This window comes from Ruegeria sp. CH8 (assembly GCF_056536985.1).
In genome coordinates this window covers 167,657-279,239 of record NZ_JBQFQR010000005.1, presented here as the reverse complement: position 1 = coordinate 279,239, position 111,583 = coordinate 167,657, and the positions used below count along the sequence as shown (strand labels likewise).

104 protein-coding genes and 3 pseudogenes (1 of these 107 only partly in view) are annotated in these 111,583 nt (G+C 57.1%); 53 read left to right on the top strand and 54 right to left on the bottom strand.

Annotation, left to right across the window (positions count from 1 at the left end):
- The first annotated feature begins 425 nt into the window (after positions 1–425).
- From ACR0ER_RS08175 to ACR0ER_RS08160, 4 genes are read left to right on the top strand one after another with little or no spacing between them, the layout of a single operon-like run.
- Positions 426–1,076 (top strand): histidine phosphatase family protein, encoded by a 651-nt coding sequence (locus ACR0ER_RS08175; protein ID WP_480768485.1) that lies wholly within the window; start codon positions 426–428, stop codon positions 1,074–1,076.
- A 15-nt stretch (positions 1,077–1,091) separates the two neighbouring features.
- Positions 1,092–1,706: a glutathione S-transferase family protein gene (locus tag ACR0ER_RS08170; RefSeq protein ID WP_480768484.1), complete on the top strand. Its 615-nt coding sequence runs from the start codon at positions 1,092–1,094 to the stop codon at positions 1,704–1,706.
- 14 nt (positions 1,707–1,720) lie between these two features.
- Positions 1,721–2,776, top strand: coding sequence for a saccharopine dehydrogenase (locus tag ACR0ER_RS08165; RefSeq protein WP_480768483.1), 1,056 nt, complete (start codon positions 1,721–1,723; stop codon positions 2,774–2,776).
- Between the two features lie 3 nt (positions 2,777–2,779).
- Positions 2,780–3,922, top strand: a complete 1,143-nt coding sequence (locus ACR0ER_RS08160) for a saccharopine dehydrogenase family protein (RefSeq protein WP_480768482.1) — start codon at positions 2,780–2,782, stop codon at positions 3,920–3,922.
- 39 nt (positions 3,923–3,961) lie between these two features.
- Here the strand turns inward: ACR0ER_RS08160 and ACR0ER_RS08155 are convergent, their stop codons facing one another.
- From ACR0ER_RS08155 to ACR0ER_RS08130, 6 genes are all read right to left on the bottom strand, one after another.
- Positions 3,962–5,041, bottom strand: a complete 1,080-nt coding sequence (locus ACR0ER_RS08155) for a tetratricopeptide repeat protein (protein WP_480768481.1) — start codon at positions 5,039–5,041, stop codon at positions 3,962–3,964.
- Positions 5,042–5,192: 151 nt separating this feature from the next.
- Entirely contained in the window at positions 5,193–5,393 is a 201-nt protein-coding gene (locus ACR0ER_RS08150; RefSeq protein ID WP_480768480.1) for a hypothetical protein, read from the bottom strand.
- A 43-nt stretch (positions 5,394–5,436) separates the two neighbouring features.
- Positions 5,437–5,673, bottom strand: a complete 237-nt coding sequence (locus ACR0ER_RS08145) for a DUF1127 domain-containing protein (protein ID WP_170329602.1) — start codon at positions 5,671–5,673, stop codon at positions 5,437–5,439.
- Positions 5,674–5,825: 152 nt separating this feature from the next.
- On the bottom strand, positions 5,826–6,833 hold the full coding sequence (locus tag ACR0ER_RS08140) for a hypothetical protein (protein ID WP_480768479.1): 1,008 nt from the start codon (positions 6,831–6,833) through the stop codon (positions 5,826–5,828).
- A 133-nt stretch (positions 6,834–6,966) separates the two neighbouring features.
- Positions 6,967–7,284, bottom strand: a complete 318-nt coding sequence (locus tag ACR0ER_RS08135; RefSeq protein ID WP_170326413.1) for a DUF3775 domain-containing protein — start codon at positions 7,282–7,284, stop codon at positions 6,967–6,969.
- An 87-nt stretch (positions 7,285–7,371) separates the two neighbouring features.
- A complete protein-coding gene (locus ACR0ER_RS08130) occupies positions 7,372–8,145 on the bottom strand; it encodes a DUF1365 domain-containing protein (protein WP_480768478.1) in 774 nt (257 codons plus the stop codon).
- A gap of 146 nt (positions 8,146–8,291) precedes the next feature.
- Here ACR0ER_RS08130 and ACR0ER_RS08125 point away from each other — a divergent pair, with 146 nt between their 5' ends.
- From ACR0ER_RS08125 to ACR0ER_RS08115, 3 genes are read left to right on the top strand one after another with little or no spacing between them, the layout of a single operon-like run.
- Positions 8,292–8,948 (top strand): sigma-70 family RNA polymerase sigma factor, encoded by a 657-nt coding sequence (locus ACR0ER_RS08125; protein ID WP_480768490.1) that lies wholly within the window; start codon positions 8,292–8,294, stop codon positions 8,946–8,948.
- A 10-nt stretch (positions 8,949–8,958) separates the two neighbouring features.
- Complete coding sequence (locus ACR0ER_RS08120) at positions 8,959–9,609, top strand: ChrR family anti-sigma-E factor (protein ID WP_480768477.1); 651 nt, start codon at positions 8,959–8,961, stop codon at positions 9,607–9,609.
- Between the two features lie 47 nt (positions 9,610–9,656).
- Entirely contained in the window at positions 9,657–10,061 is a 405-nt protein-coding gene (locus tag ACR0ER_RS08115) for a hypothetical protein (RefSeq protein WP_480768476.1), read from the top strand.
- A 3-nt stretch (positions 10,062–10,064) separates the two neighbouring features.
- Here the strand turns inward: ACR0ER_RS08115 and ACR0ER_RS08110 are convergent, their stop codons facing one another.
- The 6 genes from ACR0ER_RS08110 to ACR0ER_RS08085 form a co-directional block, all read right to left on the bottom strand.
- Entirely contained in the window at positions 10,065–11,294 is a 1,230-nt protein-coding gene (locus tag ACR0ER_RS08110; RefSeq protein ID WP_480768475.1) for a DNA recombination protein RmuC, read from the bottom strand.
- Positions 11,295–11,346: 52 nt separating this feature from the next.
- On the bottom strand, positions 11,347–13,206 hold the full coding sequence (gene mutL, locus ACR0ER_RS08105; RefSeq protein ID WP_480768474.1) for a DNA mismatch repair endonuclease MutL: 1,860 nt from the start codon (positions 13,204–13,206) through the stop codon (positions 11,347–11,349).
- A 280-nt stretch (positions 13,207–13,486) separates the two neighbouring features.
- Positions 13,487–14,416 carry a metal ABC transporter permease gene (locus tag ACR0ER_RS08100; protein WP_480768473.1) on the bottom strand — a complete coding sequence of 310 codons (930 nt, stop codon included), beginning with the start codon at positions 14,414–14,416 and terminating at the stop codon, positions 13,487–13,489.
- Positions 14,413–15,618 carry a metal ABC transporter permease gene (locus ACR0ER_RS08095; RefSeq protein ID WP_480768472.1) on the bottom strand — a complete coding sequence of 402 codons (1,206 nt, stop codon included), beginning with the start codon at positions 15,616–15,618 and terminating at the stop codon, positions 14,413–14,415. The genes ACR0ER_RS08100 and ACR0ER_RS08095 overlap by 4 nt, the downstream gene beginning before the upstream one ends.
- Before the next feature lie 3 nt (positions 15,619–15,621).
- A complete protein-coding gene (locus ACR0ER_RS08090; protein ID WP_480768471.1) occupies positions 15,622–16,425 on the bottom strand; it encodes a metal ABC transporter ATP-binding protein in 804 nt (267 codons plus the stop codon).
- A gap of 3 nt (positions 16,426–16,428) precedes the next feature.
- A complete protein-coding gene (locus ACR0ER_RS08085) occupies positions 16,429–17,382 on the bottom strand; it encodes a metal ABC transporter solute-binding protein, Zn/Mn family (protein WP_480768470.1) in 954 nt (317 codons plus the stop codon).
- 198 nt (positions 17,383–17,580) lie between these two features.
- Between ACR0ER_RS08085 and deoC the strand changes: the two genes are divergently transcribed.
- Genes deoC through ACR0ER_RS08070 form a run of 3 tightly spaced genes read left to right on the top strand, consistent with a single transcriptional unit; the run spans position 17,581 to position 21,758 of the window.
- On the top strand, positions 17,581–18,579 hold the full coding sequence (gene deoC, locus ACR0ER_RS08080; protein ID WP_480768469.1) for a deoxyribose-phosphate aldolase: 999 nt from the start codon (positions 17,581–17,583) through the stop codon (positions 18,577–18,579).
- Positions 18,580–18,590: 11 nt separating this feature from the next.
- Entirely contained in the window at positions 18,591–20,924 is a 2,334-nt protein-coding gene (locus tag ACR0ER_RS08075; protein WP_480768468.1) for an aldehyde dehydrogenase family protein, read from the top strand.
- A 24-nt stretch (positions 20,925–20,948) separates the two neighbouring features.
- The gene (locus ACR0ER_RS08070; protein ID WP_480768467.1) at positions 20,949–21,758 is read left to right on the top strand and encodes an SDR family oxidoreductase; all 810 of its coding nucleotides are present in this window, start codon (positions 20,949–20,951) and stop codon (positions 21,756–21,758) included.
- A gap of 621 nt (positions 21,759–22,379) precedes the next feature.
- On the opposite strand, the gene ACR0ER_RS08065 is transcribed toward ACR0ER_RS08070, so the two are convergent.
- The 7 genes from ACR0ER_RS08065 to ACR0ER_RS08035 all read right to left on the bottom strand — a co-directional run bounded on the left by ACR0ER_RS08065 (position 22,380) and on the right by ACR0ER_RS08035 (position 30,841).
- The gene (locus tag ACR0ER_RS08065; protein ID WP_480768466.1) at positions 22,380–23,684 is read right to left on the bottom strand and encodes a M16 family metallopeptidase; all 1,305 of its coding nucleotides are present in this window, start codon (positions 23,682–23,684) and stop codon (positions 22,380–22,382) included.
- Positions 23,681–25,021 carry a M16 family metallopeptidase gene (locus ACR0ER_RS08060; protein WP_480768465.1) on the bottom strand — a complete coding sequence of 447 codons (1,341 nt, stop codon included), beginning with the start codon at positions 25,019–25,021 and terminating at the stop codon, positions 23,681–23,683. The genes ACR0ER_RS08065 and ACR0ER_RS08060 overlap by 4 nt, the downstream gene beginning before the upstream one ends.
- An 82-nt stretch (positions 25,022–25,103) precedes the next feature.
- The gene (locus ACR0ER_RS08055; RefSeq protein ID WP_170329619.1) at positions 25,104–25,622 is read right to left on the bottom strand and encodes a DUF3035 domain-containing protein; all 519 of its coding nucleotides are present in this window, start codon (positions 25,620–25,622) and stop codon (positions 25,104–25,106) included.
- A 50-nt stretch (positions 25,623–25,672) separates the two neighbouring features.
- Positions 25,673–26,143, bottom strand: coding sequence for a signal peptidase II (lspA, locus tag ACR0ER_RS08050; protein WP_480768464.1), 471 nt, complete (start codon positions 26,141–26,143; stop codon positions 25,673–25,675).
- On the bottom strand, positions 26,143–27,732 hold the full coding sequence (purH, locus tag ACR0ER_RS08045) for a bifunctional phosphoribosylaminoimidazolecarboxamide formyltransferase/IMP cyclohydrolase (RefSeq protein ID WP_480768463.1): 1,590 nt from the start codon (positions 27,730–27,732) through the stop codon (positions 26,143–26,145). Before purH ends, lspA begins: the two co-directional genes overlap by 1 nt.
- 22 nt (positions 27,733–27,754) lie before the next feature.
- Positions 27,755–29,494 (bottom strand): heparinase II/III family protein, encoded by a 1,740-nt coding sequence (locus ACR0ER_RS08040; RefSeq protein ID WP_480768462.1) that lies wholly within the window; start codon positions 29,492–29,494, stop codon positions 27,755–27,757.
- A 90-nt stretch (positions 29,495–29,584) separates the two neighbouring features.
- Positions 29,585–30,841: an RsmB/NOP family class I SAM-dependent RNA methyltransferase gene (locus ACR0ER_RS08035; protein ID WP_480768461.1), complete on the bottom strand. Its 1,257-nt coding sequence runs from the start codon at positions 30,839–30,841 to the stop codon at positions 29,585–29,587.
- Between the two features lie 89 nt (positions 30,842–30,930).
- Here ACR0ER_RS08035 and ACR0ER_RS08030 point away from each other — a divergent pair, with 89 nt between their 5' ends.
- A complete protein-coding gene (locus ACR0ER_RS08030; protein ID WP_480768460.1) occupies positions 30,931–31,113 on the top strand; it encodes a DUF1674 domain-containing protein in 183 nt (60 codons plus the stop codon).
- A 4-nt stretch (positions 31,114–31,117) separates the two neighbouring features.
- On the opposite strand, the gene ACR0ER_RS08025 is transcribed toward ACR0ER_RS08030, so the two are convergent.
- Positions 31,118–31,972 carry a LysR family transcriptional regulator gene (locus ACR0ER_RS08025; RefSeq protein ID WP_480768459.1) on the bottom strand — a complete coding sequence of 285 codons (855 nt, stop codon included), beginning with the start codon at positions 31,970–31,972 and terminating at the stop codon, positions 31,118–31,120.
- A gap of 97 nt (positions 31,973–32,069) precedes the next feature.
- Between ACR0ER_RS08025 and tmpA the strand changes: the two genes are divergently transcribed.
- The 4 genes from tmpA (at position 32,070) to ACR0ER_RS08005 (ending at position 35,399) form a co-directional block, all read left to right on the top strand.
- A complete protein-coding gene (gene tmpA, locus ACR0ER_RS08020; protein ID WP_480768458.1) occupies positions 32,070–33,206 on the top strand; it encodes a 2-trimethylaminoethylphosphonate dioxygenase in 1,137 nt (378 codons plus the stop codon).
- A complete protein-coding gene (gene tmpB / locus ACR0ER_RS08015; protein WP_480768457.1) occupies positions 33,203–33,793 on the top strand; it encodes a (R)-1-hydroxy-2-trimethylaminoethylphosphonate oxygenase in 591 nt (196 codons plus the stop codon). Before tmpA ends, tmpB begins: the two co-directional genes overlap by 4 nt.
- On the top strand, positions 33,790–34,458 hold the full coding sequence (locus ACR0ER_RS08010) for an ureidoglycolate lyase (protein ID WP_480768456.1): 669 nt from the start codon (positions 33,790–33,792) through the stop codon (positions 34,456–34,458). Before tmpB ends, ACR0ER_RS08010 begins: the two co-directional genes overlap by 4 nt.
- 83 nt (positions 34,459–34,541) lie before the next feature.
- Entirely contained in the window at positions 34,542–35,399 is an 858-nt protein-coding gene (locus tag ACR0ER_RS08005; RefSeq protein WP_480768455.1) for a hypothetical protein, read from the top strand.
- Positions 35,400–35,405: 6 nt separating this feature from the next.
- Here the strand turns inward: ACR0ER_RS08005 and dapB are convergent, their stop codons facing one another.
- Entirely contained in the window at positions 35,406–36,215 is an 810-nt protein-coding gene (gene dapB / locus ACR0ER_RS08000; RefSeq protein ID WP_170329629.1) for a 4-hydroxy-tetrahydrodipicolinate reductase, read from the bottom strand.
- A gap of 92 nt (positions 36,216–36,307) precedes the next feature.
- Between dapB and rbfA the strand changes: the two genes are divergently transcribed.
- The 5 genes and pseudogenes from rbfA to ACR0ER_RS07975 all read left to right on the top strand — a co-directional run bounded on the left by rbfA (position 36,308) and on the right by ACR0ER_RS07975 (position 39,258).
- On the top strand, positions 36,308–36,703 hold the full coding sequence (gene rbfA, locus ACR0ER_RS07995; RefSeq protein ID WP_010438628.1) for a 30S ribosome-binding factor RbfA: 396 nt from the start codon (positions 36,308–36,310) through the stop codon (positions 36,701–36,703).
- Positions 36,704–36,720: 17 nt separating this feature from the next.
- On the top strand, positions 36,721–37,443 hold the full coding sequence (locus ACR0ER_RS07990; protein WP_480768454.1) for a phosphodiester glycosidase family protein: 723 nt from the start codon (positions 36,721–36,723) through the stop codon (positions 37,441–37,443).
- A gap of 54 nt (positions 37,444–37,497) precedes the next feature.
- Positions 37,498–38,403 (top strand): tRNA pseudouridine(55) synthase TruB, encoded by a 906-nt coding sequence (gene truB, locus ACR0ER_RS07985; RefSeq protein WP_480768453.1) that lies wholly within the window; start codon positions 37,498–37,500, stop codon positions 38,401–38,403.
- A gap of 21 nt (positions 38,404–38,424) precedes the next feature.
- Positions 38,425–38,583 (top strand): annotated as a pseudogene (locus ACR0ER_RS07980) (DUF1643 domain-containing protein); the annotation flags it as partial.
- A gap of 90 nt (positions 38,584–38,673) precedes the next feature.
- Positions 38,674–39,258, top strand: coding sequence for a DUF1643 domain-containing protein (locus tag ACR0ER_RS07975; RefSeq protein WP_480672871.1), 585 nt, complete (start codon positions 38,674–38,676; stop codon positions 39,256–39,258).
- A gap of 108 nt (positions 39,259–39,366) precedes the next feature.
- On the opposite strand, the pseudogene ACR0ER_RS07970 reads toward ACR0ER_RS07975, so the two are convergent.
- Both ACR0ER_RS07970 and ACR0ER_RS07965 read right to left on the bottom strand, forming a co-directional pair.
- Positions 39,367–39,578 (bottom strand): annotated as a pseudogene (locus ACR0ER_RS07970) (IS5/IS1182 family transposase); the annotation flags it as partial.
- 156 nt (positions 39,579–39,734) lie between these two features.
- A complete protein-coding gene (locus ACR0ER_RS07965; RefSeq protein ID WP_480672873.1) occupies positions 39,735–39,992 on the bottom strand; it encodes a helix-turn-helix domain-containing protein in 258 nt (85 codons plus the stop codon).
- 87 nt (positions 39,993–40,079) lie between these two features.
- On the opposite strand from ACR0ER_RS07965, the gene ACR0ER_RS07960 reads away from it, so the two are divergent.
- Positions 40,080–40,715 (top strand): hypothetical protein, encoded by a 636-nt coding sequence (locus ACR0ER_RS07960; RefSeq protein WP_480672875.1) that lies wholly within the window; start codon positions 40,080–40,082, stop codon positions 40,713–40,715.
- Between the two features lie 29 nt (positions 40,716–40,744).
- A complete protein-coding gene (locus ACR0ER_RS07955) occupies positions 40,745–41,173 on the top strand; it encodes a helix-turn-helix domain-containing protein (protein WP_480672877.1) in 429 nt (142 codons plus the stop codon).
- A 209-nt stretch (positions 41,174–41,382) separates the two neighbouring features.
- Here the strand turns inward: ACR0ER_RS07955 and ACR0ER_RS07950 are convergent, their stop codons facing one another.
- Both ACR0ER_RS07950 and ACR0ER_RS07945 read right to left on the bottom strand, forming a co-directional pair.
- Entirely contained in the window at positions 41,383–41,880 is a 498-nt protein-coding gene (locus tag ACR0ER_RS07950; protein WP_480672879.1) for a hypothetical protein, read from the bottom strand.
- Entirely contained in the window at positions 41,881–42,060 is a 180-nt protein-coding gene (locus ACR0ER_RS07945; RefSeq protein ID WP_480768452.1) for a hypothetical protein, read from the bottom strand.
- A gap of 328 nt (positions 42,061–42,388) precedes the next feature.
- Here ACR0ER_RS07945 and ACR0ER_RS07940 point away from each other — a divergent pair, with 328 nt between their 5' ends.
- From ACR0ER_RS07940 to ACR0ER_RS07910, 7 genes are all read left to right on the top strand, one after another.
- Complete coding sequence (locus tag ACR0ER_RS07940) at positions 42,389–42,796, top strand: hypothetical protein (protein WP_480768451.1); 408 nt, start codon at positions 42,389–42,391, stop codon at positions 42,794–42,796.
- A 35-nt stretch (positions 42,797–42,831) separates the two neighbouring features.
- Entirely contained in the window at positions 42,832–43,191 is a 360-nt protein-coding gene (locus ACR0ER_RS07935; protein ID WP_480672884.1) for a hypothetical protein, read from the top strand.
- Between the two features lie 998 nt (positions 43,192–44,189).
- Positions 44,190–45,164, top strand: coding sequence for a helix-turn-helix transcriptional regulator (locus tag ACR0ER_RS07930; RefSeq protein WP_480672885.1), 975 nt, complete (start codon positions 44,190–44,192; stop codon positions 45,162–45,164).
- A gap of 141 nt (positions 45,165–45,305) precedes the next feature.
- Positions 45,306–46,439 carry a metallophosphoesterase family protein gene (locus ACR0ER_RS07925; protein WP_480768450.1) on the top strand — a complete coding sequence of 378 codons (1,134 nt, stop codon included), beginning with the start codon at positions 45,306–45,308 and terminating at the stop codon, positions 46,437–46,439.
- Positions 46,436–49,060, top strand: a complete 2,625-nt coding sequence (locus ACR0ER_RS07920) for an AAA family ATPase (RefSeq protein ID WP_480672889.1) — start codon at positions 46,436–46,438, stop codon at positions 49,058–49,060. The genes ACR0ER_RS07925 and ACR0ER_RS07920 overlap by 4 nt, the downstream gene beginning before the upstream one ends.
- Complete coding sequence (locus ACR0ER_RS07915; RefSeq protein WP_480768449.1) at positions 49,057–52,389, top strand: TM0106 family RecB-like putative nuclease; 3,333 nt, start codon at positions 49,057–49,059, stop codon at positions 52,387–52,389. The genes ACR0ER_RS07920 and ACR0ER_RS07915 overlap by 4 nt, the downstream gene beginning before the upstream one ends.
- A 187-nt stretch (positions 52,390–52,576) precedes the next feature.
- Positions 52,577–56,038, top strand: a complete 3,462-nt coding sequence (locus tag ACR0ER_RS07910) for a phospholipase D family protein (RefSeq protein ID WP_480768448.1) — start codon at positions 52,577–52,579, stop codon at positions 56,036–56,038.
- A gap of 125 nt (positions 56,039–56,163) precedes the next feature.
- Here the strand turns inward: ACR0ER_RS07910 and ACR0ER_RS07905 are convergent, their stop codons facing one another.
- The 4 genes from ACR0ER_RS07905 to ACR0ER_RS07890 all read right to left on the bottom strand — a co-directional run bounded on the left by ACR0ER_RS07905 (position 56,164) and on the right by ACR0ER_RS07890 (position 62,885).
- The gene (locus ACR0ER_RS07905; protein WP_480672895.1) at positions 56,164–57,516 is read right to left on the bottom strand and encodes an anti-phage deoxyguanosine triphosphatase; all 1,353 of its coding nucleotides are present in this window, start codon (positions 57,514–57,516) and stop codon (positions 56,164–56,166) included.
- A 357-nt stretch (positions 57,517–57,873) separates the two neighbouring features.
- Entirely contained in the window at positions 57,874–58,743 is an 870-nt protein-coding gene (locus ACR0ER_RS07900) for an OST-HTH/LOTUS domain-containing protein (RefSeq protein WP_480768447.1), read from the bottom strand.
- A 238-nt stretch (positions 58,744–58,981) separates the two neighbouring features.
- Positions 58,982–60,643, bottom strand: coding sequence for a phospholipase D-like domain-containing protein (locus ACR0ER_RS07895; protein WP_480768446.1), 1,662 nt, complete (start codon positions 60,641–60,643; stop codon positions 58,982–58,984).
- A 688-nt stretch (positions 60,644–61,331) separates the two neighbouring features.
- Positions 61,332–62,885, bottom strand: a complete 1,554-nt coding sequence (locus ACR0ER_RS07890) for a hypothetical protein (protein ID WP_480768445.1) — start codon at positions 62,883–62,885, stop codon at positions 61,332–61,334.
- Between the two features lie 649 nt (positions 62,886–63,534).
- Here ACR0ER_RS07890 and ACR0ER_RS07885 point away from each other — a divergent pair.
- From ACR0ER_RS07885 to ACR0ER_RS07875, 3 genes are all read left to right on the top strand, one after another.
- Positions 63,535–63,747 (top strand): hypothetical protein, encoded by a 213-nt coding sequence (locus tag ACR0ER_RS07885; protein ID WP_480768444.1) that lies wholly within the window; start codon positions 63,535–63,537, stop codon positions 63,745–63,747.
- On the top strand, positions 63,744–65,855 hold the full coding sequence (locus ACR0ER_RS07880) for an ankyrin repeat domain-containing protein (protein ID WP_480768443.1): 2,112 nt from the start codon (positions 63,744–63,746) through the stop codon (positions 65,853–65,855). The genes ACR0ER_RS07885 and ACR0ER_RS07880 overlap by 4 nt, the downstream gene beginning before the upstream one ends.
- Before the next feature lie 117 nt (positions 65,856–65,972).
- Positions 65,973–66,371, top strand: a complete 399-nt coding sequence (locus ACR0ER_RS07875; RefSeq protein ID WP_480768442.1) for a hypothetical protein — start codon at positions 65,973–65,975, stop codon at positions 66,369–66,371.
- 224 nt (positions 66,372–66,595) lie between these two features.
- On the opposite strand, the gene ACR0ER_RS07870 is transcribed toward ACR0ER_RS07875, so the two are convergent.
- Both ACR0ER_RS07870 and ACR0ER_RS07865 read right to left on the bottom strand, forming a co-directional pair.
- Complete coding sequence (locus ACR0ER_RS07870) at positions 66,596–67,342, bottom strand: RES family NAD+ phosphorylase (protein ID WP_480768441.1); 747 nt, start codon at positions 67,340–67,342, stop codon at positions 66,596–66,598.
- Positions 67,323–67,712, bottom strand: coding sequence for an MbcA/ParS/Xre antitoxin family protein (locus tag ACR0ER_RS07865; RefSeq protein WP_480672910.1), 390 nt, complete (start codon positions 67,710–67,712; stop codon positions 67,323–67,325). The genes ACR0ER_RS07870 and ACR0ER_RS07865 overlap by 20 nt, the downstream gene beginning before the upstream one ends.
- A 157-nt stretch (positions 67,713–67,869) precedes the next feature.
- Between ACR0ER_RS07865 and ACR0ER_RS07860 the strand changes: the two genes are divergently transcribed.
- From ACR0ER_RS07860 to ACR0ER_RS07845, 4 genes are read left to right on the top strand one after another with little or no spacing between them, the layout of a single operon-like run.
- Positions 67,870–68,406 (top strand): multiubiquitin domain-containing protein, encoded by a 537-nt coding sequence (locus ACR0ER_RS07860; protein WP_480768440.1) that lies wholly within the window; start codon positions 67,870–67,872, stop codon positions 68,404–68,406.
- Positions 68,406–68,786: an E2/UBC family protein gene (locus ACR0ER_RS07855; RefSeq protein ID WP_480768439.1), complete on the top strand. Its 381-nt coding sequence runs from the start codon at positions 68,406–68,408 to the stop codon at positions 68,784–68,786. The genes ACR0ER_RS07860 and ACR0ER_RS07855 overlap by 1 nt, the downstream gene beginning before the upstream one ends.
- Entirely contained in the window at positions 68,783–70,195 is a 1,413-nt protein-coding gene (locus tag ACR0ER_RS07850) for a ThiF family adenylyltransferase (RefSeq protein ID WP_480768438.1), read from the top strand. The genes ACR0ER_RS07855 and ACR0ER_RS07850 overlap by 4 nt, the downstream gene beginning before the upstream one ends.
- Positions 70,195–70,560 (top strand): ubiquitination-like system serine protease family protein, encoded by a 366-nt coding sequence (locus tag ACR0ER_RS07845; RefSeq protein ID WP_480768437.1) that lies wholly within the window; start codon positions 70,195–70,197, stop codon positions 70,558–70,560. Before ACR0ER_RS07850 ends, ACR0ER_RS07845 begins: the two co-directional genes overlap by 1 nt.
- A 378-nt stretch (positions 70,561–70,938) precedes the next feature.
- On the opposite strand, the gene ACR0ER_RS07840 is transcribed toward ACR0ER_RS07845, so the two are convergent.
- Positions 70,939–71,679 carry a hypothetical protein gene (locus ACR0ER_RS07840; protein ID WP_480672916.1) on the bottom strand — a complete coding sequence of 247 codons (741 nt, stop codon included), beginning with the start codon at positions 71,677–71,679 and terminating at the stop codon, positions 70,939–70,941.
- Between the two features lies 1 nt (position 71,680).
- Positions 71,681–75,127 carry a VPA1269 family protein gene (locus ACR0ER_RS07835; RefSeq protein ID WP_480768436.1) on the bottom strand — a complete coding sequence of 1,149 codons (3,447 nt, stop codon included), beginning with the start codon at positions 75,125–75,127 and terminating at the stop codon, positions 71,681–71,683.
- A gap of 1,544 nt (positions 75,128–76,671) precedes the next feature.
- On the opposite strand from ACR0ER_RS07835, the pseudogene ACR0ER_RS07830 reads away from it, so the two are divergent.
- The 3 genes and pseudogenes from ACR0ER_RS07830 to rpsO form a co-directional block, all read left to right on the top strand.
- Positions 76,672–77,025, top strand: a pseudogene (locus ACR0ER_RS07830) (DUF1643 domain-containing protein); the annotation flags it as partial.
- Between the two features lie 94 nt (positions 77,026–77,119).
- Positions 77,120–78,166 carry a calcium-binding protein gene (locus ACR0ER_RS07825; protein WP_480768435.1) on the top strand — a complete coding sequence of 349 codons (1,047 nt, stop codon included), beginning with the start codon at positions 77,120–77,122 and terminating at the stop codon, positions 78,164–78,166.
- A 143-nt stretch (positions 78,167–78,309) separates the two neighbouring features.
- Positions 78,310–78,579: a 30S ribosomal protein S15 gene (gene rpsO / locus ACR0ER_RS07820; RefSeq protein ID WP_170329634.1), complete on the top strand. Its 270-nt coding sequence runs from the start codon at positions 78,310–78,312 to the stop codon at positions 78,577–78,579.
- Between the two features lie 174 nt (positions 78,580–78,753).
- Here the strand turns inward: rpsO and ACR0ER_RS07815 are convergent, their stop codons facing one another.
- Entirely contained in the window at positions 78,754–80,001 is a 1,248-nt protein-coding gene (locus ACR0ER_RS07815; protein ID WP_480768434.1) for an MFS transporter, read from the bottom strand.
- 155 nt (positions 80,002–80,156) lie between these two features.
- Positions 80,157–81,758, bottom strand: coding sequence for a BCCT family transporter (locus ACR0ER_RS07810; RefSeq protein ID WP_170329636.1), 1,602 nt, complete (start codon positions 81,756–81,758; stop codon positions 80,157–80,159).
- A 438-nt stretch (positions 81,759–82,196) separates the two neighbouring features.
- Here ACR0ER_RS07810 and pnp point away from each other — a divergent pair, with 438 nt between their 5' ends.
- Both pnp and ACR0ER_RS07800 read left to right on the top strand, forming a co-directional pair.
- Positions 82,197–84,347: a polyribonucleotide nucleotidyltransferase gene (gene pnp, locus ACR0ER_RS07805; RefSeq protein WP_170329638.1), complete on the top strand. Its 2,151-nt coding sequence runs from the start codon at positions 82,197–82,199 to the stop codon at positions 84,345–84,347.
- Positions 84,348–84,433: 86 nt separating this feature from the next.
- The gene (locus tag ACR0ER_RS07800) at positions 84,434–84,823 is read left to right on the top strand and encodes a nuclear transport factor 2 family protein (RefSeq protein WP_480768433.1); all 390 of its coding nucleotides are present in this window, start codon (positions 84,434–84,436) and stop codon (positions 84,821–84,823) included.
- A 6-nt stretch (positions 84,824–84,829) separates the two neighbouring features.
- Here the strand turns inward: ACR0ER_RS07800 and ACR0ER_RS07795 are convergent, their stop codons facing one another.
- The gene (locus ACR0ER_RS07795) at positions 84,830–85,465 is read right to left on the bottom strand and encodes a DUF1326 domain-containing protein (protein WP_170329640.1); all 636 of its coding nucleotides are present in this window, start codon (positions 85,463–85,465) and stop codon (positions 84,830–84,832) included.
- Positions 85,466–85,970: 505 nt separating this feature from the next.
- Here ACR0ER_RS07795 and ACR0ER_RS07790 point away from each other — a divergent pair.
- Positions 85,971–86,660 (top strand): outer membrane protein, encoded by a 690-nt coding sequence (locus tag ACR0ER_RS07790; RefSeq protein ID WP_480768432.1) that lies wholly within the window; start codon positions 85,971–85,973, stop codon positions 86,658–86,660.
- 164 nt (positions 86,661–86,824) lie between these two features.
- On the opposite strand, the gene ACR0ER_RS07785 is transcribed toward ACR0ER_RS07790, so the two are convergent.
- Entirely contained in the window at positions 86,825–87,475 is a 651-nt protein-coding gene (locus tag ACR0ER_RS07785) for a peroxiredoxin (protein ID WP_480768431.1), read from the bottom strand.
- A gap of 184 nt (positions 87,476–87,659) precedes the next feature.
- On the opposite strand from ACR0ER_RS07785, the gene ACR0ER_RS07780 reads away from it, so the two are divergent.
- Complete coding sequence (locus ACR0ER_RS07780; RefSeq protein WP_480768430.1) at positions 87,660–89,099, top strand: aldehyde dehydrogenase family protein; 1,440 nt, start codon at positions 87,660–87,662, stop codon at positions 89,097–89,099.
- Positions 89,100–89,143: 44 nt separating this feature from the next.
- Here the strand turns inward: ACR0ER_RS07780 and ACR0ER_RS07775 are convergent, their stop codons facing one another.
- Positions 89,144–89,995 carry a methylated-DNA--[protein]-cysteine S-methyltransferase gene (locus tag ACR0ER_RS07775; protein WP_170329644.1) on the bottom strand — a complete coding sequence of 284 codons (852 nt, stop codon included), beginning with the start codon at positions 89,993–89,995 and terminating at the stop codon, positions 89,144–89,146.
- Between the two features lie 118 nt (positions 89,996–90,113).
- Between ACR0ER_RS07775 and nth the strand changes: the two genes are divergently transcribed.
- Entirely contained in the window at positions 90,114–90,758 is a 645-nt protein-coding gene (gene nth, locus ACR0ER_RS07770; RefSeq protein WP_480768429.1) for an endonuclease III, read from the top strand.
- Complete coding sequence (locus tag ACR0ER_RS07765) at positions 90,755–91,744, top strand: adenosine kinase (RefSeq protein WP_480768428.1); 990 nt, start codon at positions 90,755–90,757, stop codon at positions 91,742–91,744. Before nth ends, ACR0ER_RS07765 begins: the two co-directional genes overlap by 4 nt.
- Before the next feature lie 233 nt (positions 91,745–91,977).
- On the opposite strand, the gene ACR0ER_RS07760 is transcribed toward ACR0ER_RS07765, so the two are convergent.
- From ACR0ER_RS07760 to ACR0ER_RS07750, 3 genes are all read right to left on the bottom strand, one after another.
- Positions 91,978–92,580, bottom strand: coding sequence for a hypothetical protein (locus tag ACR0ER_RS07760; RefSeq protein WP_480768427.1), 603 nt, complete (start codon positions 92,578–92,580; stop codon positions 91,978–91,980).
- Positions 92,581–92,810: 230 nt separating this feature from the next.
- On the bottom strand, positions 92,811–93,644 hold the full coding sequence (locus ACR0ER_RS07755) for a DUF547 domain-containing protein (RefSeq protein WP_480768426.1): 834 nt from the start codon (positions 93,642–93,644) through the stop codon (positions 92,811–92,813).
- Complete coding sequence (locus ACR0ER_RS07750; protein WP_480768425.1) at positions 93,641–95,014, bottom strand: radical SAM protein; 1,374 nt, start codon at positions 95,012–95,014, stop codon at positions 93,641–93,643. The genes ACR0ER_RS07755 and ACR0ER_RS07750 overlap by 4 nt, the downstream gene beginning before the upstream one ends.
- Positions 95,015–95,157: 143 nt before the next feature.
- Between ACR0ER_RS07750 and ACR0ER_RS07745 the strand changes: the two genes are divergently transcribed.
- A complete protein-coding gene (locus tag ACR0ER_RS07745) occupies positions 95,158–95,844 on the top strand; it encodes an NYN domain-containing protein (protein ID WP_480768424.1) in 687 nt (228 codons plus the stop codon).
- Here the strand turns inward: ACR0ER_RS07745 and ACR0ER_RS07740 are convergent.
- A complete protein-coding gene (locus ACR0ER_RS07740; RefSeq protein WP_480768423.1) occupies positions 95,832–96,317 on the bottom strand; it encodes an RNA pyrophosphohydrolase in 486 nt (161 codons plus the stop codon). The two genes, ACR0ER_RS07745 and ACR0ER_RS07740, sit on opposite strands and share 13 nt — an antisense overlap.
- Before the next feature lie 137 nt (positions 96,318–96,454).
- Here ACR0ER_RS07740 and ACR0ER_RS07735 point away from each other — a divergent pair, with 137 nt between their 5' ends.
- Entirely contained in the window at positions 96,455–98,482 is a 2,028-nt protein-coding gene (locus ACR0ER_RS07735) for an FAD-dependent oxidoreductase (protein WP_480768422.1), read from the top strand.
- Here the strand turns inward: ACR0ER_RS07735 and ACR0ER_RS07730 are convergent, their stop codons facing one another.
- The gene (locus ACR0ER_RS07730) at positions 98,483–99,091 is read right to left on the bottom strand and encodes a LysE family translocator (protein WP_480768421.1); all 609 of its coding nucleotides are present in this window, start codon (positions 99,089–99,091) and stop codon (positions 98,483–98,485) included.
- Between the two features lie 77 nt (positions 99,092–99,168).
- On the bottom strand, positions 99,169–99,609 hold the full coding sequence (locus ACR0ER_RS07725) for a DUF4399 domain-containing protein (RefSeq protein ID WP_480768420.1): 441 nt from the start codon (positions 99,607–99,609) through the stop codon (positions 99,169–99,171).
- Positions 99,610–99,837: 228 nt separating this feature from the next.
- On the opposite strand from ACR0ER_RS07725, the gene ACR0ER_RS07720 reads away from it, so the two are divergent.
- Positions 99,838–100,743 carry a LysR family transcriptional regulator gene (locus ACR0ER_RS07720; protein ID WP_170329655.1) on the top strand — a complete coding sequence of 302 codons (906 nt, stop codon included), beginning with the start codon at positions 99,838–99,840 and terminating at the stop codon, positions 100,741–100,743.
- Positions 100,744–100,801: 58 nt separating this feature from the next.
- On the opposite strand, the gene ACR0ER_RS07715 is transcribed toward ACR0ER_RS07720, so the two are convergent.
- Genes ACR0ER_RS07715 through ACR0ER_RS07695 form a run of 5 tightly spaced genes read right to left on the bottom strand, consistent with a single transcriptional unit; the run spans position 100,802 to position 104,481 of the window.
- The gene (locus tag ACR0ER_RS07715) at positions 100,802–101,512 is read right to left on the bottom strand and encodes an SDR family NAD(P)-dependent oxidoreductase (RefSeq protein ID WP_480768419.1); all 711 of its coding nucleotides are present in this window, start codon (positions 101,510–101,512) and stop codon (positions 100,802–100,804) included.
- Positions 101,513–101,565: 53 nt separating this feature from the next.
- On the bottom strand, positions 101,566–102,468 hold the full coding sequence (locus tag ACR0ER_RS07710; RefSeq protein ID WP_480768418.1) for an OmpA family protein: 903 nt from the start codon (positions 102,466–102,468) through the stop codon (positions 101,566–101,568).
- On the bottom strand, positions 102,465–103,037 hold the full coding sequence (locus ACR0ER_RS07705; RefSeq protein WP_170329658.1) for a peroxidase-related enzyme: 573 nt from the start codon (positions 103,035–103,037) through the stop codon (positions 102,465–102,467). Before ACR0ER_RS07705 ends, ACR0ER_RS07710 begins: the two co-directional genes overlap by 4 nt.
- 14 nt (positions 103,038–103,051) lie before the next feature.
- Positions 103,052–103,762: a GNAT family N-acetyltransferase gene (locus tag ACR0ER_RS07700; protein ID WP_480768417.1), complete on the bottom strand. Its 711-nt coding sequence runs from the start codon at positions 103,760–103,762 to the stop codon at positions 103,052–103,054.
- Positions 103,759–104,481 carry a competence/damage-inducible protein A gene (locus tag ACR0ER_RS07695; protein WP_480768416.1) on the bottom strand — a complete coding sequence of 241 codons (723 nt, stop codon included), beginning with the start codon at positions 104,479–104,481 and terminating at the stop codon, positions 103,759–103,761. Before ACR0ER_RS07695 ends, ACR0ER_RS07700 begins: the two co-directional genes overlap by 4 nt.
- A 51-nt stretch (positions 104,482–104,532) precedes the next feature.
- On the opposite strand from ACR0ER_RS07695, the gene sfsA reads away from it, so the two are divergent.
- Positions 104,533–105,231, top strand: coding sequence for a DNA/RNA nuclease SfsA (sfsA, locus tag ACR0ER_RS07690; protein ID WP_480768415.1), 699 nt, complete (start codon positions 104,533–104,535; stop codon positions 105,229–105,231).
- Positions 105,232–105,354: 123 nt separating this feature from the next.
- Here sfsA and ACR0ER_RS07685 read toward each other — a convergent pair whose 3' ends face one another.
- Positions 105,355–107,025 carry a tetratricopeptide repeat-containing sulfotransferase family protein gene (locus ACR0ER_RS07685; protein ID WP_480768414.1) on the bottom strand — a complete coding sequence of 557 codons (1,671 nt, stop codon included), beginning with the start codon at positions 107,023–107,025 and terminating at the stop codon, positions 105,355–105,357.
- Positions 107,026–107,214: 189 nt separating this feature from the next.
- Here ACR0ER_RS07685 and map point away from each other — a divergent pair, with 189 nt between their 5' ends.
- Positions 107,215–108,027, top strand: coding sequence for a type I methionyl aminopeptidase (gene map / locus ACR0ER_RS07680; RefSeq protein ID WP_170329663.1), 813 nt, complete (start codon positions 107,215–107,217; stop codon positions 108,025–108,027).
- On the opposite strand, the gene ACR0ER_RS07675 is transcribed toward map, so the two are convergent.
- The 4 genes from ACR0ER_RS07675 to ACR0ER_RS07660 are packed head-to-tail and all read right to left on the bottom strand — an operon-like array spanning position 108,015 to position 110,615.
- Positions 108,015–108,194, bottom strand: a complete 180-nt coding sequence (locus ACR0ER_RS07675; RefSeq protein ID WP_480768413.1) for a hypothetical protein — start codon at positions 108,192–108,194, stop codon at positions 108,015–108,017. The two genes, map and ACR0ER_RS07675, sit on opposite strands and share 13 nt — an antisense overlap.
- A gap of 24 nt (positions 108,195–108,218) precedes the next feature.
- Positions 108,219–108,854, bottom strand: coding sequence for an HAD family hydrolase (locus ACR0ER_RS07670; RefSeq protein ID WP_480768412.1), 636 nt, complete (start codon positions 108,852–108,854; stop codon positions 108,219–108,221).
- Positions 108,847–109,407 carry a 16S rRNA (guanine(966)-N(2))-methyltransferase RsmD gene (gene rsmD / locus ACR0ER_RS07665; protein ID WP_480768411.1) on the bottom strand — a complete coding sequence of 187 codons (561 nt, stop codon included), beginning with the start codon at positions 109,405–109,407 and terminating at the stop codon, positions 108,847–108,849. Before rsmD ends, ACR0ER_RS07670 begins: the two co-directional genes overlap by 8 nt.
- Positions 109,404–110,615: an NAD(P)/FAD-dependent oxidoreductase gene (locus tag ACR0ER_RS07660; protein WP_480768410.1), complete on the bottom strand. Its 1,212-nt coding sequence runs from the start codon at positions 110,613–110,615 to the stop codon at positions 109,404–109,406. Before ACR0ER_RS07660 ends, rsmD begins: the two co-directional genes overlap by 4 nt.
- Positions 110,616–110,713: 98 nt before the next feature.
- On the opposite strand from ACR0ER_RS07660, the gene ACR0ER_RS07655 reads away from it, so the two are divergent.
- The 3 genes from ACR0ER_RS07655 to ACR0ER_RS07645 form a co-directional block, all read left to right on the top strand.
- On the top strand, positions 110,714–111,199 hold the full coding sequence (locus ACR0ER_RS07655) for a peroxiredoxin (RefSeq protein WP_170329668.1): 486 nt from the start codon (positions 110,714–110,716) through the stop codon (positions 111,197–111,199).
- Between the two features lie 103 nt (positions 111,200–111,302).
- Complete coding sequence (locus ACR0ER_RS07650; RefSeq protein WP_170329669.1) at positions 111,303–111,548, top strand: glycine zipper 2TM domain-containing protein; 246 nt, start codon at positions 111,303–111,305, stop codon at positions 111,546–111,548.
- Between the two features lie 11 nt (positions 111,549–111,559).
- Positions 111,560–111,583 carry the 5' end (the start) of an EF-hand domain-containing protein gene (locus ACR0ER_RS07645; RefSeq protein WP_480768409.1) on the top strand. The gene runs 324 nt beyond the window's last position, so the window shows 24 of its 348 coding nt (coding positions 1–24); the start codon lies at positions 111,560–111,562; the stop codon falls past the right edge of the window.

Below are 111,583 nucleotides of genomic sequence, written 5' to 3'. Positions count from 1 at the left end.
CAACCAGCAAAATCAACCATCTTGCCACCCAACTCAACATGCAAGTCATACAAAGGCGTGCGCTTTACTTCAGTCATGGGTCTAACCTTTCTTAGGTCAATGTCGCTGAATGCTGCAAATTTTCGTATTGCGCCAAAGCTGTTACCGCCAAGCTTCCCATGACTGTGTCACAAGTCAACAGGTATGGAACTTTGATCTGTGTCAGGTTTGACCTGTCGAAGGTCGAGTAAAGCGTATACGTCCGCATGCTGCATCCGTGTTTCTGATAGGAAACTTTTTTCTTTTACGCAACATCAAAAATTGGAAATGCAGACAGATCCGCGGTGCATACCCCCTAAGCCGCTGAGATTTTTGCCGGATGCCCAAGGAACACCTCTGGCCCCTGCCCACAACCTGCCCTAAGACTCCGCCCGAGAGGGACCGCCATGTCACATATAACACTGGTTCGCCACGGCCAGGCCAATACCGATGCGCGTGATGAAGAAAGCTATGACAAGCTGAGCGATCTGGGTCACCAGCAGGCACGCTGGCTGGGCGCGCATCTGCAGTTCACCCGAACCAGCTATACACGCGTCTATTGCGGCACCCTGACCCGTCATGTCGAGACCGCCGCCAGCATGGGACTGGCCGAGCCGATCCGCGATCCCCGGCTGAATGAGATTGAATACTTCACTATCGCCAAGCTGTTCGAACAGCAGCACGGCGTCGTGGTCCCGACCGACCGTGAGGGGTTTGTTGAACATCTGCCTCGGACATTCTCAGCCTGGGCAAATGGCGAAATCAAAAACACACCCGAGACCTTCGAGGAGTTCGAGGCCCGCGTCTCTGGCGCGCTGCGTGATATCGGCACCGAGGGCGGACCCGCGATCGTGGTGACCTCGGGCGGTTTGATCTCGATGGTGGTGCGGCAGGCGATGGGGCTGGATATCCCGTCGATGGCGCGTGTGGCCCTTGCCATCATGAACACGTCGATGCATCGTCTGCACCCGATCGGCCCGCAGCTGAGCCCGGTCCTGTTCAACGCCGTTCCGCATCTGGAAGCGCCGGACCGGCAATACGCGCAGACCCACCTGTAACTTTTCGGAGGCCCCATGCAGCTTTATTATGCCCCCCGCACGATCTCGATCGCTGTTGCCATCGCCTTGGAAGAAACAGGGCTGGACTATGAAGCGATCCAACTGGACTTTGCCGGGGGCGAGCAGACAAAGCCTGCCTACAAGCAAATCAACCCCAAGGGCCGCGTTCCGGCGCTGGTGGTGGATGGTGGTATCCTGACCGAAACCGGGGCTCTGCTGGAATATATCGCGGCCAAAACGCCTGAGGCCGGTCTGGTACCTGCGGATCCGATCATGGCGGCGCGGATGCGTGAGGTGATGTTCTACCTTGCCTCGACCATGCATGTGAACCACGCCCACAAGATGCGCGGGCACCGCTGGGCCGACAAGAAATCCAGCTGGAAAGACATGAAAGACAAGGTCGCGCAGACGATGACCGCGTCTTGCGCTTATATCTCGTCGAACGGGCTGCGCGGGCCGTTTGTGCTGGGTGAAGCGTTCTCGCTGGCTGATGCTTATCTCTATGTGGTCTGCAGTTGGTTGGAAGGCGACGGCGTCGACGTTACGGCCTTCCCCAAGATCGTCGCCTTCCGTGAGGCGATGGAGGCGCGGCCTTCGGTTCAGGCGGTGCGCGCCGCCGGAATGCTCTGACAAAAGGAAATACGATGACACATCTCTGGGTCCGGGCAGAACAGCGCCCGAACGAGGAACGGGTCGGGCTGACCCCCGAAGGCGCCGCCGCGCTGATCGCAGCAGGCATCCGCGTGACGGTCGAAGAAAGCTCGGTACGCGCCATTCCGATTGACGGTTACAAGGATGCGGGATGTGAGATCGCGGCTGAGAACTCATGGCCCGAAGCCCCGTTGGATGCGATCATCTTCGGCCTCAAGGAACTGCCCGAGGACGGCAGCCCTCTGCCCCACCGCCACATCATGTTCGGCCACGCCTATAAAGGCCAGCACTCCGGCCGCGCGCTATTGGAGCGGTTCAAGGCCGGAGGCGGTACGCTTTACGATCTGGAATATCTGGTGGACGAAAATGACCGTCGGGTGGCAGCCTTTGGTTATTGGGCCGGTTACGCAGGCGCTGCCGTGACACTCAAGACATGGGCCGCGCAGCAACGGGATCAGGAATGTCCGCCGGTGGGTGTCTATCCCAGCAAGGACGCGCTGAATGCCGAACTGCTGGCCGAACTGGACGCCACCGGCGCAGACCGCCCGCGCGCCATCGTCATCGGCGCTTTGGGCCGCGTCGGAACCGGGGCTGCAGACCTGTGCGAAGCGATGGGCGTCAGCGTCACCAAATGGGACATGGCCGAAACCGCCAGCGAGGGACCGTTCCCGGAAATCCTCGACCACGACCTGTTCCTGAACTGCATCTTCGCGCGCCCCGGCACGCCGGTCTTTGTTCCGCCAGAGGCACTGACCGCTCCGCGCAACCTGACCGCCATCGGCGACGTGGCATGCGACCCGGACAGCGACTACAACCCGGTCCCCGTCTATGACCGCGCCACCACGTGGGAGGCCCCCGCCCTGCGCGTGGCCAGCGATCCTGTGATGGACGTGATGGCCATCGACAACCTGCCGTCGATGCTGCCGGTCGAAAGCTCGGAAGACTATGCCGCGCAATTGCTGCCCTCGCTGCTGACCCTGACCGATCTGGACAGCGGCGTCTGGGGTCGGGCAGAAGCAATCTACAAAACACATATGAGAGGGATCTGAGCGATGACGATTCACTGGTGTGGCACCGGCCTGTCGGCCATCCCCGGCCTGCGCCGCCTGATCGAGGGCGGGCATAAAGTCACCGTCTGGAACCGGACCATCGACAAGGCCAAGGCCGAAGTCGGAGACCTGACTGATGACATCCGTGCCTTCGACATCGACGCGCTTGGCGCGGTGTTGGAAAAGGGCGACGTGATCGTCTCGATGCTTCCGGGTGACTGGCACGTGCCGCTGGCGGCACTGGCAATCTCGAAACAGGCCAATTTCGTCTCGTCGTCGTATATCGCGCCTGAAATGCGCGCGCTGGACAACAAAGCGCGCGAGGCCGGTGTGGCGTTGGTCAACGAGGTGGGCCTTGACCCGGGGATCGACCACCTGATGGCGCATGCTCTGGTCGCAGACTACCGCGCCTCGGACGCATTCGATGCGCAAAACCACCTGAGCTTTATCTCCTATTGCGGTGGCATTCCCAAGAACCCCAACCCGTTCCGCTACAAGTTCAGCTGGTCGCCCTTGGGTGTACTCAAGGCGCTGCGGTCCCCGTCGAAATCGATCCGCGACTACGCACCGCTGGATGTCGCGCGCCCATGGGACGCGATCACCAGCTATATCGCGCCTTTGCCGACGCCGGAAAGTTTTGAGGTTTATCCAAACCGCGACTCGATCCCCTTCATGGCCGAGTACCAGTTCGAGGAACACTGGCCGGTTAAGGAATTCGTCCGTGGCACCCTACGCCTGAACGGCTGGGCCGAGGCATGGTCGGACGTGTTCACTGAGATCGAGACGCTGTCTGGCCCCGAAGGCGACGCTCGCCTGAAAGAGATGTCAGACCAGTTCTGGGCCGATAACGCCTACGACGAGGGCGAGCCGGACCGCGTGGTTCTGTGCGTGGGCCTGAAGGCGGAAAAAGACGGCACCCCGGTCTGGAACAAAACCTATGTGATGGACGCCTGGGGCGACGCGCGCGGCACCGCCATGGCGCGTCTGGTGTCAGTGCCGGTGTCGCTGGCCGTCGAGGCCGTTCTGAACCGCGCCATCCCCGCCGGTGTCCACGCCGCCCCCAGCGACCCGAAACTGGTGCAGGGCTGGATGGACGAGATCGACAAGCTGGCCCAGCATCTGCAGGTGGTAGATCATTTGAGCTGAACGACTGGCACCGCCCTGATCAAGACCGGGGCGGTGTCCTTAGTTCAAAGCGGCCTGCGCCAGATCGACGAGGTTATGGCGCATTTGCGGGCTCAAGAGATTTTCGTTCGCAAGTTTCAATTCTACCTCTTGGACGGAACCGGGGGGATAGTGGAACAAACCGCCGTTTACACAGTCAAACACGCGATTATCTACAAGAAAGCGAGCCGCTTCACTTGAAGGGAAGTCCGTTAAAACCTCCGAAGCTGTTCCCAAATATATCGCCTGAAGAATCATCTTAGCTGGCAGCCCACCTTGTTCAAAGAAATCCTCAAGCGTTTCGAACCCTGCTTCTGACACTGTACTTTCAACAAACTTGGGATAGTGCTCTCCCAATTTCACGATCGCTTCTTCGCAGGTCAAAACGGGGTAGTTTTCTCGCCGGTTGGGGAATAAGGGTGGGCAGTTTGACCCTGCCAACATGCACGCTTCGAAAAACTGCTGTCGCGTTTTCTCGTGGGTCAGATCAACACGAAGCGCTTCTCTGAATGCCTCAGCCGCTGACCCGTACTGTTCTCGTTCGAGCCGCATCCGCCCAAGTCTGCGTGGCATCCAAAGCAGCCGTTCATTTTCAGCCACCGGGTATTCTTCCATGAGCTGAGAGAAATATGCGTCGGCCTCTTCATATCGCTCCAGCTTTTTTAAAAGACGAAATCGCTGCTTAGCCGTGTAGGTTATCGTTGGGGCCAGTTGATGGGCCTTTTCGATTGCGTCAAATGCAGCCTCGTCATCCCCCAATTTGCCTAAAACATGGCTGACCCACTGCCAGGCCTGATGTTCTTCCGCGTTTAGGGTTGCCGCGGCTTTGAACTCTGCTAACGCGCGCTGGAGGTCCTTTTTTACTATGTAAGCCCGCCCACGGTAGATTTGGATAACCGCCAACTCCTCTGGCGTGTACTTTGCGTTTTCAAGAAGGCGGCTGCAGCCCTGAATGGTCTTGTCCGGCTCGGCGTCGGGGCTGTGACAGTCCGCTGCGAGCATATCTGCGACCAAATCACTGTGCTGCTTGTTCTGGTACAAAAGAAAAGCGGTTATCAAGATCAGACATGCTGCCACCAGCCTTACAATACGCCCATTCAAAACCCCGTCCCTTCAACGCATTAATCAACTTTAACGCGTAACTTTTGACATGATTTCTTGCGATTAACTATCCATCTCGCCATACGTCCGACAAAAAAAAAGCCACTCCGAAATCTCGGAATGGCTTTGGCTTATTCTACGCTGCGGTCGATCAGATATAGCGTTCTATAACGTCGTCGATGTCGTTACGGTTGATACCAAGTTCGGCTAGGTCTTGGTCCTTCAATCGGTTCAGTTCTTGTGCAGCGCGCACGATTTCTGTTCTGATTAGTTGCAACCGCATTGCCTGATCGAACAACAAAACAGAACTGGCGTTTACTGGCAGCTCGCGGCTGGGTCCAGAATCCAACATTCTCTCCTCCAAGTTTGACGCCGCGCCTGGCGCGGCGTTCCGATCAGTGCTTGTTACGGTTATAGGGCTGCTTGTGGTAAACACTTTCATAAGCGCGTCGGTTGATCTCGCTGCGCGGAACTCCGATGTCTTCCAACTGTCTATCGGTCAACTTCTCCAGCGACCGGACGGTATTGGCGAAAACTCCACGGCGGAAATGTTCGACACGTGCTTCGGCGTAATTCGAGAACATACCGAAGAAGAGCCCCTTCTGCGGAGTAACTGTTTGTGCGTATCCCATGACTTTCTCCTTTCAGTCTGAATTGCGTTTTTCGTTTCAAAACTGATTAAAGCAGTCGGGATTAACGGCACCGGAGCGTTAGATTAACTTCAGTTTAGAATTGGTGGAATCGAACATCCGACGAAGGCAACGCCACGTTGTTGGCCTACCATTCACTCGGGGTTGTCAGCGCCCAGCACATTTTGGATCAGAAACGCCGCGACCGGATCAACGTCGTCACGTGCCAGAACCTCTTGCAGCGATGCGGTCAGAGCACCCGTTCCCCAAGCATCGACGGAAAGAGCAATCCAACCCGCCAGAGAGGTGCTGTTTTCCAACTCTTGCCGGTAGATTTCCAGAATTTGCGCCTGCAGCTCTGGCCGTGCGGCACCGCCATCGGTCAGAACCTGGATGAGCTTTTGCCTGTCTTCCTGAGTGCGATGCTGCTGCGCCAATGCGTTTCCAATCAGGTCAACAGCAACGGCTCCGTCCACCTCGATCCCCGCAAGCGCCCAATCGGTCAGGTTCAGGCTACCGGTTTGCAGTGCAGACCGATAACGGCTTTGAACCAGCGCCCGCGCCTCGGGATCTGATTGCAGCCCCAACAGGCGTATGATGGTTGGCGCATAGGCAAGGCGGTTTACATCGCGCAAGTCCCGCATCAGATGCGCCGTCGGCACAACATCCCGAACCTGCCGCGCAATTGGGTATGGTGCGCGGTGGATCTCGATCAGGGCGGCGTTGCGCAAAATCCGATCTTCATGCGTCAGGAAACGGCTAAAAAAGGCGACGCGGGTTGGGTCATCCGTTTTGCCGATGCTCCAGTCCGCGTGACGGGCGCGCACGTCGTTCAAGTAAGCGGACCGGTCGGGTGTCATCAGAAAGCTCTTCGACCAGACATTTGCATAGCCGCGCCCCGCTTTGTCCTGAACCCCTCCGCCATAGATCATAAGAACGGTTCTGTCCGGATCGGTGCGAAAGGCGGATCGCGTGACACTATCAACCAGAAAGGGGATGTCTGGTAATACCGCAAGCTGCTCTGGTGTGCCCTTGAGCACGGAGACCGGAGTGTAGCTGAACGGATTGTCCGGCGCGGGTGCGGCCAACACCATCACCTGTGCCGACAAGATGCGGTCTGCAAGCGAGTATTCCGGCAGCGTGACACAAACAGCGCAAGCCACTGAAGCGCGCGGCGTGAGAACGCAACAAGCGGTAAATAAAAGCCCCCCGAAAAGACGCCACAAAAGTTGCATCATTCATGCCCTACTTCGTTGTCGGCCATGGCCGTCTCGTTCAGGCCACCAGATGGCCAGTCTACATCAGATCGTTCTCCACATCCTCTGCTGAGATCCCAAGCGCATCCAGACCATTCTCAAGATGATCCGACAGGTGCGGCGTACCGATCAGATAGTCGGCACAGGGGGTCGAGGCCTCTGACTTGGCAGTTGCAATCGCTTCAGCCAGATCCTCGGCGAAAAAGCTCTCGCGACCGATCCACATGACTGCAACCAACTCGGCCTGCTCATCCTCGCCCATACGGTCGATAAAGGCGCGCAACTCGCCCTCGGCGCGGTTCAATTCGCGTCCCATCATGGCAACCTGAGCGATTTTTCTTGCCGAGATTTCCAACATGACCCAACTCCTCGTGTTCGCGGTTTCCATCCTAGCACAATCACTCTGAGGTGCCCGAGTCTTTGATCTTACGCAAACAAAGACGCATTAGGGTTCGCGGATGCGGGAAACCGGATGGTCCGGAACGGGGGCAGTGCGAAACGGGCGGAACCGCGCTTTTTTGACCCACAGCTTCAGGGCCTGCCATAAGATCAGAGCAAACGCGCGGCGGGCACCAAACGGGCGGCGCAGTAGCGACCACAGGATCGCGCCATCAGTCAGCGGCGCACGCGGCCCGGTCAGCGTTGCAATCAGCCCGCCACCCTCGCGCCCATAGTCGATCCACACGCCCACACGATCTGGGCGATAGTCGAACCGGAAAGTGTAAGACCCTTCGATCTTTTGAAACGGCGAGACGTGCATCAGCTTATTCGCCTGGATCCGATCCGAGGGCTGGATTGGCGCGAAGTCGGGATTGTGGCAAAGATAGCTGTGGCGCGTGCCATAAGTATTGGTGACCTCGGCCACCACCGCATACAGCTGCCCTTCCGCGTCAAAACAGAACCAGAAACTGACCGGGTTGAAGACATGGCCAAACACGCGCGGTTGAGTCAGCAGGGCAATGCGCACTGGTTGGGTGACACCCATTTGGTTGAACTGCTCACGCAGCCAGGCGGCACCTCGCCCCTTTCCCGGCACTCCACCATGGTCGCGATCCCGCCAGTTGGTGACATTGGCCCGGTTCAGGGAAAACAACAGCGGGGTACCCGATTGCCCTTCAGGGTCCAGCAGAATGTAGTCGATGGAATAGCGAAAGGCGTTCTGAATATCCCCCTTCCGCCCGTGAAAGGTATGGCCCGCGATATGGTCGATCCTTTTCACGCCGCATTCCTTGCTTTTCCTGTAAACCGTTCAACCGGCATTCTTTTCCCAAACTGTTCGTATCAGATAATACGCAAACTAGCCCGACACGGATCAAAAACCGCAAACAAAGTGATCCGCCTTGGGCTATGCCGCGTATTGTGGTTATGTTTACCGAGATCGATACCGTGACCTTGGATGAACCGGTGGCCGAAAGGCCTGCACTCAAACCTTGGCGCGCAAAGAAACGCATCAGGGGCAAGCCGGTGAACAAAGCGGATGGCAGTTGCGAGACCAGAACTGAGTGGGTGAGCCACGTCAGGCGTATTCGGGACGCGCAGGATCAGGCGGCTTTTGCCGAACTGTTTCAGCACTTCGCGCCGCGGATCAAGGCGTTCCTGATTAAGTCGGGTTCTGACGCTGCGCTGGCAGAGGAATGTGCGCAAGAGGTGATGGCGACGTTGTGGCACAAGGCGCATCTGTTCGATCCCACCCGCGCGACCGTCGCCACATGGGTGTTCACGATCGCACGGAACAAGCGCATCGACGTCCTGCGCAAACAACGCCGCCCCGAACCCGAGGACCTGGGATGGGGACCCGAGGCGGAACCGGAACAGGACGACGTGATCGCGCTGCAACAGGAAACCGCTCAGCTGCGCAGCGCCATGGCAGCGTTGCCCGAGGCGCAAAGAGAACTGATCGAAAAGGCTTATTTCGGCGATTTGAGCCACCGCGAGATTGCCTCTGCAACCGGATTGCCGCTGGGCACGATCAAATCACGTATACGACTGGCGCTGGACCGCTTGCGCCACGCAATGAACTGAGATGATGATGATGAGCAACGATATAAAACATCACCTGACAGACGACCTGCTGATGGCTTATGCCGCAGGGACTCTGCCTGAGGCGTTTGACCTGATGGTCGCCACGCATTTGTCCCTGTGTGACCACTGCCGCGCCCGCGCTGAGAGTTTCGAAGCGGTCGGTGGCTGCGTATTGCAGGATCAGGACGCGACGGCGAGTATGAGCGATAGTTCTCTGGCCGCGACCATGGCGCTGATCGCTCGGGGTGCGCCGATTGCCAAAACGGCCCGTCCGGGATGTTCGGTTCTGCCCGCGCCTCTGCAGGATTACGTGGGTGGAGATGTGAATGACATCAAATGGCGGTCCATCGGCATGGGTGTCAAACAGGCGATCCTGCCGACCACACGCGAAGCCACCGCGCGCCTCCTGTTCATTCCGGCCGGTGCGGCCGTGCCCGATCACAGCCACAATGGCATCGAACTGACGATGGTGCTGCAGGGGGCCTTTTCGGATGAGGTCGATCACTTTGCCCGCGGCGATGTTGAGATCGCGGATGAAGACCTGCACCACACGCCGACGGCCGACATCTCGGAAGACTGCATCTGCCTGGCTGTCACAGATGCGCCATTGAAGTTCAACAAACTGATGCCGCGTCTGTTCCAGCCTTTCCTGCGTATCTGAGGGATCTGGGTGGTACGTTAACCCGACAGTTGGCTTGGGAGGTGATCATGAAAACGCGTTTGATCCTGAGTATCGTCTTTGCAGGTCTTGCCTGCACCGCCTGGGCGCAACGCGCCGCCGAGGTCAAATTCGAGTCCGGCAATTTCGGTACGATGGTCAGCGGCACCATCACTGGTGACGAGTATTTTGACTACAGCCTCGGTGCGAGTGCCGGTCAGGAAATGTTTGCAAACCTTCAAGTCAGCGACACCAACGGCAACGGTGTGATCTACTTCAATATCCTGCCGCCGGGCAGTGATGGTGCTGCAATCTACAACGGCTCGATCAACGGTAACACCGCTCGGATCAACCTGCCCGAGGACGGAGATTACACGATCCGCGTCTACCTGATGGGCAACGACCGGGATACCGGCAAGACGGTCGGCTACAATCTGGACCTCTCGATCCAGTAGGGTTCAGCCCTCAGACTTGCCCAAAGGCACCACATTGGTGTGATCGTCCGGTGCAAGCTCCTCAAAATCGAAGTTGTCCAACCGCTGCGCCCGTCGCCCCGCTTTTTCCGCGCTGATCTTGATTTCCGAAATATCCTTGGCCGCCTGTCCAAAATGACGGTCGAGGTTCGATACGCGGTCGCCCAGACGCTCTACATCCTTGTGCAGCATCCCCAATTCCTTGCGGATGGCACCCGCCTGTTCTCGCATCCGCGCGTCTTTCAGGATCGCGCGCATCGTGTTCAGAGTCGCCATGCAGGTGGTGGGCGAAACGATCCAGACGCGTTTGCTGAAACTCTCCTGCACCAGCTCGGGGAACTTGGCGTGCAGTTCGGCATAGACCGCCTCGGACGGCAGGAACATCAGCGCGCCATCGGCGGTTTCACCGTCCAGAATATATTTCTCGGCGATATCGTTGATGTGCTTGCGCACCGTGCGGCGGAACATCTGCACCGCCGCTTTCAACTCGGCGTCATTTGTCGAGCCGATCAGCGCCTCATAAGCCTCCAAGGGAAACTTGCTGTCGATCACGATCGGCCCCGGAGGGTTCGGCAGGTTGATCAGGCAATCCGCCCGCCGCCCGTTCGAAAGCGTTGCCTGCAGCCGAAAACTGTCCGAGGGCAGCGCCTTTGAGACGATGTCGTTCAGCTGAATCTCACCAAATGCGCCGCGGGTCTGTTTGTTCGAGAGGATATCCTGCAGCGACAGCACATCGCCCGACAGTTTGGTGATATTGTCCTGCGCCTTGTCGATGGCCGCCAGCCGTTCCTGCAACTGGGTCAGCGAAGTCGCAGTCTGTTTCGACGAGCCATGCAGCGATTCCTTCATCCGTTCCTGCATCTCGGCCAGCGCGCGCGTCGATTTCATCGCGTTGTCTGCCAACCGATCATTCATCTGCTGCTGCACCGAGGACAGACGCGATTCCACCGTCTGGATCACCTGTACCTGCGCATTTGCCTGTGTGTCCGAGACATGCTGCAACCCGCCGCGCAACTGCTCTTGTCCCTGCCCCAGCTGCTGCACATGCTGGCCCAGATGCGCCATCTGACGCGCCAGAGGTTCCGCCATGCGGGCCGAGCGTTGCGCTGCCCGCATGGACATAAACAGCAACAACATAATCAGCGCGACAACGCCCCCCGCAATCAGGATCACGGGGTCATTCAATGCAACTTGGGTGCCAGCAATCTCGATCATGTCGCCTCGGATGTTCTTGTTTTAGTCTTCATAACCCGACAGCGTTGCCGGATCAACTGCGGCCGAACAGACGCTCGATATCGCTCAGCTTCAGTTCCACATATGTCGGCCGCCCATGGTTGCACTGGCCGGAATGGGGCGTTGCTTCCATCTCACGCAACAGGGCGTTCATCTCCTCGGCCCGCATCCGGCGTCCCGACCGGACCGATCCGTGGCAGGCCACCCGGCTGAGGATCGCCTCGATCCGCGCCTGCACCGTCTGGCTTTCGCCCTGATCGGCCACTTCGTCGAGAATATCCAATATCATCGCGCGAGCATCGACCTCACCCAGAATCGCCGGAGTTTCGCGTACAGCGATAGCACCGCCGCCGAAGGGTTCCAGCGTAAGACCAAGGCGTGACAGGTCGTCGGCCACGGCCATCAGGCGTGCGCAGTCACCTTCGGAAAGCTCGACAATCTCGGGGATCAGCAGCGCCTGCGCGGCGACACCATTCTCGGCCATCTGGGTTTTCAGCTTTTCATAGACCAGCCGTTCATGCGCGGCGTGCTGATCGACAATCACCATGCCATCGGCGGTCTGGGCGATGATGTAATTCTCATGCACCTGCCCACGCGCCGCGCCCAAAGGCAAGTCGTGCGGCGCAGGCTCTTCCACTGCCACCGGAGCCACCGGTGCAGGGTCAACTACGCTGCCGCTGTAATCTCGGGAAAGTTCGGCAAAGCCCGGGGCCTGCGCCTGATAGGCCACCTGACGGGCCGCAAGTGAGGGCCGATCCATCTGATACACCCGTGCTGGAGCAGGCTGCGCTGGTTCGGGACGCATCGCGCCCAGCGTCGCGTTGGCCACGGTACTCGAGGCCCGGTGCCCCGCCTCGGCCAGCGCGTGCCGCAGGGCCGAGACGATCAGCCCACGCGCCACACCGGGATCGCGAAACCGAACCTCGGACTTGGCGGGGTGGACGTTCACATCCACCAGCGTCGGGTCACAATCGATGAACAGCGCCGCCGCCGGATGGCGGTCACGGCTGAGGAAATCGAAATAGGCCGCCCGCAACGCACCGGTCAGCATCTTGTCGCGCACGGGGCGACCATTAACGTACAGGTACTGCGCCACAGCTGCACCACGGGAATAGGTCGGCAGGGCGGCATAGCCATAGAGCCGGATGCCTTCGCGCGTGGCGTCGATCTGCAGCGCGTTTTCGGCAAACTCGCGCCCGATCACGCGGGCCAGACGGGCATGCAGCGCGTCGAAAAGGTCACCGTTCTCGCGGTCAGCGCGGAAGGTCACGCGCCCCTCACCCCCGCCCGAAACATCACGCAGGGAAAAGGTGATGGCGGGCTCGGCCATGGCGAGGCGTTTCACCGTGTCACCAATCGCCTGAGCCTCAGCCCGATCGGTGCGCATGAATTTCAACCGCGCGGGCGTGGCAAAAAACAGATCGCGCAGTTCCACCACTGTGCCTGCACGCAGGGCGGCGGGTTTCACCGCCTCCATCTTGCCGCCTGCCACGTGAACCTGTGCCGCATCCGCACCCGGCACCCGGCTGGTGATGGTCAGCCGTCCGACAGCGCCCAGCGACGGCAGCGCCTCACCCCTGAACCCGAAAGTGTGGATGTTCAGCAGATCCGAGCCGTCAATTTTCGAGGTCGCATGGCGCGATAGGGCCAGCGGCAGGTCTTGTGCCGAAATTCCACAGCCATCGTCGGTGACGCGAATCAGCGTCTTGCCGCCATCAGCGATATCTATGGCGATGCGTGTCGCACCGGCATCGATGGCATTTTCCACCAACTCCTTGACGGCCGAAGCCGGACGTTCAACCACCTCACCCGCAGCGATCCGGTTGATCGCAGCATCATCAAGCTGCCGGATAGCGGGTGGGTTTTCGCTGATATTGGGGTGTGTCTGCGCCATACCACCAGACCTAGCACACACGCGTACGATTCTGCCACTGGTTTGGATGTATCAATTTTACAGGAGGGGGCGTTCGAACAATCGCACCGTACCGATGTAACAGACGGTGAACCGGATCGCGATTGTCCGAACGGTCCAAGGTGAGTGGTGGTCTTCCAGTAAATTCAATCGAGTTGGTAGCACGATTGGTAACATGAAGATCATTAACTCTGCCAACAGAGTATTTCTGAGCAGATTCCAGCCGACCGGTCGCAGACAGGGGCGGCGGGAACACGCCGTGTCAAGAGGCCTGGGGCGCTCCGGCGCGGGTTCTACACGGGCCCCACAGCGCTGCGGCGGCCAGGATCAGGCCCGACATAGTGGCGATCATGCCTGCCGCGCTGACCGCATCCGCTCCGCCCAGCCACAGCGGCCCGTATCCCGCCAGCACATAGCCTGAAATCGCTGAAAGGCTGGCGAAGACAACGCTCCACGCGATCTGGGTCTCCAGCCGGTTGGTCATCATGCGCGCGGCCGCAGGCGGGCAGATGAACATAGCGATCACGATGATCGACCCCACCGCGTCAAAGGCCGCCACGGCAGAGATCGCCGCAACGATCACCAGAGCCATGCCCAGCGCACCGGTACGAATGCCGATGGTGCGGGCAAAACCTTCGTCAAATGTGGAAATCTTCAACGGTCGCCAGAACAGCCAGATGAACAGAACCACTCCGGCCAGCGTGAAAGTAATGCGCGGCAGTTCCGGCGGCAACCCGGCCAGGGCCGTCAGGTCCAGCAGCGACGACCACCCCACCGCATCCAGCCAGATCAGGCTTTCCAGATTGCCGTAAAGCGCGTGTTCCACGTCCAGATGCACGGTCGAAGTGTCGGTTTGTTCCAGCAACAGCACGCCGCCTGCGAACATGGTGGTGAAGACCACCCCCATCGCGGCGCCCGGTTCGATCTGGCCCAGTCGCCGTATCGCCTCGATCAACACTACGGCCACAATCGAGGCCCCCGCCGCGCCCAGCATCATCGGCCAGGTCGAAATGGCTCCGGTCAGGATAAAGGCAACCACGATGCCAGGCAGCACCACATGGCTGATCGCATCGCCGATCAGGGCCTGTTTGCGCAGCACAAGAAAATTGCCCGGCAACGCGCAGGCAATGGCCGCAAAGGTGCCGATCAGCAAAGGCGTTAGCGACAGGGGAACAAATTCTTCACCGCTCATGAGGGCACCCCTTGCGGGCCGCCGATCTGGCGGTCGATCTCAGCGATCTGGTCGCGGGTCAGAACAGTTTCGATGTCGCGCAACCCGTCATAGAGCGCCGCTGTCGCCTCATGCGCCTGATCGGCGCGGACGACCTCCCACCGTTTTTCGTCGCGCAGGGCTTTGGCGGCGCGGGCCTTACCAGCCTCGGTGGCGACACCATCGGCACGGGCCAGCCCAGCGCGTTTCAACAGGCGCAGGGTCAGCGGTTCATAGATTTTCTGGTCTTGCGCCAGCGCCAGCAGACCTTGACGGATGTGGACACGGCGCTGAAACCGTAGATGTTTCAGCACCGCCGCCAGAACACCCCGGACTGGGGCCAATAGCAAGGACAGGGCAAAGAAGCCAAAGCTGACCAGCACGATGATCGGACCCGTAGGCAGGTTTGGAGCCGAGGCCGAAAGGGCCGCCCCCAGATACCCGGCCAGACCGCCTGCCAGACCGGCCAGCAGCACCACTCGGTCAGACCGTTCCGTCCAGAACCGCGCCGTGACGGCGGGGATAATCAGCAGCGCCACGATCAGGATCAGCCCAACGATCTTGAGGCCAACCACGGTGACAGCCATCACCAACCCCATCATCGCCAGATCAATGCGATGCACAGGTAACCCGCGCGCCGCGGCATATTCAGGGTCAAAGGCCACCATGGTCATCGGGCGGCGGATGATCATCACAAGGGCTAGCGTCGCCGCCCCGCCAATCGCGATGATCAGTGCATCGGCCCAGAGCATTCCGGCGGTTGAGCCCAGCAGGAACCCTTCAAGTCCTGCCTGACGTCCAACGCCCATGGTCTGGATGATAGTCAGCAGAACAATGCCAAAGCCGAAGAACACCGACAGGACCGCCCCGATGGCCGCATCTTCGGCCAGTCGCGTGTGGCGGGTCAGCCAGTTCATACACAACAGGCCAATCCAGGCCGAGATCGCCGATCCGGCCAACAAGCCAATCAGATTGCGCCCATCGCCGCCAAAGGCAACCAGCACCATGAAGGCCAGACACACACCCGGCAGGGTCGCATGACTGATTGCATCGCTGACCAGGGCGCGTTTGCGCAGAAACAGGAAGGTGCCTGTGACCCCGGCCGAGACACCCAGCAAGGTCGCACCGATCGCGACCAGCGTGGCGTTATAGCCAAGCTGTAGGGTCAGAGCGTCCCAAAGCATGGATTACCCCAGCGCGCGAGAGATCTGGTCGATCTGGGCAGTGGCCAAGCGGCCTCCGTACGCCGATTGCAGTGTCTCGGCGGTGAAGGCCTCGGCCACCGGGCCTTCGGCCACTTTGCGCGTGTTGATCAGGAAAACGTGGTCGAAATAGTCGGTGACGGTGGCCAGATCATGATGCACTACGACAACGGTCTTGCCGGCCTCTTTCAACGATTTCAGCACTGCGATAATGGCCTTTTCCGTAGCAGCATCGACCCCGGCAAAAGGTTCATCCAGCAGATAGAGGTCAGCCTCTTGCGCCAAAGCGCGGGCCAGAAACACCCGTTGCTGCTGACCGCCGGACAGCTGGCCGATCTGGCGATCCGCGAAATCGTGCATTCCAACACGGTTCAGGCAGTCCATCGCGCGAGCCATATGCCGGGCACGAATACGACCCAGCAGGCCCAGTTCCCGCGACAAGCCCATCAGCACGACGTCGATGACACGGGTCGGAAAATCCCAATCCACACTGGCGCGCTGCGGTACATAAGCGATGCGGGCGCGTTGCTGCTCCAGCGGTTTGCCGTAAACGGTCACCTGCCCAGACAGCGACGACACGATCCCCAATGCGGCCTTAAGCAGGGTCGATTTTCCCGCCCCGTTCGGGCCGATGATTGCGGTCATCGCGCCGGGCTGTACGGTCATGTCCACCGAGAACACCGCTGGCTTTTGACCGTAGGAAACAGTCAGGCCGCGAATGGCCAGAGGGCTGTCGTCTAGGCCGCTCTCAGCAACCGAAACACCCTGATTTGTGGCCAGTTCCAGCATTACTCAAAACCCCGCCGACAATTTGCCGTTCATGCCGCGATCGGGCACATCAGCGCCCAATGCGCCCGCGATGACGGTGATGTTGTGATCCAACATGCCGATATAAGTGCCCTCATAAGTGCCCGGTTCGCCCATAGCGTCGGAATACAGCTCACCGCCGACACCCACATCATGACCTTTGGCCGCAGCGCCTTCGATCAGCGCGCGCATCGACCGATCAGACACCGAGCTTTCCACGAATACCGCTTTCAACTGTTTGTCGACCAGCGTGTCCACTAGTTCTCCGATCCGGTTCAAACCGGCCTCGGACTGGGTCGAGATGCCCTGAATGCCCATCACCTCATAGCCATACTCGGCCCCGAAATAGCCAAAGGCGTCATGCGCCGTGACCAACAGACGATTGTTTTCAGGAACAGATGCGAGGGCTTGCGCGGCATAGGCTTCCAACTGGTCGATCTCGGCCAGATGCGCCTGTGCGTTGGCAGCAAAGATTTCGGCCGCCTCAGGGCGTGCCTCGGTCAGAGCATCCTGCACTTCAACCACCACATCGCGCCACAGGGCCGGGCTCATCCACACATGCGGGTCATATTTGTCGGCGTAATCGTCGTGGGCGCGCAGTTTCGATCTGTCGATCCCTTCGGCCACGGCCACGACGGGCCGCTTGCGGCCCAGATCGTGGAAGAAGTGCTCCATCTGCGCTTCAAGATACAGGCCATGCCACAGGATCAGATCGGCACGGGTCATTGCGACGATATCGCTGCGGGTCTGGCGATAGGCATGCGGATCGACGCCGGGACCCATCAGGCCCTTCACCTCGACCTGATCGCCCCCCACCTGACGCGCGGCGTCGGCGATCATGCCGGTGGTGGCCACCACTTTCAGCGGCGCTTCGGCCCAAGCCGTCAATGGCAATGCAGCGGCAATTGCCAGTGCTGCAAGAAAGCTGCGACGAATCATGTCAGACCCCGATTTGGTACTCACTTGAGAATGAATATGCGAACCATTCGCAAGTAAGTCAACGCTCTTGCGAATTATTCGCAAGAAAATGCCGATTTTGTCCATTTGGTCAAAAAACATATCGCCCTTGCCGCTCAATGCCTTCCATTTAGGCGCAACCCGTGCGAATTTGGCGCAAACCTCCCAAAGGATGTGACTATGGAAACGCAGAGCTCAGAAAGCCCCGTGCGCACCGCGCATCTGCCGCAAGTGACCGAACCCCGAAACCCCGGTATGGACCTTGATCTGGACTGGGTGCGCGCCGTGCAGGCCAACACTTCGGCCATCGAACGCCGCGCGGCGACCCTACCCGGTCGTCGGTCGGTGAAGAAAGACTATCAGGCCGCGTGGCTGTTGAAGGCGGTCACCATGATCGACCTGACCACGCTGGCAGGTGACGATACCGTGGGCCGCGTGCGCCGCCTATGCGCCAAGGCACGCCAGCCGGTTTCAGCCGCTTTGCTGCAGGCGATGGACATGCCGCCGATCACCACCGGCGCCGTTTGCGTGTATCACGACATGATCGAAACCGCGGTTGCGGCGCTGAAAGGCACCGGCATTCCCGTGGCCGCGGTATCCACCGGCTTTCCGGCCGGCCTGTCCCCTTTCCACCTGCGCGTGGCCGAGATCGAGGAAAGCGTGAAGGCCGGGGCCGAAGAGATCGACATCGTGATCTCACGCCGTCATGTGCTGTCGGGTGACTGGCAGGCTTTGTATGACGAGATGAAAGCCTTCCGTACGGCCTGCGGCGATGCCCATGTCAAAGCCATCCTTGCGACCGGAGAGCTGGGCAGCCTGCGCAACGTCGCCCGCGCCTCGTTGGTCTGCATGATGGCGGGCGCCGATTTCATCAAGACCTCGACTGGTAAGGAAAGCGTCAACGCCACCCTGCCCGTATCTCTGGTGATGATCCGTGCGATCCGCGACTATTATGACAGCACCGGATACCGTGTCGGCTACAAACCGGCGGGTGGCATCTCGAAAGCCAAAGACGCGCTGGTTTACCTGTCGCTGATCAAGGACGAGCTGGGCGACCGCTGGCTGGAACCGGACCTGTTCCGCTTCGGCGCGTCATCGCTGCTGGGCGATATCGAGCGGCAGTTGGAACACCATGTGACAGGCGCGTACTCCGCCGGCCACCGTCACTCCATGGGCTGAGGACAAGAACAATGACAGTCAAAGAGATTTTCGAAACCATGGACTACGGCCCCGCCCCCGAAAGCGCCGCTGAGGCACTGGCCTGGCTGGTCGATCAGGGTGACAAGTTCGGCCATTATATCGACGGTGCCTTTACCAAGCCCGGCAAAGGGTTTGAAAGCCGCAACCCGGCGACCGGAGAGGTGCTGGCCAAGCTGACGCAAGCCAAACAGGCCGATGTGGATGCCGCAGTTGCTGCCGCCCGAAAGGCGCAGCCTAAGTGGGAGAAGCTGGGCGGCGCGGGCCGCGCACGGTATCTCTATGCCATTGCACGTCTGTTGCAGAAACATTCGCGCCTTTTTGCGGTTTTGGAGAGCCTGGATAACGGCAAGCCGATCCGGGAATCGCGCGATATCGACATCCCTCTGGCGCAGCGGCACTTCTACTACCACGCCGGAATGGCACAGTTGATGGAAAGCGAGCTGCCCGATGCTGAGGCGCTAGGCGTTTGCGGGCAGATCATCCCGTGGAATTTCCCGCTTCTGATGCTGGCGTGGAAGATCGCGCCTGCGCTGGCGATGGGCAACACTGTGGTTTTGAAACCGGCCGAGTACACCTCGCTGACCGCATTGCTGTTTGCCGATATCTGTAAGCAGGCCGGGCTGCCCAAGGGTGTGGTCAACATCGTCACCGGAGACGGTGCCGTGGGTGAGATGATCGTCGCCGCAGACGTGGACAAGATCGCCTTTACCGGTTCGACCGTCGTTGGCCGCCGCATCCGCGAGGCGACCGCGGGTTCGGGCAAGGAACTAACCTTGGAACTGGGCGGCAAGTCCGCCTATATCGTGTTCGACGACGCCGATATCGACAGCGCCATCGAAGGGTTGGTCGATGCGATCTGGTTCAATCAGGGTCAGGTCTGCTGCGCGGGTTCGCGCCTGCTGGTGCAGGAAGGGATCGCAGACCGTTTCCATGACAAGCTGCGCGCGCGGATGGACAAGCTGCGTATCGGCGATCCACTGGACAAATGCATCGACGTAGGCGCGGTTGTAGACCCGGTTCAGTTGCAGACCATCAAGGGAATGGTCGAAAGCAACACCGTCGGCCACGTCCATCAGGCGGCGTGTGAGCTACCAGAGAATGGCTGCTACTACCCGCCCACACTGATCTCGGGGCTGGAAACCTCTGACCCGCTGATGCAGGAGGAGATCTTCGGCCCGGTGCTGGTGTCCTCGACCTTCCGCACTCCGGAAGAGGCCGTCGAACTGGCCAACAACACCCGCTATGGGCTGGCCGCGACAGTGTGGACCGAGAATGTGAACCTGGCGCTGGATATCGCGCCCAAGCTGGTTGCTGGCGTGGTCTGGGTCAATGCTACCAACCTGTTCGACGCTGCCGCCGGGTTTGGCGGCGTACGCGAAAGCGGCTTTGGCCGCGAAGGCGGTTGGGAAGGGCTGGCAGCCTACACCAAGCCCAAGGGCAAGGCCAAACCACTGACGAAGGTTGAAGCGATGACCGGAGAAGGTGCTCCGGTCGATCCCATCGACCGCACCGCCAAGATGTATGTGGGGGGCAAGCAGGCACGGCCTGATGGCGGGTACTCGAAGCCCATCTGGGGCAAGTCGGGATTGCTGGGACATGTCGGCCTTGCCAACCGCAAGGACGTACGCAACGCAGTTGAGGCTGCGGCGGGCGCGAAGGGCTGGTCCAAGACCACTGGCCATCTGCGAGCGCAAATCCTGTATTACATCGGTGAAAACCTCTCCGCCCGTGCTGACGAATTCGCCGCACGTATTGACGCCATGACCGGGGCCAAGACCGGTGCGAAAGAGGTCGAAACCTCAATCCAGCGCCTGTTCACCGCTGCCGCCTGGGCCGACAAATATGACGGTCAGGTCCACGGCGTTCCAATCCGGGGCGTAGCAATTGCCATGAAGGAACCGGTCGGCGTTATCGGTGCACTCTGCGCGGATGAGGCGCCGCTGCTGGGTCTGGTCTCGGCCATGGCCCCAGCAATCGCGATGGGCAACCGGGTGGTGTTGGCGGCGTCCGAACCCTATCCACTGGCGGCGACGGATTTCTACCAGATTCTGGAAACCTCGGACGTGCCTGCTGGCGTGGTTAACATCCTGACCGGCAGCCATGCGGAACTGGCGAAACCACTGGCCTCGCATCTGAACGTTGATGCGGTCTGGTCGTTCTCGTCCACCGACCTGTCGAAAGAGATCGAGGTCGTCTCGGCCGGGAACCTGAAACGCACCTGGGTCAATAACGCGACGGCATTCGACTGGGGCATGGACCATTCCCGCGGCTTCCTGCAGTCTTCGACCGAGATCAAGAATATCTGGGTGCCCTACGGAGAGTAGGGCTCCCCTCCAAGGGAGGCCTACATGGATTTTTCAGGAAAAACCGTCATCGTTATCGGCGGCACCAGCGGCATCAACCGGGGCATTGCCGAGGCCTTTGCGGCCTCGGGTGCCAAGCTGGCCGTCGCCAGCCGTTCACAGGAAAAGGTGGATGACACCATCGCGGCGCTGAAAACGGCGGGCGCGCCTGAAGCCATTGGCGCAGCGTTCGACGTACGCGACCCCGAGGCCGTCGCCGCAGGCCTGAAACGGTTCCACGACGCATTTGGCGATTTCGACGTGTTGGTCTCGGGCGCGGCGGGCAACTTCCCGGCGCTGACATCTGAGATGTCGGTTAATGCGTTCAAGACTGTAATCGACATTGACCTGATGGGCACGGTCCACGTGATGAAGGGGGCCTATCCCTACCTCAAACGCCCTGGCGCAAGCATCATCAGCATCTCAGCGCCGCAATCCTATCTGCCGTACGAAGGTCAGGCTCATGTCTGCGCTGCCAAGGCGGGTGTCGACCAGATCACCCGCACCCTGTCGATGGAATGGGGTGTCGAGGGCATCCGCGTGAACTCGGTCGTACCGGGATTCATCGAAGGCACCGAAGGGGCCAAACGTCTGGCACCCACCGAAAACGCCCATGAAGAGCTGCGCCGCGATGTCCCACTCGGTCGCTGGGGTCAGCCGCAGGATGTGGCCAATGCCTGCCTGTTCCTTAGCTCGGATCTGGCCAGCTATATCAGCGGCACTGTGATGGCTGTGGATGGCGCGCTGTATCAGCGCGGCTCGGGCAAGTTCGGGCAGATGATGGGGCAGATGTTACGGGCGCAGAAAAAGGGTTGAGACCCACCCGGCACATGAAGCTTGGCCTGGTTATTTGGATGCTCAGTGATAAGGCTGAGCATCTTGGTCATCGTGACCCGATACCCTGAAATAAAGCCCGACAGCGACCAAAAGAGACGTCAGTACACCGGCGACAACATACAAGACAAATGCGCTGAGCAGAGATTGGCCGAGAATAAGGGCGGCCGCAAAGGTCAACAGGGCGGCAAGTGTTCCCAGTCCTATTATCACAACCACCATAGCGCCCAGCTTCGTCCTTGATCCTATTACGGGCGATGGCGATGTAAGTTGCCAGACCCATCTCCTACAACCATACTTTTCCTGACCATTCTGGCCAAAATATGGCTACGATGAGTGTAGGTCGCGTTAGACAGCGGTTATACTGGTCTGTACCTACCTCAAATTCGACTACAGTTCTTCAACGGAACACGGTGTTTTCCCTCCGTGACCTGCAACACGCATATGGCGCCGATTGACACCTAGTGCAACTTAGCGATGAGCGGGTCTATGCCGCCGCTTGAGCAAAAATACACCCATCGACCCGACGACAGAACGCCCAACCGGGCAAACCCTTCCATGCCGACTCCGACACTGCCCGGCCACGCCATGGAGAGAATGGCGTTAGCCGTCCAGCCCTTCCGGTTTCCCGACGATGGTAAAGTGCAGACCTTCAGGGTCCAGCAACTCGGATGCGACGCGGTTCACATCCTCTAGGGTTACTGCATTCACCTTGTCGTTGCGCGTGGTGATGTAGTCGATGGGCAAGTCATCCATCTGCATACCGACCATGATCCCGGCAATCTGTCCGTTGCCATCGAATCGCAGCGGATAGGCCCCTGTCAGATAGGTCTTGGCGTCATCCAGCTCTTTCAGGGTCACGCCCTCAGACGCGGCACGGGCCCATTCACTGCGGATCACCTCAACCGTTTCGGCGATGCGGTCATTGGCCGAAGACACAGAGCCCAGGTAGACCGAGGCCAAGTCCTTGGGTACCAGATAAGTTGCCACGCCATAGGTCAGACCACGTTTTTCCCGCACCTCGTGCATCAATCGGCTTTCAAACCCGCCGCCACCCAGAATGTGGTTCAACACAAAGGCCGCGAAAAAGTCGGGGTCGTGCCGGTCGATACCAGCTTGTCCGAACAGGGCTACGGACTGCGGTGTGTCGAACTCGACAACACTGACGCCACCGGGGATAGACACATCGGCACGGTCCGGAATCGGCTTGCCGGTCTCGGGCAGGTCCGCCAGCAGATTGTCCAGCAGCGCACCCAATTCCTCGGCGGTGATATCGCCCACAGCACCGACATAGAGCCGGTCCTTCGCGAAGACATTGTCATAGGCAGTCACTACATCATCGCGGGTCAGCGCACCGACGCTGTCGATGGTACCTTTGCCTTCGGTGCCATAGGGGTGATCACCATAGGCAATCTGCGCGAAACTCCGCCCGGCGATGTCGTTGGGATCAGTCTGATCGGACCGCAACCCGGACAGGACCTGTGCTTTCACCCGTTCCACCGCATCCTCATCAAAGCGCGGTTCATGAATCGTAGTTCGCAGCAGATCTATCACTTCATCGCGGTTTTCAGTCAGAAACTGTGCCGAGATCGACACCGTATCATCAGTCGCGCTGTACCGGAACGAGGCCGCCAAAGATTCCAGTTCGCGCGCATAGGTGCGGGCATCCATGTCGCCTGCGCCTTCCTCAATCAGTCCGCTCATCAGGTAAACTGCGCCGCGTTTACCGGGTTCATCCAGCGACGTCCCGCCACGAAAGCGCAGCTCCAGCGCAGTAAAGGGGATCGAGTGATCCTCAACCAGCCAAGCGGTGATGCCACCGGGCGAGGTCACTTCTTCGATTTCGATCTCGGCCCATGCGGGCAGCGCGATGACAAAGGCAATCAGGGTTGCAAAGATGCGTTTCATTGCGTCACCTCATCGTCTTTCATCAGCCAGCCCGTCACGGATGTTTCGGGTTGCAGCACCTCACGGGCGGCAGCGATGATCTCATCTCCGGTCACGGCCTGCAGGATATCGGGCCAGGCCTGCACATCCTCGACCGTCAGGCCACTGGTCAGCGCGCGGCCATAGCGGTTGCCGATCCCATCAACGTTGTCGCGGGCATAGGTCTGAGCCGCACGCAACTGCATTTTGATCCGATCAAGGTCTTCTTCGTTCACGCCTTCGGCAATGAAATCGGCGACGACCTGATCCATCGCGTCCTCGGCCTCTTGCAAAGATACGCCCTGCGCCGGGACAACCAGCAGATCAAAGGTGGTGTCGTCCAGCGAAACGCCACGGTAGAAGGCCCCGGCATAGACAACCATTTGCTGCTCGAACTGCAGCTTTTCGTTCAGATAGGACGTGGTACTGCCGCCCAGCAACTCTGCCAGCAAAAACAGCGCAGCGGCTTTCTCTTGTTCACCCGGATCACGCTCAGGTGCCAGATAGCTGCGCTGCACATAGGGCTGCGACACACGCGCGTCTTTGAAGGTCAGGCGACGTTCGGCTGTTTGCGGCGGTTCCTGTGAACGTACACGTTCCGGCAGGTCCGGGTTGGCCGGTATAACGCCGTAATACTGCTCGGCCAGTGCCTTGACCGCGTCGGGTTCCACATCGCCGGTCACGACCAGAATGGCGTTATTGGGCGCGTAGTGGGTTTCATAGAAGGACAGCGCGTCCTCCATGTCCAACGTCTCCATCTCATGCCGCCAGCCAATGATCGGAACGCTATAGCCGTGATTGAGGTACTGCGCCGCGCTCATCTGCTCGCCGAACAGGGCCCGAGGGCTGTTGTCGGTGCGCTGGTTACGTTCTTCAAGAATCACGTCGCGTTCGGTGACAATGTCCTCTTCGCTCAGGCGGAGATTGCGCATCCGGTCCGCCTCCATCCGCATCATCAGTTCCAACCTGTCTGCAGCGACGCGCTGAAAATAAGCGGTGTAGTCGTATGAGGTGAACGCGTTGTCATTGCCCCCATTAGCCGCAACGGTGGCGGAAAATTCACCCGGAGCCAGCGAATCGGTGCCCTTGAACATCAGATGTTCAAGGAAATGCGCAATGCCTGACGTTCCGACCGGCTCATCCGCTGACCCGACGCGATACCAGACCATGTGCTGCACGACCGGCGCGCGGTGATCTTCGACCACAACGACATCCATGCCGTTTTCCAGCGTAAAGGTAGTGACCGCCTCGTGACCCTCTTTGGCAATCAAAGGGGTGGCGGCGACCAGGGCGGCAGACAAGGCCAGAGCCCGAACCATGGGGCGTCCTCCGTTTCGTTTTGTGGTGTTCAAACTACGACGGTGGGGCGCAGGTTCAAGGGTGATGACGGAAAGTTAAGATTTATTCATCAGCCGGAGGCGCAGACGGTGTCTCAAGCCCCGCGCGGCGCGCTGCTTCGTTCTGCAGATCGGCGTCCAGCGCCTGACGCTGGTAAACCTGAGAATACCGATCCACCTTGAACAGACGCAAGCGGGTCAGACGGCCCTGCTTTCTGCGGAACTCGGCATCTTCGCTATCGACAACCTGCCGCGCGTTGGAAGGTACGCCATAGCGACTGGAGGCTGTCACAAGCGCCGCATCAGTGGAGGGGATGGCGGTATTTGCATTCAGTGCCGCTGCGTTACCGCCCAGGGCCACAACCGCGTCCGCCTTTGGGTTCGGGTCGGTCAGGTTGGTTCCACCCGGCGTGGGCGCAGGCAGGAACTTGTAGTCCTTGGGCTGGGTCAGCGGTTCCACCGGCATGACCGAGAACTCATCCGGGCCGTCTCCCGGTGCCTCAAGATGGCGCAGACCGATGTCAGAACACCCCGCAACTGCAAAGGCCAATGTCACAGCAAGTATGGAACGCGGCAACCGCATCAGAGTCTCCAGCCAGTTTCAGGCGCTTTTATCGCATTTCCCCGGGCGCGTCACGAGGGCTTTTTGCCCTCGAACAACACAAGCCCGATAGCGCCTGCAAAGATGAACGCGTCAGCCAGATTGAACACAAACGGGTTGTTGATGCCGCAGCAGGACATATTGAGGAAATCCAGAACATAGCCATAGATCACCCGGTCCAGTACATTTGCCAGCGCGCCGCCGATCAGCAACCCACCGCAGAACAGCATCAGTTTGGACGGTGCCGTGCGCATCAGCCAGATCAGCACGCCGATCGAGATGGCCAGCGAGATACCGATCAGAACCCAGCGGGCAGTGTCGGTATCCCCTTGGAAGAGGCCAAAGTTGATACCCCGGTTTTCACCGTATTTGAACACCAACAGGGGCGGCAGGACATCGATATTGCCCTCGGCCACGCGCATCACGTGAACGACCAGATACTTGCTGATCTGGTCGATCAGAAACGCGGCCAGCGCGGCCCAGAGCAGAAGGCGATAGCGCATCAGTGACGGAAATGGCGCATGCCGGTAAAGACCATGGCCAAACCGGCCTCGTCCGCCGCCGCGATCACCTCATCATCACGCATCGAGCCACCGGGCTGGATAACGCAGGTGGCACCAGCCTCGGCAGCCTCCATCAGACCGTCGGGGAAGGGGAAGAACGCGTCCGAGGCCACGGCTGAGCCGATGGTCAGCGGTTGCGGAAGACCCAACGCGTCAGCCATGCGTTCGGCTTTCTTGGCCGCGATCAGGGCTGAGTCCACACGGCTCATCTGGCCCGCACCGACGCCCACGGTCGCACCGTCCTTGACGTATACGATGGCGTTGGATTTGACGTGTTTCGCCACTTTCCACGCAAACAGCAGGTCGCGCATCTGCGCCTCGGTCGGGGCTTTTTTGGTGACCACTTTCAGGTCATCCATGCCGACAAAGCCGTTGTCCTTGTCCTGAACCAGCAGGCCACCGGCCACCTGACGCACAGTTTTGCCACCGGCGGTCACATCCGGCAGACCTTCGGTCGTCAGCAAACGCAAGTTTTTCTTTGCTGCGAAAATGGCTTTGGCCTCATCCGACGCACCGGGGGCAATCACGACCTCGGTGAAGATACCGGTGATCTCCTGCGCGGTTTCCGCGTCCAGCGGCTGGTTCAGCGCTACGATGCCACCAAAGGCCGAGGTGCGGTCGCAGTCGAAGGCCGCCTTATATGCCTCCAACAGGGTCGCGCCTTTGGCAACACCGCAGGGGTTGGCGTGTTTGATGATGGCACAGGCAGCACCTTGTGCCGGGTCGAACTCGGCCACCAGTTCGGACGCGGCATCGGTGTCGTTGATGTTGTTGTAGCTCAGTTCCTTACCCTGATGCTGTACGGCGGTTGCCACGCCGGGGCGGCCCGTGCCGTCAGTGTAGAAGGCCGCCGACTGGTGACTGTTCTCGCCATAGCGCAGGGTTTGTTTCAGCTCACCGGCAAAGGCGCGGCGTTTCGGGGCCTCAAGCTCCAGCGCGTCGGCCAGCCAGTTGGACACAGCTGTGTCATAGGCGGCGGTGCGGGCATAGGCCTTTTGCGCCAGCTTGCGGCGGAATTTCGGGCAGGTCGCGCCCTTGTGCTGGTCCATGTCACCCAGCAGTTTCTCGTAGTCCTCGACATCCACGACCACGTTGACGAAGGCATGGTTCTTGGCCGCCGCACGGATCATCGCCGGGCCACCGATGTCGATATTCTCGACACATTCATCGTAGTCGGCACCTTTGGCCACTGTCGCCTCGAACGGGTAGAGGTTCACCACCAGCAGATCGATGGCGCCGATGCCGTGTTCGGTCATCGCGGCGACATGAGTGTCGTTGTCGCGCAGCGCCAGCAGGCCGCCATGCACCATCGGGTGCAGGGTTTTCACGCGGCCATCCATCATCTCGGGGAAACCGGTGACCTCGCTGACATCCTTCACCGCAAGCCCTGCATCGCGCAGCGCTTTGGCGGTGCCGCCGGTCGACAGCAGCTCGACCCCGCGCTCGGACAGCGCCTGTCCCAGTTCGATCAATCCGGTCTTGTCGGATACGGAAAGCAACGCGCGGCGCACGGGGTGAAGGTCGGTCATGGGTCCAAAGGTCCTTTTGGCGTCAGTCAAACTCGGGCTCGTCCCGGTGCAGGTCGCGCACGGCATAGGCTGTATCCTGTGCCTTGCTCAACGTCCACTGGATGCGCGTCGCATACTCCATTGCGCGCCCGGATAGAACGATCTGTTTTGTCGCGCGCGGCTTTAACCGGCCTTTTTCCAGATAAACACTTGGTTCAACGGTTAATTTTGCAACACCATCGTGGCGGAAAACCCAGATCTCACCGCTTTTGAGCGCCATCGACACGGCCGCACCGCCCAGATCGATGGCTGCATCGACGTCAGGATGCAGGTGAAAACGGATGTCGAAGCCGACGCCTTTCAACCCTGAGGCGTCCATCGCCTTGTCAAACTGCCGCTTGGATTTGTCGGTGGCGGTCAGCAAAATGTCCTCGCCCGTCAGCTTGCGCCCGTCGAACTGCAATTCGAACGTGCGGGCATGGGTCAGGCCGAACACCTTGGTGTAGCCATCATGCCCGACCATAAAGCGTGTGCCTTCAAATGCCTCTTCGGTGTCCACCGGTACGTCTTGCGGCGCATCGACCAGTGCTTCGCTCTCGCTGCCGTTGCCAGCTGGGGCCAGCCGGGCGCTGGAATAGCCATCCAGGCACAGTGTCGAATGTGAAGGTGTCGCTCGTCCGGCGCGCCGCCACTCGGACCCGAAACTCTCCCCTGACCCGCAATTCACGATCAAAGGCCGCCGCCCTGAGGTCAGCTCAAACGCGCTAGTCGAAGCATGCGCATTCAGCGACGCCGCCCCTTTGGGCGGCACGCCTGCATCCACGATCACGCTGGTTCGCGCTGCATACAGCCGGGCAAACCCCATCGCCAAACCGGTTACATGGTGCGGTCGGACTCCACTTTGGGCCAATGCCTGATCCAATCGCCCTTCGACGCCACGCCCGCCGCCGTGAAACCGCGCCAGCGCACCGTCGGCATGGCGCAGGCTGCGCAATGTCGGGGCCATACGCTTGATCGCATCTGCCTGTGCCGCAGGTGTCCCCCGCCCCAAATCGCCCAACGCGGCCGAAGTCCACGATAGCAGAGTGAAGACATCCAGCAGTTCTTCAGGATTGCGGGTGGGAATGCCGCCCTTTGCATCGATCTGCTTTTCACATTCCTTCGCAAGCGCGCGCAGTGCCGGATCGGCCATGCGTTCGGCCCCCTCCAAGGCCAGCCCGGCCTGAACCAACCCCGCCAGCGCCTCAAACCGGGGCAGACCCGGCGTCGCGGCCTGCCAGCGTTTGGAAAGAAACCAGGTCTGTTGTGCCAATGACCGGAAAAACGCCCGGCTTTGTTTTTCATCCGCCCCGCGCAGCAGGAAAATCGCGTGATTGATCCAGCGCATCAAACGCCGACCGGTCAGATCAGGCGCCCATCCCGGCCCCTGCCCGCGACCATGTGTTTCAATCCAACCCCAAACCCAACGCTGAGCTTTTTCCCGTGCCCGCATGTCTCCGACTGCGGCCAGATCGTCCAGCCAGGCAAAGCCGTGACGCTCGTTGTCAAAGCCGACACTGGGAGCTGACACATCCCACAGGCCGGTATCCTGCGCCTCGACCAGATACCCCGCAAACAGCAGATTGCCCGCCACCAACTGCCGACCGCGCGCAAACGAGCCAACGGTGCGGGGTTCGGGGTCTCCGACAAACCCGGTGACCGCCTTGCGCCGCTGACTGAGCCGCGCATAGAGACGGTTCTGAAACCGCGCCCACCGGTTGGTCATGGTATCTGAATTCGACATGACGCTCGTTACTCTGCCTCTTGCGCTCTGCTGGCGCTTGAGACCCAACGATAGACCGCACGGATCGTCAAGTCACCGAAAAGCGTCCCGTCAGGCGGATTTGGCCAGGCAGGCGACATAGAACCCGTCCATCCCACCGCGATCCGGCCAATAATCGGGCCGCAGGCGCAGGCCGCCCTCTTCGGTGATCCAACCGGGCTCAACCCCAGCAATGTTCAGCGCCTCGCAATCCACGGCCATGTCCGGGTAGTGTTCCAGCGCCTCTTCGATCTGGACCTCGCCCTCATCGGGCAGCAGGGAACAGGTGCAATAGACCAGCCGCCCGCCGGGTTTCAGCAAGGTCCAGGCATGGGCCAGCATCTGGGCCTGCAATTCAATTAGACCGCCGAATTCCGAGCCGTCCTTGGCAAAGGGCAAATCCGGATGGCGGCGAATGGTGCCGGTGGCCGAACAGGGGGCATCCAGCAGGATGGCGTCGTACTGCCCCTGATGCTCCAACGCATCGCCTGCGATGACATCGGCATTCAGACCCGTACGTTTGAGGTTCTCGCGCACCCGCTCCAGCCGCGAGTCCGAGATATCCAGCGCGGTGACCTTTGCTCCGGCAGCGGCCAGTTGCAGCGTCTTGCCGCCCGGCGCGGCGCAGAGGTCCAGAATAGTTTCACCGGCTTTGGGCGCCAGCACCTGCACCGGCAACGCCGCCGCCGCGTCCTGAACCCACCAGTCGCCTGTGTTGAACCCCGGCAGGGCCGAGACCTGCCCCGCATCCTGCACCCGCAGCGACCCGGTTGGCAAAGCCTCTCCGGGGCCGTTCGCCCCCGGTTTTATGGTGATATCCAGTGGGGCACCTGCGAAATGGGCCTGTTCCATGCCCGCAACGGCCTCAGTGCCCCAGGCAATGACCAACGGTTCACGCAGCCATTCCGGCAGGCGCGGCACGCGCATTTTCGGCCACGCTTCAGGCCCTTCGGCGGCCACTTTGCGCAGAACCGCATTCACCAAGCCCTTGAGGCGGCCATGCTTGCGCGAGCGGCCAACGATCTCGACCATGGAATTGACCACACCATGCGCAGCCTCACCATGGCACAGCTCAACCGCGCCCAGTCGCAGAGCGTTGTGCACGGTCAGAGCGGGCGCCCGGTTCAGGTGGTTGTCCAGCAGGCGGTCGGCCCGTTCGAGCCCGCGCAGGGTCTCCAGCGTCAGCCGTTGTGCCCGGGCGCGGTCCTCGGGGTCCAGCCGATCCAGCGCACCTGCGGCCAGACATTCGGACAGCAACCGGCCTTCTCCCAGAATCTGATCCAGCAGGTAGATCGCGCTGCGTCGCGCCGCTGTTGCGTTGTCGGACATGGAACCGCCTTTGATGTGACCCTCGCCCGCATTGCCAAACGCGGACGGGGGCGTATATCAAGCCCTTGCACGGAAAGGAACCCGATGTCATGAGCGACGACCACAAAGACCTGCCCCCTGCCGCCCAGCGCGCATTGGCTGAGGCTGAAGAGCGCCGCAAAAAGGCCGAGGCTGAGGCAAAAGAGATGCCCAAGGAATTGGGTGGCCGCGATGGTCCCGATCCGGCCCGTTACGGCGATTGGGAAAAAAAGGGCATCGCGATCGATTTCTGATCGCTCAGCCCCGCAACGCCTGCAGAAAATCATCAATCAACGCGCGCTGTTTCTTCGACCGCACCCGATCTTCGGGCCAGGTCAGCCAATAGCATTCACGCGTTTGCAGTTCCGGCAGGTCCAGCCTGCACAATTGCCCGCTGCGCACATGCCCAGACGCCAAGGGCACCGAGCCCAATACCACTCCCATCCCCTGCCGAGCCGCCGCAATCGCGTGGCCCATTGAATCAAAGCTGACCCGAGCGGGTGGCAGGTCATCCATCCCCGTAGCCGCAGCCCAATCGCGCCAACCGGGCCGTTCACCGCGTTGATCAACCAGAGTAGCCCCCCACGCAACGCCGGGCGCGGCCATCGGCACCAGAACCTCTTGCGCGATCAAAGCGGCCTCTCTCCCCGGCCAAGCGCCGCGGCCATATCGAATTTGCAGCCATGTCTTTTCTTCGTCCAGCGATGACCGGCGCGCCACGGAATCGGTCAGGACCTGTACCTTGGGCCGCGCCTCAAGGAACAATGGCAGGCACGGCAGAACCAGCGCGTAGATATGGGATGACAGGCCAGCGACCCGTAGTTCACGCGGGGATTTGCCGAATAGGTCCTCGGTGTTGCGCTCCAAAGCCTGCAAACTGTCCTGCACCAGCGGTAGATAGCTTTCGCCCTCAACCGTCAGAGACACGCCCCGCGCTTCACGTACAAACAGCGTGCGGCCCAGCCACGTTTCAAGATTTGCGATCCGCTGACTGACCGCCGCCTGCGTCAGACCGAACTCCTTGGCGGCAGCGGAAAATCCACCCAACCGCCCGGCTGCTTCGAACACGCGCAACCAGTCCAGTGGCGGTAATCCGATCTTTTTCCTAGCCATAAGATTTTCCAAGCCTCAGCAGCAATAAGGATTAATTGTCGTAATGCCACGGGGCGCGTATTTCCTCAAGCAAAGCCGCGCTGAACAGGAGACCCCCATGCTGCGCACCGCCACACACGACGCCTCGGTCGTGACCGTTGAGTTTGACACCGGCACTCAGGCCCGGTTCCACGCCATCTGGTTGCGCGACAACGCGCTGGACCCCGAGACCCGCGCGCCGGGCAATGGCCAACGCCTGATCACCATCGGTGACATTCCCGCCGATGTTTCGATCAGTGCCGCCGAAGTTCTGAATGGTGATCTGAGCCTTACCTTTCAGCCAGAAAACAAAACCGTGACCTTCCCCGCCACTTGGCTGGCCAATCACGTCTATGACCGCGACCGGGCGCAAAACATGGGCCGCACCGCCCCCGGTATCACCACATGGGAACGGGGCATCGACGCGCCTAGCGCGGATTGGGACGTGGTACACGCCAACCCCGCCGCCAAGCGCGACTGGCTGGCTGCGGTGCCCGAGTTTGGCTTTGCCAAGCTGACAAACGGCCCGACCGAACCGGAATCGCTGCTGAAAGTGGCCGACTTGTTCGGCTATGTGCGCGAGACCAACTATGGCCCCTATTTCGAGGTTCGGACCGAGGTTAATCCGACCAACCTCGCCTATACCGGGCTGGGGTTGCAGGCCCACACCGACAACCCTTATCGCGATCCGGTGCCGACACTGCAGATCCTCTACTGTTTGGAAAACAGTGCCGAGGGCGGCGACTCGATCGTGGTTGACGGTTTCCGCGCCGCCGAGAAACTGCGCGACCAGAACCCCGAGGGCTTCGCCCTGTTGGCGGGTTACCCGGCGCGCTTTGAATACAAGGGCTCGGACGGGGTTTGTCTGCGGTCACGTCGCCCGATGATCGAACTGTCACCAGACGGAGAGCTGGTCGGCATCCGCTTCAACAACCGCTCAACCGCGCCGCTGGTTGATGTCCCGTTCGACCGGATGGAGGCCTATTACGCCGCCTATCGCCAATTGGGCGAGATCATCGACGACCCGGCGATGGGCGTGTCGTTCAAGCTGGAACCGGGTGAAAGCTTCATCGTCGACAACACCCGTATCCTGCACGCACGGCTAGGCTATTCCGGTGCGGGCTCGCGCTGGTTGCAAGGCTGCTACGCCGACAAGGACGGGTTGCTGTCGACACTGGCGGCAATGGATATGGCGCAACCGGAGGCGGCGGAATGAAACCGGATTTTTCGACCCTGAACCGGGATAATATCGTCGCGTTCATCGGTGACATCTTCACTCGCCGCGGCAGCGAGGAATATCTGGGCGAGCCCGTCACCATGGCCGAACACATGCTGCAAGGCGCTACAATTGCCGAGCAGAACGGTATGCCCGAGGAGATCATCGTCGGTGCACTGCTGCATGATATCGGCCATTTCACCTCGGAATTCGGCAGCTATCACCCTGACGACACCCAAGACCGCCACCACGAAGACGCAGGCTCGGCGGTGCTGGAGCAGTTCTTTCCGTCAGTGATCACGGATTGCTGCCGTTACCATGTGGCGGCCAAACGCTATCTCTGCGCCACCAAGCCCGAGTATTTCAACCGCCTGTCCGAGGCCTCGGTCCACACGCTGGAACTGCAGGGCGGCCCGATGAGCACCGAGGAAGTGGCCGCGTTCGAATCCAACCCGAACCTGAAAGAGATCATCCAGGTCCGCTATCTGGACGAGGCGGGCAAGCGCCCGGACATGGCAACACCCGATTTTGCCCATTTCGCACCGATGGTACAGCGTATGGTCGACAAACATATGGGGTCGTCATGAACGCGCCGGAATATATCTTTGAGGCCAGCACCAAGCCCTCGTTGCCATGGCACGAGGTCCCGCTAATCCGCGCAACAGACGAGTCGGTCAAGGGCTATGGCTGTCTGGTCGATGACCCTGAAACCTTCGAGATCGAAATCACCCGCTGGCCGCAGCAAGGCTGGCGGCCCATCGACGAGGGCACTGGTGACGAAGGGGGCTGGGTCGAAGGCACGTTTCACGGCGAATGGAAGGGCGATGTGCTCTATGGCCGCAACGAAGCGGTGAACGGCCACTATGTGCTGGGCTGGTCCACCGATCCGCAACAGGCGCAGGCGGATCGCCAATCCGCACCCCGCGATCAGGTGTTGCTGTGGCATATGAACTATCACCCCGATGGCGGGCAGATGTTCTGGCCGTTGGACAACAAGCCTTTCATCATCCCCGCCGCCCTGCCCGGTGACAACCTGACGCCGGAAAAGGTGGTGGCATTCTGGTGCGACGGCTCGCGCGGGCTCTATATTCATCCCGGCATCTGGCATGAAGGGATTTTTCCCGTAGAGGACAATCAGCGTTTCCTCGACCGTCAGGGTGCAGTTCACGCACGGGTCAGCGCCGATATCGGCAAGGAGTTCGGTGTCTACCTCGCCTGCCCGTTGCGCGCGGACAAGATCAGGGACCTCTGACACCGCTTTCAGAATCCCTTAACCCTTGCCGTTGGCATCTGTGATACGCTCGACCCACGTCCGATGGGCATGGGAGGCATCAGATGGGACTGAACAGACGTAAGGTTGTCCAGTTGGGAACAGCGGCGACGGTCGGAACGCTGCTGCCGCGCGCCACGCTTGCGGCAGCAGACCAGAATGAGGCGTTCGAACAGGGCTTTAGCAATACGCTCGCGCGCCTGAGAACGCTATTTGCAGAGCTTGGTTTCACCGAATCCGACCCGCTGTCGATTGTATCGGGGGTCGCGGACTATAATGGCGGGCTGCGACACGATTTCGATCAGTCCGCCCTGCCGTCCAATGCCTTTGTCATCCAGCCGTTGGCGCGGGTGGGGGATGTGGACGAACAACACCGCCCGGACGTGCTGCCCCTGTTTCACGAGGTCGGCTGTCACCCGAAGGACGCCGACGGTCAGGCCACGACCCGCCTGATGATGCGCCTTTTGACCGAGGGGTTCGGCCTCGACCCATCCCGCATCGCCTTTGTCAGCGTGCCGCAATCCAATGCCTTGCGCCCGGTGCTGGACGAGTTGGGCCTGCCTTTTGCGGAAAAAGTCCTGTTGCGAGACGAGGCCGAGGCCTTGGCTGCCCGAGACGCGTCCGGCTTTTTCTTCCCCGATCCGTTTGGCGAAGACTACATCGTGACCATGGGCGTCTATTACCGCGTCGGGGAAACGGATGAACCCGCCCCCGGCTCCTATCCTCCGTCAGCTAACTGGACCGAAATCGGTGAGATTGTCATTGGCGGAGAGGCCGCGCCGCTGGGAATTTCCATTGGGGCCGAGCGCATGACCTATGCAATGACCGGCCAGTTCCCAACTTGGGATCAGCGGCTGGGTGCTTTGTTTGCACAGGTCGAACAGGACGGCACCGAACCGCCCGGTTTGACTGCGTTCAAGTGACGGGGCTTACAGTCCCAACACATCCACCATGTCATATTGACCGGGCGCTTTACCCTGCCCCCACAGCGCTGCCTTCAGCGCGCCGCGGGCAAAGATGGCGCGGTCGGTGGCCAGATGGCGCAGGACGATGCGTTCTCCGGGGGCGGCAAACAGGACGTCGTGCTCGCCAACGATGTCTCCGCCACGAATAGCGTGGAAGCCGATATTGCCGCGTTGACGCGCGCCGGTGATGCCGTCGCGGCCCCGGTCGGACACGTCCGCCAGATTGACCCCGCGCCCTTCGGCGGCGGCCTCACCCAGCATCAAAGCAGTCCCTGAGGGCGCATCGACCTTGTGGTGGTGGTGGCCTTCGATCACCTCGATATCGAAATCCTCATCCAGCGCAGCGGCGACCTTTTTGGTCAGTTGCACCAGCAGGTTGACGCCGAGGCTCATGTTCCCCGCCCGCACGATCACCGCATGGCGTGCAGCGGGTTCCAGCGCCGCGATCTGTTCGTCGGTCATGCCGGTGGTGCCGATCACATGCACGCAGCGCGCCTGCGCGGCCAGAGCGGCAAATTCCAACGTCGCCTCGGGCGCGGTGAAGTCGATCACCGCTTGCGCCTGCGCAAACGCCTCCAGCGGATCGTCTGTCACGGTAACGCCCAGCGCGGGGCCGCCCATCGCCGTGCCCACATCCTGACCGATCCAATCGTGTCCCGCGCGTTCGACCACACCGACCAGACGCGCCTGATCGCTGTCCGTCACGGTCTTGATCAGCATCTGCCCCATACGGCCCGAAGCCCCTGTGATGACGATCCCCGGAATATGGGTCATTGCGCTGGTCCTTTCGCGTTTGTCGGCTCAAAGCCTCCTACCCCGTTCGCGCCCGCTTGGCAAAGCCCTGCTTTGCGCTTAGATCGGGTTGTATGGCAAAGAACAAATTTCACGATGGCCCCGGCCCGTCCCAACGACAACTGCGCGTCGGCGAACTGATCCGCCGCACCCTGTCTGAGGTTTTGGCGCGCGGAGATGTCCACGACCCCGACCTGAACCGTATGTCGATCACCGTGGGTGAGGTGCGCACCTCGCCCGATCTGAAAATCGCCACTGCCTATGTGCTGCCGCTGGGTGGCAAGGGGCAGGAGGACGTGATTGAACTGCTCGCTCGCAACAAGGGTGAGCTGCGCAGGATGGTCGGCAAGAAGGTCGGCCTGAAATTCTCGCCCGATCTGCGGTTCCGGTTGGATGACACGTTTGACCGTCTGGACGACACCCGCCGCATGTTCGAACAGGACGCGGTGCGCCGCGATCTGGACGAGTGATCCGAGCGCTGGCCACAATGGGCGCGGTCCTCTGGGCGGCGCAAGCCTCTGCGGTCACCTGTGAAAAGCTGACCCATGAGGACAAGCGGTACACCATCTGCGAGGTGGATGCCGCGTCCGAAGACCTGCGCCTTTTCCTGAAGGACGAAAACGGCGACCTGCTGGGGCATTTCTCGTCAGTGAACGAAGCACTTGCCCCAGGCGGCAAGCGGCTGGCCTTTGCGATGAATGCGGGTATGTATCACGATGACCGCTCGCCTGTCGGCCATTATGTCGAAGAGGGTCAGGAGCAGATGCGAGTGATCCCCAACGCCGGCCCCGGCAATTTCGGTCTGCTGCCCAATGGTGTGTTCTGCATCCGCAAGGGCCGCGCTGACGTGTTCGAGACGTTGGATTATGTAGATAAGGCACCCAATTGCCAGTTCGCCACCCAATCCGGCCCAATGCTGGTAATCGACGGAGAATTGCACCCGCGCTTCCTGCCTGATTCGACCTCGCTCTATGTGCGCAACGGAGTCGGCACCAGCGCGGATGGCACGCGCACGGTGTTTGCGATCTCGGACGATTATGTCACCTTCCACGAATTCGGCAGCCTGTTCCGGGATGTTCTGGAAACTCCGAACGCGCTGTTTCTGGATGGCAATATTTCCCGGATGTACGAGCGGGCAAGCAACCGTTCCGATATCGGCTTCTCGCTGGGGCCGATCGTGGGTGTGGTCGAAGACGTGCCCACAAATTGACAGCGGCAGAGTGATCCGCTAACTCGCGCGCCTCAGCAAGAATCTAGGTGAAGCATGGGACGCAAACGCAAGGGTCGCGACATTTCCGGTTGGCTGGTGGTGGACAAGCCTGCGGGCATGACCTCGACCGCGGTGGTCAACAAGGTGCGATGGGCGATGGACGCCAAGAAAGCGGGTCATGCGGGCACGCTGGACCCCGAGGCAACCGGAGTTCTGGCCGTCGCTTTGGGTGAGGCGACCAAGACCGTTCCCTACATCACCGACGCTTTGAAAGCTTACACCTTCACCGTGCGTCTGGGGCAGGCCACCAACACCGACGATGCCGAGGGCGAAGTGATTGCTGAAAGTGATGCGCGCCCTTCGGATGACGACATCAAACAGGCATTGGCCCCGTTTCTGGGCGACATTATGCAGGTGCCGCCCAAATTCTCGGCTGTGAAGATCGACGGCCAGCGCGCCTATAAGCTGGCCCGCGATGGTGAGGATGTAGAACTGTCCGCCCGCCCCCTGTGGGTCGAGGAACTGGTACTCGTCGACCGCCCAGACGAGGATCACGTGGTGCTGGAAATGACCTGCGGCAAAGGCGGCTATGTTCGCTCGATTGCCCGCGACCTAGGCGCAGCACTGGGCTGCCACGGCCACGTAAAGGAACTGCGCCGCATCTGGTCCGGCCCTTTCGAGGCCGAGGATGGCCTTTCCATTGAACAAATCGACGAGATGGCCAAGACCGAGGCGTTGGATGCGTATCTGCATCCGTTGGAAACTGGCCTCGCCGACTTGCCCGAGTTGAAATGCACCCCCGAAGGCGCCACCCGCCTCCGCAACGGCAATCCGGGCATGGTGCTGGCCTCGGATGCGGAATATGGCGATGAGGCCTGGGCTTCGCTGGATGGCAAGGCTGTGGCCGTGGGTATCTACAAATCGGGCGAATTGCACCCCAGCCGGGTGTTCGTCGCCTGAACGGCGTGTTAGGCGGGGGGCATGATCACCCGAACGCACACAAAGGGCGATGCGCCCTCGACCGCCATCTATTCCGACTGCGAAAAGTATCGCTATAGCCTGACCCGCATCTGGGAGCCAGCGGGACACAAGGCGCTCTTCGTGATGCTGAACCCGTCGACCGCGACCGAGACCGTAAATTATGCACTACAAAGTGTTTTATTATTTGTTTTTCATATTGTTAGAAAGACTACAGTGTAGTCGCATATGTTTTCTTTTCCGGAGGTTGAGATGGCAGATCAGGCAAAAAAGTTCCCAAAGGAAGCGCATACGCTGCACGATCCGGGTGGAAAAGTGCGAATTCGCCTCCCAGACGGGGTTATAGGAAGCGCGACATTTTCCTCCTGTGGGCGATATCGCCAAACGTTAATCCGCGACTGGACACCAGATGGCGCTGAGCCCCGAACCATAATGTTCGTCGGCCAAAATCCGTCAGTCGCCACAGCAGATGTCTCGGACCCAACCTGTGACAGAGAGCTTGGTTTTGCCAGAAGGTGGGGATTTTCGCGCTACGTGAAAACCAACATGCTGGATTGGCGAGCCACCGAGCCCAAGAACGTACCAAATGATCCTGAAATTGCATGCAGTTCAGACAATCTAACAGCAATCCTCAGCGAAGCTGAGAATGCCGAGGAGATTTTATTGGCATATGGAAAACTACACAAGCGGTATGCAGATATCGTCAATAGAACGCTTAACGCCCTTAGGAAAACTGGAAAACCTCTCTCCTGCTTAAAACTGAATAAGGACGGTTCTGCCGGGCATCCGCTATACATAAGTAGTAAAACAGAACGGTTTCCATTTCCGGGCCTTTAGCGGCTCCTTGGGTACAAATACGGCTAAAAGCCGAAAGTGATTTGGAACTCTGGCTGGCCTTGCTGCACTAATCGGGGCGTGACCGAACTTCACATTTCCCAAGCGGATTTATCCGACGGGCCCTCTGACAGGTACACGAAGAACGGTGTAACGTTTGAGAACGGCGACGCAGATCTGGGTTCCCGCAACTTGTCGATCAAAATATCTTGCATCATGGATCGGCCAAGAAGCTTGATACAATTCATCTTGGCCTCGATACGGCTCCGGCGGCGGTATCCACTCCATCGTCGCCAGGTGGCCCAGCCCAAATATCGCGGGGCACTACTACGGCGGCGTCTTTAGAATTGGGCCATTTTTTGAATGAGACAATTTCAGTTTCTTGAATACCGTTATTATTGCATTTAATGCTGGAGATAGACGTGTATCCACCGTGCCAGACAAGGAGCCAACTTGTTTTGGTCTTTTGCGGATAAGTTTTAAAGGTAATGATCGTGCTGCGTGGCAGCTTCGGTAGCTTTTAGAACTTCTTCGGCCTCGACGCCTAAAGCCCTGCAAATAACAATAAGCTCAACGACGTCTATACGGCGTTCTTCGCTTTCTATTCGGGCCACTAAGGATTGCTGGCAATGTAGTCTTTCAGCCAATTGCTCCTGAGACAATCCTGAACGCTTCCTTGCGTCTACAATGGATTGGCACAAAGCTTTGTGCCCACTGCTTCTTATAGTTTTTGACATGACCGCCAAACATTTGTGTGCTTGACGATCCCTAATCTGGATTTTAGATTATCTAAAAAGTAGATAAAATGATCTGGAGCGATACGAGTGCTTGAAGGTGGTTCGTTGAATTTCATAGCCTTGGCGGATTTGGCGGCAAGAAAGGCCCGAGACGAAGTCATCGTTAAGAGCATTCCGCAACCTTTGGCGCGCCGTTTCGTAACGAGCCTTCTCGATCGCCCGTTCCTGCGCCCGCTTTTGGAACTTGAAATCAATGGGTGCACCAGCTTTGAAGGAGCACTTCTATTGGTAGGGCAGGAGCTTGCTCACGCCACGAAATTCCGATGCCGAAGCCAGCAGTTTCGTGGTGAAGAGTGCGAGGCTTTGGAGATATCCCCACTGGGTTGGACAACCTTGGCAGCAGAGCAAGTGGGATTGGAAGAGAACCGTTGGATGCATCTGTTTAGAGAGGCCATTCAGGGGTATGTATGTGTCGATCAAGGAGCTGGGATCTGTATGTCTCGAGCGCTCTACGAAACAGCACTTGAAATCCCAGACCCGGCTTTGCTTGAACGCGTCGTTTTAATTAACAACGGAACTAAACAGTTTCCGCATTTCCGCAGCGGTGCCAATCAAACCGACAAAGGGATTCGGCGGGAGCAGTCCCCATGGTGGAGCACGGATGGGCAAAAGAGGTCATGCGTAGACGTTTTTGACTTAAGCCGGGCGAATGAGGTTTTTTGATTTGACCAATAGCTGAAGCAGAGATTGAGATGCCAGATCAGACCGAAAAGAAGCTCAAACTTGGCATTCTTGACGGACAACTTGGAAATCCTCCTGACTTTATTGATACCCAAGGCACTATTGAAGGCAGACACAATGAAATGGCCGCTGAAGCAGCTGAGATACTCGGTTTGATGATACAGGAAGTACGGCTTCAGCATAAGATGTCAGTCGAAACGCTTGCCGAAAAAGCCGGATTGTCGGCGTTACAAGTAAAGCAGATAGAAGCCGGAGATTTGTGCGTACCAATCGGCGAGACATTTGCAGTTGCCGCTATGCTAAGCGTTCCATTGTATGAGCCCGAAGAGTATGATCCGCGATTTGTCAGCCCGCGGCTGCATGAGCAGAGACAGAAAAATGCTCTTCTACTGCAGCGGGCATTTCAAGTGCGACACAGGGAAGTGGATGACGATTTCTGACACTGCACCATAGTATTGTACGGTGCAGGGCGTGAGAAAGTGTGCCTTTCGAGCTTGGGATATCTACGTTCGCAATACCGCGCCCAAGCTGTTGTTACTCGCAGTCTTTGCATTGCAGATAGCTCGAAAATGCTCAACCCAGAATGCAAGGAAGATGAGCGCTCAGAAGATTGCAGACTTGGCATCCAGAAAGGCTGGTTGGAGCTGTCTCATTTCTTTGTCCCGGCACGCCACGCATAAGCCAAGTCGGCCGCATCTGGTCCAGCGCGGTGCGTCGTGGGTCGGTTCGCTTTAGTTTTGTAAACACGGGCCACGCGGGAGGTGGCTGGATTGCCGTCATCCGAAAATGCGTTCCATACAGCTTGGTCGAAATCCATGATTTGCGGACCGGGCCGTTCGAGCAATCGGTCAAGCCAACGTTGATCATACTCGGGCGCATCTGAGATCAAGCTGTTTTCCCGTGCAATATCCAGAAGCCACTGGCTGACGGCGTCAGCGTCCAATCCGGCGCTGAGAACGCTCAAGTACGGAAGACCGTGAATGGCCTCGGATTTCGGATCCCAATCAGCAGGATCCCAACCTGCTCGCGTGCGTATGAGTCGACTCTTTACAATGACCTTGCTGCCTTCGAGCCATGCCAGCCCAACCTCAATAGGCCAAGATTGGGGGCTGAGCGACGATGCTTCGAAATCAATAAAAATATTCATTTAGTCGGCTACCAGATCTTCGAGAAGGTGATACGGTGCTGTTTCGCGGAACTGCTTGACGAGTTCCGGATCATGCGAATGGTCACGACCGGCAGTATTGAGAAGATGCCGTGCGTACAGGACGCCTATGACTACTGTGCTGGCACCGGCGATGTTGAATGCTGTTTCGATCGCATTCACTTGAAGTCTCCCTGTTTTTTTTGCGGGCGAGCCAGTTCGCGGAAACGCTATGCCTGTGTAGTGTTACCAACTCTATTGTACTATCATTTGCCGCAAAGGGCGTGTGAGATGACAGGAGAACACAAGGGAAACAACGGCGTCAATGAGCGAGTGAAAGCTACGCTTGACGGAAAGTTGTCGCCAGACGATCTCACTGCAGAGGAGCAGGAGGCCTGGGATACGTTTTTCATGGAGAAGGTGACCAATCCTGGGCCGAGAGAGCGAGTTTTTTTTTGAAGAGCGGCGGCGGAAGGGCCTTGGCGTCGGTTTCGATGAAGATGGAAACCTGGTGCGTGGGTCAGATCTCGGTGATCAGGTCAAAGCTGCCTTCGATGGACAAATCTCCCCCAGCGATCTGACAGAACAGGAATATTATGTTTGGTTCGATGCGTTCGCGCGCAAGTTGCCAACTCCAACAGTTGAAGCCGAAGAGTTTTTCGCTGAGCTCCGCAGCAAGAGCATTGACCCGGATCTGATTTTTGTTAGCCCGTTGGGCTTTTCTGGGCGAGATGTAATTGAGTATCTCAATCTCAAAATACTGCCTGGGAGTGCAATTGATCGAAACGAGCTTGTCGATATTGTCGAAGATGCGCTGAACCGGTTGCCCGAGAATCTTAGATCGAAATTTGGGCGCAGTACGACCGAGGGTTCGATTGTAGTTTCCGATGCAAGCGGTGTCTGGTTCGATGACAGATAAGAAATGGATCTTTGAAGCGCAGGCTGGTGTTGAAAATGAACACCGACGTCTGGAGGAAAAAGGGCCATTGTTGGAAAGATACCGGCAAGCCTGGTTTGATGAAAACCGTGCTGCGTTTTCTGCGCAGTCAGTATGGCATGAGCGAAACGGGCATCCACTTGCTGAGAACCGCGTCAGAGTTCAGAAAGATGAGTTTTCGTGATTTTAACGCGCTGCTTGAAAGCTGCTCGGGTGTTTTCAGTGCCGCGGTCTCTGACGCCACCTTCTTCATCTTCGCTCGATACGTCGGCAATTGCGCGACGATGATACTCGACCGCAGCAAGAATTGCTGCTACGTGAGCATCGTTTCGAGTACCTTTGATCGTTGGAATTCGCAAGCGGGTGAAACTGTGTAAAAAAGCAATTGGCTTCAACCCAAATGGCCAAGTCAAAGGTCAAAATCCCGTCCGTTTCCCGTATCAGTGAAACTGTGCTACTCTGTCGCTATGACACCCGATGAGATGATGAAAGAACTCTTTGAGAAAAAGCCAGGGCTCGAGCAGAGGATTGGTCGTCGGTTGCTCTGGCGGTACCCACTTTTTAAGCTGCAGATGCGCCTCGCGCGCCTCTTCCGGTAGTTGTCCAAAACAGATCCGTTTTTCCATGCCTCGCATGAAACGCGTGTTCCTTCTAAGCAGGACACTGTTTGTTGTTACATGTGCACGCGCAAACTGAGGGTACGTAAGTTTTGGCTCGAGAGTTTGGGCGCTCGGGATGACGGCATTGTATAGGCGTTATGGATCGCCGAGGTCGCAAAAAGTTGCACAAAATCATCTTTCTATGTTCAGGCCGTTCTTATGGAAAATTAGGGAGAAGGGTTCGTTTGTGAATTTCGTAAACCGACTATGTTTTCTCCCTTCGGAGCTCACGAGCGAGATTGGATCGCAAATTTCTTTGGGCAATCAGCGCGAATTTCTTTGGGCTGCTGCACGCAAACTTTCTTAATGATTTTGAGAAGTGACGTAAACGCGTTCGCGGTGTCATACATCTGGCGGTAAGCCTCTCTCAGCTTTGCTTGCTGAGGAGCGTCTGACGACGGTTTTGGAGTATAGTCCGCGCAGCTTTTCCGAGTTCTATCGGGTCTAAATTTGACTCCGCGAGGGATCGCTCAGAGTTTTCGAGTTTTTTGTTCATACGCAGTAACATAGCTCAAACTCAAGAGAATTCATAGACGTCGAAGCAGAGCAAACACTGTCCGAAATACCAGGCATGAACCGTAAATACACAAACTGTGTCAGTGAAACCTCACAGTTCGACAACTATAAGGTGTGCTATCTACTTTGCATGCTCATTGATTGACACCCTCAAGGCTCGATTTAATACTTCTGGAGAGGTTAATTAGTTTCAAAAATCAATGTCCTATTCGAAAGCTACTGATTTGTTGCGCCTTGCGGACTTTGCTGCAGCCCGACACCGAGGCGTTACTCTTCTGGAAATTGAAGATGAGTTTCAAGTTACAAGACGTACTGCGCAACGCATGACGAGTGCCTTAGAGCAAGCGTTTCCCTTCGCTGTTGAAATCTTGATCGATCCAGACCGTACAAAGAGATGGGCTCTTCTTGAATCTCCATTGGCCCGGCTGAAGATGCACGGGGACGAAGAGCTGGAAGCTCTCGACTACGCAATGGAAAGGTTGTCAGAGAGCGGTGATTTACGCCAAAGGAATGCTCTTGCTGCGCTCCGAGACCGATTGATGGCAGCGCTACCGGCGCGTGAGGCACGTCGTCTGGAAGCTGATGCCGAGTGGATGCTGGAAGCCTACGGTGTGGCGGCCCGGCCAGGCCCGGCGACGCAGATTTCCAAAGAGGTTAGCAAAACCATTTCAGATGCCATTCGAGGGCCCTACCTGTTGCGCTTTTCCTACAAAGACACGGTGCGCTTGGTTGAACCGCATGGCGTCCTTCTCGGTGCCCGTCGATACTTGGTGGCGAAAAGCCCGGGCAACCAAACCATGAAGCATTTCCGCCTCGACTTGATCTACGCGGTTGAAGTCATCGAAGAGTTTTTCGAACGCGATCCGAATTTCGATCTCAACGACCACGCAGCCCATGCATTCGGATCATTTCAGAGCGTCGATGAATATGGCCCGGTTCATTGGAGGTTCACTCCCTATGCCGCCCAACGTGCAGCGGAATGGCATTTCCATCCAGCCCAGCTGACTGAGTTCCAAGAAGATGGGTCACTTGACGTTCGATTTGTTGCTTCTGGCTGGTTGGAAATGGCTTGGCATCTATACCAGTGGGGAGACAGTGTAGAAGTCCTCCACCCTCCGCAATTGGCCAATCTGGTGAAGGGATTTCAACGCGACGATTTCAACGCACTACCCTAAGCATGTTCACATTACGTTCCCAGTCTCAAGAATTTTTTCCGCTCACTCACCACAGACCATGACAGATTTTGACACCCACGCATGAAAAGTTGGCCTCAACAGCCCTCGCTGGGTTTCCGTTCGCCATGAAAGGCTTGCACGATGACAGGAATTCGGTTCCTCCACACCTCTGACCTCCATCTGGGCAAGCCCTACGGACGGTTTGATGAGGATGTCGCCGCAGATCTACGCCAAGCACGCGCCGAGATCATTCCTGCATTGATCGAGGCAGCGGATGCACACGGCGTAGAGCACATCCTTCTTGCGGGGGACACATTCGACCAGGAAACCCCTTCGCCTCGCCTTATACGCCAAACCATTACGGCTATGGCGGAGGCGAAACAGCTGAACTGGTGGATTATTCCGGGTAACCACGACAGTCTGACTGCGGATCTGATCTGGCAAACTTTCAGGGAACATGCCCCGGAAAACGTGCACGTATTGCGCGACGATGCGCCCGTCGCCATTTCGGATTGTGCCTATCTCTTGCCCGCCCCCTGCCCGCGCGTTGCACCGGGTTACGACCTGACTGAGGCCATGGAGCACAAAACCACGCCAGAGGGAGCTTTCCGCATCGGCCTTGCCCACGGCGGTGTCGTTGATTTCCGTCCTGACGAGCCAAGCGCGGAAACCATCCCCCCGAACCGCGCGGAACGGGCCAAACTGGATTACCTGGCACTTGGTGATTGGCATGGCGCCCTGGAGATCACGCCTCGCACACATTATTCGGGAGCACCGGAACGGGACCGTTTCAAGCACACTGGACCCGGCACCTGCCTTTTGGTCTCGATCGCCTCAAAAGGCAGTGCTCCCGAGGCCGTGAGAATTCCCTTGGGAAAATATGACTGGCAGGAACTGGAATTGCCTCTGTCGCCCGGGCTTGATGCGGTATCCAATCTCATGGCACTCCTGCCTGACGATGGCAGCAAATGGCGCAACACTCTCGTCAAGTTGCGCCTTCAGGGGTACGTCCACCTTGATCAGAGGATGGCTCTGATGGAGCAACTCCGAAGGATCGCTCCGGAATTCTGCCATTTCGAATGGCATGACCATCAGCTTCACACCGAATACCAACCCGATGATCTGGACCAGATCGCCCGAGGCGGAGCTTTGCGCATCGCTGCAGAGGCCCTGAAGGAAGAAGCTGACGACGCCGATCTGGCCCGTTCGGACAGGGACATCGCCGACGCGGCACTGACGCGGCTGTACAGCCTTGTGAAGGAGGCCGCGCAATGAAACTCCTGTCGATACGCATGAATAACGTCCGCCGCTTCACAAAGCCCGTGGAAGTTTTGGACATTGGCCCGGGACTTAATGTGCTCACCGCACCAAATGAACAGGGTAAGTCGACCCTTTTCGACGCCCTGCACGCTTTGTTTTTCTTCGAGGCAAAATCCTGGAAGCAGAAGGAGGCAGCCAGCCTTGCTCCACATGCAGGTGGAAACCCTGAGATCGCTGCAGACATCGATGTAGACGGGAAAGCCTACCGCATTTCGAAGGTTTTCTCGTCGAAGAAGGGTCAACAACAGGTAAAGGTTCATCGGGATGGTCATCTGTTCAAACAGGCCGAAGACGCTGAAGAGTGGATCCGCACCCTGATCAAACCACCCAAGGATGGTGGCCCGGCGGGATTGCTTTGGGTGCGCCAAGGGGTAACGTCACTCCATTCCGGCAAGGACGATGACACCCTGGCTGCGCGGCGCGATCTGCTGTCCTCCGTTGCAGGCGAAATCGAAGACATCACCGGTGGTCGCCAGATGGAGAAGATTCGTGCCACGTTGAAGAACGACCTTGAGGCCTATCTGACAAAATCGGGTGCCACTAAAAAAAATGGCCCCCTTTGGGAAGCGGAGCAGACCGTCGCAAATCTGGATGAACAGATGGCGGATTTGCGGGGCAAGGTCGAACACCTGCGCGCCAAGCTGGTGGAACGTCGCGAATTGCAGGACGACAAATCCGAGCTTGCTGATCCCGTTGCCATAAAAGAAAGAGTAGATGCGTTGGATACTGCCAGGGCATCACTGCAAGCTGCCGTGGCCTATCGGGAAAATCAGGCGAAGGCCGATGAAGCCCACCAAACAGCTCAGCTTGTGCTGGATTCCCATCAGGGCCGGATCAGAACGGCCGAAAAGCAGTTGTCAGAATTCCGCGAAGCGAAGAAGGCATTGGATGAACTCCAGAAGGGCGTTTCCGACGCCGAGGACCAGCTTGGTGAGACAACAAGGGGCTTGGAAAAGGCCAAGAACGCAGAGCAGGAGGCACGGAAAAACCAACTCTCCGCAGAAGAAATCCGTGACGCAGCACACGCAGCAGAAGCCAACCGAAAAGGGGCAGAACGCCGCCAGGAGTTGGCAAAGCGCCTGGAAGACGCCCAACGTGATTCCTCTGAAGCCGCAGCAGCCAGAAAAACAATCGGCAGTTCGCCTGATGCACGCCAGATGGAACGGCTGGAAGAGGCTTGGCAGGAGCTCGAGCTTTTGAAGCGTGCCCGTGAAGCCTCGGCCGCTGCCATCACTTTAACCGCGGATGCAGATCAACAGGATCGGGTGACCTTGGACGGCGATCCATTGAAACCCGGCCATCGCGTGGCCCTACCGGACGGAGGCGACATCGCTATCGCCGGAGTTGGGTCCATCCGTGTGCACCCTGCTGAACAACGTGACAATGCCGCCCTGCACGGGGCACAGGCAGAGTTCGACGCGGCCCTCGACGCGACCGGATGCTCGACACTGCAGGCAGCCCGAAAGTCTGAAAAAGAGCGAAAATCGGCTGAAACCGCCTTGCGAGATGCAAACGCGAAACTGAAGATCGCAGCACCTGATGGGATGCAGGCCCTGATGGACGAGATTGCAACCTTGCCAGAAACCGTGGCGGAAGATGCATCCATTCCCTCCGCATCGGACGCAGACGCAACCTTTCGATCCGCAAGAGATAACCACAACCAACTCTTGGCTGATTTGGAAGGGGTACGCGCCGATCATGAAGCAAAAAACGGTGATGCCCGGGAACTTAGGGCCCGTCGAGACGAAGCACAAAGCCGGGTCGATCGAGCGACAAGCACCGTCGGAGATCCGGTCAAAACAGACCGTGAGTTGGCGGCACTGCGAGAAGAATCACCTGTGCTTGAGGAAACCCTGGAGAAGACCAAACAACGCGTTCAGGAGCTCGCTGCAGATGCCCCAGATCTTTCGCTCGCCCAAGCCGGGGCGACACGCGCGCAAAATGTGGTCGATCAGGCCGACAAACGCTCGAGGGAGGTCAACATTCAACTGGCAAAGCTCGAGACTGAAATCTCGATCGAAGCGGATCTATCTGTCGAGGAAAAACTTCGGGAAGTCGAAGGAAAACTGGAAACTGCCCGATCCCATGCCGAACAGGTACAGGCCGAAGTGAAGGTACTTCAACGGCTCGATGCGGCACTATCCGAGGCCCAGAAACTGGCGCATGACGCCTATATCGGCCCGATCCGCAATGAACTGCGCCCGCTCTTGAGCATGGTTTTGCCCGGCGCTGAATTGACCCTGGACGCCGACAGTGTGCTGCCGACCGGGCTGTCTCGTCCAGAGGGCGAGGATAGTTACGATCAGTTGTCCGGCGGCACCCAGGAGCAGATCGCATTGTTGGTGCGACTTGCCTTTGCGCGTCTTCTGACGAAATCCGGAACACCTGCTCCAATCATCTTGGATGATGCAATCGTCTATACCGATGACGACCGGATCGAGCGCATGTTCAATGCCCTGACCCAGCAAGCTGGTGACATGCAAATTATTGTTCTGTCGTGTCGCCAGAAAGTGTTCCGCGGCTTGGGCGGCCAAACACTCACGATCCGGCAGACAACATCGGAGGTCAACGCATGAAACGTGACAACGGCGCTCTTCGGCTTTCGGCCTCGGATCTGATGCAGTACATGGCCTGCCCACACGCGACGAAACTGGATTTGCTGCGCCTGGACGGTATGGGCCCCAAGGAAGTCGAGGACAGCGAAGATGCCGCATTGCTGCAGAAACGCGGCGACGCCCATGAGAGGGCTTATCTGGCCACTTTGAAGGATCGGGGAAAGTCTGTCGGCGAAATCGACACAGACGGCGTCTCTTTCGCCCAGTCAGTCGCCAAAACCCTGGAGGCGCTTCAAGAAGGGCCCGAGATCATTTTTCAGGCGGCCCTCGAAGGAGGTATGTGGGGCGGCTATTCCGATTTTCTGGAGCAGGTCGAACGCCCGTCAAAACTCGGTGCCTATTCATACGAAGTGGCTGATACCAAACTAAAGCGGAAACCAGCCCCCGGGCATGTGCTGCAGCTGGTTCTCTACTCCGACCTTTTGGAACAGATCCAAGGCCTGGCACCTGAACACGCCCATGTCGTGCTGGGAAGCGGTGACAGGTTCACCTTTCGCCTGACCGAATACGCGGCCTATGCTCGAGGAGCGCGGGCTCGTCTCGAAGAGTTCGTGTCCGACCCATCTGCAACGCGTCCGATCCCTTGTGCGACCTGTGATCTATGCCGCTGGCGCGAGCATTGTGCAGATACCTGGCGCGACGAAGACAGCCTCTTCGAGGTGGCTGGCATCAGCAAGGCTCAAGTCGCAAAGCTCGAGGCGCGCGGGATTTCAACCCTACATGCCCTGTCCGCGTTCGACGGGACGGTGCCTCGCTTGGCTCCGGAAACTCTTGGCAAACTGAAAGCGCAAGCGCGGTTGCAGCAGGCTCGCAAGTCCGGCCCACCGACCCATGAAATTCGCCCGTATCAGACGGGCAAAGGATTTGACCTATTACCGCGTCCTGCCAAGGGAGACCTTTTCTACGATATTGAAGGGGATCCGCACTACGAAGAAGCCGGAGCGGATGGTCTGGAGTACCTGCACGGAATCTGGGACGGGGAGAATTTCACGGCTTTCTGGTCTCATGATCGGGCCCAAGAAAAGCAGGCCCTTATAGACCTGTTTACCTTCTTCGAAGAGCGCATCAGTCGAAATCCGAATGCCCGCATCTATCACTATGCACCTTACGAGATCACGGCCCTTCGCCGCCTGACGACACAGCATGGCGTAGGGGAAGCTCAATTGGACGGTTGGCTTAGGGAACACAGATTCATTGATCTCTACAGCGTTGTCCGTGGTGGTGTGGTCGCTTCGGAACGATCCTATTCGATCAAGTATCTCGAAGCCTTCTATGATATTGAACGCGAGGGAGAAGTGACCACCGCCGGCGGATCTGTTGTGGCCTACGAGAACTGGCGTGAAGTCGGGGGACAGGAAATCCTCGACGAGATCGAGGTTTACAATCGCATCGACTGTGTCTCGACCGAAAGGCTGCGCGACTGGCTCCTCTCAATTCGACCGGATGATTTGGAAACCTGGCATGATCTCGTCGAGCCCGACCCCGAGAAAGTCCAGGTCCAAGAAGAAGCCGCGCAGCAATTGAAAGACATGCTGGAGGCCTCGGACCTGCCTCAAGAACGTCGTCAATTGCTCTACGATCTTGGTATTTTTCATTGGCGTGAAGGGAAGCCCGCTGCATGGGCGGTATTCGACGCAGCTCAGAAATCATTTGAAGAGCTTTGCGACGACTTGGATTGCCTGGCAGGACTGCGCGCCATCAGGCCACAGGAAGTCGACAAGCGGTCATGGGCCCGTGAATACAGCTATCCCCCTCAGGAAACCAAACTTCGTGCAGGAAAGGGCGCGGTTATGATGCTGGCCGACGGCCAAACCGTCGCGCTTTCCATCAAGAGCATCGACAGGACAAGGCGCCGGATTACACTGCGGCTTGGCCAGTCAAAAGGCGTCGACCTTCCTGAACGGCTGAGTCTCCTACCGGACTTTGCCATCAACGCTCGACCGATCCCCGAAGCAATCGCCGCAGTGGCGAACGACCAGTGCGGAGCCAGGGCAAACCGCGCCGCGGACGACCTCCTGTCCAGGAATCCACCCCAATTTCTTAACGGCTTTGCGTTGCAAGACGAACCGGACGGAGATCCCGTGGAGAACCTGAAAAACGCGGTACGAGCCATGGACGAGACCGTATTACCGGTCCAGGGCCCTCCTGGTACGGGCAAGACCTATGTGACCGCCCGGGCCATCTTGTCGCTTGTCAGGGACGGAAAGCGAGTCGGTGTCGCCTCAAACAGCCATGCAGCAATCCGAAATGTTCTGATGGGCTGTGTCGATGCGTTGGAGGACGACGATTTGGACATCACTTTAGAAGATGTGGAAATTGCGCACAAAGAAGGTCAGGGTATGGACCCGTTGCCCGACGGGTACGATTCCATCGCTGCAATCAAGGGCAATCAGGATCGGCGCCTGACTGGCTCGCATGTGGTTGGCGGAACCGCCTGGCTCTTTTCTCGCTCGGAATTGGCCGACACTTTCGACTACTTGTTTGTCGACGAAGCTGGCCAGGTATCTTTGGCAAACCTGATAGGCATGTCAAACGCCGCGCGAAACTTGGTTCTGATCGGTGACCCCCGCCAGCTTCCCCAGGTTGTTCAAGGCTCACATCCTCCACCAGCAGATCTTTCGTGCCTGGACTGGATGCTCGGTGAACATGCAATTGTGCCCTTGGACAGAGGAATTTTCCTATCCACGACACGACGGATGCACCCAGACCTGTGTGCCTACATTTCTGAACAGTTCTATGAAGGCAGGCTTCATTCCCATGAATGCACCGAGAACCAACAGATAGTGGCGGCAGCCATTCCGAAGACCGGTGCATGGATGGTCCCTGTTGAACATGACGGTTGTACTCAGGAATGCCCGGCGGAAGTCGATGCGATCGTTCAAACTGTCGAAACATTGCTGAGTGGAACATGGCGCGACAAGGAAGGGAACGAGCGAGGTTTACGCCCCAACGACATCATCGTCGTTGCCCCCTATAACGCGCAGGTAAACGCCTTGTCCGACGCCCTACCGGGCATCCGCGTGGGCACCGTTGATCGCTTCCAAGGACAGGAGGCACCGGTAGCCCTGGTCTCAATGACGGCATCATCCGCCGAAGAAACGACTCGCGGCCTCGAGTTTCTGCTCTCCAGGGAGAGGTTGAATGTTGCTGTGTCACGTGGCCAGGCTCTCAGCTTTGTCTTCGCTTCGCCTCGTCTTACGTCAACACCCTGCGCAACTGTGGAGCAAATGCGACTGGTAAATACCCTGTGCGCCTTGCCTCGCTGGCCTCTTGAGGGAGCCGCCTCATGAGGAACATGCCGACGGACCTGAACTTTCAAGAATTGAATGACAAACAGCGCAAGTCTCGTGTTGGGTGTTCAGGTCGTTTTCCGCTACGAACAAACCGTACAATCAGCTGGCTCGGGTGCGCGGAAACCCACTTCAGAAAAACAAACTCCCTCATTTGTAGCAAATATAGCAACAAGAGTGCCCTTCATTGTTTCAACTCCCTGCTTGGCTAACCACGAAATCTCGAAAGCTCTCTAATTCCTCTGGTGAAGAAGCCGATCTGGCCGACATCGATTTGCAACGTCTACGCACGTCGGGAAATGGACCCAGGTTCTCTGCGGCCGACAACACCACTCGCCCGGTCATAGAGTTGGTGCGTCCACACCTTGCGACCGGAAAATGCCTGGTTGTAACGGGGTATCAGGATTTCTTTTCCTCGCTTTCGATTATCCTCAAGGAAATCCCTAACCTGAACGGGAGAGAGGATGTTAAGGTTCGAATTGCTTACGGCGTGGATACTTCAAACGCTTCAGGCATTTCCGGCTTCGGTAAGTCTATCGAAGATGAAGCCCGCCTTTACTATCTTGAACGCCATGGCCTCAATGTTGAGGATGCTGCGGATCTTCGTGCTGTCCTTGCAACCGAAGCGATCAAATCTGGTAAGATTGACCTTCGCATTTTTGATCCCCAAAAGGCTAAGGAAGTTCTCGGCGTATCGGGAGATCGACGTCTTCATGCCAAAATTTTTGTGAGCGAGCTCGGCGCAGTTGCTGGAAGTGCGAATTTCTCCAGAGCCGGTCTCTACCACAACATCGAATATGTTGACGAATTTGGACAGGCAGAAGGCAGCGCAGGCTGTGATCCGAGCACAAGAGCTGCGCAAGAAAGGCAGGACACCGCGGAAAAAATCTGGCAGGCCAGCGTGGACTGGAATGAACAGGCGCTGGAAATCCTGAGCCAGCTCTTACGCCCAGTCACGACCGAAGACGCGATCGCCAGAACAGTTTCCGAACAAACCGGATTCCGTCCTTGGATGGTTGGTGGGCAAAAGGACATCACAGGACGCCTGCCCTTCAAACACCAAGTAGAACTTACTTATGAGACCTCCTCCATTGTCTACGAGCATGGGTTTGCTTTCCTTGGGTCCCCGACCGGTTCCGGCAAGACCGATATTGGCAAACTCCTTGGGCAGACGCTGTCAGAATCCTTTAGTGGCGCTGTCGGTCCAGGTCACACCAGTCGGGTTTCCCGAGGGGGTGCAGTTGTAATCGCACCGCCCAGAGTTGTCGGTAATTGGGAGAAGGGATCCTTGAACTCCCTGAAGGCCATTCCCAATACTCAGGTCGTCTCGCGCAAAGCCATCAAAACCGAAGATGAACAAGATTCTTCACGGCAGATAGAGCACGCCGGTGTCATTATTATCGACGAGAGTCACACGGTCACACCAGGCTTCGAGGAAAGCTCTAAAAAAGCAGAAGCGATTGAGTATGCGCCTCCGTCCTGGAATGTCTGCCTGAGTGCCACACTTTTGGGAAACAAGGACGTCGATTGGCTAACACATCTCAAAGAGAAGCGCGCGTCTATCTTCATGTCGCCAGAGTACATCGAAGCGATGCGCCAGTTGTTCAAACGCGAAGGCGTGAATGCCGCGCTGTTCCGAGATCAGGATCGAACGGACGCCCTTTCTAATGAAGCAAGAGAAGATCTGGCCGACATGTTGGCACCGTTCCTGGCCCACAGACAGCGGTCATGCCTTGGAGAGAGCCGAAAGCGAGAAATCGGCGAGAGGGCCACCTATCCGCCGTTCAAGTTACACGGCCGCCCAAAACGACTGGAGTTATCGAACAAGCAGGAAACCATCATCAATGATATCGTTCGTCTCACGAGAGAACTTGCTCCAGGAAAGCGCCTGTCATCCATCCAAACCAGCCGCTTTGGGACACGGACAGAACGAAGGCACAATCAAAACAGCCTCTATGCGAGAAACCTACTCAATGTCCTGCGGGCAAACTCTGCCCAAGCTCTTTGGCAGATGGAACATGGTGCCATTGGGCGCAACCTGAAGAAATTCGAGCTCGATGAAGCCCGAAAACGTGTCCGGAAATCTGAACCGAACCCGCGGCAAGGCTCGCTTTTCGAATTTGAGGAGGACGATGTTACTAAAATCTCTACTCCCAAATGCGATGAACTAATCAAGCTTCTTGGCCGCCCGGAAATTCAACGGCTTGATGAACGCAGAATCGAAGAAGTTAAAAAGATTCAAGCGAGCCACAGACGCGTCGTCTTCGTTGCCGAACGTGTTGACACGTTGCAGATCTTTGCAGAGGAGCTCACTCGACGCAGTAAGAACAGCTCCGAAGGAAGCACTTGCCACACTAATTTCGTGGTCTCAGCTGACCAAGGTACTTCTGATGGCGGCGAAGCCAAACGAGCTCTGACCGATGTCTGTGGCATTTCCAAGCCAAGCTACAAGGCCATCAAGAAAGGATCCGATGTCGAGGCCTATTTCCGGGATGGCGGCAAGAAGAGCCCTACGGGCCCCGCGTCTGCGTTCATGACCTACCAGATGGCGGAAGGTATCAACCTGCAGAGTGCAGATGCGTTGGTATTGCTTGGCGTGACATCAAACCTGAAAGACTTGATTCAGGGCTTGGGACGAATTGATCGAATTGATAGCCCACACAGTCAGACACATTACTTTCTCATCGACATACCAGTTGGGAAATTGGCATCCGATGAAAAGGCGGCTCAACGGCTCGAAAACTATCGTGCCCTATCTGGCCGACAAAAAATCGAGCGTGCCGAAGAAGCAGAGGGTGACACCGAGGCTATTCTGGAAGGTGTCGCTCAATACTTGCGGGAGCCACGCATTCTGCGCGACAACAACTTTCATGACGTTCTGTCGGACCTTAAAGGCAAGCTTGATCCCGTTCGATTCCACGAGATCAGCACAGCAAATATTGAAGGAATGTGGGGGGCAGAACTGGCCCTACTTTCTGGAAAAGAGAAACTCGTCATTCTTCAATTGGAAGGAAGTGAAGGCGCCTCATGTAGCCCCGGGCAAGCTTTCGCACCGCCGCGAATCTTGGCCGTCAACGCCGACGGCTACGTCATCCGCAACCAGATTGCCTGCGCCCGCATTCTGAGAAATGCCTATCAAGAAACAGTGGACTCAGAACTGCACCGCAGTTCCCCGAATCCCGGTCGTCTTTCAAGAGCCATTGAGCTCCTTAGCCATCGGATTTCCCAATTGAGGGAATGGGACCTTCGGCCTGAAAGAACGGTCTCGCTCTTGGATTCCCTATCTACTTTTCTTTCCCCAGAAACCGAGAATGCCACATCTCTTCAAGAGGAAGTCTCGCTGGACGAAAGCATGTTTGGAAAACTGAGTTTGAGAGGCTTGGAGTACCTTACAGAAACTTGGGCGCGGGTATTGGACCCCTATTGGATCAAGGCCAAACAGGAAGTACGTGAGAGTTTCGCATCCGGAGGCTCACCTGAGAGCTACATCGCTGTTGATCAAATCGTCGAGCATCTTGGAAATGATCTTCTCGAAGCCTCCAGAATCCGAAGCACCATGATGGAAGCCGTCGAAGCTGCGAAGCGAATTGATCCCCCAAGTCAAAGGTCCGTAACCGAACGGATCTCGGTCGCATTCGTATCAATCTGAAAGCTGGCCGAATTCACCACTATTGATCGATAGCGGTTCACCAATCTCCACAGAATCCGCCCTGCTAAGACGATTTACATTTTTCCCAATAGATTTCCCGGAATTTCGAACGGTGACAAAACGCGTCATAGTTTGTCAAACACCGAACCAAACCGTGGGCTGAACAGGCGTTCATAAGTCTTCATAAGAAAGCTATCTGTCATTCCAGCAACAAAATCACAAATCACTCTGAGATCACGGCCCGAGGCTTCGAATGCTTGGTATCGATCTTTAGGTAAAAAGGCCTTCGGTTCTGAAGCCAGTGTTTCAAAGACTGACACCACCATTTGTTGGCCCTTAAATTCAAGGTGCTGAACTTCGGGACTTAAAATTACAACCTCACGCACAAGACTTTTTAGTGCACCAAGGAAAACACTCGCTCCTTCTTCCAATCCCACACGATATTTCAATAGTGGTTCATCAAATTCAGAGAGTTCCAAGATCTCAGAACGTCCGATAAAAAAACCTACCAGACGACTGATAGCGTGTTTGCGCTCTTGGCTCCCACCAAACAATTGCCCTAAGAACTTTGAATAAACGTCGTTTGCATATTCTTTAGGATACCTATCTTTAAGGTAGTCAAGATATGATGCGCAAATTGTTGGCGAGACAAAAATCTCGAAGTCTTCCCTGGTGATCAAGCCGAGCGATAGAACGTCTTCAAAATCATGGATACCGTAGGAAATGTCATCGGCCAAATCCATGATGCTACAGTCTAAAGATTTGTGTTGCGATTTCCCGTGCTTCTTTCCGCCCTCATCTGCTGTGAATGAGCGAAACTTTTCCTGATCAGTCGATGACACACCGAATAAGACCCAATCCACTACGTCTGCTTCGCTTTGCATGTAGCATTTGGGGGGCTTCGATCTACTCCGATCAATAAGCTGAACTGTACTGGTTTCCTCCATCAACAATGGCTGCATTCCAGCGCCGTGAACTTCGTTAAAGCCCACCGGGTATTTGAGAGTGCCCAGCAGAGTCCTCCGTGTCAGATCTGCTCCATCGGCCTCAGAAAACTTCTCTAACTTCGATAAAATCCGCAGAGTCTGTCCGTTCCCTTCAAACCCTCCGTTTCCACGCATACAGTAATTTAAGGCCACCTCACCGCCGTGCCCAAAAGGCGGGTGCCCCAAATCATGGCAGCATGCGATCGTCTGAATCAAAGGCAACTTAGGAAGAAACTTGAGAGCGCCATGGTGTTCGTTGTCCTGTTCGATTTGCCTGGTAACACCAGCTGCAATTTGGGCAACTTCGAGAGAATGCGTTAACCGCGTACGGTAAAAGTCGCTGTCTCCGAGGTTTAGGATTTGTGTTTTCCCTTGAAGGCGTCGAAAGGACGCAGAGTGAATCACGCGTGCATAGTCGACATCCCAATTGCTTCGAGCATCACTATCTCGCTTTTTCCATCCACTACGTCGTTCTTCCCACTCGACTGCCATCGGCTCACCTCAAAAAGTGTTTTTCTCAATCATTTCGCACAACTAATACGAAACTAATGAGGTGGCCAGTGTAGTTTTGATTGAAACCTTGCACTTCGGCGCACAGCGATGCAGAGAATATTCGGGTTTATTTTCACAAACTTTGCACTCGGTTTCGCCCATAATTTTGAACTCCAGTTTTCAGGAGTATTTTGCCTGTCTCGAGCGTTCGTGGTCGGCGAAGCTACCCTTTGCCATCGAAACTTCCGAAGTAGGCGAACGGCCCAGGATCGCCATTCATTAGGCCGAACATTCGGCAATGCAGCTTTCCAATAAGGCCACAGAGGGCGCGTAGCATTCATGCTATGTCAATGTAATTTAACGCGACTTCGCGGTAACATCCTTCTCACGATAACAAGCAGTGCGTTGTTCATATATTTCAAGGTACCGGATTTCTAAGTTGGGCGCCTTATGCACAACATGTCGCCAACTTTGACATCCATACTTGGCAGGCAGTTGCTCAGGGTACCGTTTGGCTATCCATCTGCCTGCCTCAGCCACCGGTGCCCATCCATCGACAGCCAACGCACAGAATGCTTCTCGCAAGGCACTCACTATGCTTGACGTATCCCAGTTTACTTTCACGTCGGGGGCAATTCCGTGGACAAATACGTCTTTGAATTCCTCCGACTGCAAGACCCGTGAGAGAACCAGGCGCATTTCCTCCATCGTACCAGCCCATTCACGAAGTTGCTCAAGGTTTTGGTCGATGCGGTTATATGCGCTGAACAATGCACCTTGCGCGCCACGACATCCATCCAGGCTCCGGAGATCGTGCTGCTCGATGAAATGGTGAACCAGATTGTTCCGTAAAAGTACCATGTCTCTGAGTTCATTCTTTGCTCGAGCGAAATCTTCACTTGATAGGTCAAGTGACATCTGCACCGCGAACCAATTGGCTCCTTCAGGAGGATTGATCGTCGACCCCTCAGCAGGTTCGATCTCACCAGCAACGACATACGATCCGAGAAGATCGCCTACCAGGGTGCCGAGCGTCTTACGCGCCGTGGCGTCAACCTGCGCGACCCTTGAACGCTCCAAGTCATGAATCGGCCCTGAGAACCTATGATGCGCCACCATAGCTTTGATCAGCCGCTCATACTGTTGGAGCCGTAACAGACATCGCCCCAACAACTGCTGCACTTCGTGCTGTAGCGTGAGTAGATCGTTGTCGGCCAAGTTGATCATAGTGTTGTCCGGTCGCTATCTCGTGTACACCGAACATGTATCGAATAAATACAAGTTACTACCTGTAAGTCTTTCAACCTTGAATTCATTCGTAAGTTCCAACCGGCCCACTCCGAACCCGGAATGGGAACTCAGTTGCCGCGGGGCAGCAGCTGAAAGCAGACATCGATTTTCGGAATGCGACGCACGCGGTACTTTTGCAGTCAAAAAAAATGAACTCCCAGCGCCATCCCTGACATCAATCGAATTCTGGGAACTGCCTCCGCCTCAGCGCGAGCCGGTCGGCAAAGCGCTCATCAAGCTTCAAGAGGAGTACATTGAGGTAGGCCTTGTCTCCCTCAATGTCTTTGATGGCCACAGCGACCTGTGCCGCGAGCGCCTTCGCCAGATTACCCAAAGGGCGACGCAGTTCTGTGGTTTTGGGATCCGATGCCGCCGCAGCGACTGCCGCTCGCGCAGCCCAATCTGCCACTGCAAGGTATTCAAGGACACGTTTCTGCTCTGCCTCGTCTTGGGCAACTTGCAACGTTTGTAGCGCCCGTGCGGTTCCGAAATGCTGATTGAGCAACCTTCCAACCAGACGTGGCCAGTCGTAGCTGCCCTTGGTGTGAATCGGCAGGATTTGATTTGGTAATGCTTCCCCTCGGATTGGCTGAGCGTGCGAAAGCAGGATTTGCAGTAGTGCTCGCAGCCGGACGAGCTCGGCGGTAGTGATTGGCCTGCCTTTCAGAGACCGGCATCTTTCTTCGAACGCGTCGACTGCCTCTTTCATCTTCTTTGCGGTCGCCACGGCCCGTTTCGTTGCGTTCGCGGGCTTAGAGGCAATCTCTGGCTGCATAGGTTTTATATTTTCTTCCGGAGCCTCAGGTTCTGTCACGCGGAAATCCATGGCGGCGATGGTATTCATCTCGCGGTCTTCGTCGGCATTCAAATCGACACTGACAAGGCCGATGATCCGGTTCAATGCAACGCTCAGCGAGTTGGCTGCGCTATCATGGTGTGTAGACAAAGATCCCGAAAATGCACTGCCTTGCATAATCGCTCTGCTGCGCGCACGAACGAACTCCTCATAGGTCAGGACGGCATGCTGCTGATCTTCGGACACCGGGGACGGCGCAGTCGTGGCTTTGGGCAGATTGCCGTCGTTCACGCTCGCCTCATCAAATTCGAGGGCTTCAAGCTGGTTCAAGGTCTCAATCAGGATCAGGTCTTCGTTCATGGTCTCGGCCAAGTTATCGGTCAGCGACTTCTTTCGGCCTTGTGCCGGAGGCAATGTGCGTACCGAAAGAACGTCGAGGTCGATGATCTGGACCGGCGCAGAAACTAAGCCGTCCGCGAAACGGACTACACCAGATCGGGGTCGGCGTGTTTCAACGTCCACATGCCATTCCATGTTGTCCCCCCGGGTGAGGTCGATTGGCTTGCCGAACTCAGAGCCATCCCTATCCAATAGGGCGATGGCAACAGGCTTTCGCATGGTTTTGCTCGTGGGGGGGGTCCAAGCGATCCGTCCCGACTGCAAGATCAGGGTTCCACCATCGGCGAACTTATCTTCATTAGGGCTTTTTACGGCAGCGAATGCCAAGTCGTGCAAATCCTTCATCTGCAAAGGCCTATTGCGGTAGGTTTCAAGACCGAGTGCAGCAAGCGCAGTACCGGACGGCACGCGTTTATATATTCCCGCCTCTGCATTGCCGCGGGCTACTGTTGGCCCAAGCAAAGCTGGCAAAGTGCAATTCATGCTACCGGATATCACGTGATCCCAGGATCGCCCCTGCGCAATGATCAGTTTTGCATGGACGAAACGCTTGTTGTCAGAAGCAGCAACCCGGAATAGCTCAACGTCGGTCAACCGTGGCAATTCGGACTTCGGAAAATACGTATTGTCTGCATCAATCAACAGATCCGCGGGTGGCGTTCCCAGATTCGCACGTAGGCGTGACAGTCCCTCAAGCTTCATATCCCAATAGGGCGATATAATGACCATCCGATCAATCGGATCACCACCAATGTTCGCTGCGATTTGGTCGACTATTGTAGCATTTGCACGATCTGTCAGCAGCGCAACTTCCGGCTCTGTATCTTCGGATGGCAGAGGGTTTTCGATCGAGTCTCGCAGCCAGGGCGCAGAGCGAAGCGCCCTCTGCATTGCGGTCGCGAACCAAAGGTCGCCCGGGGGAACCTTGCTGCGAATATAGGACAAAGCATCGGCAAAATGGCCGGCATTGCCGGGTGCCTCTTCGTTGTAGTTTAGGTTTGCGATCAGTTCCTTGTTGCCGCCAAGACCCAGAGCAGTGAGGTTTGCGGACCCGACCAAAAGTCTGCCCTTTTTTGCTCCGATGAGAAGCGTGATCTTGGGGTGGAAAGCGCCCGGGGCATCTGCCTTGATAAGGTGGTAGCTGCTACCTGCGAACTTCGGCGGCCCGAGTTCCGCGAAGCTCTGATTGGCCATCTGCCGGTCGGCGAGGATTACGATGTTCCGACATTTCGCCCCCCGTAGTCTCGAAAAGGGCACGTCCTCGAACGCCTGCGCGCCGAAGGCATAGGTCGTAAGGAATGCCGAGTGAAATCCGCTTTCGGCAAAAACGTCAAAGTACTTCATTCGACATCAGTTCCGCGCGGCCAAGAGCAGTCAGGCCAGTGTCATCGATCAGCTTCACGTCCCGGAGGAACTTCATCGCCTGCTCCAGGCGGGGGCTGCTTGGTGAAACCCGAAATCTATCCCTGTATCGCAATAATCCCTCTTCGGGCTCAATCAGGAAGGTATAAGCTTTCTGGTTGCGGAATTTGCGTGACGCCACCCATAGGTGGCGTTTCAGGACACGTTCGCGGATCATTGCATCCACGACGCTTTGGGCATCGTCGTGTGCTCTTGCTTCCAGAAAGCGAACTTCTGTCCTCAGGGAATGGAAGTGATCAGGTGCATCCAACGCATTATCTAACAACTCACCGAAGGTTGCCGCCTTTTTCGCGAGGGCCGCTATGAGCGCCAGGACAGCTTGCATCCGTTCAGAACGATCACCGGACGCACGCGCTTCCATCATAGTATCAACAGCAAATCTCGCGGAGGCGGCAGGCTCGCCCTTCTCCACGAGGCCAGTGGAATACTCTACCCAAGTCATCCCGTTGGGCACGTCGGCCAAATCGAGTAGCTCAGCAACGAGCGCTCCCAACGTCATTCGTCGCATCTCAGCGCCTTGCAAAATGTCCAACGCAAGATCAAGGGTGTTTTCGTAGGCAAGGCGCATCAGATCGCAGGCTTGATACAGGGCCCACATATCGCGCACGTCATCGGTATCGGAGTCATATCGCGCCTCCTGCTTTCCAGCACCAAACCACTCCCATTTCACCGCCTCAGCGTGGGGAACATCGTTCGCCACTGCGATGAGCTGGAGTAGCATCCGCGCAGTAGACCGTCTCAATTGGTCCGATACAGATGCAGACGAGACTCGGCCCAGAAGAACCTCGACCAACAGCGAATGCTCCTTACTGCCGGCAATGACCGAAGACGGCTTCATCGGCGCCAACCTATCGAGGTCTGGGAGAGACACCGTCCCGGCTTCCACGCGCCCCAAGAACAGAACAGCCAAGTCACCGATTTCCTCAGCAAAGGCGTTTGCCAGTGGGAGCGCACGGTCTGTACAGACCGAGATTGGGTTCTGATCGTCACCTAACGTGATGAGCCCCATCTCATACATCTGCGTCGCATAGATGCCACCAAAGGCACCACCTTTGTTCCGCAAGTAACGCTGGGCGAGGTCCGCTTCCGGATCAGCCCCCACCGAGAAGTCGATGTTCGCGGCTGAATTATCGGGGACGCCGGAAAGTTGCCTATGCGCCCAATCGATCCCAGCAACCCCCAACTCAGTGCTGCCCCGGGCGGCTATTAGGGCAAAAAGGGCTTCACAACGACGCTGAAATCGCCTGAAAACCGCAGGATCGGTGTTTCCATTCTCCTTGGCGTAGGCTTCGAGCATCCAGACAAAGAACGCATAGTACCTGAATCGCAACGTGATCGTGCTGATGCCTGGAAGAAGGGATTGATAAATCACCTCTATTGGCCGTTGCATCCCAAGGGGGTCAAGGCCACCATCTTGGCCGAGTTCAGTCCATTCGGGGAACCCCGATCCCAAATCCTTCATCTTCAAATCACCACGTTGAATCCAATGAGTGGACGATGGCGACAACCTTGATCGTACGCAACCTTAAGATGACATCCAGATTGGGCAAGCAAATGTAGATGGCGCTCCAAAGAGAGGCGCTATCATACTCATTGGAATGTCCGCATCCGCAGTGTGTCCGTCGTCAGACATGTCAGTCAAGGTCGCCGAAAGGCTCCTTTTACTGACGTTGTCATGCTAAATGGCGCCGTCAAACAGAATCCAAACGAATGCAACCTCGAAGAATTCGGGTACTGCTTGCTTGGCAGCGATTGTTAGGTAGCGGATCAGATCAAGGCAAGGGCTGTAAAGATGTGCATAATGCTGCTTTTGCAAAATCTCAAAAAGGTGTCCCCAGCTTGTCCGATGAAGGATCGGCCCGAAACTGCCACAACCAAGGCATCCTCAAACTCGAAAGGAAAACAGGATGCCAAAAACCAAAGCCATGAGTTCCAAAGCAGTCGCACGGATTCAAGCCGCAAATTCAGCCAAGACCGGCGGGAAGACGGCCAAAGGTAGTTTCGTTGCGCGCGCGCAAAGCGCTGCCGCGAAAAACGCTAACCAGGCCAGTTCCAAGAAATAAGCTGGTTGGGATGGTGGCAATGCCGCCATCCGGTTATCGAGGTGCCACATGCCCTACTCCAGAGATAAAGATTTGAACAAGATCATTTCCGAAACTGTAAAAACAGGCGCGCGTTTTGTGCACGGCAAGAAGCATGGAAAACTGTTTTTCCCGAATGGCGGGCTGATTGTGATCGCCAAGACACCCAGTGACGTCCGCGCAATCCGCAATGTTAAAGCAGAACTTGCCAGGCTGCGCCGCACCCAGGAGATACTGGCATGAACAACGTTGCTTCCCCTATACCGCAGCCATCCGAGATCGTTGCATTCCTGATCCGCGCAATGTCGCATATCGATGATGCGAACGAACCTGCGCTCAAGAAAGAACTTCAGCGCCTGCGCAAGGGCAAACCGCTTTCTGCAGAAGCTGCGAACGATATGCTTAAGCGGCATCTTGCGGACTTTTATGCGGCGAACGGTAATGACGTTTGGGGTGCGACTGATTTTTTGGGCGCATTGCAAGGTTATGCTGTTCTATGCCGTTCTCTTGACTGCGCGGCATTGCCCGCTGCAGCGATACGTGGCGTTTTTGATCGTATAGCGTACGGATTTTTTCAGGAAATTCTGCAAATCGTGCTCGCTGTCACCGGGTTGAAACCAAAAGATATTTTGGGAAAACCGGATTATGCGAGCGCGCTATTGTGGCAATGGCGGGCGAAAGATCATGGTTTTGCACGCCTTGCGACCGAGATCGAAAGCAAACTCGGCTTGCACCGAGGTCAAGAAAATTGGGAAGTTTCGATCAAACGTTGGTCCAGAGGAGAAAACCTCCCACAGGTCCATACGGTTCTTTCCTTGATGAAGAACTGGGACCGGAAATTTGCGAGGGCCCTGCTGGTAGCTCGGATGTACCAGAAATATTGCGAGCTTAGCTTGGTAGATCCCAGCAACCATATCAGCGGATATGAGCTGCAATTTGATGCAAATGCCATCCAGAGGGCCATTGTGGATGTAGCGAGATCTCAGGAATACCTGAAAACCTGCGAGCTTAGTGAGCGCCAGCTTCGTGAGGTGGACGAAATCGTGCAGTTCACGGATCCTCGCAAGCCAAAGACAGATGGAGACGCAGACAGGGCCAGTTTGAATTTTTCTGCGTTGGAAAGGTCACTAAAAGGTCAGCCCCGTTTGGCGGGCCTGAAGTTTTACCATGGGCGCTACTATGCTCAGCTCGGTCGATACAACGACGCTCTCCAAGCATTTGAAGAGGCCGCCATGTGGTTCGAGTTTCGCAGTGCCGAACAGATGAAATGCTGCCTGCATTACATACTCAACATCGCGCAGAAGCTGAAAAAAAAGAGTGTTTTCGCGAAATGGGAAGGTTGGTGTGAAGGCTTGGAATTGAATGTTGAAATTCCAGACGCTGATTTGGCATGTGTCAGAGACTTTCCAAACAAGTATCCAGAGGCGACCGAAGTTGACCGCGACGGTCCTTACAGAAAATACATTCTGGACTTGTCTGAATGGAAAGATCGAAAGCCAGATATGCGAAATGTCGACCGTATCGTTAAGGGTTATGGCCTGACTCCAGCACCGCAAATTGCCGTATTTGCCCATCTTGGACAGGTGGGAAAAGTCGAACAGTTGTTGAGTGCTGGCGCCAACCCCAATGCTTTAGACAAGAAAAACCGCTCAGTGTTGGCAAGGGCGCTGCAAGGTGGGAATGACGCCTGCATCAAGGTTTTGATGCAGAAAACTTCTCAACCCGCCATCAACACTACAGCGCTCGACGGAATGTCTGCATTGAGTGAGGCGATTTGTACGGGTCGCCCCGATTATGTGCGAACTCTTCTTGAAAAAGGCGCCGACGTAGAAACAGAGGGGCCAGATCATCAAACACCCCTGTTCATCGCAGTCTGCCACTTTGCCGACGTTGAGACAGGGATGCAATGGTACAGCTCAGTTGCAGCTACTCCGGCTGTTTTACGCAAAACAAGCTCTCCCTTTATTGACGAGGAAACTCAGGCGCAGGCGACGATCCGCTATTCGCCCGATGAGTTGGCCATTCTTCCCGACATCGCTCAACACTACGTCAAAGGCGACACACCTGATATGCGCAAGATAGTGCAGCTTCTGCTGGATGCAGGCGCGGATGTAAACGCACCAACCAGATCCTCCGGCCTGACACCGTTTCTATGTGCGGCGGAAATCGGGAATTCATGGCTTCTTAAGACCCTTATTGACCATGGTGCAGATGTGCGTTCTCAGGATGAAAGTGGCGGTACGGCCTTTTCGCGCCTGCACTTCTTTGGACATGCTCACTTGGCGGCAAAATTGTTACGTTGGGTATTGCCAGATGACAGGATTTGGCTGAGAGAGAAAGCGTTTCGCTAATCGGAAAGGTTACTTGCATTCTCCGGCGAGCCCCTGACCTGACAAACAAACTTTTTTGCATTTTCTTGTATTGAACACACGTCCCTCAAGCCAGCAACAAAAACTTAAGGGAAAGCGATGAACACACACGTACGTTTAAACAAAACTCTGATTGATGCGGTCGTAAATGGCAACTTGCTCCTCAATGAAGTCAATCGGCGTGTTCGTTTTGAACTCTATTCCGAAACCTGCTCGGTAAACGGTGCGCTGATTCCGCGCTGGGACTGGAGTGACACTCAAGGACGGCCTGGACTTATGTCGATGATCGAGCAGGTCGACTTCGAGTATTCACAGACCACCCACTTGGAGCTGTTCGAAGAGTCACAGGAGTATGAGGAGATGATCAACTGCCTTTTGCAAGAACGCTTATCGCCGGAACGATTGTGCAAGTTCGATCCGGACAATGGTTGGGTGCTGACGGCTTTCAATTCATTAGCCCTCAACGATCACGGTGAAGGTACTAAATTTTCCTCATGAAAATTTCGGGGCCGGATCTAAATGCACCACTTTTTGAAGCACATTGAGTGCTCGCTTTGCGATCGCAGTCGCCTGCACAATTAGCATCGTTAGATATCGACTGCACAGCTTCGAGATCCGTCCCCAAAAGGTTCGGTCAGGCGCTGCGGAAAGAGCTTTTTTGTCGTACGTCTCACCGAAAGGAGTTTGACACCTTAGAACCAAGAAACGGCTTCAAAGCAGATTCAGGCGGCGAATAAGTCTCGTTCGTCCTTGAGTGCAGCTGGATCAATCGAGTTCTGCAAGGTCGGCACTGAGTTGTCGAAATTGTAGATGCCTGCGATCCTTTCGCCGTTCCAATGAAATCGGTAATGCTCGCACTGGATCGGCCGTTCCAGGGCATCACCATTTAGAACCACAATGCGCGTACCTGTAGGCCTTTCAGAAGAGTGAAATAGCACGCCATCAAACTGAACATTCGTGTTCATTTGGATGACTTTTTCTCCCAACTCTCTGAGTTCCCATCTATTCCGTGGTGAGGTTGGGCTTCTCGCATTCAGAAAGCGCCCCTTTACCTTTCGTCGGAGCATTCTCATGTCGAGGCCGATCGGACCTTCTTTGGTTCGCTTTAGAAAAAGTTCTCTTTTTTCAACTGACACAGCAAGTGCAGTTTGAACATCTCCAGACATCTCGAGGCAAGGAACTGAGTTCGAAAAAAGAGCGCTCCCTTCGGGGTTTGGGTAAGTGAAAGGGGCAAGGTTCCAGCTGTGAAATCGAGCTGGTTCTTCATCCACGACATTTAGAGAACTCTTTGACAGTCTTTCTTTGGCGCGGATGCGAGGATTGGTCAGGTTCTCAACTTCTGCAACCTCATCATCTCTGCCTGCTGCTATCCGCTCAAAAAGACCCACAGGTGGAAAGCGAGACGGTATCAATGTAAAGAAAGCCGCATCTACGTCTATAATTGGATAGTTATCCACCTCGTTGGGCATTCACATACTCCCGAACCTTGTAGATATCAGCAACCAATCCACCGAGCATCACTTCCAAAGCGGATTGGTTTCCAAAAAATTGATTTTCTTTCCTCACCCACCCATCAGCTGCATTGGGATCGGGCAAAAGGATTTGTAGAGCTTTATAAATACTCAGCAGGTGTGAAATTCGCTCAACGGTGTCGTTTGGAAGGTTTCCACCCGATTTTTTCCATTTGAAGAATGTCGAGCGACCTGGGGTTCCAAGCAAAGTAATTTGTTCCTCTGTGGAAAGACCCCACGCGTCGGACAAACTCGAAAATGCTTCCATTGCGGCCGGAATCTTATCCTTTCCCGCGACCGCTGCCAGTCCGGGCTCTGAATGTGTCATCAACTTAGATCCTCCCAGTCCTAAAATAGACTTGACGCCGATATTAGTCCAAATGCATACTGGTCCACATCGGGACTCTTTACGACTATCTGTCTAAAATGTCTTTGATGCAAGTGAAACCAGCCGCTGCGGCAATATCGAGCAAAGGACCGCTGCCATGACTACCAATTTGATTGAAGCCGAAGACCTCCTCGCCGTACTCCAGGCCGGGCGCAAACCTCGGGACCACGGACCTTACAAGGTAATGGTTGGGGATCCCAACCTTGCCTTCAGTGAGGTTCATCTCGATGACCCGACGCCCACCGGCCGTCAGGTCATCGAAGGTGCTGGTCTCCGCAAAGCTGAAGAGCACTTGGTGTTTCAGGTCCTGCGAAACGGTGAGCTGGAAGAGCTTCGTCTTGAGGAAACCACGGACCTCCGCCCAGGACAGGTTGAGCGTTTCCTGATCTTCCCCAGCGCTGAGTCTTACCGCTTCGACATCGACGGAAAGCGTCTCGATTGGGGCCACAAGGTCATCAGCGGACGGGTCTTGAAACGCCTCGCGGGTGTCGACCCTGCAAAGTTCGGTGTTTGGCTCGAGGTCCGCGGTGAGGAAGACCGCCCGATCGCCGATAACGAGCTCGTCCGGCTCGACGATGAAGGGCTCGAGCATTTCTTCACCGGGATCTGCGAGACCACGGAAGGGAGTGCGTGATGAGTATCTTGCCTTCCAAGGATCGCCGCTACCTCAGTGTACGGGGCATCGCCTACCGCGAAGTCGAGCATGGAGGTCAGAAGGGAGTGATCCTGACGGACTTCCCGTTGCCTGACGGTAAGTTCCAGGTCTCGCAGGCCAACATCCTCATCGTGTTGCCGCCAGGGTATCCAGACGCGCCGCCTGACATGTTCTATGCAGTTCCGCACCTGCTCCTGGTTTCCGGAAAGCGCGCTCCTCGGGCAACCCAGGTGCAGCTGAACTTCGACGGACAGAACTGGCAGCGGTGGTCCCGCCACAACAACCAGTGGCGCCCGGGCGCCGATGGGCTATGGACCATGATCAAGCGCATCGAAGTAGCGCTGGAGGTGGCAGCATGAAACGCACAGATATCATTCTCCAAGAGCGACACCGCGATGAGCTTCGGAAACTGATTGCAGATGAGAACGGCGCAGAAGGCGCCGCCTATGTCCTCTTTGGCCGGAGCGTGATTGGCCGGGACCCGCTGACTTGCGAGCCGCGCAGCCGCTACACGTCGTTTGAGGTTATCCCGATCCCGGACGAGGACCGGGTTTCCGCCAGCGATCGGCACGTTACCTGGAGGACAAAGTCGTTCGTCAACCTCTGTCGCCGGGCCAAGGAGGAACAGCTCATTCCTGGGATCGTGCACAGCCATCCAGGAGGCTTTGATGGCTTCTCCAAGCAGGACGACAAGAACGAGCTGGAACTCTTCAACCTGCTTCGAAATCGGAACAGAGAGGGCGTTGAGCTCGTGAGCATGGTCGAGGTTGGAGGAACACTCTATCGCGGCCGCGTTTGGGTTGAAAGTGCGAAACCTCCCAATTGTGAGCGTGTAAGCGTGGTCGGACAAAACGGCATTACGATCCAAGGGGGCAGTCTCCCTCCGGGCGATCCTGCTTTCAATCGCCAAGCCTTGGCTTTCGGTGATGAGGTTAACGGGTTGCTCAGGCAGCTCGCCATCGGCGTGGTGGGTTGCGGTGGAACCGGAAGCGCCGTGGTCCAGCTACTGAACCGGCTCGGCGTAGGGCGGATGGTTGTGATCGACGATGACGTTGTCGAGGTTTCCAACCTTAACCGACTGCATGGAGCCACCGTGCAGGATGCTCTCAAGAAAGTGGCAAAGGTCCGTGTCGTTGCCGACGAGGTGCTCAGATCAGGCCTTGATGTTGGAATTCACCCGATCAAAGGCTGGGTGGACTTGAAGGATGCACGTGACGCGCTGAGATCGTGCGACGTGATCTTCGGTTGCACAGATGATCACTCCGGGCGGATCTTCCTGAACCGCCTTTCACACTTTTACCTGATCCCGGTGATTGATGTCGGTCTCGCACTCATACCGAGGTCCGATGGAAAGCCTGGCCTACAAGAGATGGCTGCACGAGCAACAGTCCTATTTCCTGGAGCGCCGTGCATGATTTGCCGTGGGATTGCTGATCCGGTCCGGGCGCGCGACGAAGATCTCAAACGTCGCAACCCGGAAGAGTTCGAGCGTCAGAAGGCCGAGGCCTACGTGGTGGGCGCCGGCAATCCCGCCCCGGCCGTGGTAACTTTCACGACCGAGGCAGCCACGATGGCGGTCAACGAACTGCTCCAGGGCCTCGTTGACTACCGTGGCGAAGGCAAATGGGCCTACAACCGCTACAGGCGCCTCAGTACGGCGGAAGAGCGCCGGCAGGGTGTGAAGCACCGCGAGGATTGCTCGATCTGCGGAGACCTTGACAACTGGGGTCGTGGTGACGTCATCCCCTTCCTTGACAGGGTGGGGTGATGGTCATGATGCGAAATATGCTCCGGAGGGTCCTCGAGACTCTCCGGCTTATCCCACGCAGCAATTTGTCGTGTCGGATTTTTTCCCGTCATCCCTCCCCCGACCAGCTCGTTTTCGGCGAGGTGGTCGTAGTGCGCGATCCGAAGGACAAATGGGCATGTTTTCCTTGCCCGTGCGGGTGTGGAGAGACCACCAAGCTGTCGTTGAATCGGGCCAGGAGGCCACGATGGCAGATCACAATTGACCGGCTGAACCGTCCGACGATCTCTCCCTCGGTTAGGCAGACATCCGGGTGCAGGAGCCACTATTGGGTCAGGGATGGCGGTATTGAATGGTGCAAAGATTCTGGTGGCGGCAAAGAATAAGAGCTTCAAAAAAAACGCTTTGCGTTTTTCGATGGCCGCAATTCGAGTGTCGCGGCCACTACACTTCTCAAATAGGTCGTGCCATTGACCACGCTCCTTTCGATCCAATCAAATTTCAGAAACTCGATCTTGATATATACCAAATAAAATCAAACGCGCCCTCGAACCCAATTGGCGAAAAACACTTTGAGGATGCTTTCCTGCGACAGCTTGCTTCTTAGTTTGCTACTCACGCGCGGCAAATCCCTTTCAATGTCCAGTGTTGCCCTGGCCTCTACCGGAGCAGTCCTTATTAGTTCAGATATATTGACTGGCAGACAGTTAGGCGAACGACGACAGTTAAAACGGTTGAAAGGATTTGTTGAATACGAGGGGCGATCACCGTTGTTGTCCGGTTGCCACCTTTAATGCTTCCATCTCCGTTTTCTTTACCAATGTTTGATGTGTTGTCCGACACGCCAGCCGTCCATTAACTAAAACCAACCCAATGCGGCTCATCTCTTCTTCATCAAGGAAACGGGCAACAAGCGGTGCCAGAATCTCAATTAAAGGACCATTGTTTCCAAGAGCATCCGCCACACCGCCCTCCAAAATCTTGTCGATGTCGATGGGCGCAATCTTGCGAAGACCCTTCCTAAGAAGTTCGAGTTCGTTTCGAGTTTTGCGAAGCCTTTCCACCTCAAGTCGAACGAACTGCCGGTCGTCAGCACTCGGGATTGTCTCAATTGCTTCTTCTAAACGGCGTCGTGGGGGAGACGGCCGCCTCGGGAGTAAGGGCTTTTGCCGCTCGTCTTCACAGGCCTTAACGAAACTCAAAATACCTGGGTCGTTGTGTATAAAAGCCCTTGTTGGTCCAGACCAAGAATCATCCTTTGCTCGGCGTGCGCGAACGTAGCGATCAATTGACGACGGCGTAATCTTCGGATTCAGCCCAAGTCCGAAATCCTTGCCATATGCCGCTTTTACAGTGTTTGCCGCTCGACCACTGGCAATATCCTCGCAGGCTTGCGTGAGGCGATTGAGAGTTCTCAACCGTATCTCTGGTCTGTCCATGGCTTTGGCTTCGTCGCGAAGGCGGGCCAGGATGATTTCAGAAGCCTTTGGAGTATATTCAACCATATCAGGTATCCTTACTCCTCAATATCTTGTCGCTCTCATCATTGTCACCACCTCCGTTCTCTGAGTAATTTGATACATCCTTCCTGAGTTCGGGAAGTTTCGATGCACCACTTAAGAGTTCTTCAATGAAATCGGGTTGCTTACCTGCGCAACTTCTCGCGTGACGGGTAATCAAGTCACCAAACGCGTCCATAGCCACTCGTCTTTTATCGGGGTCCAAGCGATAGAAAAACTCAACCGCATCATTTCGACGCGCGATCTCCATGAGAATTTCATCGCGCTTTTCACGTGTTCCTCCCGGCACATCCATCGCACCTCCAGTTGTCAAAGAAGCAGTTGAGACAACTTCATGAAACAACTCCAATGCGTGAACCTCATTGAATTTTCCGGACAACTCTTTGTAGTTCACAGCCACCAGTGTATTCGCGGTCGCTTTTTTGCTTAAACCGGCCTCTGCTTTCCTTATAGTAACGAGTTCGGCCGCCCATTCGGCCCAAAGTTCATCCCGGAAGCGTCGATGACGCCGGATCCGGGCCTCAATCCTTGAAGCTGACCGACCTGCATCTTCCAATCGAGCGACTTCGTCGGCTAACTCTTTGTCTACACAAAAAGAATTCGTGATTTCTACCATTATAGCATTCAACCGGAGCACGAGCCCATTGAGAAATGCCGGTCCAGTAATCCGGAAACGACATCTTGAACATGCTTGTGGTCGAAATACTGGTTTTATCCGACTGCTTCCGTCATCAAGCCCGACATCACAGGAAGCACTTGGGCAAATTCCGTGGGAAAAGACCTCGTAGGGATTTGGTTCGCCATCGATAATCCTACTCTTCAACAGATCAGTACCTTCTGATCCTGCGCTATCTGTGCCCCCGAGGTAATAGCGAAGCACATCGTCCACCTCTTCGTCGGTTGAAGCCGCCTCAAGTTTTCTGAGAGCACTTTCACGGCGCGCCTCCAAACCTGCTTGGATTTCTTTGTGAGTCACATCATTTCGCACCGCATTGTAGTGCCAAGTCATGACAACGCTCTTATGGCCAACAAGGATTGCAACGACGTCCGGAGAAACGCCTGCATCTATCAATGTTGTGACAACTGTGACGCGGAGACTATGCAGGTCCCAACGCGGCTTTCCATCCGGCCGAAGCAGAGGTTCCCAACGGAATTCCGCTCCCAATTTGGCCAAATTAGCTCGACGTCGCCCGTTATAAATTGGCTCGCAGTGTCGAAGAAGCGCATTCCAATAATCATACAATGCAGACCGAGTTAGAGGGGTTCCATGCGGGCGGCGAGGGTCCCGGAACACAGGAAAAACCTCGCCAATCTCTTCCGGTGTGGATAGGTCCTCTTCAAGACGATGGCGGGTCGCCACAACCGGTGTTCTACGTGGATTGTGCTCAATCTGCCAATCTCGCATCATTTCGAAGTAGCTCGCGTTCACCGCATCGACCCAAGGCACCTCGTACGGTTCAGTCTTGTTGATTGCCAAGTACATGCCGACGGTATTTTCGTTGTGTCCAATCTGCGTAATTCGTAAGTAGCCGTTTTGGGATCCTTTCTCAGCAATGGGGAGTGGATTTGGAACTTCGCAAATCCTCTCGCGGTCAACCCAGAATTCGTCACGCTCACCGCTGTCCATCCACAAAGCACTCCGTGATCTCATCCCGGTGTTCAAGATCATGTCCAAAACAATGGGGGCTGCGGGAAAAAAAACTTCTCGGGTTTCTGTGCTTCCTCGCACCTGAATGGATCGGAACTGTGAAGGCAAACCGCGAGCAAAAGCAAACGGCGCCCCTTCAGAAGTCTTCCTACGATTTTCCTCAATAATCACTTCAAGGAGCTCTTCGTGCAGGGACTTTCGGTGTGTCCGACCTACACGCGGCTTTCCCCTCTTTGTTGGGCAGTCCTGAACGACATCTATCGGCGAAACAAAGTCAGCCCAGCTTTCACGAGTGGCCACCAGTCGAATGATTTGGTTAAGGGTCCGCAGGGTTCTGGTTTTAACGAATGGCGTGCGGTTTGCGGCGAGAAAGTCCGAAAAGGTGGGAAATGAAAGATTGCCGCCGAGGCGAATATGTTCATTTCTGCCAATGTCGGACCAGGTCTTAGGTGAATTCGCTTCTCCAATCTCCCATACGTAAAACAACCAATTGGCCATTTCGTGTGTTCGCGTATACTTGACCTTGATCGGTAAAAGAGCAACGCCATCACGCATTGCCTCTGCCCAATCCGATACGTATTGTGGAACCTTTCCATCACGGGTGAGCAGTTGTTTGCCAAGCTCAGCTCGCATCCGCCTGGGATCCTCCACCCACGCATAAACTTCGGTTGAGTTACCTACCCCGAGTTTTACGCCATAGCCAAAATATCGTACGGCATCCCGAACATTGGGATGTTCCATGTCCAACCCCGCAGCAGAGACCAAAAGCCGAAAGTAGCGGTTTGCGTGGCTGCTGAAACGTCCTTTCTCTGAGGCGGGATTGAGACGCCTTTGTATTTCAATATCTTCCTTAATACGAGGGAGTATCCAACTATTGAATTCAGGAAGTTGAAAGAAATTTGTTCTGAGGAGAAGTTCTCGGTGAAATGGCAAAATCGAGGCAGATTGCTTGTCACCTTTAAATACCCCCGCACAAACTGATCGCCATTGCTCAGGTACTGCAAAACTCCAAAAGAGCGGCTCCAAACTTTGAGGCAGAATCCATGAGCCTTCTGAAGCGCTGATGTGTGGCCAAAAGATGATACCTTGCCTCGAAAGGAAGATCGCGAACAGAAGGTCCGCGCACCTGCGAGGTTTCTTTTTCTTTCTTGCCTCGAGATACTCACCAATGTCGTAAGCCACCTGAGACAAGGCATCGCGAGCACTGCTAAATTTGCAGAGCCTATGCTTCAGTTCATTTAGACCAAACCGGACACCTACGGCTGGGAAACGCGTGTCAAAGATATCGTCAAGCCCATCAGCATCTGCAAAAAGCTGTTCCATGATCCGTCTCTGCGAACCAGTGTCGAGTTCGAATATTCGATCGACTAAATTTCCCCTCCCCCTGGCGAGTGCTTTGCCAAGCGAAAGCCTTGTATCAGATATCGGAACTACGTCAGTTGCCAGGCAAGCGGCTAAGACCGGTTTCTTTCGCAACCAGTTCAAGCTTGGCTGTTCTGCACCGCTTCTTTTGAATCCAACAACTGAATTGGTCGGACAGGTAAGTTTATCAAAGACAAACCGGCGGTTAGGATTGAACTGCCTAAACTCGGCGGGCGTCATTGATAAGATCCCAAGAAGTTCGTTACGGAACTCATTTAGAAATGATTCAAGAATTCCCTTGAATTCCTCGATGCTCAAATCGCGCCGAAGAACGAATGATTTGGCCTCTCGGGAAACAATTCCGCTACCGTCCGGTTGTATACTTAGATCTGCTTCGTCAATCGAAAGAACTTTGTAAGACAAGAAGGCCTCCTGAGTTGAATGTTCATATCTTTCGGGCAGACAACGCATCATGAATTGTACGCGATGACCGTCCGTAGCTTTCTTGGCTTTCGATTGACGCGTGACCGAGGCAGACTTGGACGTGTTCTTCGCTTAGCCCAATCTCGTTTCGCAAGAACCACTTGTAATGATGCCGCATGCCGTGCAGATTTCGCCCGAACCTTCGAGGCTCCAACCCCACTCTCCTACATGCTCTCTCAAAAGCAGACTGGACAGCAGAGATCTTTACGGGGTCACCTCGCCAATACCCAGAACGATCGCTCATGTTGACGTATAAATAGGGGTGCTTGCTCGACGTCCGTTCAATATCGTGAAACGTCGAAATTTCATCGTGGCATTCTTCAAAAATCTGGCATGCTCGATGGTCTGCCCAAAACACTTGATGGGTATCATGCGCACCAGATACAATTGTTCCTTTCCAACCAGCTCTAAGTGGATTCCCAGCCGATAGGTTGCACCTGGGTGCGATGCCATATGTATTCTGAAGGTAGATACGGCGCTCGACGGAATCCGCGCCAACGACCCCCGTATAAGTTGATGTGATCGGGTGGGCTCTCAGAAACACTCTCTCCAACAACTCCTTTTCACGAAACTCAGGAAAGAAATATGAACGGTACACGTCAGGGAGGATGTCACACGACCAAGTATTAAGTTGTTCGCTTATCCTGAGGCCAGCGAAAGCTGCTGTAACCCATAGAGCCTTATAAGTTGGATTTCTTTCGGCATTTATGATTGCCCAAACCTCTTCCGTAGGAGGGAATGCCCGAATGCGATTCACTCTTTTCGAATACCTAACGATAAAAGGCCGATTTGCTTCTTCTGGAGAACGGACTTCTTGCCATCTCAACCTGGCTGCGGAGAGATGAGCAAAGAAGTCTCTATTACTCAGCTTGCGCATTTTAACCATGCGCTTGAGCATTTGCGGATGCTCCGCCATAGTCCAAGTTCGTCCCAACTCAGCCCGGCCGAAATTGGTAGAGCAAAACTCAAAATACCGAAGGATCGCCGCGTATTCCCTCCGTAAAGTCGCCGATCCGATGGGTTCCCAACCGAGCTCGGATATTGGGTCTGAATGATCGAAAACTGCCGTTCCAGATGCCCTCGTCGCCAAATAGGCGTAAACTAAGTAATCTTGCTGCCCAATATCAAATGGCCTCCTCGCGAGAGCCACAGCAGTAAAGTTGGCGAGGCGGGCGAGTGTTCTGACCTCGGTGTCAACTGAAGCCGGTGAATGTGTAACGCTTCGAGCCCTGGCATACGCAAACGCGTCTAACACTGGGGAAACATCTCCATCGTCCATCGCACAAAAGACTACCGGAATGGTCGTCGTAACGCCGTATTTCGAAACAGAAATGTCAGCGACTACTGCGACAGGGAGCCTAACATCCGTCAAAACGACATTCATTCCACCGATAGTTCCACCCATGGGTGGAACTATCGGTGGAATGAACTGCTGGCACAATAGAAAACCACTTAAACAAAACACTTTTGGATAGGGCATAGTTGTACAGAACGATCCGACAGTGGAGCGCTGCGAACGCCGCGCGCGGGCGCTTGGTTTCGGAGCCTTTCAGGTGACCAACATTTTCGCATGGCGCGACACCGACCCGCGCAAGATGCGTGCCGCCGCCGATCCGGTGGGACCCGCAAATGACGCGGCCATTCTGGATGGCGTGGAATGGGCCGATCAAGTCATTGCCGCCTGGGGCACTCATGGCGCACATCTCGACCGTGGACCGGCGGTTGAAGCCCTACTGCGCGGCACCGGCCAGCCGCTGTTCCATCTGGGTCTGACCAAGGATGGGCATCCTAAGCACCCGCTCTATATCGCGTATACTCAGCAGCCCGAAACGTGGTGACAAAGGGTTAACCACAAGATCAGTCTGATTTTGACCAAGTGGCTGATCACATGAGACATTTACCCTCGGACCAGTGCGTTCACGGAGGGTTCCCATGTTTTTGGTCGGATTACTTGGACTGGCCGCTGTTGGCGGCGCGGCCTACGCCATAAGCGACGTCTTCGAGCCTGAAGACGAGCCCGAAGAGGATGACATCTCGGAAGATCAGGTCGATGAAGTGACCGAGGGCAATTTCCTCGAGATTGAAGACCCCTCGGCCCAGGATGAAACCGTTGAGGTCGACGAAATCGCCAAGGCCGAAGACCCCGACCCGTCGACCGGAACCATCGTTTCCGAATTCAAAGGCGATCTGATCATTGCCGGAACCGAGGATGCAGATGTCCTGACCGGGCAGGAAGGCGTCGATCAAATCAACGGTTTCGGCGCGGATGACGTGATCCATGGCGGCGCCGGCAATGACGTGTTGTACGGGGGTGAAGGCGCAGACATCGTCTCGGGCGGAGAGGATGACGACGTCCTTCACGGTGAGGATGGCGATGACCTGCTGGCCGGGGATGAGGGGGATGATGAAATCTATGGCCATCACGGCGCGGATCAACTGGAGGGCGGTGAGGGTGATGACACGTTGCACGGCGGTCAGGACGACGACACCTTGGACGGTGGCGAAGGCGATGACGCTCTGCATGGCGGCTATGGCGACGACACGCTGCGTGGCTGCGCGGGTGAGGATGTTCTGTTCGGCGGGGACGGCGATGACATTCTGACCGGCGACGATGGTGAGGGCGAACAGGCCCCCGACTTCCTGAATGGTGGTGCCGGAGAGGATACGATCCTGGCAGACAGCGGGGATGTCGTCACCGGCGGCAACGACGCTGATGAGATCATCCTCGACCCCGAAACCGAGGATGAGCCTGTGACAGTAATGGATTTCCAGCCTGAACAGGACAAGCTGTTCGTGTCCTGGGACGGTGCCGAAGACCCCGATATCCGGATCGAGACCGATGCCGAGAACGAAAACCTGACCCATGTGCTGATTGACGGGCAGGACGTGGCGCAATTGCTGGGGGTCGAGGGCTTGACCGCCGACGACATTCAACTGATCACCGAGGCCGAGCTGGCACAGCTGACCGCGTTGGCTTGACCCGGCAGAATCCCTTTGCCATTTGCCTAAATTGCGCCTATACGCGCGCATCCGTATTGGAATCGGTACGGTTTTCTCCATGGGCCTGCGCTGGACGACATCCCGGCCTGCGCCATCAACTCTAACCTTTAAAGGAGACCCCGATGTCGATTACTGCCGCTGAAAAAGCACGCGTCATGCAAGAATTCGCAACCAAAGAGGGCGACACCGGTTCGCCTGAAGTACAGGTTGCCATCCTGACCTCGCGCATCAACACCCTGACCGAGCACTTCAAGACCCACAAGAAAGACAACCACGGTCGTCGCGGTCTGCTGAAAATGGTCGCCCAGCGCCGTAAGCTGCTGGACTACCTGAAGGGCAAAGAAGAAGCGCGCTATCAAGACCTGATCAAAAAGCTGGGCATCCGCCGCTAAACGCTTTTTTCATACTACACGGGTTGATATACCCGCGTTGTACGATGTGCAAAGATCAACACCTGCCAAATTGGCAGGTGTTTCCTTTTTGTGCGCACCCGTTTCCAAGAGGAGATACGGATCGACAACCAAAAAGGTCAAAAGCGCCCACACACAGAGCGCCAAAAATAGGCACTATTTGCCTTTGGTATCCAGGGCTTGGACGCCCGGATACCGAAACAGTTTTGCCATCGCGATCAATGCCAAGATGCAGCACGCAATGGCGATAATAAACGGCATTTGCAAATTTATCGCCATGAGCGATCCGCTCAGTGCCGTTATGGTTCCCGACCCCAACGCGTAAATTGCCACTGTTACTCCCATCACCCAACCTTGCTCAGATGGTCCGACACTCCCAGAGAACAAAGACAGCATTGTCGGATACATGATTGCGAATGCGATCGTGATTGGAACGATCAGGACGAAGGAAAGACCGGGCATAGGGTTGAGCATGAATGCCAGTATCCCAAGACCCATCGCAGCGATGGAAACATACAATATGGGGAACTTCTTAAACCGCTCGTGCAGGGGCGCCGTAAGGTAGGCACTGCCAAAGGCCATGGACCCTCCAAACACGGCAAGAGCCATACTGTTTTGGAGTGTACCGAATTTGAACTTTGTCAGAAGGTAAGTGTCGATAAAGAAGAAAAACGCGTTCAGGCACATAAGCGAAAACAGCATGACGACCGACAGCCGCAGAACGACAGGATGGGACCGGACTTTCCAAAGATTGGCGACGACATCCAAAGGGCCGAAGTCGACTTTTTGCTTTTTGAAACCGGGTTCGAAGAAGAAAAAGATGATCAGCGCCATATTGATCAAGATAAGCCCGATGGCGACATAAAACGGCAGTACAAGCGACGCAGATGACCCCATCAGATTTTGGTCACTAAGCAACCCGGAAATCAACGGCCCCCCGAGCAAGCCGAGAGCGGCAGCCGCCACAATCATCCCCAGGTTTTTGGATTTTTCCTGATCGTCATGGCTTATGTCGATCAACGCGGCTTGCGCTATCGGTTGGTTCGCGGTTGTGAAACCGGAAATTGCCCTGCCCAACAGCAACAGCCAGTAGTTGGACGACAGGATCGCGAGCACAGTCAGAACGTATCCAATCAACGCACCGCTCAGGCAAATCAAAATGCCGCTTTTACGCCCGATATAATCTGACAACTTGGCGATAAATGCGGCGCCAAAGAAGTAAAACAAAAAGAAGACGACAATCAAAACCGTATAATCAAGCTGGCGGATATTTGCGGGTGTCCCGTGCGGCAGGAACGGTTGTTGCGGGTTCAGCAAGACCGTGTTGAAAATTGGCACAATTAGGCCAAATCCCATTACGTCAATGAATACGACAAGCAGCAATGATAACCGTGAGAGGTTCATAGAAACTACCTAAATGTGAACCCAGACAGACCCAAAGTTACAACAATACGAAAATACGACGGAACGAAGCCTTAAGAGCTCAAAACCGAATTTGTTGAAGTAGGAGAAACGCCCACCTTTCGATGGGCGTTTCGAGTTTCACAGGACCCTCAGCCCTACATTTTCGCCTTCTCTGACTTCAGCGCCAGCCACAGGCAATAGCACATCATCAGAACCACCAGCGTAAACGGAATGCCGGTTGAAACCGCAGCACCTTGCAGGGCAGAAAGCCCGCCGCCCAGAAGCAGTGCTATGGCCACCAGCCCCTCTAGCGTACACCAGAACACGCGCTGGATCACCGGGGCATCCATCTTGCCGCCTGCGGTGATCGTGTCGATCACGAGCGAGCCGGAATCCGACGAAGTGACAAAGAACACCACGATCAGGATCAGCGCGATGGGGGCGATTATGCCGTAAAGCGGCAGTTCCTTCAGGAACCCAAACAGCGCACCCTCGGGGGCATAGCTGTCGATCACCGTGGCACGTACACCTTCAGCTCCGCCTGCGTTCAGCATGTCAATCGCGGCGCCGCCAAAAGTTGACATCCACAGGGCGCAAACCGCCGTTGGGGCCAACAGGGCGCAGATGACGAACTCTCGCACAGTGCGACCCTTTGAGATACGCGCGATGAACATGCCCACAAACGGCGACCATGCGATCCACCACGCCCAGTAGAAGGTCGTCCAGCCGTGGAAGTAACTTGTATCTTCTCTTCCGAACGGGTTGGACAATGACGGAAGGTGGAACACGTAATCTACCATCACGTTGAAATACCGGGCGATTGCAGTACCGACACCAGTCACCACGATCACAAAGATGAACAGGCCCACGGCCATGATCATGTTGATCTCACTCAGCCGTTTCACACCTGCATCCATGCCCATCAGGACTGAGCCAAGCGCGATCATTGTGATACCGATGATCAGCAGTACGGTGACGGTTGGGCTGGGTTCGATGCCGAACACCTCGTATAGCCCTGCCGCAACCTGTTGCGCGCCCAAACCCAATGAGGTGGTCAGACCGAACAGGGTCGCAAACACCGCCAGCGTGTCGATGATATGACCCCACCAACCCCAGACACGTTCACCCAAGATCGGATAAAAAGCAGACCGGAGCGTCAGCGGCAAACCAAGGTTGTAGCTGAAGATTGCAAGGCTCAGGCCCACTGCGGCATAGACCGCCCAACCCTCAAGACCCCAATGGTGGATCGTGCCGACAATCCCGATGTATTCATTACCCGGCACCGCAATGTCGATGCCCAGCGGACGCGCGTTACCGTCTTCTGCAAAGTTGTAGTAAACGGGTTCCATCACGCCAAAGAACAGCAGACCAATACCAATACCAGCCGCAAACATCATCGCAATCCAACCAGCATAGGAATAGTCGGGTTTGGCGTCTTTGCCCCCAATTCGGACCTTGCCGACAGGCAGGATGATCAGCACCAGACAGAACAGGGTGATTGCATCAACGGAAAGAACCAAAAACCAGTCAAACGTGCTGGTCAGCCATGGCCGGAGCCAGCCGAAAAACGATGCCGCAGCTTCCTGGTTGGCCAATGCGATCAGAACGAAGGCAAAGATCAGGATACTGGATATCAGGAAGACCGGATTGTGGATGTCCAGACCGAACGGGCGGACGTTATCCTGCCCCAGTTCGTACTCTGTTTCGAAATCATAGATCCGCGGATCCGGATCCAGCATTTTCTTGCTTTGAGCCATTCGATGCCCCTCTGTTCGCCTGATGCAAACGCCAAGGTATTCGTGCGGCCGACGGATAATGAGTTTTCTACCCCTGGCGCGTTTCCGTCCCTTCGACCGCGGGTTCAGTGGTAACAGCCTACACGGCAATCACTTTTTCACAAAACGCATTCATTTTGCACAATATGTGTACGATATTCAGGCCAAGTTTGACTCTGCTTCGGCCAGCCTCAGTTTTACCCGAGTATCGGCATCCAGCGGCGGAATATCTGACAGAAACAGGCCATTTTTCCGGTTTCGCTTTCCTTCCAACCCATTCTGATGTATGCGCGCGGTATCTGAGACGTTGTGCCCTGACCCCGGCACTCGAATGGAAGATAAATGGGGTCGGCGGCAATGGGGTCGCCATTCAAACCGGAGACCCGCAGGGGCGGGAGTGCTCCGTTCTAGGATACGCATATGTTTGATGTAACGAAGAAATCGATGCAGTGGGGCGAAGAGACGCTTACGCTGGAAACCGGCAAGGTTGCCCGTCAGGCTGACGGCACCGTAATTGCCACGCTGGGCGAAACCAGCGTCATGGCCAACGTGACCTTTGCCAAGCAACAAAAGCCCGGTCAGGACTTTTTCCCGCTGACCGTGCACTATCAAGAGAAATACTATGCCGCCGGTAAAGTTCCGGGTGGCTTCTTCAAGCGCGAGGCGCGCCCGACCGAGAAAGAGACGCTGACCGCGCGTCTGATCGACCGTCCGATCCGCCCGCTGTTCGTTGACGGATTCAAGAACGAAGTTCTGGTGATGTGCACCGTGCTGAGCCACGACCTGGTCAACGATCCCGACATCGTTGCGATGATCGCTGCATCGGCTGCGCTGACCATCTCGGGCGCGCCGTTCCGTGGCCCAATCGCCGGTGCCCGCGTTGGTTTCGTGGATGGCGAGTACGTCCTGAACCCGACCGTGGATGACATGCAGGACCTGCGCCTGAATCCGGAACAGCGTCTGGATCTGGTTGTCGCCGGCACCAAGAACGCCGTGATGATGGTGGAATCGGAAGCATACGAACTGTCCGAAGCAGAAATGCTGGGCGCCGTGAACTTTGCGCATGAGCAAATCCAGCCGGTTCTGGACCTGATCATCGATCTGGCCGAAGAAACCGCGAAAGAGCCGTTTGACTTCCAAGCGCCCGATTACTCAGAACTGTATGCCGCTGTTTCGGCTGCCGGTGAAGAGCAGATGCGCGCCGCGTTCGCAATCACCGACAAGCAAGAGCGCACCGCCGCTGTTGCCGCTGCCCGTGAAGCGATCAAAGAAGCACTGACCGAGGAACAGCTGGAAGACGGCAACCTGGGTTCGGCGATGAAAAAACTGGAAGCAGGCATCCTGCGCGGCGACGTCGTCAAAGGCGGCAAGCGCATCGACGGTCGCTCGACCACCGATGTTCGTGCCATCGAAGCCGAAACCTCACTGCTGCCGCGTACGCACGGTTCCGCCCTGTTCACCCGTGGTGAAACTCAGGCGCTGGCCGTTACCACGCTGGGCACCGGTGACGATGAGCAGTTCATCGACGCGCTGCACGGCAACTTCAAATCGAACTTCCTGCTGCACTACAACTTCCCTCCGTATTCGGTTGGTGAAGTTGGCCGCGTTGGTTCGCCCGGTCGTCGCGAAATCGGCCACGGCAAGCTGGCATGGCGTGCGTTGCAGGCTGTTCTACCCGCACCGACAGATTTCCCCTACACCGTTCGCGTGGTGTCGGAGATCACTGAATCCAACGGCTCAAGCTCGATGGCCTCTGTCTGCGGCGGTTCGCTGTCGATGATGGACGCGGGTGTTCCGCTGAAAGCACCGGTTGCCGGTGTGGCCATGGGTCTGATCCTGGAAGATGACGGTGAATATGCTGTTCTGACCGACATCCTGGGTGACGAAGACCACCTGGGTGACATGGACTTCAAAGTGGCAGGTACCGAAAACGGCATCACCTCGCTGCAGATGGACATCAAGGTCGCAGGCATCACGCCGCAGATCATGGAAACCGCTCTGGCACAGGCCAAAGAAGGCCGGATGCACATTCTGGGTGAGATGGGCAAGGCGCTCTCCGAGACCAACGAATTCTCGGTCCACGCCCCGCGCATCGAAACCATGAACATCCCCACCGACAAGATCCGCGAAGTGATCGGCTCGGGCGGTAAGGTCATCCGCGAGATCGTGGAAACCTCGGGTGCCAAGGTCGACATCAACGACGACGGCGTCATCAAAATCGCCTCGCCGGATGGTGAATCGATCAAGAAGGCCTATGACATGATCTATTCGATCGTGGCCGAGCCGGAAGAAGGTCAGATCTACACCGGTAAAGTGGTCAAGATCGTCGACTTCGGTGCCTTCGTGAACTTCTTTGGCAAGCGCGACGGTCTGGTGCACGTGTCCCAGATCGAAAACCGCCGTCTGAACCATCCGTCGGATGTTCTGAAGGAAGGTCAGGAAGTGAAAGTCAAGCTTCTGGGCTTTGACGATCGCGGCAAGGTCCGCCTGTCGATGAAAGTCGTCGATCAGGAAACCGGCGAAGAGATCGTTCCCGAGAAGAAAGAAAAGAAAGAGGAAAGCGCAGAGTAATCTGTTCCTCTCTCAAATGATGAAGGCCCCGGTGAACCACCGGGGCCTTTTTTATGGTACAGTGCCGCCCAGCAGGAGGGTTGGTGATGTCTAACAAAAACCAAATGGATGAACTGGCGCGGCAATACCTGCAAGCCATCGAAAGCGGCGATCTGGCCATGATGCTAAGTTTGTTTGCTGAGGATGCCACGGCGATCTCTCCGATATCGGGCAAGCAACCGGCACGAGACTTCTACACAAACGTCATGAACATCACGAGCGACCGGTCAACCGTTCATAAGAACACCTTTGCAGATACATCCGGCGCGCCTCAGATGGCAGTGCATTTCAATTACACGCGCACCATTCGGGACGGTCACCCCGAGACGATCGAATGCGTCGACCTGTTTGAACTGACCGGCGATCAAAGCAGGTTCAAATCCGTCCGGATCATCTATGATACAGCCCCGGTTCTGGTGGATTTCGGCGAGGCCTGATCCCCGTCAGTGTGCCACCCCGGATGGCCCGTGCTTCATGATGTGCCACTGGCCATAGCTGTCCTTCAGATCCAGCGTTATAGCCGCATTTGCTTTGGTCGATGCGCTACCAATCTCTGCCAGAGTGAATTCGATGCCACCCGGAATGTCGATCCGGACACGATGCGGCCCACCGCCATGAGGCGCTTGAATAGGTTCGCCGGTAGATTGCAGAACATCACCGATAACGACTTTGGCCGTTCGACCTTCCATGTCCATTTCGAATTCAATCGGCACATACAGGGTTTCGTGCACGGTTTCGCACATCGCACGGAAGACATACCAATGGGTCGCCATTTCTTCTGTCTCTTCGCCGTGAAATACCTTTTCCAGCGCTGCGCGCTGCGCGTCCGAGGCACTGGGATCAATGATCACCTGCATCTCTCCTCCGCCTTCAAAGATCGGACCGGGCCAGGCATAAATTAACGCTGCCTTCGTTCCCTCAAGGTCAACATCCCCAAAATGACCCTTGGCGATTTCAAGCACTTCGAACCCACGGCAATGGCCGTGTGTCGGTAATTCCTCGAACTGGCAGGGGCAGGCATATCCGCAAACGCAGTTTCCAAAAGCTTCGCCTTCAACGTACCAATCTGTAAATGCCATCGTGTTCTCCTGTGGTACACAGTCTGAATGCCCGATGTTTCTGATTGTCCGGCCTGTAGCTACGCCCGCCTTAGACATCCTACCATGTTTCGCCCGTTTTCTGAACTTGTGCCCTTTTTTCCCGATGCGGACTGTTTGCAATAGCACATATTCACAGGTCATAGCGCAATGACGCCCGAGTTCGCAGCCAGCCAATTTCGACCGTTGGCGGAACTACGCGGAAACACCCAACCTATCAGACGCCATCCCCGTAGTTGACCTGAGGCCCTGCTGATTAATTAGCTTTATAGGATGCTTTACGGTCCTCAGAACTTTCAGGAAACGTTCCTGAATTTGACCAACCAACCCCAGAAACCATCCTTTTTTCACCTGAGTTTTCTGGCCGTGATTATTCACTCACACCTTCCCAAAAACCCGTGAATCGAAGTGAGTGTCCTGCGCCTTTCTTTCTCGCCAGCTTCGCCCACATGTGCGCCATACCAAATTCGGAACAAAGGACATGGTTATGGTTACGCGTCTCATTTTGGCTTCGGCTGCCTTGACGATCAGCGCATCGGGGTTGGCCGCACAAAGCTTGCCGGAAGGTCTGTATTTTCAGGGCTACGCCGGTTTCAGCCAGTTGCAGGACAGCGACTTCAGCGGAACTGTCAACAGATCATCTCAGTCGGTGGATACGGATTTCGACACCGGCTATGGGCTTGGGATCGCGGTGGGGACTGAAATTCCTCAATGGTCCAACAACCAGATCGGAACGCGAGTTGAATTGGAGCTGTCCTATCGCGAAGGCGACGTGGATGGCGTAAATTTCTCGGGCAATGGTCCGGCAGCCGAAGGCAACATCTCGGGCGACGTCGCGCAGACTTCGCTATTTGCGAATGTTCTGGTTGATTTCAAACAGGCCGGAGCCTTCACCCCATATGTCGGTCTGGGTCTGGGGGCTACCTATTCTGATGTGGATTTCGCCTATGGCCCCGGAGTTTCGCTGGACGGCAGCGACACGAACTTTGCGGCGCAAGTCATCGCCGGTGTTGCGTATGAAATCGATTCGAACGTGGCGCTGACGTTAGACACTCGCTATTCCCGCGCGTTCGACGTCTCATCCGAACGACTAGCCCCCAATGGTGTTTCGACCGGTACGGTCGAAGACGATATCGACGCATTCAGCGTCAACGTCGGCCTGCGCTACGGGTTTTGAGTGCACAGAGGAAAGAGTTTTCCTCCAGTTTTCTCTTCTCCCCATGTTCCCGTGCTCAATGCACGGGGGCATGCACTACTTTAGCGTCCTGAAAACACTTTCGAAGAGAAACGCGCCTGAGGCGCGATGTGGGGGGCAGGTAGCCCCCCTGACCCGGTTCCGACTTATGACGGTGCCTTGGTCTTGCGCAGATAGGGGAAGATCGTCTCAAACTCGCCGAACTTCTCTTTCGCTTCTTCATTCGATACCGCAGGCGGGATGATCACATCCTCACCCGGCACCCAGTTGGCAGGTGTCGCCACACCTTTGGCCGACATCTGCAACCCGTCCAGCGCCCGCAGAATTTCGGCAAAATTCCGGCCCACGGTCATCGGATAGGTCATCGACAGTTTCAACTGCTTGTCCGGCCCAATGATAAAGACCGACCGCACCGTGGCACTGTCCGCGGGCGTACGGCCATCGGGCAGATAAGCCTCGGCGGGCAGCATATCGAAGGCTTTGGAAACGGCCAGACCATCGTCGGCGATGATCGGGAAGCCCGGATTGGCCTTACCGTATTCTTCGATGTCTTTTTTCCACTTCTTGTGGTCTTCGACCCCGTCTACCGACACACCGATCACCTTGGTGCCGCGCGCCGCCCATTCGTCGTTCAGTTGTGCCACGGCCGAGAATTCGGTGGTGCAGACCGGAGTGAAATCCTTGGGGTGCGAGAACAGGATGGCCCAGCTGTCGCCTATCCAGTCGTGGAACTGAATGGTGCCCTGATCCGTTTCTGCTGTGAAATTCGGAACTGTATCGTTGATACGCAAACCCATGGTAAATCTCCTCTCCTGTGAAAAATCCGAGTCGGTTGTCGTCAACCTAAACACTTTGCGCAATTGTTAAACCATTTTGGGCCATTAAATAATTTGATCAAATTACAGCTTGCCGCGCCCCAGCGCCAGTGCCAGAGTGGCCCCGACACACCGGGTTTAGACGGTTCGCACAGGAGGATGCACCATGATCGAAAAACGCGATTTCTACATCAACGGTCAGTGGGTCGCCCCGTCGGCGGCCAATGACTTCGAAGTGATCAACCCCTCAACCGAGGAGCCCTGCGCCGTGATCTCTCTGGGCGCACAGGCGGACACGGACGCCGCCGTCGCCGCTGCCAAGGCCGCACTGCCCGGCTGGATGGCCACTCCGGTCGCAGAGCGGATCGCGCTGGTCGAGAAGCTGGTCGAGATTTACCAGACACGATCCGAGGACCTGGCGCAGGCGATGTCGCTTGAGATGGGCGCGCCGCTGGACCTGTCGCGGACCGCACAGTCTGGCGCCGGGATGTATCACTTGAAGAACTTCATCCGCGCCGCCAAGGCCTTTCAATTCGATCGCCCTCTGGGTGACCACGCCCCCAATGACCGTATCATCTTTGAGGCCGTCGGCGTCGCTGCCCTGATCACGCCATGGAACTGGCCAATGAACCAGATCACGCTCAAGGTCGGCGCGGCAGCGATTGCGGGATGCACCATGGTACTCAAACCCTCGGAACAAAGCCCGCTGAACGCGATGATCTTTGCCGAGATGATGGATGAGGCCGGCTTTCCGCCAGGTGTATTCAATCTGGTGAACGGCGATGGGGTCGGCGTCGGATCGCACCTGTCGGCGCATCCTGATGTGGATATGGTCAGCTTTACCGGATCAACCCGCGCAGGCACTGCAATTTCCAAGAACGCAGCCGAGACACTGAAGAAAGTGCATCTGGAACTGGGTGGCAAGGGCGCAAATGTGATCTTTGCCGATGCCGATGAAAAGGCCGTCAAACGCGGCGTGCTGCACATGATGCAGAATACCGGCCAAAGCTGTAATGCCCCCAGCCGGATGCTGGTCCAACGCCCGATTTATGATCAGGCGGTTGAGACAGCAGCCGAGGTGGCAGACATGGTCAAGGTTGGACCAGCGCTAGAGGAAGGTCGCCATATCGGACCGGTGGTGAACGAGGTGCAGTGGACCAAGATTCAAGACCTGATCCAGAAAGGCATCGACGAAGGCGCCCGTCTGGTTGCGGGCGGCACCGGACGGCCCGAAGGTCTAAACAAGGGTTATTACGTGCGCCCCACGGTTTTTGCTGATGCCAACAACCAGATGACCATCGCCCGTGAGGAAATCTTTGGCCCGGTCCTGACCATGATCCCCTTCGACACCGAGGAAGAGGCCGTTGAGATCGCCAATGACACTCCCTATGGCCTAACCAACTATGTCCAGACGCAGGACGGCGCCCGTGCCAATCGAATGGCGCGGGTGTTGCGGTCCGGCATGGTTGAGATGAACGGACAGTCGCGCAGCGCAGGTTCTCCGTTCGGAGGGATGAAACAGTCCGGGAACGGGCGTGAAGGTGGCGTTTGGGGCTTGGAAGATTTTCTGGAAGTCAAAGCCGTCGGCGGCTGGGCCGCGGAATAACCTTATCCAGTTGTGAGGCACCTGACGGTGCCTCGCTCTATGTCTCAGGCATCCGCCTGAGCAGCTTCATAGGCCAGCATAGCGCGTTTGACAGGCAGGCCCCAGTGATACCCTCCTAAGCCGCCGGATTTGCGCAGCGCCCGGTGGCATGGGATCAGCCAACTGACCGGGTTGCGCCCGACCGCTGTCCCCACGGCACGCACCGCCTGCGGCGAACCCACCCGTTCCGCGATCTCGGAATAGGTCGTCACCTGACCGGATGGGATATGCATCAGCGCCTCCCATACTTTGATCTGCAAGGGTGAACCGATCAGGTACAGCGGCGTTGGTTCTAGCCGGTCGCTGACCGATCCGAAAGCGCTCAGCACCCAGGGGCGCAGGCGCATCGGGTCCTCGACGAATTCCGCCTGCGGCCAGCGCGAAAGCATATCCTCCATCGCCTCTTCTTCACCGGTTTCGGCACCGAAGGCCATGCCGCAGATACCTTTGTCGGTGCCCATAACCAGCGCCGGGCCAAAGGGGCTTTCGAACCAGCCCCAATAGATCGTCAGGTCTGCGCCTTTGCGGGCGTATTCGCCGGGGCTCATGGATTCCCATTTCAGGAACAGATCGTGCAGGCGGCCACTGCCGGACAAGCCGACGTTATGCGCCGTTTCTAGCGTGGTGAACCGTTCCCGCAGCAGCGCCTTGGCGTGGCCCAGCGTCAGGTATTGCTGATACCGTTTCGGTGACACACCGGTCCAGCGTGAGAACAGGCGCTGGAAATGGGCCGGGCTCATGTCCATCTGACGGGCCAGCTCCTCAAGGCTGAGGCTCTCGCCGCCCTGATCGATCAGCTCGATCGCGCGCCGCATGACGTTATAATGATAGCCACTTTCGGGGGTCTGGACGTTCATGTCTCTCACCTCTTTGTCTGGGATTAAACATAGCGCGCCGGTTACGTCCCCGCGACCCGGAACATGCGCAATGGCTTTGGGCTTGTGTCACGGCCTCACGGGCGGCATTAAGGCCCGGATGGCAAAACAACTTGGATATCACAAGATCCGCGAGATCTTTACCCGTTTTCACGAGGCCGACCCCGAACCAAAGGGCGAGTTGGACCATGTAAACGTCTATACTCTGGTCGTGGCTGTGGCACTTTCGGCGCAGGCGACCGATGCGGGCGTGAACAAAGCCACCAAAGAGCTGTTCAAGATCGCTGACACGCCCCAAAAGATGCTGGATTTGGGCGAAGAGGGCTTGATCGAACATATCAAGACCATCGGTCTGTTTCGGCAAAAGGCCAAGAACGTCATCAAACTGAGCCGCATACTAGTCGAAGACTACGACGGCAAGGTTCCCAACTCCCGCGCCGCGCTGCAATCGCTGCCGGGGGTCGGGCGTAAGACGGCCAATGTAGTGCTGAACATGTGGTGGCACTATCCGGCGCAGGCAGTGGACACCCATATCTTTCGCGTGGGCAACCGCTCGGGCATTTGTCCAGGCAAAAACGTGGATGCGGTCGAACGCGCCATCGAGGACAATATTCCAACCGACTTCCAGCTCCATGCACATCACTGGCTGATCCTGCATGGCCGCTATCACTGCAAAGCCCGCAAACCCATGTGTGGCACCTGTATCATCCGCGATCTCTGCGAATTTGAGGACAAGAACTTATGAAAACCTACCAGCTTGTTGGCATCGGCAATGCCGTTGTGGACGTTATTTCTCAAGCCGATGACAGTTTCCTGGAACTGATGGGGATCGAAAAAGGCATCATGCAACTGATCGAGCAGGAACGCGGCGAAGTTCTGTATGCTTCGATGGAGGGCCGGGTGCAGACGCCGGGCGGGTCCGTGGCCAACACCATTGCCGGGGCCGGTGCGCTGGGTCTGGACGCGGCGTTCATCGGACGCGTGCATGACGACGCCCTGGGCCGGTTCTACGCGGATGCGATGAACGAGGATGGTGTTGATTTCGTGAACCCTCCGGTTCCAGGTGGGGAACTGCCAACCTCGCGTTCGATGATTTTTGTTTCGCCTGATGGCGAGCGGTCGATGAACACCTATCTGGGCATTTCGTCCGAGCTGTCCTCGGCCGATGTGTCCTCGGACGTGGCGGGCAACAGCCAGATCATGTTCCTTGAAGGCTATCTGTTCGACAAGGAAAAGGGCAAGGCTGCGTTCCTTGAGGCCGCGCGCAATTGCCATAAGGGCGGCGGCAAGGCCGGTATCGCCATTTCCGACCCGTTCTGCGTCGAACGTCACCGGGTCGATTTCCTGCTGCTGATCGAGAATGAGCTGGATTTTGTCATCGGAAACGAGGCCGAGATCAAGTCGCTGTTCGAAACCGACGATCTGGAAGAAGCACTGGTCAAAACCGCCGAGATTTGCCCCTTGGTCGTCTGCACCCGCTCGGGCGACGGTGTGACCGTTTTATATGAAGATCAGCGTATCGATGTGCCGGTGGAAAAGGTGGTGCCGGTGGACGCAACCGGTGCGGGCGATCAGTTCGCCGCCGGGTTTCTGTTTGGCATGGCGACGGGCCGCGATTACGAGACTTGCGCCAAGATCGGCAATGTCTGCGCCCGCGAGGTCATCAGCCATATCGGCCCGCGGCCCGAAGCGAACATGCAGGAATTGCTGCGCGACGCTGGACTGCTGTAAGTGAGTGGGCGCCCGGACCGAGCTTGGCAACTAATCCGCTGCGGTGGTCGTTTCATACGTGCCTAAAACTGGCTCAAAATCTCAGAGTAGATCACCCAATTCGGGTTGAAGCTTGAAAACCAAAGCGCAGCTTTTGGGTGAGCTCAATCGCCTCTGAAATCCCCTGTCCAAAAAAAAACAGCAGCTAACCACTTACGGTTAACTGCTGTACAACTTGTTCCAGGTGATTGACCCTATGCGGGCAATGCTGATTTCCTTTGGCGCAGTCGCAGCACACCCAAACCACCAATGCCGCCCAAAAGAAGCAGGAACGGTGCGGGCAGTGGAACCGGTGCGACATCCAGAGTCACATCGGCATAGATTGTGCGGGAGTTCCCCAAGATCAAATCGACACCTTGTTCAAGGGTGACGGTGTAGATACCACCGTTTCCAAAAGCAATGTTGAAGACGTTCTGCTGCCATTCCAAAGCACCAAGGGTAATGAACCCAAGGAAGTTCGCGAATCCACCATCTCCCTCACTAAATACTGATCCGCCAGGAGAGGTAAATTCCAGCGTCGTATCTACAGTGAATGCTCCGAATGCAAACCTCGAGTGTTCAAGGCCTAGCTCTACATCAAATAGTGCCAAACGCTCTGTCTCACCAACACCAAGCGAGAAAGCCGAACCAATCAGCCCACCATTCGGTGTAATGGTAATATCACAATTATAACAATTTGATGTTGAAGTTGTACCTGAACCCGCTCCGACCAAGAAGTTCACCGTCGACGCGTATGCGGATCCTGCTGTTAAGGTAACCGCTACAGCGGCAACTTTACAAATCCTCAGCAAACTCATTACTATCCTCTACTTTTTAACATGGTGCAAAGTTTAGCTAAGGTTGCCATATTTAGGCCGAGATTGCAGCAAAAAGTTTTCAACTCACATAAATCTTTTGTTATTTTCGTTTGAGGCGACTGGAAAGTACACAAAACCACCCGGTATTCCTTGTTTTGAGCGGACATATTGACCCATTTTACTGGCCAACACGCAGAGACTGCAGCAAGAATCGCCCTGAATACTGATCTCTAAGGTCGCGCATCGTTCAAGGCCCAGTTGTATCTATAGGCTTTTACGCGTTGGGCCTCTTTGAGTAGCGCGCGTAGTTCTGGGTCTGCTGACTTCTGGATACTGAGCAGAAGTGCCTTCTCGTTCGGGCCAAAGTCCTCACGGAACCAGATGTAGATTTTTGACAGAATTAACCCGCCATTCTCATCGAACCGGACCCCGCGCGGGTCATTGACATAGGCGTGTTCAGCGGCCGTAAAGTCACGCTCCAAGGTTTCAGCCTGCCAGGCGCGATCCATCAGGTTCGGGCACCCCACGGCAGCACAGTTCAACGCATAGTGGATGCGCGGCTCATCGAACACAGGTCGGATAATGCGGTGTTCTAGGTCGTTCAGGCTCAACTTCTGACCCATAACCTCTACCAACGGACGGCTCCAAGGTCCGATGGACAGCGGGCCGTCCTTGATGTCACGGATCGAGTCGACGGGGTAGTTTTCAAGAACGACACTTACCGTCACGGCGTTGTAGAGGTTGATCCAGTACGCCAGCTGTTGATCACGGGTCAGCCGCATCGGGTCTACAGATTGCAGATCGGCCAGATACCTGTCCAGCCGCACCCGATCCGCCTGGGTCACCTCCCCATACGCCACTCGGTTTACACCTCGGGTATCCGGCGCGACATAGCGGGAGAGGAAGGCGCTCCACATCCGGTGATCGACCTGATGACCCGGCACAGACGCGAACTGGGTCAGAGTTTGTCCCGGCAACACTTCGGGTGCAGGCAAGGCCAGACGCTCGACGCTGGAGCAGGCAGCCAGCAAAGGCAACAACATCAGAATCAACAGCTTTTTCATGACGCGTCCTTCTCGTTCCGGCGCAGGACCCGCATCTGCCCCTTCAGCCGTTTGAGCGGCGCCAAGGCCGGGTCGTTTAGATCAGGCAGGTTCGCCTGCCGTGACAGACGCGGCACGGCTGCATTCCACCAGCTCGGCCCGGTGGGGTCATCAATCCGGTCCGGGCTAGTTAGGTGAAGATCACGCTGCGCGTTGTGCACGCACATCGATAAGGGGCCGTTCGCTGTGGCCACCATGAACACACACGACGCGCAACGGTCCTCCTCTAGATCATCGGCCGCCATAAAGTTGTGAATAAATACTGCTTGCCGCCGCACCGGGCCGCGCAACAGCCCCGGCCCCAGACGCGCCACGCTGAAAACCAGTTGTCCCAGCGCTCGTAACGCCAGCAAAGGGTAACGGCGGATCGCACGACGCAGCGTGGGGCGGATACGGATATAGGCGTCCTGCTTGTCGTCAACGTCTTCCAGAGCTGCGATCACTTTATTCACCAGTGGCTGGTTCGATAGCAGCGAAACTGCACGCCCTCCGGCCGTGACAACACTGGCGTAACGGTTGCATTTGGAATGCCCCACGGCGGCCGCGCTAAAATGCAGCGGCGTCTCATACCCCGCCTCGACCGCTCGGGCCACGCTGTCCTGCGTAATCGCATCCGGCCGCGCACGCAGGACGCCGCGCCCGGTATCGGCCTGCATCTGAAACGAGACAAAGGCGACCTCGGGACAATCCCGCAGGAATCTGGCAAGCGCCTTCAGGTCCTCGAAATTGCCTCCAAAAACCGTGGTGTTGAACAGAATGCGCAGCCCCAGCCCGCGGACCCGGCGGATATAGGCGCGACGGACAGTGTTCAGTTCAACCTCGCTGTGGAACCCTTTGCGTTCCTGCGTCATGTCGACGTGAAAGGCCACATCGTCCAGCCCCGCCGCCGCCAGTCGTGTCAGCATCGCCCGGCTGGCGCGGATGCCGTTGGTCATCAGGCAGGACCGCATCCCCAATCGGCGAATCTCGCGGCACAGCGCTACAAGGTTTTCAACCTTGCGCAAGGTCGGGTCTCCCCCGGTCAGTTGCACCGAAACCCCGGTGCCGTAGTGGCTGCGGATCGTCGCCAGCCGCGCAAACAGCACCGAGAGCGGCGGATCATAGGTCATCTCAGCCCGGTCCGAGAGGTAACAGAGCGTGCAGTCCAGATTACAGCGCTGGGTGACCTCAAGCGCGACGCAGGCGATGGGATAGAACCGCCCCGCCGTCTGGCCTGCGCCGTATTCACCACAGCTTTGCAGCCCATCACGCAACGGTGCGCGCTGGTCTTTGCCTTTGAACGAGCGTCCGGCGGGAACAATGGTGAATTGGGCGTGAGCAGAGTCTTTCATGCCCACCAAGCTAGAAGGCTACCAGACCCCAAACCACGCCCCCTCACGGCAAGTTGTCGTGGAGTGATTGGCGCGGCAGGGGTCAAAATTTCGCCTCAAAATGACACTAGGAAAATCGCATTGAACAAGGAGACATTTAACGAATGAAAAAACGGGTGGCCGAGTTGGTCGATGGAGACAATATCAGCGCAACCCATTGCGATGAAATTCTCAAGACCGGTCAGCAAAACGGGCGCGTTGACATTGCAAGGGTCTATATGAACGCGCAGCAAAATTCACTTTGGCATGATGCGAGCAGCTTTCACCTGATCCACAGCGGTACCGGCAAGAACGCCACCGACCTAATGCTGGCTATCGACGCGATCGAGTTGGCTTTGCGCCAGAACATCGACACCTTAATCATCGCAAGTTCGGACGGCGATTTCGTCCACCTGCATCGGCGGCTACGCGAGTACGGTGGCACGACCATTGGCGTGGGTGAGGCAAAAACTCCAGCGAACGTTCGATGCTCCTGTTCGCAGTTCTTTGAATTGAGTTCTTCAACAAAGTCAAAACCGGAGACGAACGAAAGCGTCAAAACAACCGAGATGGATCAACAAATTCAAAAGATTATTGCCGCCAACAGCAAAAACGGCGCAGGTATGCGTCTGACCATTTTGGGGGCAAAGATGCACCGGCAACATGGGGTCAAGATCAGCGAACAGAAAGATAAGACTTGGCGGCACTATCTGCAGTCCCAGCCGGAACTATACGACTTGGACAAAGCGGGACAGGACGCACATGTGCGGTTCAAACCAGATGGGTTCGCACGCAACCTTCAGCCTAAGTAATCAGCAAAAGCTTCGACCACCAGCTCATACACGTCGCGTTTGAACGGCACGATTTCTTCGATCAGTTTACCGGGTTCCTGCCATTTCCAGCGGGTGAACTCCGGGTGGGCGGTTTCGATATTGATCTGATCGTCGCGGCCGGTGAAGCGCAGCAGGAACCATTTCTGTTCCTGCCCACGATAGCGGCCTTTCCAGATTTTTGGGACGATGTCGTGGGGCAGATCATAGGGCAGCCAACCGTCGGTTTCTGCCACGACCTCGACCAGATCGGCGGTCACTCCGGTTTCTTCCCACAACTCACGCAGGGCCGCATCGCGAGGGGCTTCGCCCTTGTCCACGCCGCCCTGAGGCATCTGCCAGGCATCCGCGTGGCGATCATTGCGCTGGCCGACGAAAATCTTGCCCTCGGCGTTCATCAGCATCAACCCGACGCAGGGGCGATAGGGCAGTTTGGCGATTTCTTCGGGGGTCATGCGCGGCCTCGTACTTTGCTCTGGAAACTCTGTATCAAGCCGCTCAAGAACAGCAAAGGGTGTGACGTTAGGTTCCACGTGACAAAGATGACGCGAACGTCAATCTAGCACCTAAGAATCGGGAGGGAGAGTTCGCCATGACTGCGTACCCAAACATGCTGGCCCCGCTGGATCTGGGCTTTACCACGTTGAAAAACCGCGTCCTGATGGGCTCGATGCATACGGGGCTGGAAGAGACCGGCGACTGGAACCGCGTGGCCGAATTCTATGCGGCCCGGGCCCGTGGCGGTGTTGCGCTGATGGTAACGGGTGGGATTGGCCCGAACCTTGAAGGCTCGGTCCTGCCCGGCGCGTCGATGATGACCAATGACACAGAGGTCGCGAACCACTCGATCGTGACCCAGCGCGTGCATGAGGCGGGCGGCAAGATCGCCATGCAGATCCTACACGCGGGGCGTTATGCCTATGGTCCGAAATGCGTGGCGCCCAGCCCGGTGAAATCCCCGATCTCACCCTTTCCGCCGAATGAGCTGGATGAGGACGGGATCGAGAAGCAGATCAGCGATATCGTCAACGCCGCCGTTCTGGCCCAGAAGGCAGGCTATGACGGGGTCGAGATCATGGGGTCCGAGGGGTATTTCCTGAACCAGTTCCTCGTAACCCATACCAACAAGCGTGAGGATCGCTGGGGCGGGTCCTATGAAAACCGGATGCGCCTGCCGATCGAAGTGGTACGCCGCACGCGTGAGGCCGTGGGCACCGATTTCATCATCATCTACCGCCTGTCGATGATCGATCTGATTCCCAATGGCTCGACCCATGAAGAGGTTGTGGAACTGGCCCAGCGGATCGAACAGGCCGGGGCCACGATTATCAACACCGGCATTGGTTGGCATGAAGCTCGGATTCCCACCATCGCCACCAGCGTGCCGCGCGCGGCCTTTGCCTGGGTGACGAAAAAGCTGATGGGCAAAGTTGGCATCCCGGTGATCACCTCGAACCGGATCAATACGCCCGAAGTCGCCGAAGAGGTTCTGTCCACCGGCTGCGCCGACATGGTGTCGCTGGCCCGTCCGATGCTGGCCGATGCTGATTTCGTGAACAAGGCGATTGCCGGTCAATCCGCGCAGATCGCGCCGTGTATCGCATGCAACCAGGCCTGTCTGGATCACACGTTCAGCGGCAAGCTGACCTCGTGCCTTGTAAACCCACGCGCCTGCCATGAGACCGAATTGGAAATCGGCAAAGCCGAGACGCCGAAGACGGTCGCCATTGTTGGCGCCGGTCCGGCTGGCCTGTCCACCGCGATGACCGCCGCCCAGCGCGGCCATGACGTGACCTTGTTCGACCGCGCCATTGAGATCGGCGGTCAGCTGAACATGGCCAAACAGGTGCCGGGCAAGGAAGAATTCTGGGGGCTGGTCGACTGGTACCGCACTATGATGGCCGATCTGGGCGTCAAGGTGGAGCTGAACCGCGAGGTCAGCGCTGACGACCTGATCGGTTTTGACGAGGTGATCATCGCCACCGGCGTCACCCCCCGCGATCCACAGATTCCAGGGCAGGACCGTGACAACGTCATCAACTATATCGACGTGCTACGCGACAAGGCCGAGGTCGGCAAGTCCGTCGCCGTTATCGGCGCGGGCGGCATTGGGTTCGACGTATCCGAATTCCTACTGGAGAACGGCCACAGCATCACCACCGACCTGCCCGCTTGGATGAAGGAATGGGGCGTGACCGATCCTGCACAGCACCGCTCGGGCCTTGCACCAGAAGGTCCGCAACCCGCAGCCCCCGCGCGAGACGTCACGTTGCTGCAACGTAAGAAACAGGCGCATGGCAAGGGGCTGGGCAAGACGACCGGCTGGATTCACCGTGCAACGCTGAAGATGAAGGACGTCAACTTCGTAGGCGGCGTAAATTACGAACGCATCGACGACGACGGCCTGCATATCAGCTTTGGTGAAGAGCGTGCCGATCCCACTGTAATCAATGCAGATACAATCGTTCTGTGTTCCGGTCAGGTTTCCGAGCGCAGCCTAGCAGATGCGCTGATCGAACGCGGGGTTACTCCGCATGTGATCGGCGGTGCGGATGTGGCGGCGGAACTGGACGCGAAACGGGCGATCAATCAGGGCACAAGGTTGGCGGCTTCCCTCTGATCACTCAGACAGCGCCAGCTTGACGCCCAACGCACCGAATGCTGTCGCGAAACATCGTTTGATCCAGGCCATCACGGATGGTCTGCGAAGGACGTAGTCCCGTGCAAGGGCTGCGCAGGCGCCGTATCCGACAAACACCACAAAGGTCATCGCCATGAAGGCGGCGGCCATCTTGGCCAGTTCCAAACCGGCATTTGCCGTGCCTGCAGGCAGAAACTGAGGCAGGAACGCCAGAAAAAACAAAGATAGTTTGGGGTTCAGAACATTGATCAATGTCCCGGTCGCCGCAATCTTGAGATGGCCTGCCGAGGATTTTTCGGCGTTGACCTCCATGGCTCCGCCTTCTTTGACGATCCCCCAGGCCATGTAGAACAGGTAGAGGACACCCAGATACTTGATGACCTGAAACGCCAGCGCACTGGTATGCAAAAGAGCTGCAAGCCCGATGATGCTGGCCAAAGCTGCCGGGATGATCCCCAGTGTGCATCCCGCCGAAGCAGCAAGACTGGCGCGAAACCCGCGCCCCAGGCCAACGGCCAATGTGTAGATGACCCCGGTTCCCGGCAAAAGCACGACAATCAAGGATGTAAGGAAAAACTCTGGCGTCATTCTGCCCCCCTTCGGTTGGGAGCAGAGTTTCCGACATTCAGATTATTGTAAACCGGCTTTTCGGGCGGTTTCGGTGGCTATTCCACCGTAATCGTAATCACCTCGGACACAATCGGCGTGGAATGCGGCACGTGGCCCGCATCACCCAGCACCAGTTGCAGCGTATGCTCACCGGGGGCCAGATCCAGCGTCACCTCGGTTTGACCCCCACCGAAATGCAGATGGTTGTCGTCCGAGGGGAGGCCGTTGGCCAGTTCATCCGCGCCATCTTCCCCTTCACCCAGTGGCGGCCGGTCGATCAGCAGGTGGTGATGACCGGTGTTTTCCTTCTCAGTCCCGGCGGGGGCTACGCCCATGTTGCTGAGGCCAAAGACCACTGTGACTGGGGATTGAACGGTGTCCCCTTCGGACAGGTTCACGAAATAAACCTTCGCATCAGGGTTGGACGGGGTTTCGCCTCCGGCCAGCGCAACGGTTGCGGACAGGCACAGCACAGCTAGGGCAAGTATGGCTTTCATGATCTCCTCCGTGGTCACAAATTTGCCATTCTCATCCTAGCACATTCGGGTGGGAACACCGAAACTCCTTGCCTTGCAGGCTCTGCGGTGGTGCGGGAAACCATTGTTTCCGCGTTTCCCATCTGCAAACGATCTGATTTAAATCCCTGATATTATCCCATGTCTGCCCAGTTTCCGCCCAGATTGGAAACCAAAGTGATGCAAAGAATAAGCACCCGGGGAACGAGTATGGATCGACTTACCGAAATGGAAGCCTTTGCCAATGTGGTAGACCAGGGTGGATTCACCGATGCAGCCAAAAAGATGGGCATCTCTAAGTCGGCCGTGTCAAAGCACGTGTCCAGCCTTGAAGCACGGCTGGGCGCACGGCTGCTGAACCGCACAACGCGCCGCGTTTCGCCCACCGAAATCGGGCTGGCCTACTACGACCGAGCGCGCCGCGTCTTGAATGATGCAGGTGAAGCTGACGCTTTGGTGACCTCTATGCAGTCCGCCCCCTCGGGACTGCTGCGGATCAGCGTGGCGACAGATTTCGGCGTGAATCATCTGTCTCCGGTTCTGTCGGATTTCTTGGCCGCCTATCCGGATATCACGGTCAACATGGTTCTGAACAATCGCTATGTGGAACTGATCTCTGAAGGGTTCGACGTGGCCGTGCGAATCGGCGAGCTGGAGGACAGTACTCTGCGCGCGCGCAAGCTGACCGAGACCGTGAAACGGATGGTCGCCGCGCCCAGCTATATCGAGAAATTCGGACGTCCGCAGAAGATCGACGACCTCAACGAACACAAGTTGCTGCATTACTCCAGCCAATCATCGGGCAATGTCTGGAAACTGACCGCGCCATCCGGCGAAAAGAGACAAGTTCGCACTGCTGGCTGGCTAAGCGTGAATGACGGGCAGTCCTTGTTGAATGCGGCCATCTCGGGGCTGGGGATCGCGTATCTGCCCAGCTACCTGTATGCAGACGCCCTGAAATCCGGCTTGGTTCTGGATGCAATGCCGTCGTTGCCGGATGAAGTTCAAGGCATCTATGCCGTCTACCCGCCCGGGCGCTTTACGCAGCCCAAGGTGCGGGCTTTCATTGATTTTCTTGTCGAGGCCCTCAACGAAAAAGGCCCGATGGAGTGGTAATATCTCCCCCAGTGAACCTCAACGGCCCGCGCATCTGTGCGGGTCTTTTTTTGTCCGCTCAGAACCGTTCGACCCACGGGCGCAGGGTCAGTTCATCGCTCCAGGCGGACCGATCCTGACGAATCAAATGCATGTATTCCCGCGCGATAGCGTCCGGGTCCAGCATGGCGTCGGGCGTGTCGGCACTCTCACCCCGGTTCGGGTTGCGGATACCGCCGTCGATGTTGACCCAAGCCACATGGATGCCTCTGGGGTGCAGTTCGCGGGCCATGGATTGCGCCAGACCGCGCTGAGCGAACTTGCCCATGGCAAACGGTGCTGACAGCGGGAAGCCCCTGACCCCGGCCGAGGCACCGGTGAACAGGATCGTACCCCGACGGTTGTCGCGCATCGGCTGTTCCAACATACGGCGGGCAGCGGCCTGGCCCAGCAGAAAGGCCCCGTGCGCGGTGACTTCTACCGCCTTGCGGACAGTTTCCGGATCAAGCTCGGTGATCGGGCCGCGTTGCCGGGCCGAGGGGTTATAGCACGCAACCCGCAATTCACCCGGCAAGTCGGCAACCAGCGCCGCCACGCCCTGCGCGTCGGTTCCATCCAACTCATGCAAGGTCGCGCCGGTCTCGGCGGCCAAAGTTTCCAGATCCGACACGTTGCGAGCCGTTAGATGCACAGCGTATCCACCCTGCGCCAATGCTCGCGCGAACGAGGCCGACAGTCCGGCCCCCGCGCCAATGATCAATGCCTGTGGCGTTGGTGTCTGCTCGGGCATGTGAACTCCTTTCGTATTCGATCGGTTCGCCTGCCTGACCTATTTCACTAGGGTCAATTGACCAGCAAAACCGCCTCGACCCGGCGATTCAGGTCGCGGCCTTCGGGCGTGGCGTTCGACGTCAGCGGGGCCAGATACCCAATGCCGCGCGCTTCGAGCCGGTCTGCGGCAACGCCATGCGCTTCGATCAGGCGGACCCGCACTGCTTGCGCCCGACCAGTGCTGACCGAGATATTGGCGTCCAACGCGCCGGTGTCGTCCGTATGGCCCACCAGCGCCATTCGAACGCCGGGGTTGTCGGCCAGATACCCTGCGATCACCTCAAGCGAGGCAAACGGGCCTTCACCCAATGTTATTTCACCGGTTCGGAAATGCAGGTCGTCAAGAATCACATGTCCGTTCTGCGTCAAGGCTGTAAGCAGGCCACCCGACTGGCTGACCGTTTCCTCGATTACCAGCGGAGGCGGGGCCTCTGCGTCAACCGGAGAGACCCGGATCAACTGAATGTACCCGCTGGGCGGGTTGCGGCTGACCAGCAGGCTTAGCACATCGTCACCGCGCGAGGCTGACAAAAAGCGATAGTCCTGTATCGCCACATACATGTCCGGGGTCGGGACAACTTCGGTGTCGAACCGGAAATCAAACCCACCGCACTTAGCGGCCTCACATTCGAACAACACCTCATAGCCCTGCGCAATGATCTGATCACGCAGTGGGGCCAGCAGTTGCAGTGTCGTACTGGACCCCGACTGCAAACGCCAGGTGATACGCTCGACCCGCCCCTCAACCTGTCGCACGGGCAGGGTGCCATCGGCAAACGGGCCAGTGGGCAGGTCATAGCTATCCAATGGGCTGACCCGTTCGCTTAGCTGACGGGCGCCCGAAGGCAGCGTCAGGTCCTGCGCAACCCCCTGCCCGGCCAACATCAACAGGATCAGTGAGGCAAAGCGGATCATCGGGCTTGCGCGTGGTATTGGTCGTTCGGAACCATCGCCGTGGCACTGGCAACCCGGTTCGACATGTTGAAAAAGCCGGTCACGTTGGCGATGTCCCAGATGTCACGATCGGTGAACCCTACATCCCGCAGGCGCTGACGGTCAGGTTCCTCAATCTGGGTGCTGGCGGTGGTCATCTTGGCGGCAAAGTCCAGCATCGCCCGCTGGCGCGTGTCCAGGGGCGCGACGCGGTAATTCATCACCAGCATCTCGCCTAGCTGCGGGTCACCCGACAATTGCCGCACTGCCGCGCCATGGGCCACCAGACAGTAAAAGCACTTGTTGATCGCCGATACTACCACCGCGATCATCTCACGTTCCAGCTTGCTGAGGCCGCTGTCGCCCAGCATCAGGTCGTTATACGTCGCGGTGAAGGCGTTCAGCTTGTCGATATCAAAGGCATAGGCCCGCAGGACGTTCGGTACAAAGCCCAGTTTCTCCACACAGATATCAAAGTATTTCTGCGTCTCGGGTGGCAGCGGGTCCACCATCGGCAGGTCCAGCGCAGTGGGGGCGGTTTGGTCAGTCACGTCGGGCTTTCTCCTTAAACAAGCTGACGGTAGTGATATTCGCCTACAATCTCCATCCCGAGCGTGCGATAAAGCCCGTTGGCTCCGGCGTTTTCCTTGGTGCAGATCACGCTGAGCGTGCCTGCCCCGTTGTCCCGCGCCCAGAAGGCTGCGGCGCGCATGGCCCAGCCACCCTGACCCTGACGGCGGTGATCGGGCAGGATTTCCAGTGCGTGCACCATCGCGACCCCATTATGCATTGCAACAAACCCGGTCCCGGCAGGCTGATCAGTGTGGCGTAGCAGCAGGCCGGTTTTGGGACCCTTTGCACGCTCCATCACCGCCACACGCTCTGGGCCTATGCCGCCTTTCGCCCAGATCTCGCGCATGATCGCAAGTGGCTCGGGCGTGAGGAACACTGTGACGCCGGGGATCGGAGTGTCCGTCAGATGACCAACAGGGCAGGCATAGATATTGACCGGGTCCAGAACCTGATAGCCGCGCGCGGCCAGTTGCGCGTCCAGCGCCTCGTCCCCCGGGCGCAGACAGAAGATGCGCTTTTGCCCCGTCGCCTGCATCGCACCCTCGGCGGCGTCGATATCTGCCTCGCTTGCTGGGCCCAGCGCATTGGTTGCAGATACACGAGACCCACCGCCCTGCCCCTGACGCAATTGAAACGGTCCCAGCCGCTCATACCGCGCGGCAGGCCATGTGCCGTCAACGATGTCGGCCCAGTTGACGCTCACAGTTCAAGCTCTTTCGCAAGCCGGGTGGTGGCGGCATCGATGCGCGCGCCATCGGTACCGCGCACCACGACGTTAGCGCCAAAGACCCCGTTGACCTGAAACGGATAACACCCGATGGACAGATCCGCGAAGTCATCCGCCAACGCGGACAGAGTGGCAGCAATATCGCCTTCACCCCGGTCCACCCGCAGAGTTTGCGACAGCAAAGGGCTGCCCCCGGTCAGGCCGGGCAATACACTTGCGACCATCGCCTGAAACACCGACGGCACCCCGGCCATCACATGCACATTCTCAATGGTGAACCCCGGCGCGGTCGAGACCGGATTGTCGATCAGCACCGCCCCGTCCGGAATGCGCGCCATGCGCAGGCGGGCCTCGTTCAACTCCAGCCCGGATTTGTCATAATGCGTTTGCAGCAGCGCACGGGCATCGTCGCGAATGTCGATCTGCGCCTCAAAGGCGCGCGCAATGCAGTCGGCAGTGATGTCGTCATGAGTCGGGCCGATGCCGCCGCTGGTAAACACATGGTCGTGGCCCTCGGACAGTGCCTTAACCGCCGCCTCAATCGCCAGGGCATCATCGCTAACGATCCGCACCTCTTTCAGGTCGATACCATGTTTGCTCAGTTCCCCGGCCAGATAGTGCATATTCGCGTCGCGGGTCCGGCCCGAGAGGATCTCATCCCCGATCACCAGCATTGCAGCGGTTGGATTTGCCATGGCGCGTGCCCCCTCTTGATCGACCGTTAGGGCAGGTATAGGCCCTGAGACATGCGATTTGAAACCCCCCTTGTCCCCGCCCGCCTGATCCGCCGCTACAAACGCTTTCTGGCCGATTGCACGCTGGAGGACGGGCGCAAGGTCACCGCCCATTGCGCCAATCCGGGTTCGATGATGGGACTGGCCGAACCGGGTGAGAAAATCTGGCTTGAACCCAATGACGACCCGAAGAAAAAGCTGAAATACGGCTGGCGGCTGGTTGATCATGAAAACGGGCATTTCACCGGGGTCGATACCTCGGTCCCGAACCGGGCGTTGCGCGCCGCGCTGGAGGCGCGTGAAATCCCCGAACTGGCCGCCTATGAAACCGTTCGCCCCGAGGTGAAATACGGTGAAAACAGCCGCATCGACTTTTTGCTGACCCAACCCAACCTGCCGGACGCCTATGTCGAGGTCAAAAGCGTCACCCTGTCCCGTCAACCCGGTCTGGCCGAATTCCCCGACAGCGTCACTGCCCGTGGCACCAAACATTTGGGCGAGCTGGCAACAATGGCAGCGCAAGGGCACCGGGCGATCATGCTGTATCTGGTACAGCGCACCGATTGCGACCGGTTTACGCTGGCCTTCGATATAGACCCGACTTATGCGGCAGCTTTCGATACCGCGCAGGCGAAAGGAGTGGAGCGGCTGGTTTATGGGACTCGGATATCGCCAGACGGTGTAACAGTTTCCGACAGACCAATTGCTTGAAGTCACATCTATGTCAGAGCATTACTTCTGCGATAGTGGAATGCAGCCTTGCCCGTTCGAGAAAACTTTTCCGCAAATCAAGCGTGCGGCAGCCTAATCGGGAAAAGTGCCCGGTGTTTCATTCTATGAATTTGTGCCAACCAATTCCGGCCACAGATCGGCATCCAACCCCTGCACAAATGGCTCTAACTGATCCGCCACAGCCTGCCAACCTCCGATCGAGGCTGTGTTCACCGGCTGTCGGGCCTGCAGATTACTGGCCGTTCTGATCGCATTCGCAGATTGGTCCGGGGTCAGCATGGTGTCCTCGAACGCTAGACCGCAAATCCGCGCCAGTTCTTCGGTCGTTTCCTGCAAATTGCCCACCAGAGCCTCATATCGGATATCGTGAATGCGCCCTGGCAAAACCTTGTGCCAGTGGCGCATATAGCGCTGATACCGGTTGGCCTCAGCCGCCATCCATCTCAGGTCATGGGTATAGTACAGCCCGCCCGCTCCGAAATTCGAGCGCCACATGGACAGGGCAACATCGCGCGGGTCGCGCAGCACATTAAGGATCACCGCATCGGGGAAAGCCTGCGCAATCTCACCCAGAAAGGCATAGTTTCCGGGCGCTTTGTCGACAAAAGCCTCGGCGTCCCCGGCAAGTTTGGGCAGCTTTGCGACGTAATAGTCAGCCAGCTTGTTTGCAGCGCGCCATTCCACCGGTTGCGCTTCGGCTTGTCGAGCCCATTGGTTGACAGACGCAAGTTCACCCAGCCCCTGTGCGGTGGAATGACGGGCCAGAATACGCTCTACCAATGTTGTACCGGACCGGGGTAGACCCACCACGAAAATCGGCCGAGGACGACCTGCGGCTTCCCCAGAATTCGCAGCAGGCAAAGGGGCCGCCAACCGTCTGACGCAATCTTTCGCGCTGCGTTCCTCCCACGCCTCGAACCGACTGCGCTGCAGCTTATGGGCTTCGGCCAGATGCTGCATTTCCTGTTTCGTATTCTTTTGCCGGCGCGCCAGATTTGCCGCAGCAAACCGCAGTTTCACTTCATCCTCCGGGTTGGCCGCAGGGCCACGTTCAAGCGATCCGGAAATCTGGACCTGCAACGTGGCGATATCGTCAAAAGTGAGGTTCGGCAGCCCGGCCATAATTTCGAGCGCTTCAGGATGCCCCGGTGCCAACACAAGAGCGGCGCGCACGTTTTTCAGAACGTCGCCCAATTGCCCCAGCCCCAGTTGCGATCTGGTCAGCCGCAAAAGGCCGGGCAGGGATTTCGGCTGTTTCTTGACCAGCGCCGTCAGCACGTCAACGGCGTCTTCCCACCGGTGCATCGAATCCAAAATATCCGCCTTCAGAATCTGTGCATTCGGATTGACAGGTTCGCGACTCAAAACCTGCTCGACATCGGCCAGCGCCTGTTCCGGTTGCTGCTCTTGCAACAGGGCCAGCGCTCGGATGAACTGCAGGGCGGGGCTGAACGGGCCACGCGCAGCGATCTTGTCCAGAAACGCCAGTGCATCGGCGGGATCGCCACCCTGCACCAAGCTGAGCGCATAATTCTGCGTCAACTCGGCATTTCCGGGGTCCAGCCGCCAGGCCTGTTCGAAATGCGTCTGGGCCAGCTTGGGCTTTTGCTGCTGCACTGCGCTGATGCCTGCAAGTCTTGGCAGGGCCGCGACTTTTGGCCATTTCTTGGCAGCTTTGGCGGCCCGTTTGAACGCACGATCCGGTCGCCCGGTTTTGAGAAGTTCGCTGATGCTGGCGATCTCGGCCCTCAACTGGTCAGCTTTTCTTTGCATCTGCCTGCCCTACTCTGTTTCTTGTCCTCGCCCGGACTTGCCTTGTGCTAGTTTATTATTAACTGAGGGTCTACATGCGATCGGACCTCGTACGGGGCCGTTCTGACCTTGCGACCCGACGCCCTCTGGTACTTTCTGCACAAGCAGCGTAAAAGGAATGCTGCGCGAAACATTTGGAGCCTCGCATCCATGAAGGAACATCGTGGCCGTCTGACCAAGGACGGTATCCGCATCTATGAACAGGGTGACTTTGCCGGTATGCACGCGGCAGGGGCCTTGGCCGCGCGGATTCTGGATGACATTGCCGATCACGTCTTTCCCGGCCAGACCACCGGCGCGATTGACGGGCTGATCACTCAGATGGTTGAAGACGCGGGCGCAACCTCGGCAACGATCGGGTACAAGGGCTATCAGCATGCCAGCTGCATCAGCGTCAATCACGTGGTCTGCCACGGTATCCCCGGCGACAAGCGGCTGAAGGATGGCGATATCCTGAATATCGACGTCACCGTCATCGTTGACGGCTGGTTCGGCGACACGTCGCGGATGTATGTGGCAGGCAAACTGCCCCGCAAGGCCGAGCGTCTGATCCAGGTGACTCACGACGCCCTTTTCAAGGGTATCGAGATGGTCAAGCCGGGTAACACCTTCGGCGATATCGGCCATGCCATTCAGGCCTATGTCGAGGCGCACCGGATGAGCGTTGTTCGCGACTTCTGCGGCCACGGTCTGGGCCGGGTGTTCCACGCGCCGCCGAACGTTCTGCACTATGGCCGTCCGGGCACCGGCGCGGTTCTGGAAGAGGGCATGTTCTTTACCATCGAACCGATGGTGAATCTGGGCCGCCCCGAGACAAAAACGCTGGCCGATGACTGGACGGCCGTGACCCGCGACAAGTCGCTGTCGGCGCAGTTCGAACATTCGGTCGGTGTGACGGCAGATGGGGTCGAGATTTTTACCCTGTCACCAGGTGACAAGTTTCACCCGACCTACTCCTCCTGATCAGCTGCCTGATCACGCATCAGTTTCAGCAGCAGAGTTTCCTGCCCCCATGGCGTCACAGCGTCTTGGATGAATACCGGCGCGCGTGTGGGTTTCCGCTTGGGTCCCGTTGTTGCGTCGGTTTCCTGCGGAACAGTCCAAAAAGGGTGTGTCAGGGCGCGGTCCATACCCCGAAGACTATCACGTCCTGACTAAATCCTCAAAAGCCCCGGAACCTGAGCCATATCGGTAAACACTTCGGCCCCAAGATCGGCCAGCTGTTCGCCACCCCCATGCGGCGCATAGGCCAGGCAGCGCATATTGGCGCGGATTGCGGCAGTTACCCCGCTGGCGCTGTCTTCGATGACCACCGGCCGCGAGGCGCCGAAGTGTTTCGCCGCCGTCAGAAACATTGTCGGGTCGGGCTTGCCAACACCTAATGTGTAGGCCGAGAACATCACGTCCTTGAATCGATCCCAAAGGCCGTTCTGCCCCAGCGTGACCCGCATTTTGTCAGGCCCGCCATTGGAGGCAACGCAGAAAGGCACACCGCGTTCGTCCAGGAGGTTCAGCAGTTCCAATACTCCGGGAACCAAAGGCACACCCTGGCGAAGATGGGCATCGGTTTCGGCATCAAATTCCGCGATCCAGTTCGCGGGCAGATCAGCCCCCAGATCGCGAGCGATATCCTGAACTTCCGGCATGGTTTTGCCGGTAAAAATTCTGTGGCACTCGTCCGCCGTCAGAGACAAGCCGTGCCGGGCCAGATTGGCGACCATCACCTGATTGGACAGCGGCTCACTGTCGACCAGAACGCCATCGCAATCAAAGATGACCAGATCATGCATCCCGGACGCTGCTCCACATCAGGGTGATATGCGTGTCTCCGTATTTACGGCTGTCTTGCAGAGTGAACCCCTCGGGCGGTTGCATCGGGGCGTTTTCTTCCCACACAAGCAGGGCATCGTCGGCAATCCAGCCCTGCGACAGTGCCGCAATAGCCTTTTGCCCCATAGACTTGCCGTAAGGCGGGTCCAGAAAGATCAGATCATAGGGCGCGCCCGAGTTTTCACCCAGCCGCGTGGCATCGCGGCGGATCAGGTCGGTGCGGTCGGCACTGCGAGTCAGGTCGATATTCTTGCGGATCAGGCCTTGTGCCACACGGCCGTCATCCACAAAGGTCGCATGCGCCGCGCCGCGCGACAGCGCCTCAAGCCCCAGCGCGCCAGTGCCCGCAAACAGGTCCAGCACGCGCAGCCCGTCAAAGTCGATCTGATGGCTGAGCACGTTGAACAGGCTTTCGCGTATACGATCGGTGGTGGGGCGCAAATGTGCGCCCGCATCCCCCTTACCGACCGGGGCCAAGGCGCGGCCTCGGAACTCTCCGGCGATGATCCTCACGCTTTGAGCAGCGGCTTCAGGTCCGCGCTCGCGTCGGCCACGATGGCAGGATCGGCGGTTTTACCGGATTCGATCAGGCGTTTGCCGACCATATAGGCGCGCGGGTCATTCATCGCGTCTACTGCAATCAGCTGATCACCCCTGTAATACCAGAAAGAAACGGTCTGCCCTTCGCCCTGACGGGTCACCACGCGGTCATATCCGGTGTTCAGACCCGCAATCTGCAGTTTGACGTCATACTGATCCGACCAGAACCACGGCGTCGCCACATAATCCTTGGCCGCGCCCAGCATGTTCTGGGCCACGATCTCGGCCTGATCGATCGCGTTCGGCACGCTTTCCAAACGGATGCGCCCTTCGCCATGCGGGAAAGAGGCGCAATCGCCTGCGGCCCAGATCGACGGGTCAGATGTACGGCCATGGGCGTCGGTCTTGATGCCGTTGTCCAGCTCAAGCCCCGCCATCTCGGCCAGTTGAGTCGCGGGGGCGATACCGACGCCAACCACAACGAAATCGACCTGCAACTCGGTTCCATCGGTCAAAACCGCTCCAACGACCTTGCCGTTTTCACCGACCAATCGATCCAGCCCGACGCCTTCGCGGATATCGGCGCCGTATTCGGTATGCAGCGCGCGGAAGTAGTCACTGGTCTCGGGGGCAGCGACCCTTTGCAGGATACGGTCGGCCATCTCGGCCAAGGTCACATTGACCCCACGCTTGGCACAAACCGCTGCGGCCTCAAGCCCGATATAGCCGCCACCGACGATCAGCGCGCGCGCGCCGTCTGTCACGCGGGGCTCCATCTCGTCGATATGGGCCAGATCGCGCACCACGTGCACGCCTTCCAAATCACCACCAATGGCCGCAGGCAGATAACGCGGGTCAGACCCAGTGGTCAGCGCCAGTTCGTCGTAAGAAATAACATCATCCCCTACGGTCACGGTCTTGGCCTGAGGGTCAATCGCCGTCACTCGCTGCCCTAGACGCAGGGCAATGTTGTTCTCGGCATAGAAACTCTCGGGCCGCAGGAACAGGCGCTCCAGTTCCATCTCGCCCAGCAGATAGGCCTTGGACAGCGGCGGGCGCTGATAAGGCAAATGCGGCTCGGCCCCGATCAGGGTGATATCCCCGTCAAACCCGTCCTTGCGTAGCCTGGCGACAAGCGAAGACCCCGCCTGTCCCGCACCGATCACGACAATATGGCTCATGTTCCTCCCACCGTGTCGAATTCCCGTGGTCTCATCCACACGACCACCTATATTGCGGCTAAGCCCGACTCTGCAAATCCAAACGACAGGAGCTAAAAATGATTTCAACAGGTGATATGCTGCCCGATGCCACACTGACCCAAATGGGTGCGGACGGCCCGGAAGAGGTGCGGATTTCAGACAAGACCAAAGGGCGCAAAGTGGTGATTTTTGCAGTGCCTGGTGCTTTCACCCCAACATGCCATTCGGCCCATGTGCCCAGCTTCATGCGCACCAAGGACCAGTTCGCCGCCAAAGGCGTTGATGAGATCATCTGCGTCTCGGTTAACGACCCCTTTGTGATGCAGGCGTGGGGCGAGGCCACCGGCGCCGCCGAGGCCGGCCTGACCATGCTGGGCGACCCTGCATCCGAGTTCACCAAGGCCATCGGTATGGATTTCGACGCTCCGCCCGTTGGGTTGATCGCACGATCCAAACGCTATGCCATGCTGGTTGAGGACGGCAAAGTCACCGCCTTAAATCTGGAAGAAAACCCCGGTGCCTGCGAGATTTCGGCAGGTGAGGGCCTGCTGGACGTGATCTGATAACGCTTGGCCCCGGGTGACCTCGGGGCCATGACGCCCATTTAACTTGATGCAACGCCCTGATTTGCCAATATTTGAATAATACAATCAGGGAGTTTGTTTGATGAAACTGAAGATCATTACACTCTTGCTCGGTTCTGCGGGGGCATTGGCCGCCTGCGGCCCGGCCCCCACCCCGCAACAACAGGCGGCACGCCAGCATGAGATTGCCTGCCTCAGCGGGTCTTTAGGTGGCGCGCTGATCGGCGGGGCTATCGGCAACCAGTTCGGTGGCGGGTCAGGCCAGTCTATCCTGACAGCGGCAGGTGCAGCCGCTGGTGCCATTGAAGGCAACAGATTTGCATGCTGAGGAGAATCGGAATGACACGTGGACTTATTATCGCT

Coding starts and splice junctions, on each gene's coding strand:
- ACR0ER_RS07875 (WP_480768442.1), top strand. CDS start 65,973: ATGAACACACACGTACGTTTAAACAAAACTCTGATTGATGCGGTCGTA.
- ACR0ER_RS07950 (WP_480672879.1), bottom strand. CDS start 41,880: ATGAATATTTTTATTGATTTCGAAGCATCGTCGCTCAGCCCCCAATCT.
- tmpA (WP_480768458.1), top strand. CDS start 32,070: ATGCTGCGCACCGCCACACACGACGCCTCGGTCGTGACCGTTGAGTTT.
- ACR0ER_RS07855 (WP_480768439.1), top strand. CDS start 68,406: ATGAGTATCTTGCCTTCCAAGGATCGCCGCTACCTCAGTGTACGGGGC.
- ACR0ER_RS07800 (WP_480768433.1), top strand. CDS start 84,434: ATGTCTAACAAAAACCAAATGGATGAACTGGCGCGGCAATACCTGCAA.
- ACR0ER_RS07975 (WP_480672871.1), top strand. CDS start 38,674: ATGGCAGATCAGGCAAAAAAGTTCCCAAAGGAAGCGCATACGCTGCAC.
- ACR0ER_RS07825 (WP_480768435.1), top strand. CDS start 77,120: ATGTTTTTGGTCGGATTACTTGGACTGGCCGCTGTTGGCGGCGCGGCC.
- ACR0ER_RS07915 (WP_480768449.1), top strand. CDS start 49,057: ATGAAACGTGACAACGGCGCTCTTCGGCTTTCGGCCTCGGATCTGATG.
- ACR0ER_RS08115 (WP_480768476.1), top strand. CDS start 9,657: ATGAAAACGCGTTTGATCCTGAGTATCGTCTTTGCAGGTCTTGCCTGC.
- ACR0ER_RS07790 (WP_480768432.1), top strand. CDS start 85,971: ATGGTTACGCGTCTCATTTTGGCTTCGGCTGCCTTGACGATCAGCGCA.
- ACR0ER_RS07750 (WP_480768425.1), bottom strand. CDS start 95,014: ATGAAAGACTCTGCTCACGCCCAATTCACCATTGTTCCCGCCGGACGC.
- map (WP_170329663.1), top strand. CDS start 107,215: ATGAAGGAACATCGTGGCCGTCTGACCAAGGACGGTATCCGCATCTAT.
- dapB (WP_170329629.1), bottom strand. CDS start 36,215: ATGACCCATATTCCGGGGATCGTCATCACAGGGGCTTCGGGCCGTATG.
- ACR0ER_RS08100 (WP_480768473.1), bottom strand. CDS start 14,416: ATGAGCGGTGAAGAATTTGTTCCCCTGTCGCTAACGCCTTTGCTGATC.
- ACR0ER_RS07885 (WP_480768444.1), top strand. CDS start 63,535: ATGCCCTACTCCAGAGATAAAGATTTGAACAAGATCATTTCCGAAACT.
- ACR0ER_RS07990 (WP_480768454.1), top strand. CDS start 36,721: ATGGGCGCGGTCCTCTGGGCGGCGCAAGCCTCTGCGGTCACCTGTGAA.
- ACR0ER_RS07745 (WP_480768424.1), top strand. CDS start 95,158: ATGAAAAAACGGGTGGCCGAGTTGGTCGATGGAGACAATATCAGCGCA.
- lspA (WP_480768464.1), bottom strand. CDS start 26,143: ATGCGCTATCGCCTTCTGCTCTGGGCCGCGCTGGCCGCGTTTCTGATC.
- ACR0ER_RS08175 (WP_480768485.1), top strand. CDS start 426: ATGTCACATATAACACTGGTTCGCCACGGCCAGGCCAATACCGATGCG.
- ACR0ER_RS08065 (WP_480768466.1), bottom strand. CDS start 23,684: ATGAAACGCATCTTTGCAACCCTGATTGCCTTTGTCATCGCGCTGCCC.
- ACR0ER_RS07660 (WP_480768410.1), bottom strand. CDS start 110,615: ATGAGCCATATTGTCGTGATCGGTGCGGGACAGGCGGGGTCTTCGCTT.
- mutL (WP_480768474.1), bottom strand. CDS start 13,206: ATGGCGCAGACACACCCCAATATCAGCGAAAACCCACCCGCTATCCGG.
- ACR0ER_RS07920 (WP_480672889.1), top strand. CDS start 46,436: ATGAAACTCCTGTCGATACGCATGAATAACGTCCGCCGCTTCACAAAG.
- ACR0ER_RS07930 (WP_480672885.1), top strand. CDS start 44,190: ATGTCCTATTCGAAAGCTACTGATTTGTTGCGCCTTGCGGACTTTGCT.
- ACR0ER_RS07850 (WP_480768438.1), top strand. CDS start 68,783: ATGAAACGCACAGATATCATTCTCCAAGAGCGACACCGCGATGAGCTT.
- ACR0ER_RS08005 (WP_480768455.1), top strand. CDS start 34,542: ATGGGACTGAACAGACGTAAGGTTGTCCAGTTGGGAACAGCGGCGACG.
- ACR0ER_RS07900 (WP_480768447.1), bottom strand. CDS start 58,743: ATGATCAACTTGGCCGACAACGATCTACTCACGCTACAGCACGAAGTG.
- sfsA (WP_480768415.1), top strand. CDS start 104,533: ATGCGATTTGAAACCCCCCTTGTCCCCGCCCGCCTGATCCGCCGCTAC.
- ACR0ER_RS07755 (WP_480768426.1), bottom strand. CDS start 93,644: ATGAAAAAGCTGTTGATTCTGATGTTGTTGCCTTTGCTGGCTGCCTGC.
- ACR0ER_RS08165 (WP_480768483.1), top strand. CDS start 1,721: ATGACACATCTCTGGGTCCGGGCAGAACAGCGCCCGAACGAGGAACGG.
- ACR0ER_RS08030 (WP_480768460.1), top strand. CDS start 30,931: ATGAGCGACGACCACAAAGACCTGCCCCCTGCCGCCCAGCGCGCATTG.
- tmpB (WP_480768457.1), top strand. CDS start 33,203: ATGAAACCGGATTTTTCGACCCTGAACCGGGATAATATCGTCGCGTTC.
- ACR0ER_RS08060 (WP_480768465.1), bottom strand. CDS start 25,021: ATGGTTCGGGCTCTGGCCTTGTCTGCCGCCCTGGTCGCCGCCACCCCT.
- ACR0ER_RS08125 (WP_480768490.1), top strand. CDS start 8,292: ATGTTTACCGAGATCGATACCGTGACCTTGGATGAACCGGTGGCCGAA.
- ACR0ER_RS07810 (WP_170329636.1), bottom strand. CDS start 81,758: ATGGCTCAAAGCAAGAAAATGCTGGATCCGGATCCGCGGATCTATGAT.
- ACR0ER_RS07870 (WP_480768441.1), bottom strand. CDS start 67,342: ATGCCCAACGAGGTGGATAACTATCCAATTATAGACGTAGATGCGGCT.
- ACR0ER_RS07685 (WP_480768414.1), bottom strand. CDS start 107,025: ATGCAAAGAAAAGCTGACCAGTTGAGGGCCGAGATCGCCAGCATCAGC.
- ACR0ER_RS07860 (WP_480768440.1), top strand. CDS start 67,870: ATGACTACCAATTTGATTGAAGCCGAAGACCTCCTCGCCGTACTCCAG.
- ACR0ER_RS07650 (WP_170329669.1), top strand. CDS start 111,303: ATGAAACTGAAGATCATTACACTCTTGCTCGGTTCTGCGGGGGCATTG.
- ACR0ER_RS07795 (WP_170329640.1), bottom strand. CDS start 85,465: ATGGCATTTACAGATTGGTACGTTGAAGGCGAAGCTTTTGGAAACTGC.
- ACR0ER_RS07735 (WP_480768422.1), top strand. CDS start 96,455: ATGACTGCGTACCCAAACATGCTGGCCCCGCTGGATCTGGGCTTTACC.
- ACR0ER_RS08035 (WP_480768461.1), bottom strand. CDS start 30,841: ATGTCCGACAACGCAACAGCGGCGCGACGCAGCGCGATCTACCTGCTG.
- ACR0ER_RS07760 (WP_480768427.1), bottom strand. CDS start 92,580: ATGAGTTTGCTGAGGATTTGTAAAGTTGCCGCTGTAGCGGTTACCTTA.
- pnp (WP_170329638.1), top strand. CDS start 82,197: ATGTTTGATGTAACGAAGAAATCGATGCAGTGGGGCGAAGAGACGCTT.
- ACR0ER_RS08025 (WP_480768459.1), bottom strand. CDS start 31,972: ATGGCTAGGAAAAAGATCGGATTACCGCCACTGGACTGGTTGCGCGTG.
- deoC (WP_480768469.1), top strand. CDS start 17,581: ATGGAAACGCAGAGCTCAGAAAGCCCCGTGCGCACCGCGCATCTGCCG.
- truB (WP_480768453.1), top strand. CDS start 37,498: ATGGGACGCAAACGCAAGGGTCGCGACATTTCCGGTTGGCTGGTGGTG.
- ACR0ER_RS07880 (WP_480768443.1), top strand. CDS start 63,744: ATGAACAACGTTGCTTCCCCTATACCGCAGCCATCCGAGATCGTTGCA.
- ACR0ER_RS07905 (WP_480672895.1), bottom strand. CDS start 57,516: ATGGCAGTCGAGTGGGAAGAACGACGTAGTGGATGGAAAAAGCGAGAT.
- ACR0ER_RS08135 (WP_170326413.1), bottom strand. CDS start 7,284: ATGTTGGAAATCTCGGCAAGAAAAATCGCTCAGGTTGCCATGATGGGA.
- ACR0ER_RS07725 (WP_480768420.1), bottom strand. CDS start 99,609: ATGAAAGCCATACTTGCCCTAGCTGTGCTGTGCCTGTCCGCAACCGTT.
- ACR0ER_RS07675 (WP_480768413.1), bottom strand. CDS start 108,194: ATGGACCGCGCCCTGACACACCCTTTTTGGACTGTTCCGCAGGAAACC.
- ACR0ER_RS07730 (WP_480768421.1), bottom strand. CDS start 99,091: ATGACGCCAGAGTTTTTCCTTACATCCTTGATTGTCGTGCTTTTGCCG.
- ACR0ER_RS08090 (WP_480768471.1), bottom strand. CDS start 16,425: ATGCTGGAACTGGCCACAAATCAGGGTGTTTCGGTTGCTGAGAGCGGC.
- rbfA (WP_010438628.1), top strand. CDS start 36,308: ATGGCAAAGAACAAATTTCACGATGGCCCCGGCCCGTCCCAACGACAA.
- ACR0ER_RS08110 (WP_480768475.1), bottom strand. CDS start 11,294: ATGATCGAGATTGCTGGCACCCAAGTTGCATTGAATGACCCCGTGATC.
- ACR0ER_RS08170 (WP_480768484.1), top strand. CDS start 1,092: ATGCAGCTTTATTATGCCCCCCGCACGATCTCGATCGCTGTTGCCATC.
- ACR0ER_RS08055 (WP_170329619.1), bottom strand. CDS start 25,622: ATGCGGTTGCCGCGTTCCATACTTGCTGTGACATTGGCCTTTGCAGTT.
- ACR0ER_RS07840 (WP_480672916.1), bottom strand. CDS start 71,679: ATGGTTGAATATACTCCAAAGGCTTCTGAAATCATCCTGGCCCGCCTT.
- ACR0ER_RS07955 (WP_480672877.1), top strand. CDS start 40,745: ATGCCAGATCAGACCGAAAAGAAGCTCAAACTTGGCATTCTTGACGGA.
- ACR0ER_RS08150 (WP_480768480.1), bottom strand. CDS start 5,393: ATGTTGGATTCTGGACCCAGCCGCGAGCTGCCAGTAAACGCCAGTTCT.
- ACR0ER_RS07715 (WP_480768419.1), bottom strand. CDS start 101,512: ATGCCCGAGCAGACACCAACGCCACAGGCATTGATCATTGGCGCGGGG.
- ACR0ER_RS07670 (WP_480768412.1), bottom strand. CDS start 108,854: ATGCATGATCTGGTCATCTTTGATTGCGATGGCGTTCTGGTCGACAGT.
- rpsO (WP_170329634.1), top strand. CDS start 78,310: ATGTCGATTACTGCCGCTGAAAAAGCACGCGTCATGCAAGAATTCGCA.
- ACR0ER_RS07780 (WP_480768430.1), top strand. CDS start 87,660: ATGATCGAAAAACGCGATTTCTACATCAACGGTCAGTGGGTCGCCCCG.
- ACR0ER_RS08040 (WP_480768462.1), bottom strand. CDS start 29,494: ATGTCGAATTCAGATACCATGACCAACCGGTGGGCGCGGTTTCAGAAC.
- ACR0ER_RS08070 (WP_480768467.1), top strand. CDS start 20,949: ATGGATTTTTCAGGAAAAACCGTCATCGTTATCGGCGGCACCAGCGGC.
- ACR0ER_RS07710 (WP_480768418.1), bottom strand. CDS start 102,468: ATGATCCGCTTTGCCTCACTGATCCTGTTGATGTTGGCCGGGCAGGGG.
- ACR0ER_RS07785 (WP_480768431.1), bottom strand. CDS start 87,475: ATGGGTTTGCGTATCAACGATACAGTTCCGAATTTCACAGCAGAAACG.
- ACR0ER_RS07765 (WP_480768428.1), top strand. CDS start 90,755: ATGAAAACCTACCAGCTTGTTGGCATCGGCAATGCCGTTGTGGACGTT.
- ACR0ER_RS07655 (WP_170329668.1), top strand. CDS start 110,714: ATGATTTCAACAGGTGATATGCTGCCCGATGCCACACTGACCCAAATG.
- ACR0ER_RS07925 (WP_480768450.1), top strand. CDS start 45,306: ATGACAGGAATTCGGTTCCTCCACACCTCTGACCTCCATCTGGGCAAG.
- ACR0ER_RS07865 (WP_480672910.1), bottom strand. CDS start 67,712: ATGACACATTCAGAGCCCGGACTGGCAGCGGTCGCGGGAAAGGATAAG.
- ACR0ER_RS08160 (WP_480768482.1), top strand. CDS start 2,780: ATGACGATTCACTGGTGTGGCACCGGCCTGTCGGCCATCCCCGGCCTG.
- ACR0ER_RS07890 (WP_480768445.1), bottom strand. CDS start 62,885: ATGAAGGATTTGGGATCGGGGTTCCCCGAATGGACTGAACTCGGCCAA.
- ACR0ER_RS07775 (WP_170329644.1), bottom strand. CDS start 89,995: ATGAACGTCCAGACCCCCGAAAGTGGCTATCATTATAACGTCATGCGG.
- ACR0ER_RS07935 (WP_480672884.1), top strand. CDS start 42,832: ATGAACACCGACGTCTGGAGGAAAAAGGGCCATTGTTGGAAAGATACC.
- ACR0ER_RS08095 (WP_480768472.1), bottom strand. CDS start 15,618: ATGCTTTGGGACGCTCTGACCCTACAGCTTGGCTATAACGCCACGCTG.
- ACR0ER_RS08010 (WP_480768456.1), top strand. CDS start 33,790: ATGAACGCGCCGGAATATATCTTTGAGGCCAGCACCAAGCCCTCGTTG.
- nth (WP_480768429.1), top strand. CDS start 90,114: ATGGCAAAACAACTTGGATATCACAAGATCCGCGAGATCTTTACCCGT.
- ACR0ER_RS08145 (WP_170329602.1), bottom strand. CDS start 5,673: ATGGGATACGCACAAACAGTTACTCCGCAGAAGGGGCTCTTCTTCGGT.
- ACR0ER_RS07740 (WP_480768423.1), bottom strand. CDS start 96,317: ATGACCCCCGAAGAAATCGCCAAACTGCCCTATCGCCCCTGCGTCGGG.
- ACR0ER_RS07965 (WP_480672873.1), bottom strand. CDS start 39,992: ATGTCAAAAACTATAAGAAGCAGTGGGCACAAAGCTTTGTGCCAATCC.
- ACR0ER_RS07815 (WP_480768434.1), bottom strand. CDS start 80,001: ATGAACCTCTCACGGTTATCATTGCTGCTTGTCGTATTCATTGACGTA.
- ACR0ER_RS07845 (WP_480768437.1), top strand. CDS start 70,195: ATGGTCATGATGCGAAATATGCTCCGGAGGGTCCTCGAGACTCTCCGG.
- purH (WP_480768463.1), bottom strand. CDS start 27,732: ATGACCGACCTTCACCCCGTGCGCCGCGCGTTGCTTTCCGTATCCGAC.
- ACR0ER_RS08075 (WP_480768468.1), top strand. CDS start 18,591: ATGACAGTCAAAGAGATTTTCGAAACCATGGACTACGGCCCCGCCCCC.
- ACR0ER_RS07695 (WP_480768416.1), bottom strand. CDS start 104,481: ATGGCAAATCCAACCGCTGCAATGCTGGTGATCGGGGATGAGATCCTC.
- ACR0ER_RS08085 (WP_480768470.1), bottom strand. CDS start 17,382: ATGATTCGTCGCAGCTTTCTTGCAGCACTGGCAATTGCCGCTGCATTG.
- ACR0ER_RS07720 (WP_170329655.1), top strand. CDS start 99,838: ATGGATCGACTTACCGAAATGGAAGCCTTTGCCAATGTGGTAGACCAG.
- ACR0ER_RS08120 (WP_480768477.1), top strand. CDS start 8,959: ATGAGCAACGATATAAAACATCACCTGACAGACGACCTGCTGATGGCT.